This is a genomic window from Vibrio sp. 811 (assembly GCF_033339195.1).
On record NZ_JAWOUB010000001.1, the window covers coordinates 697,923 to 813,265 of the forward strand.

Sequence of the window (115,343 nt, forward strand, 5' to 3'; positions counted from 1 at the left end):
GGCTGCACAAGGCGGCGCAGGCGTTGAAAACCTACTGGATCTGTACGATAAAGAAATGCGTGTAGCTATGACGCTGACAGGCGCGAAGTCTATCGCGGATCTTTCTCGAGATTCGCTAGTGAAAATCCCATAATCTTTGCAGGCGATTAAAAACAGAAACGAAAAAACGAGCCACAATTGGCTCGTTTTTTATTGCTCTTCAACCCGATAATTTGACGAGCAAGCTAGCTTACTTGGTGAACGTACTCAATCACGACTTGGTTTCCGTCGATAAACACGTTACTGATATCACCATCCACCGTCACACGATTTTGTAAATAAACCGTACCAGATGCAGATAGATCACGCTCCGTCAAAGACGGAATCACCTGACCAGGACGTACATGTAGCTGCTCGCATAGCTGTTTTACAAAACCTAGCGTCAGTGGAGAATTACCACGCAACAAGCCAGAAAACTCGTGTAGACTCAAACCAAGGCGCTTCGCCATTTCCATTTGAGTGATGTGCATTTTGGCTTTTTGTGACATCCAGATGTCGTAGAGCGCGTTTCGATCCAGCTCTGTAAATTCCATATCTGCCTCCGCTAATTCAAGAGCCAATACACTCTCACACTTACTTAAGATAAATGTTAGCGATAAGTCAGAGAAGTTATAATTGATCGTTCAAATATCAACCCTCAATCATTGGTAGCGTACCTCTGAACATGCATGAGGCGGTCGCTCAGCAAAACGTAAAGGTAACTCTCTTGTCATTGGAAGGAAAAGTCCATCTCGGCGGTTTAGACATAAGTAAATGATTTAAAGGAAATCACTGGGGTGAAGGAGTAATATCTGCTACCTTTCCTTCCATGGTTCACTAGAAATAAGTTACATATGCCACAGTGGTTTACCGAATTACAAAGCTACATTGAAACGTCTCATCAAAATTGGAGTGGAAGCGTCCTTTTCATTACGCTCGCTAGCTTTATAGCTTGGATAGCTTGGCGGCTGATTCGCTCTCGCCTCGCTGCGCTCGTAGAGAAAACGCCCTTCCACTGGGATGACATGTTGCTTGATGCGCTAAAAGCGCCAGTCAGTACACTCATTTGGTGTTGGCCTGCAACCGTCTCTATCGGCATCATATTAGAGAGCGAGCTCAACGATAAAATAAACTGGTTAAGTACGCTGAAACTGATTTTAATCATCAGCATCTTCGTATGGACCGTTATGCGGCTCATTACCAATGTTGAAGAGCATGTTCTCGAACAAAAGAACCGAGATGAAACAACAGTACAAGCGATAGCTAAGGTCGCGCGCCTGTTCTTTATTACCGTCGGAGTTCTAACCGTAATGCAGGCATTTGGTCTGTCACTATCGGGCCTACTTACCTTCGGTGGTGTTGGTGGTTTGATCGTCGGTTTAGCGGCGAAGGATTTGCTGTCTAACTTTTTTGGAGGTCTTATGATCTACTTCGATCGTCCATTTAAAGTTGGCGATTGGATCCGTTCTCCAGACCGACAAATAGAGGGGACGGTAGAACGCATTGGCTGGCGTATGACCATTATCCGAACTTTCGATAAGCGTCCACTGTATGTGCCAAACTCAGTGTTTAGCAGCATTGTCGTAGAAAACCCATCTCGCATGCTGAACCGACGTATCTACGAAAAAATTGGACTTCGTTACGACGATGCTGAAAAAATGCCGCAAATTATCACCGCGGTAAAAGAAATGCTGAAAAATCACAAAGACATTGATGCACGCCAAACACTTATCGTCAACTTCGATACATTCGGTCCATCATCATTGCACTTCTTTATCTATACCTTTACTAAAACCGTGAATTGGGTGAGATACCATGAGGTTAAGCAGGACATACTGCTTAAGGTAATCAACATCATTAAAGAACACGATGCAGATATCGCGTTCCCTACTCAGACGCTTAAGCTTGATCCTATACAAATGGTAAAAGCGGAAGAGCAAGAAGATCACGGCTTCTAGTTCTCACCAATACCCAAATAATCAAGCCCGCTGTGTTTAAGCGGGCTTTTTATTTTTCTTCGCATGAAGTGGTTATTGTTGCGTTAACACCATACGTGCATTCAGCGGTTGGATTGGGCGATTGTTTTTCCCCATTACTTCCGAAAAAGATTTTATCTGCTCAGGAGAAATAGTTTGTGCTTCTTTCATCACCAACCAACGTACACCTTCAGAGCATGGCGGTGTCGTTAGTGAGCCGTTAAAGCGGTAGTAGTCTTTATCACTTGGGATAAGGGCATCAGCATCAAATGGAACCTTGATGGTAACATCTTGATCTTTAGTTGGAATGTTAGCTAGCATCTTAGCTAGATCTGGGTTCGCGTCACCCAGTTTAAAGAACACCGCGACAACAGCTAGATGACCTACTTTGTCGGCATGCACAAAGTGTGCTTCTAGAGGGTATTCTTTACCGTCCACATGGTTTTCAGATGGCGTATGGAAGTGGAACTGTTTCAACGTAAACTCTTTACCATCAATGGTGAGTGTGTTTTTACCTTCTAAACCAGTCTGTAAAGTGTGACCGTTGTTCAGCAGTGAAATTGCCTTACCTTCGTAGTCGAAATTCAATTTTTCTAGCTTCGCTTCGGTCGCCGATTCAATGTTGATTGGGCTCTGGTTTTGACCTTTTGCGCACTCAGATGCAAACTCACCCCAATGAGCAGGTCCATGGTTTCCCTCGTAGCCCCAGCTTGCTGCATAAGCTGTTCCTGTAAATACCAGTGCCAAACCTAATGTTGTTAGTGACTTCTTCATCATTTTCCTTATTTCTGAAAGTTAAATTCCGTGAGAATAAAGCCATACTAATCTCACAAAATTAAGCAGTGACAGAGTGAAAACTATGATTACAAAAGATTTTTGGAATAGAAGCCTCTAATGATGTAATTGACATGATGCTCAAAATTGAACGTCAACGATTATTGAGTCGGTGTAAGTACCTGCAGGAGGGGTCGTTTGGCTAGTTAGTATCTGCGCGCGATAATTATAATTCTGTGGAGTGATACCATCAGGAATAGAGCCGCCAGTATCGACGTCACTGTGTTCACGACGTTCAGAACTGGTTCCTCCCCAGCGATCCATCGATGATGACTTATAGATTTCATACTCCAAATAGTGACCACTAGAAATCATTCGCCGCTGACCGCCGGACGCATTTAGGCCGTCATTCAAGCCAATGGAGAAGGAACTATTCTTGGTACAAGTTAACGATATAACCTGACTGACTGGTTCAAAACCGGCCACTAATGGGGACGAACCAAAATCAATATCTGGCGCTGTGATCATACAATCAGGGGTCACTTCCAACTCAACCTCAATCACGCTTTGAGCGCTGCCATTGGTGCGGCCAATGCATACCCCTAGAACCCCGATCCCCTTACAGTAATCCCAATTCCAGGATACGGTGATTTGGTCTTTATAAGTCCCAGCGGAAAGATTACTACCCACTCCCGTCCGAGCATAAAGCGGAAACTCGGCTTGAGTGCCAAACAACCCGAGTAAATCGAGTAACCCGATTTCAAAAAAATTGTAAGTTTGGCCGAATACATACTCTTGTGAAAGACCTGGATCGCCAAAAATCTGATAGCTGAGCTCCGAACTCGGATCATCCTCATTTAATAGCAAACCATTATTTATACTGTTAAACGTTGCTGATACGTAGTCGCCACTTAACAAAGACACAAGTGTAGAAAAGTCACACGTAATGCCTGCATGAGGCTGAGCTGAGCTTTGCTGCTGAGAGCTTGAAACAGTAAACGAAGAAACATTGCCAAACAAGATTAAAGGTGTTGCCGCCGTGAGCTGACAAGCCATTGTCGAGAACGAGAAAAAGAGAAGTAGGCTAGCAAACCAGCGGCGCAAAATCATAGTGCGGTCTCTTCTTCGGCTTTGATACAAACCTGCTCAGGCAATGTTTGTATTTTTTGACTGTCACGCTGATACAACCCCTCAATAAACACTGTACATGGCGGCTGTCCTTGAGGATAAAACTGAATGTAGCGGCCTGGGTCAACGCCTTCAAAGTAGGTAAAACCATCCCAACCAATTTGGCTTGTTAAGCCCGTTTCTGAGCGGCCATATGTACCAATCGGAAGGAACAAATGATTTTCGTCTACCACCGTCATGCTCAGTGCAACTTGTAGCTCTATTGGGAACTCTAACAGGTAGCCGTAGCCCGAATGTATCGAAGCAAACTGCTCTGTTGCAGAAAACGCAGCATTGGCAGGTAAATTAAGTGGATCGATTTCATATTTGGCGGTGTAATACGCCGTAGCCCAAGGAACAAGTAAGTAACCTTCATCGTCTGTCACTCCGACAATTTGATTTTCATATTTAACCGGAATACCTTCAAAACCACTGGTGCTCACCACCGCGAAGCTGTCATACACTTCATTCGCCGGGAATATTTCTCCATCCAACGTAGAGACCGAACCTGCCATTTCCGCAAAATAATCATAGTCGCCACTGGTGCCATTTAACCCCGCTCTGAACTGCGCCCATGACGCACGGTAGGTCAAATCGGCCTGTTTACGGTTTTCTGGGTGTTCGTTAATATCATGCGCTAAATTGACGCCCCACCCACCTCGTATTGGCGCAAGGCGGCTGTAACCCACTCGCCCTCTAACATCGCCATCGTCCTCTCTTTTCAGCGTTAGCCCCGAACTTCCCCCCAAAGAACTGAAAGGTAGAGAGAATTGAGCCAACGTAACACTCTGACCACCAATACTATGGTTGTAAGAAAGGGACATATTGATATTAAAAGGCAGAGCGTAGCTATAAGTAAGATTTAGGGTACGTGAATCTGAGTCGGATTGTTGAATATCAAAGTACCCACCAGAAAGTGAGCCCCAATCTCCCAAACGGACTCCCATATTGATTTGTGATAGATGGCGCGACGCGAGTGAAGCGTCCTTGCCTTCATCGAGCATTTCGTAATTTGGTAAATGAGATAAGGTATAAAAGTCGGCTTGTTCTACTTGAGTTCGAGCAGCGAAGCTAAACAGCCGAGACTGATAACTATAACCTAGCGCATATGAGGTAGATTGATCCTGAAAATTACTCACACGAAACGAGGCATCCACCGTACCCAAGTTGAAAGCATTGGTGACAAAGCCCAGCCCCGCAACGATCAGGTCATCTTTTGCTTCAGCTTGAGCTTCTAGTGTTAACCAATCAGTCATGCCATGACGCAGAGCGGTAACCACGCCACCGTCTCCATAGTCGTTAGATGCATTACCGAAATTTTCTCTGATCGCACCAATACTCGCACTGTAAGATGTAAATCCGGTCTTGAGTAGATCGGAAGAGAGAAAAAATGGGCTGGTCATGACCGTTTGCTTACCTTGAGCATCCGTTGCAATTACCGTTGCTTCCCCAGCACCAGAGAGCATTGGAATATCGTTAATAATGAAAGGACCGGGCCCAACATTCATTGAGTCAGTTTTAAAGCCATTGATAAACAAATCTAACGTAGTGGGCGCTGTGACCTCACCATAAAATGCAGGTAACGGCGTCGTCACGACATCCGGACGCATAGAGAAATCATGTGACAACTGAATACCCGCCATTCTTACTGGTTGGCTCCAAGATAAAGGGCGAACAATATAGTCCCCTACCTCCATACGAATTCGCTTCTCTTGATTGACGTACTCGTAACTCGTATCAAAACGAGTGTACTGGCTGCTTTGCTGGGACTGAACATCGCGATGAAAGTTAGATTTAAATATCCCGGTAGTAGAAAAAACGCCAAACTCAGAAAAGGCTCTGACTTCATGATTGATAGAAACCTCCTTTTGTCGGCTTTCGTTCTCGTACACACCAAATACGTTGTAGTTAAGCAGGCCACCACGCCCAAACTGAGCCGGGGAAAATCGCCCCATATCCTGCGCTGATAAATTCTGCATCGGTAACCAATTAGGCGGTACGTCAATTGCGAGTTGCAATGACGATTGCAAGTAACGCACGTTAACACCTGGGATAGACGTAACCTCAAGTCTCTCTTCGGTTCCAGGCAACGACTTGGCGGTAACCCCAACTGAAATGAGGTCCTCCCGGAGCAAAAAGAACTGATCGCCAACTCGCTCAACTTTCGCAACAAGCCCTGTTGCTCTTTGATTGATCACCAACTCCAGATTGAGGCTAATATTCTCAAACTTTTCTAATGAGAAATTTTCAGGACTCGGTAGCTCAGAGAAGTGGTTTGCTGAATTTGCACAAAGACCAATACTGCTCCACGTTACGCTAAGTAATACCAACCAAAAGAAAGCATTCATTGTATTAAATCTATTCATTATTGCTTCAATGGTATTTGGTAACGTTTACCTCCAATATTCGCGCTCAAACTCAAGGGTCTGACATTACTATGGGGAATAGACCAAACCTTATACTGTTCAGGAAGAATATAGCCAGCTAGTCCATCGGAAATAACGACAGGATCTTTATTCGGTAGATTCAACTGTAAATTCACTAAGCGAACATGGTGTTTTCCTGAATTTTTAATGTGAACAAAACGCTGATTATTTTTCTTAATAAACTGTGCCTGTAAATCATCCCATAATTCACTGTCACGGTTTGGTTTTTGAGTATCAGTCAGCCCTTTCCCGTAAATAAACAAAGGTATCGAGTAACGCATTCGGACTTTTACAGCGAGTTCATTTTCCGTCAATTCTGTTTGAGGGTTTTGAGTTGGCGGTAATTCATCTATGATCACTCGGTATGCATACTCCTTACCCGCATAGGCCTCATCTTGGTTGATGATGCGGATTAACTGCTTTTCACCTGGTTCAATTTTGACAAACGGAGGGGTTGCAATTAACTGGCTTTGACTTGAATAACTATCTTCTCCTTCGTTTTGTTCCCACTTAAAAATTCTCACCTGTAAATAAGAATCAACACTGCCTTTATTTACCATCCAAAGTGATGTTGCATTACTCTCCTCTGATATTTTGGGGTAAATCGGCCAAATTAATAATGAGTTAGCATTGGCATTTGAGAAAAAAACAAAAAGGAAGGTTATTAATAATAGTTTTTTGAGTATGAATTCCATTTCACCCCTCCAAAGTTCACTTACCACTCTAATGTCAGCGTAAGCGTATCCATATAAATTCCAGCCATTTCATTCCCATTTATTGTCGCCTTTGCCCAGATAGGAAACTGAATATTATCTGGGTCTTGGTCGGTATCGACGGAATATTGCGTGTCAATATCAAGCACCTGCGTATAATTTAGATCCTGAAACAAAAAGTAATCTACCGTTGTCGCTTCTTCACTGTGCTTTAGCTTACGTACACCGTCCGATGCATTCATCCCGCCATTTACGGAAACATTCATCGTAATACCCGGAGTACAACTTAATGTGAGTGATGAACTGTAAGTGATGCTGCCTTGTACTTCCGTCGCGTAAACTGAAGAATGCTCACCAAAATCTAACGTGCCTATTTGCCCGGCTTGGGTTGCGCTTTCTTCTTGTACTGCGCCGTTAATCAAACAACCTGTATCTACGGTGGCAGACACCTGAAAAGTTTGTGTCGCATCAGCCAGCACAGTTAAAGAGCACAAACTCATCGCGACAAGTGAAAAGCCCCTAACAACCAGCGTCACGTTTTACCAGCTTAGCGTCACACTGATGGTATCGGAGTATGTACCGGCAATGCTGCTCGTACCGTAAGCTTTCGCAAAAAGCTCAATAGTTTGCGATGTTGCACTAGTAAATTCAGACAGAGCTACCGTCCCGCCTTGTATAATTTGTGTGCTTCGGTCTGAGTCGGTAAACAACGTATAATCAATAAATTGCGCGCCATTTGACATCGCATAGGTACCAACGGTCGCACTTGCATCATACAATCCGGTGCCCAATGTAAACGTCGGTGTCACACCGTTACTACAAAGCACTTCAATACCCGTCGCACTACCACCATTTACCACACCATCTTGTTCACTGAAGATTGCAGGCACGTCTCCAAAGGCGAGTGAGCCAAAGCCAACGCCAGAAGCTGCATCTACCGCATTATTTCCATTAATCACACAACCTTGTACAAGGTTAATTGAAACATCAATCGTACCGCTCACTGACGCTCCACTCGCTTGCCAACTAAATGAGGTTAAGAGCAGAGGCATCATCAGATAAAATCTTTTCATATAAAGCTCCATTTTTACATTCCACTGTATATCGGTAACCTTTTTATTAGTTATAGCTCAATTATGACAAACCAAATGCATATAAAATGTAAAACAATAAAAAGAAGCAGGATAAGGATAAAGACGAACAGCAAATAAAAATATTAAACTTAAAAGTGACGATTTTTAAGCATGTAATGCTAAAAAATAACCACTAAAAACAAATGGTTATTATCTTATTCCAAATACAGAATTGACAATTAGTTAGAAGGTAGGGTGAAGTTGAGTGGAAAAAATCTAAAAAAAGTAGCAGAACGATACGAGAAGTTTAGAAAAGGTTGGCGACCATTTCTTCCCGAAACAAAAATCTTCATGAAACAAAAATGCGCCCCAAAAAGGAGCGCATTTCTTACTTGAATAAGTTATTCCCAATCAAGAATAACTTTGCCTGACATACCGCTGCGCATTACATCGAAGCCTTCTTGGAAGTCATCAATCTTGTAGTGGTGCGTGATGATTGGCGATAGATCCAGACCAGATTGGATCAGTGAAGCCATCTTGTACCAAGTTTCGAACATTTCGCGACCGTAGATACCTTTGATCACCAAGCCTTTGAAGATAACTTGGTTCCAGTCGATACCCATGTCTGACGGTGGAATACCTAGTAGTGCAATGCGACCACCGTGGTTCATTGTGGTTAGCATTGAGTTGAATGCTGCTGGGTTACCAGACATTTCTAGACCAACGTCGAAGCCTTCTGTCATGCCTAGCTCAGCCATTACGTCTTCTAGCTTCTCTTCAGCCACGTTTACTGCGCGTGTTACACCCATCTTACGAGCAAGTTCTAGACGGTATTCGTTCACGTCTGTGATCACTACGTGGCGAGCACCAACGTGTTTAGCAACCGCTGCTGCCATGATACCGATTGGGCCAGCACCTGTGATAAGCACGTCTTCGCCTACTAGGTCGAAAGAAAGTGCTGTGTGTACTGCGTTACCAAACGGGTCAAAGATAGACGCTAGATCGTCAGAGATGCCTTCAGGGATCTTGAACGCGTTGAACGCTGGGATCACTAGGTATTCTGCGAATGCACCTTCGCGGTTAACGCCCACACCAATCGTGTTACGACATAGGTGAGTACGGCCGCCACGACAGTTACGACAATGACCACACGTGATGTGACCTTCGCCAGATACGCGGTCACCGATTTCAAAGCCACGAACTTCCTGACCAATCGCAACCACTTCACCCACGTATTCGTGACCGACAACCATAGGCACTGGAATTGTCTTTTGTGACCATTCGTCCCAATTGTAGATGTGTACGTCTGTACCACAGATAGCGGTTTTCTTAATTTTGATCAGAATGTCGTTATGGCCAACTTCAGGTTTATCAACCTCAGTCATCCAGATGCCTTCTTCAGGCTTTAGCTTTGATAATGCTTTAATTTTCATAATGTAACCTTAATTAAAGGCCCTATTGTCTAAGGCCTAGAATCTTAAATAAGACCCATGTCCTTACCAACTTGGATGAACGCGTCGATTGCACGGTCTAGTTGCTCGCGAGAGTGCGCCGCAGACATTTGAGTACGGATACGTGCTTGACCTTTTGGTACTACAGGGAATGAGAAGCCGATTACGTAGATGCCTTTCTCCAGCGCACGCTCTGCAAATTCTGCTGCTACTTTTGCGTCGCCAAGCATGATTGGGATGATTGCGTGGTCAGCACCACCCATTGTGAAACCAGCGTCTTCCATACGAGTACGGAAGTGTGCTGCGTTTTCCCATAGACGATCACGTAGGTCACCGCTCTCTTCTAGTAGATCTAGAACGCGGATAGAAGCGCTTACGATTGCTGGTGCAACAGAGTTAGAGAATAGGTATGGACGAGAACGCTGACGTAGCCAGTCAATCACTTCCGCTTTACCAGATGTGTAACCGCCTGAAGCGCCACCCATTGCTTTGCCTAGCGTACCAGTGATGATGTCGATACGGTCAACCACGTTGTGGTGCTCGTGCGTACCTGCACCTGTTTTGCCCATGAAGCCAACAGCATGAGAGTCATCAACCATAGTCAATGCGCCGTACTTCTCTGCTAGGTCACAGATAGCCGGAAGGTTTGCTACTACGCCGTCCATTGAGAACACACCGTCCGTTACGATAAGAATGTGGCGAGCACCTGCTTCTTTCGCAGCGATCAGTTGTTGCTCTAGCTCTTCCATGTTGTTGTTTGAGTAGCGGAAACGCATCGCTTTACATAGACGAACACCGTCGATGATTGACGCGTGGTTTAAAGCGTCAGAGATGATTGCGTCTTCTTTGCCTAGAATAGTTTCAAATAGGCCCGCGTTTGCGTCGAAACATGATGTGTAAAGAATCGTATCTTCTTTACCTAGGAACTTAGAAAGCTTCTGCTCAAGCTCTTTGTGGATGTCTTGCGTACCACAGATAAAACGTACTGAAGCCATACCAAAGCCGTGCTCGTCCATGCCTGCTTTACCCGCTTCGATAAGTGCCGGGTGGTTAGCAAGACCAAGGTAGTTGTTCGCACAGAAGTTTAGTACTTCTTCACCAGTAGAGATTTTAACAGCCGCTTGCTGTTGAGACGTAATGACACGCTCTGATTTGTAAAGGCCTTCCGCCTTTACTTCTTCGATTTGCTGCTGAATCTGTTGGTAGAATGCAGAAGACATTTGAAATTCCTTCCTAGTTATTTTGGCGAGTATTTACTCGTTTAGAATTAGGCTTAGCCTTTATGTGACGGGCGTCACGGGCTATCACTCATCAATTAATTGTAGTGTAATTCAAGGAAGGAGGAAGGATTATACCTTAAGGTGGAAAAGCATTAATGAATCCTAGGCACAAATTCAATTAATGCTTTTCTATGAGGTTGTTATAAAAGGAATTATAGCCAGGTAGGCTTAGCCAAAAGTGCTTCAAAGTCCTTAGCAGGTAATGGTCGGCTATAGTGGAAACCTTGCCCGAACTCACAGTTTAGGTTTTTCAGGTAATCCACATGACGCTGTTCTTCGATGCCTTCTGCGACGATCTTAAGATCCAGCGCTTTCGCCATTGCTATGATTACGTTGACAAGCTCGCGGTCTGAGTCGTTCTCGAACATATTTTGCATAAAGCTACGATCAATCTTTAAGCGGTCGAACGGAAACTTCTGCAAGTAACTCAGCGCAGAATAACCAGTACCAAAATCATCAATAGTAAGTTTGGTGCCTAACGCTCGTAAGTTATTAAGCATGTCTAATAGCTCAGAATCGTGATTGAAGAGGAGACTTTCTGTCACTTCAATATCGAACTTATTTGACGGAAGACCAGACTCCTCAAGGCTGTGTTTAATAAACGTAAGTAAGCGCTCGCAGTACCTAAATTGAACACTAGAAAAGTTTACAGAAACAAACAACGGAGTCAGACTTTGCCATTGTGCCGCTTGTCGACACGCTTGTTGAATAGCAAACTCACCAATTTGATGAATTAAACCATTTTTCTCTGCAATAGAGATAAACTCTTCAGGGTTTACAAATCCGTACTTGTCATCATTCCAACGCATTAGCGCTTCTGCCCCTACGATTTTACCACTACTCAGCTCAATAATTGGCTGATAATACAGCTCTAATAACTGATTGGAGATCGCACTTCTCAGACGATTTTCCAGATCCAAATAGCGTTGCAAATCTTGGTTCATATTATGGTTATAAAAACAAAAGCCATCACGCCCATCTTGTTTCGCCCGATACATTGCCATATCAGCACATGCAAGGAGCTGCTCAGCGTTGTCTCCGTCATCCGGGAACACAGACATTCCGACGCTGCTACTCAAGAAGAATTCATGGTTGTTCCAAACAAACGGATCGTTAAACGCCGAAAGCACACTTGAAGCAACTCGCTTTGCAGTATCATTATCAGGCAAATCAGGGATGACGAGTAAAAACTCATCCCCACCAATTCTCGCCAATAAGTCTGTTTTTCTTGCGACTTGATACAGTCGCTGAGCACTGAGTTTAAGGATTTCATCCCCAACAAAGTGTCCCATTGAATCGTTAATCTGCTTAAAGTGGTCTAAGTCGATGAACATCACCAAAACTTTAGACCCACTACGCGATGCCCTAATTAACTCCAAAGCCAATCGCTCGGAACCATAACTACGATTAGGCAAATTGGTTAATGTGTCATATTTAGCTTGGAAGGCGAGTTCTTTTTCAGACGCTTTTCGACGTTCAATTTCGTTCGTTAATTTTTTATTCTGTTTAGAAAGAATATCTTTACGCTTTTTTTCTTCCTCAAGCTTAATTTTCAATTCAATCCTATTATTGTTCGTGATGAATGCATAACATAAAGCAATGACGATCATAACGGCGAGAATACTCAAACCAATAATAAAGAGCCGTGATGTAAATATATCTCGTTCACTCAAAGGCTCGAACCACGCCATCAATTTGAAGTGATGTTTATCCACAGGCACTTCAAAGTAAATTTTTCCGTCTATAGCCTCAGAAACGAAATAGTTCTCATCCTTATTGTGAGAAGGTGTTTTATTTATGGTATCCCATACAACCATTTCCACGTCTTTTATTTTTAGCACCATTCGGCTATAACTATCTTCGTGTTCTTGGTTAGTAAGTTGGTCAATAACAATATTCTTATTAAGATCGGCAATTAAAAAGGCAACAGGCTTTCCGGAGAACTTAACTTGCTTAATGACTTGAATGCGAACGTCATCATTGTATCGCGTCGCACAAACCTCTTCGGGATGCCCGTGTTGAGTCATTAAGGTTTGTATGTCCATTTTGTGCTCGGCAAGGTTTTCAGATCCAGTGGTGACAATGGTGACTCCATCACTGCCTACCAGCGTGAGCTTCTTATAGATTTGGCTGCTATTAATTAGCTTACTGTCTATCTTCTCATCGAAGCGACGCTTTAAATTAATTAAACTTGCACCTAACCCATACTCCATTGACATGCCAGAAGCTAAATTACCAAAGAATGTTTGTATTGTTTTATCTGTAGCTAAATTATCAACATCTTCACTCGCTATGGTAAATAAATTATCGAGTGTGCTTGCATAACTTTTTACTTTTAAATCTAGTTCTCTGTATTGAGATTCTTTTAATTTATTTTGACCTACGCTAGTCACAGTAATAAGCATAGCTAAGTAAATTGAAACTAATATTGCGCTTATTGTAATAAATCTTTTACTGGAAAATTTTTTAACGGCCTTATTCATCGGACTTTCTTTTTATCTTCTATAAAGTAATCGTTATAAAAGTAGTAAATAGATGGATAGTATTTTTTTACTAGTTTTTCGTATGAACCGTCTTTTTTTATCGAGTCTAAATAACGATCAAATGCTTTGCGTAATTCAGGGGAATTTTTACGGAATGCAACAGCCATTTTTTGATTTTCAGATATAGGGCCAATGACTTTTATTTCACCCGGCCATTTTTCGAGGGCAATTAGCGTATCCGCAACATCTAATAATGTGCTTTCCGCATCATTTTTCATTATCGCTGGAACCATCTCATTAAGGAGACGCGCCCCATCAGGTAATATAACTTTTGCACCTGTGTCATATAAGTCATAAAGGTTAGGATCCAAGCAAGAATGTTCTAAAGCTAACACTTCGCGACCATCGATCAGCTGCTTGACGTTTTTAACATCTTCATCGACCGACCCACTTGGTTTAATCGGGCTCAGACTAGAGTCGGATCTGGAAACCAACCATACACCTGAAGGAAAATAATCTTGTGAAAAATCGACAACCTCAGAGCGCCAATCAAGAATAGTAACGCCATTTGCGATCAAATCGCCTTCAATTGGAACACTTTCTCCGACAACAGCCTGCTTGTTGTGATATTGCACATTTTGCCCTGTCAACTTACCAACCACGTCGCTCCACTGTGCTGGAACATACTGGTACTGAACACCTAACGACTTGGCAAAACCTTTTATTATCTCTACATCCAAGCCAGTCAAAGTTTCCACTTCACCTTGTTCAATATAGGAGACAAAGTTAGCGTACGGGACACCAATGTGACGCAGTACACCGCGTTCACGGATTTGTTGTAAATCGTCTGACCAAGCGGCAGACGACGCAACAGAGGTAACCATGAGCGCCACCGTCGCTAAAGTTCTTTTGAATGTTATGACTGACATAATAATATCCTTACCTTTCACAAAGCGCCCAATAATGGGCGCTTGAGTGATAAACAACGATGTTAGAACGACGAGTAATACAAATTCGTCATCGCCACTACGAGCCCTTCCACATCTTGTTCGTCATGGAACAAATGCGTAGAGATACGCAGCGCGTAAGTATCAAAGTCATCATCCTTATGCAGCTTAAAGCTAGTCGTACGGATGATGTAACCATATTCTTCACGTAAACGATCTCGGAATTCCGTCAGTATCTCTTCATTAGTTACATCGGAGAACGGGTTAACCGTCGTTAAGCCACTGGTTAAGCCTTCCACGTTTGGTGAATACATTTTGGCTTGTGGTAAGTACTCTTGAAGCAAGGTTTTACATAAACTACCAAGGCTTACAACTCGCTCTTCGATACGGTCTCGACCAATCTCATCCCACATTTTGCAACTATCAACTAGTGCTTGTTTCGCAGGATAGTTATCGTTACCAATGTATTGCATTTGCAGCTGTTTACCCAGGTAATCAGCATGAGAAAGTGAGGAGTTGATCAACCATAACGGGTTCTCTCGGTCACTCCAATACTCATTCAAACGGTTACCGTTATCACGAACATACAGAATACCCGTCGCGCCCGGACCACACTGCCACTTATGACCAGATCCTGCATAGAAATCACAATCCATATCGTGGAAATCAAGGTCAAACATACCGACCGTATGCGCGCCATCAACAAGAGTAGGCACACCATACTCTTTTGCTAAAGCACAAATGGCTTTTGCTGGTAGCGCGGTTCCTGTTTTGTATGTGATATGAGAGAAAACAATTAGGCGAACGTTTTGATTCGCATCAAGCGCGTCTCGGAACGCTTGAATGTAATCTTGCTCAGAAACGTTTTCGGTACCAGTAAATACTGGTAGTTGAATTTCTACCACATCCACACCAAAACGATGTTTCGCTACGTTCATAGGTGATGTTGCAGCAATATGTTCATGGTGTGTCGTTAGAATCACATCACCTGGTTCAAAGTGTAAGCCATTAATGATCGAGCATAAGCCATCAGTAGTGTTGCGGCTGAGAATGATCTCTTCTGGGTTAGCACCAAAACCTGGTGCGACGTCTTTAACCATCTCAGAAACATACGGCCAAGAGCCAAATTTGCCTTTCATGTCCCAAGGATATTTAGCCACCAGCTTGTTGTTATGCTCGTAATCTTCAAGAACATGTTTTGGCATTGAACCTGTTGTACCAATGTTCATGTAAGTGGTTCGTTTGTCCAAAACGAACTGTCTTCGCACTTTACGCCAGAAGCGCTTATCGTGTTTCCTACCTAGCCCGCGGCTGCTCCAATCAATTTTCTGTTCTCGTGCTTGAGCTACGCCTGAGAAAGCGGAAGCACTCACACCAGCAACAACAGCTCCTGTTGCGCCTTTCAGAAAATTACGGCGGCTGCTATTAGTCTGAATAGATTCCTTGTCTTTCATCTTTTTCAATCCTTGTCGGAAATTAGCCATATTATTAATTTTAAGTGCGTAACTATCTGTTACTAAAACATTATTACCCATTACAATCAGAGTTTAATTTTTTCCTCTGCCATTAAGTGACTTTAGTTCCAATTTTTTATCTTATTTGATGATATAAGCAACAGTTTGACCACAAATCTATAAACAACAATGTTCACATTAATATATTCGTTAATTTGATTATTCTTTATTGCGGACAATTCCACCAAATTCTTTATAAAACAATTATGAGCTTTGTTATAAAGTCATTAAAAATTTAACTTTGCGTTAATTTAAAAATATTCAGGCTATTTTAAGATTGGCGTCTATTCTTTTTATATCTTAACGATCTCAACATGTTAAGACTAAATAAAAGAAAGCTGATTTCGGGCCGAGATATCAGTTTAAGACCATAAAGTGATACACATCACTCTATGACATAAACTCACCGCTCAACAGACATAAGTAAAACAGGTTTTCACTAATATGTGCTTGAGCGTACACCCTAAAAGAAGGAGGTCCCATGTTAAAAGGATTGCTATGCATTTCAGTTGCATCCGCTCTTGTCGCCGCCCCTAACGCGCTAGCAAAAACGGTAGAAATGACTGCTCTCAACACCAATGAGAGCGCTGGTACCATTGAGATTTCACAAAGTGATTATGGCGTTGTTTTTACGCCTCAATTATCAGGTTTGTCAGCAGGTGTGCACGGTTTCCATGTTCACACTAATCCATCTTGCGATAGCATAGAAAAGGATGACAAAACCGTATTAGGCGGCGCAGCAGGTGGCCATTATGATCCTAACAACACAGGGAAGCATGGCTATCCTTGGACCGATGACAATCATTTAGGCGACTTGCCTCCACTCTATGTGGACATGGACGGCAATGCCAATCAGCCCGTTGTCGCTCCTCGCCTAAAATTATCAGATTTAAAAGGTCGAGCGTTAATGATCCATGCAGGCGGTGACAATCACTCCGATCACCCAAGTAAGCTAGGTGGTGGCGGCGCTCGCGTCGTATGTGGTGTTATTGAATAAACATTAACTTATGTCTCACACTTCTCTTTAGATTGCGAGAAGTGTGAACTTCTGTTGATACTGAGAGGAGGTTGCATTGGTCTCAAGGTAGCTGTGGTGAAGCATTAAGATCGATTGGACAATCTTCGTCCCGATCCCCAAAGAACCGCCCTCCGCTTCTTCCTCGATGTGATTGACGAAGGTAAAGTGGATACGCGACTTATCTTCACTCAAATGCGCTTGGCAATGCACTTCCGAGCCGATTGGGCTGTGACGCAATGCATTTTCAAGCAGGTTCAATACCAACCGTTCCAATAGCCCCTTATCACCCACAGTTTGGATTTCGCTATCGATATCCACTTTCAACACCACTTCTTTACGAGAAAACTGGCTCTGCATCGTTTCAGCACATTCTGCCATCAACGCGCCAAGATCTACGGGGCGGTACTCGTAGTTTGGCATTGGAGCTTCTTTGCGCGCGGCGTCTAACAAAGAATGCAATTGAGTTGAGAGCTTCTCACAATTTCGGAAAGCAACGTCAATCAAAGGATCGGATTCCGGATGTTGCAAACGCCATGTTTCCAAATAGCCCAGCACGCTCGATAACGGCGTTTTTAAATCATGACTAAGCTGCAACAAGCTTTGACGACGATGAGACGATTGATACTCCAACTGTAAAAACTGCTGCTGAATGTGCTTCGCCATCATCTGATAAGAGTGCGCAATCGGCACGAGCTCCGGCACTTGGTGAGTAAAATCAGGTTGCAGGCGGAAATCATGTTCAGCTTGCTGTTGAAGTTGCTTGGTCACACGCTCAATCGGGTTCAATAGGCTACGTTTAACCAGCACATAAGCTCCAAGAGCAAAGCCTAAAATGGACACTAAGACCAATCCTGCCAGCGCGATATAAGGAGTATCGACTTGAGCATTGGCAATGGCGTCATGTCGGGTACTGCCAATCACCACGTAGAGATAACCGACCGTCGAGCCTAATTCTTCTATCGCCGCGACAGAAAAGACTTTGTGTTCACCACGATTACGTGGGTCTTCACCCAAAATAGGAAAAGGCTGGTCATTTAAGAATTGCTTAATGGGATTGAGATCCACCTTCCCCATGATCTCCGCCCCTTCCGGTGCTGCATGAGTGGTGATATTGCCTTGGCTATCGAGGAAGTAGATTTCAAAATCAGGGCCGATCAGCATGAGCGTATGAAAGATCGACTTAAGTGCTTTGGGGTTGTAATCCGTCCCGATCATCAGCGGGTTATCATCACGCATGTGGCTGGCTAGCTCTTTATGCAGGCTTTGCTTGGTGCGTAACTCAATGGTTTCTTTTTGCCAATTGTAAGTTAGTGCAATCACCACCGCCGCGAGGCAGAACCACAAGCTAGTAAATACCACTAAGCGAGATTTGAAGCTCATCCTATCGCCTCCTTAAACAGCGGTGTTTTTGAAACACCCGTGATGATTGAAAAATGACGGTGAAAACAACTACCGACTTACTGTCTTGGCTTGATGTTTTGACTTACTTTCTTGAATTAGTGTCTTGGTTGAAACTTATATCCAACACCCCACACGGTTTGAATGAAGTGATGATCAGAGTCAGACAACGACAGCTTGCTGCGTAAACGGTTAATGGTGCTACACACCGTATGGTGATAACCAGAATGACTGGTGTTCCAAACGTGATCGAGCAATTCATCTTTACTGTAGACTCTGCCCGGACGAGTCGCGAGAAACTGCAGCAAAGTAAACTCTGTCGCGGTAAGAGTGACATCTTTGTCGTTTAGGGATACTTGGTGCAACTCCGGAATGATTCTCAGCGGACCAAAATCCATCGCATCGTCGAGGACTTCATCTGCTACTTTGGCTTCTGCGGTTTGGCTGACTCGGCGCAGCACGTTTCGCACTCGTGCTTGGAATTCTAATACGCTAAATGGCTTAGTGATGTAGTCATCAACGCCTGCTTCTAAACCGTCAACCTTATCCATTTCACCGTCTCTGGCTGTCAGCATGAGCACTGGGCTCCAATCTTGTTGCTGACGCAAATAATGGCAGATGTCTAGACCATCACCATCTGGCAAACCTCGGTCAAGGATCAATAAATCAAAGGGTTGTTGCTGATATTGCGCTTTAGCATCGGCGACATTTGTGGCTCGCGATACTTGGTGTCCTTGAAACTTGAGATGCATCTGAACCAGTTCTGCCAAATCATCGTCATCTTCCACCAACAAGATGTTCGCGACTAAATTGATTGCCTGTTGTTCCATGGTCCTTTCCTTGCCTTCGAGTATCCTCACTTTGCACATGACCGGAACAAATTAGAAATTCTTTCAAAAAAGGTTCCGATGACGCCATGAGGGATAAAGCGCTCGGCTACAAGCGCTTTGGAAAGGAGACGTCATCGGAGCCTGTGTTACTCGACTCGAGTGATGGTGACTTTCGCACCTGGGTTCAAGAAACGATGGTTCGCAGAAAGTGCTGAGTTTACTAATCCGTCATCTTGGCTAACAACACCCGCATGAAAAGCAACAACGTCATTGCTGTCATTACGTGCGGCATTGAAACCCTCACCGCCACCTGCTGGGCCTGGAATGGTTGCGGCAAGCTCATCGTTTAGCTCTGTACCGGAATCCCAAACGTTCATGCTCATTTCGTAGCTTTCACCTACTGCGAGCGATTTGAGCGATAGCCCCGTTTCGCCAACAAAGGCATCATTGGTATTCACAAACATAGACGCCACAGACAAGTAACCGTAACGACTAGGGTCAACCGTGATGGTGACTTCGTCCGATGCACCCGGCAACACCAATCCATTACCCGAAATACCTTGGTAAACACTGTCATTGCTGTTCATCAACTCAATCAGCTCAGCGTTACTGCCGCCTTCGGCAAGATGCTCAAGTTCAACAGATGCCGCTTGGCCAATTTCAAACAGTTGGTAGTCACCATTGTGAGTGAGTACCGCGAGCGGAGACATAGGTTGATTCGCAGTCAAGTTCGCCACGTTGACGGTGTAGCGGTACGATTTCACTACGTCATTATCATCATCGCTTGGACAACCGGCGAGCAAGCCGACTGAAGCTGCTACTAGTAAGATTCTGTATTTCATACATCCCCCTTACTTCACAACGATTGTGATGGTTGCGACTGGGTTTAACCAACGATGGCTACTGCTGTCTAGGTCACTGATGCCGCCAGTTGGGTCGCTATCACCGAGGTTACCCGGATGCACGTGAACTTTGTCGTTAGTTACCGTTGCTTCAACGCCTGTGCCGCCAGTACCAAAGGTAATGAAAGGTGGGTTTGGCATGCTAGACGCAAGTTCATCGTTCGCTTCTGTACCGGCATCGTAACTTCTTAGCGTTGCTCGGTATGTACCCGCTTCCGTTGGAATCTTCCAGCTATCTAGACCAACAAAACCGTCATTAGTTGGCAGCAACATCGCGCTCAGAGAAAGATATCCATGGTCGCCACTGTCCAAGGTGAAGGTGGTTGCAACACCCGGATTCAAAATACCACCAGCAGGGTTCTCAACCACCGCACCACCAGCATTACCAATCACACTAGCAAGCCCAGAGATATCACCGCCTTCTGCCATTGCTTCTAGTTCTGGCGTTGCTGCTTGACCCGTTCTGAACATTTGAAGATCAGAGCCATGTGCGGCAACAATAAGTGGCGTAAAGTAGATACCTTTGGTTGCGTTTGTCACGGTGATTTCCAATTCCGCCGCATTCACTGATGCAGAGCCTAGTGCCATAGCGACTGAAGTCATGACGAGTCCGAGTTGGGTACGTTTTTTCATTGTGATTCCATCCTTTAATGAGGGTTGAACTACCCAAGCCCATGTGTACGGCTTTACTTCTTTGTTCGTGACTTGAGTAGGTTAAGCATTACGTTTCGAACGTTTTGCGTTCTTGCCTCTAAGAATGACGAGCAAATCTATCAGCAACTTCATCGAATTCTCATAAAATTCTCACAAGTTCTGTTCGAATTCTGTCAACAGCACTTTTTTACTCTTAATCAGCTATTTACACGTCGCGCTTTCCCCTCCTACAATGCGATATTCCCTGTTTAAATCACGATTCTCACCATGATTCATAACGTTCTGTCTGCCTACTATGGCGAAATCTACGGCATCGCTTTTTTCAACCACTACTTGAGCCATTACGCCCAAAGTGAACAACAAACACTGTGGCAAACCTTGATTGAAGTGGAAGAACTCACCGCAGAAAAGCTCAAACCTGTATTGCTTACAAATGGCATGGATGTCGAAAGTCGACACCAAGAGATGTTGGATAAAGGCTTGGCAGATGCAACCAAATGGATTGGTTTACCATGGCAAGAGTTGGTGACGACTCTTCTAAAGTGGGTAGAACCTTATGAGGTCAAGTATCGAGAGTGGCATGAAGAAGTGAACGCTTCACAGCAGTATTCAATCGCTGAGCGAGAAGCTATCGAGTTGATTGCAGACCACGAAACGGCCATTTATCACTGTTGGCAGCAATACCATACTGGTGAATCTGGCTTGCCTGCACTCAATGCATTTTTGGCAAAATATCGTTAAAGCGAGATGGTGACACTTGAACCTCGTGAAACCGTACCAGACAATATCGTTATTCCGCTGCGCAGAACTGAACAATTATGGTTAATCCAAAACTCATTGCCCTACTTCCTGATCTTGCTTCGTTTATCTTGGTGGTAAACGAAGGCAGTTTTACCGCTGCTGCTAAACAACTCGGCGTAACGCCATCGGCTTTAAGTAAGTTGATCACACGATTAGAGCAAGCTCTCTCGGTGAAACTGTTTGAGCGCACGACTCGTAAGTTGATCATTACTCAAGCTGGGCAAAAGGTTTACGACCAAAGCATCGCAATGGTGAATGCCGCGCAGCAAGCCGTTGAGTTATCTGCAGAAGATCATGCTGAGCCAACAGGCGCACTCACAGTAGCAGCCCCTGAAGCATTTCTTAATTCGGTGCTTCAACCGTTTGTGTTGCCATTCCTAGAACGTTATCCAAACATACAGCTTAAGCTGCGTGCAGCAGATGGTGAGATCGATCTGTTCCGCCAAGGTATTGATGTCGCCTTTAAGCTCACCGACAAACCCGATGAGAATCTGGTCCTCAAAGAGATCAGCAAGACCAATCTTGTTTTGTGCGCCTCTCCAGATTACCTAGCCAAACACGGTATGCCTGAGCATCCCACTGAGCTTGAGCAACACGACTGCATTTACCTTGCCGAGAACGACAAAGACAACATCTGGTCATTCTTTAAAGATGAAGCCTTTCATTCCATTGCAGTAAGTGGACGCTACGCCGTCAACCATTCTCAAATGCGCTTGAATGGGGTTAAGTCTGGCTTGGGAATTGGAATCTTCCATGACTTCGTGATCAAAGACGCGTTAGAGCAAGGAGAAGTGGTGGAGGTTCTGCCGGATTGGATGATCAAGAGTAACTACCATGGCGCTATCGCGATGCAGTATGCGCAAACCAAATACATGCCTGCTCGTCTGCGCGTGTTTATCGACTTCGTTAAGGAGCATTTAGTCTCCGACGATACTAACCATGCTTGAGGGTACGAGCCATGTTTGAAGAGGCTAACCATGTTTAATGCCATCCATCACGTCGCGATCATTTGCAGCGATTACCCAAGGTCAAAACGCTTTTACACTGAAGTGTTGGGATTGAAAGTCATTGCTGAAAACTATCGTGAAGCCAGAGACTCCTACAAGCTTGACCTCGCTTTACCTGACGGTAGCCAAGTGGAACTGTTTAGCTTTCCGAGCGCACCAGAGAGACCGAGCTTCCCTGAAGCACAAGGGCTACGACATCTCGCATTTTTGGTTGATGATGTTGAACAGGTTAAAGCCTACCTAGCATCGAATAACGTTGAAGTTGAGCCAATTCGTATTGACGAATTCACAGGCAAAGCGTTTACCTTCTTCCAAGACCCAGATGGCTTGCCACTGGAAATTTACCAGAAATAAAAAGAGCCAGCACTTCGCTGGCTCTTCTACTATTCCACTCTTTGTCTGTTACTAATTCAACGCTGTTTTCAGCTTCCCAACGCGGTTGAACAACAGCCAATCCAGTGCGAGAACCGTAACAATTGCCAAACCGCCCATCGGGAACGCCAAGCACAGTACGACTAACGTTGCCAAACCAAGCTTCCAAATGCCATCTTGCTGAAACTTAGGTGGTGCGCCCAATGCGGCACTGCGACTTGGTCTACGAATCCACCACATCACCACACCTGTGATTGAGATTAAAATGAACGCCAAACAGAACACTACGTTGAGCACTTTGTTAACCACACTGACATCACCTTGATGCAATGACACACCTGCCGCCATGAACTTGGCAAATAGGCTGTAATCTTGCCACGTGACATCCACCAACAAGCGACCGGAATATTGGTCAAAGTGGCTGGTGCGATCTTGTCTTGGGTCGGAAATATCGCCGCCCATAGAGTTAGCTGCAACGGTGTAAACGCCCGTCTCAGAGCGTGGCAAAAACAGCTTATAGCCAGTGAAGCCCATCATTTCAGCCTTGAGGATGATATCATCAATGGAGAGCGCATCATGACTGCCTGCGTATGCCATCTCTTCCTTCATATTGGCATGATCATGAGCGTGCTTATCTTTCGATTCTGGCACAGCAGCAAGCTCTAAGTTCCATGGCATCTCTTCTGATGCACCATGATTCAGGTCTTTGTGTGTCAGTGTCGACTCTGGTTTCTCACCCCATGTGTAATAGGTTGGGAAGGTATTCCAAGCTTGCACCATTTTCGCGCCCCATATCCCAGCCCAAGACAGACCTGAAATCAAAAAGAACAACAGAACAATTGATAGCACACCACCTAAATTCGCATGCAGGTCACGCATCAAAATTCGAGGGCCATTGTTAAGGCGAATTTTCAAAAAGCCGGCGCGGCTGGCGTTGTCTCTAGGTAACCAAAGGTACAAACCAGACACCAACAGTAAAATCCCCAGACTTGCGGCGATTTCAATTAAACGGTCGCCTAGGTCGCCGATGAGCAAGGTGCCGTGAATGCTGTTCATCAGTTCATAGATGCTGTCACCACGATTAATGGTGCCCTGTACGTCTCCTGTATAAGGATTTACTGCAACAATCAACGAGCTGCCTTCTTGGTTTTGAATCGAGAATCGGTTGGCAATATCGGCCGTTTTAGCAGGTACAAATTGAGTGACATTAAAATCGGGATACGCCTGCTTTACGGTTTCTAATTGTGCAGAGACAGGAACCATGTGCTCTTGTGGTAAAACTTGTAATGTCGCTTCGTATCGAGCCAGTTCGATTTCGTCATCAAACAACATCACCAATCCCGTGAGGGAAAGCATCAGCATAAATGGAATGACGAACAAACCTGCGTAGAAGTGCCATCGCCACGTCATAAAGTAGATGGATTTTGCGCGTGAGGCTTCCTTGAGTTGAGGCTTTGCCGAGTTTCTCAACATGTGTATTTTCCTTTTTTCATTGTTGAACACCCAAATTCAGTCAAACGCATCCTACACATACGCATTCGTATGCGGCGTTATTTGACTTAGATTTGGGAGTACCACTGCTCGAAGTGGCAGTGTTGCTGACTATATACCCAAGTGACTTCAAGATGCTGGATTCAGAGCGTTGTCATTGATTCGAGTGCAAAGAAAACAACGCTGTGTAATAGACAACTCTTTCCAAGTTGTTTGAAGCAACAATCGGAGCAATGACACGCTCCCGAAGGGCGAGTTGCCTTGGCTTGTATACTTTGTTGTCGATATCTTGATTTAGACCCACTAGACCTTTAAATCGCCGCCGCGTCTACAAACCAAGTCATTCTCGCTGAACCAAGCATCTCGAGGTTACTTGGGTATCGTGTAATTGTTTTTGTTATGAGAAAAGGGAAACTGGCGGCGCTCTAGGAACTGGTGTTTCAAATCGCACACTTAGAGCCAAATAAGCGTAGCTGTCAGAAGTCACCAAGCTCTGTCTTGAAAGTATCGGTGTCGTTGGAAGTGTATCGTGATGAAAAGTCGAGAAGTGGCTAAACGGACAAGGCTTGCCTTTGTGGCTGACCGAATTGTCGCCCTCTTCTATTTGGACCAACTCAAATCCGTTAAGCGTACATAGCGTCGCCCACACGCCCATGCTGTTACCATGAGCATTGATAACAGGCATCAGCGTCACTAGCACCCAACTGAGAGCACTAGCAAATAACATCGAGCGGTAAAAGGGAATTAATCTACGCATAACGGTGACTTAACAAATTTCACACAGCGTAACCAATTTTGAGTGATAGCTCAAAAAACAGTATCAATAAGTGGTTGCTACCTCACAGGTTTTCTTGAATGCATCGATTGACAGGCGCAAAAAAGCCCGCCGAAATGGCAGGCTGATAATGTGTTCATTCATTACTTAGAGATAACGCGTAATCCACTGCCACGAGCAAATGCTCCGCTCAGTAGATAATTAGCCGAACAACTTGCTCCAAATGCTTGGATTGCGCTTGTCGTGGTACTCTTCACGAAGGCTATCGATTTCACGCAGTTGGTCTTTTGCTTCTTGTAGCTTGCCCGCATCAAGATCCGCTTCAATCTTATCTAGCGTTACCGTCAGCTTGTTAAAGCCTTCTAAGTAAGTATCAAACTTCTCTGGTGGGTAATTACCACGCTTAGATTGTTCAACAATCGCTTGCAAGCTATCAATCGCAGATTTCATGGTTTCGACATCAGATGCTTCTGCCGCCTGTTTGAATTCCATCTTCATCTGTTTCATGTTTTGTTTTAAATCAACCGCTTCTGCCATTGCGTATGTTGAGCCAAACGCAATCGCACACCCTAGGACTAAAGGACGTAACATTTTTCACTTCTCCATTTATAGTGCCGAATTCTGTGTCGGCTTTATTCACCCAAATAACCTACGCCATAAAAGGCGAAAAACTAGCTTAGTTGAGTATTTCCGGGTCGCAGTGTAAAGCAATCTGGCGTCGGGTGCATACCTTAAATGTAATCAAGTTTATGCGTTGAGAATGCTGTCATATTCTGCAATTGGTTTACGGCCTCTCAAAGCTAAGAAAGACAAAAACTGCTGAGCGGTGTGAGTAATCACTTTCTTGCTATCAATACCCACTTTGTCCATTAACTCTCCAACCAACTCCAGATTACCAACATCGTGACAGAAGTGCGCGTCACTGCCCGTGGTGAAGAAAACACCGAGATCTTTCCCGATTTGTGCAATCTCGTGGCAACGGTCTACGCTGCCTACTCGGCTGTTGCCTTTCAGCGTGGTGTTATTAATTTCAATCGCGACATTGTGCTCTTTCGCGCACGCTAAAACGGTCTGAAAATCAAAGTCGAAATTTGGATTACCAAGATGACCGAGCGCATCAATACGACCACTCTGAATGACATTAACAAGTGCTTCCGTGTGAGTTTGCTTGTTTGCAGGACGAAAAACGGGTTCATGAAAACTCGCGATCACCCAATCTAAGTTGCGGTCCACACTCAGTGGAATATCAATGTCGCCTTCGGTATTCATAATGTTAGATTCAACGCCACGAATAATCGCAACGCCTTCAAGAAAGCGAGGCAGAATTTTCTGGTTAGAGAAGAACCAGTAATGAGGCGCACCCGGCATTGATTCTGCGTGATCGGTCGTGCAGAACATATCCAGCCCGTTCTCTTTTGCCAACTTTGCATTTTCAATCAAGGTACTGTACGCGTGACCACTGGCGTACGTATGTGTATGGGTATCAACTTTAAATTCCATCATCCACTCTCTTAGGTGCGCTATCTTGCGTGCTATTGTATACCTTCAGGCAACGCATCGTCAGCCCAAGATAAGCAAGAACCCTAAGCTTGCTCTTCACTAATGGCTTTTATCAAGGGTAAGGCTTTTTCCCATCCGTGATTAAACATGGAAACAAAGTCATTGTGAGTATGAATGGTAACATTGAGTAGTAAACGATCGTTGTTGGTATCGATCTGGTAGATCTCTCGCGATCCGATCCACCTAGATGCTAGGTCAGCATCGAGTTGTTGACGATTATCCGGATTAAAAATGGCAACATGATGAAATTCAAGTTTTTGAAGGGGTAGCACCGTATCTATGATCGCCCTTGTCCCGCCCATATCTGGATCAAAAAAAGTGATGCCACCTCCTTCTTCCCAAGCTCCTTCAAATTGAGACTGCGGTGAAAAGGCTTGCGCCCAACGTTTATACAACTCAACATCGGTTAGCACTTCCCACACTCGTTGCGGTGTCGCCGAAATTTCGACGTAATAATTTAGCGTAAGCATGATTTCTCTCCCTGAACCTTTCTTGACGCTAGCCCATACTCAGGAAAAATCAAACCACACGACCAATTTATCTACCTGCCCCCTTCATTTTCCGACAGACTAAGAAGTTCTCGCTTGTAAACCGCCACTGCGATGCGCCTTAAAGCGAACCCAACATGTGTTCAGTATGATTGCGAGCACTATTAAACTCATCCCAACAATTTGACTTTGACTCATTCGGTCTTCAAAAAACAGGCTCTGCCAAACCGCAGTGAACAATAAGTTAGTAAAAATGAGTGGTGCAAGTTGAGAGCCACTGCTTGCCAGTTTATATGCTTTGGAGCGAAAAACTTGGGTGTTAATGATCATCAGAGACATCATACCGATCCACAGCGTATTTGAAGAAATCTCAGGCGCCATAACACTCATATTAAGTAACACGTCGAAGTCGTTAAACAAAGTTAGCGGCAACAGAAATACGGCAGCAAAACCAAACGCCCAAAAGTTGATTTCTAGCGGCGACATATTTGTTTTACTCACTTTATATAACGTAAGCTGAGAACCAGAATTGAAGAGTCCACCAGCCAAGCCGAGCAATAAATCCGCTCGCCATGTAATCTCACTTCCACCGCCCGCCAACATAACCACACCAGTGAACGCCATTGCTAAAGCCGCCAATGTTGAAACACGAATGCGCCCCCTCATGAACAGCTTTTCAACCAAGGGAATAAATAATGGGCCAGTAGCAAACAAAACGACCCCCTCAACGAGCGTTAACGTTTGTAATGACGCGATAAAGCAAAGTTGTGACAAACCGATACAAAGAGCACGCAATAAAATAGGCTTTAGCGTGCCCGCTTTAGGAAAGGTAAGGTTTTTCACACGAAGTAAGATAAGCAAGATAAGCGCAGGCACTAAAAAACGTAAGAAGCTAAATAGTGTGACGGAAAGTTCGCCTGACAACTGCTTTGCTAACAGTCCAGTAACAGATAAGCTTAACGTAGACATCAACATGAAAAGGATAGATTTATTTACAGCATTCATTCAATACTCCTTAATATATGGAGCATTTTAAAAGACATCACTTATCGTAAATAGCGAGTAATATTAACCATTGATGTAAGAAAAACTTACAGTTTAACTTATCTATCACCAGCTACGGTTTTTAAATTATGCGGAAACTAGTCCCCTTAAAGTCCATCTACGCATTTGTTGCAGTAGCTGAGTCTGGCAGCATGACAGAAGCAGCACAGATATTAAGTGTGAGCCACTCAGCCGTAAGTCAGGCAATTAAATCGCTGGAGAGTCAAGTCAACAAGCCTCTATTTGATCGCATAGGCAGACAAGTTCAACTCAACGCGGACGGTAAAAAGTATTACAGAAAGGTGGCACCCGCTTTAGAGCAAATTGTCGATGCAACGGAAGCACTCATCCAAGATCAGAACTTGCAGCGTGTTACGCTCAATATGGTGAATTCATTGGCTCTTCACTGGTGGATTCCTCGAATGTCAGATTTACAAGGGTTTGCTCCTCAATTAGACGTTCGTTTATCAAACCTGTCTGGCAGATTCAATTTAGAACAAGAAGGTATCGACGCGGCCTTGGTGCATGGAAATCCCGAAGAATGGCAGGATTACTACTGCGAAAAGCTCAGTGAAGATGAACTGGTTTTGGTGTGCAGTCCTGAATTGATAGCGAAGACCAAGGACTCAAACATCACTCAACTCTTAAAGCAGTATCCCATCATTGAAGTTACTAACGAACGAAGAAAAAATGACTGGAACGTGTGGCTGGACGCGACGGGTATCCAGCGACCTAAAAATAAAAAACCAATCACTTTTAACATGTCGATACAAGCCGTCCAGGCCACAACTCGTCGTTTGGGGTTATTGGTCACTCATCGCTTGTTTGTGAAGGATGACATCAAATATGGTCAGCTAATCGAGCTGGGTGAACCCGTCATTAATCCTCATCAACAGCTTTACTTTGTATGCCCGCCACACAAGCTAAAGCTTGAATCGTTTCATCTGTTGCGATCTTGGCTACAACAATCATTCAACTATTAGAAACTTTTGTTAAGCACATTCACTGAAAAACTAGTATAAAGTTAGAAGAGCACTTTTCATCCAAGGATGGTTTATGAAGCAGTATCAAATATGGCTAAGCGCACTCTGTTTTGCAGTATCTTTGAGTACGACCGCTGAAGTAGAAAATGATAACCGCCTTTCAGAACAAGGGATCTCTACGGCAATTATTGGGGGTCAGCAGGCTACCCAAAACCAACTTCCTTTTTTTGCACGTCTTATTCTACATAAAACTGGCGCTAATCAGTTTGCCAATATTTGTGGGGGAACCATTGTAAACGACCGCTTCATTTTAACTGCGGCCCACTGCGTAGAACCAAGCGTTTTTACTGATGGCTGGACAATCAACGATCTACGAGTGCTAGTCAAAAACCCTACGATGAATGACGTGTTTGTTGAAGAATTCAAAGATGTTCGCTCTATCACGATTCATCCTGATTATGTGCCTAGCGATTTATGGATTAATGACATCGCTGTCCTTGAATTGACTAGACCTATCACCGATAACGTCCAATCCATCACTTTACCGCAAGACTTTGGAGACTACAGCAGCAAGTCAGTTTATCAGATATTCGGTTTAGGTCAGACCTCAACCAATGATGAAAGCTCCCCTAACTATTTACGCTGGGCAGAAGTAAAACCCCTTACCGACACCCAATGCGCTTCGTTGGTAACAGGGTTTAACGCTCAGGAAAGTTTATGTGCGAATGGATTTCCTGAACGAAGCTACACTGGCATCTGTCGTGGTGACTCAGGCGGTCCTCTCACCTATCAAGACAATAATGGCATGTATCAGCAAATTGGCATTGTGAGCTACGGTTCTTCAGTTTGCGAATCCGCTGCGATTCCAAGTGTGTTTACCGAGATTTTGAACTATGCAACATGGATTGAGACCCAAACCAGCTCAGGTGTAAAAACCAGTTATAACGCCCTCTTAGCAAGTTCGGAAGATTATCATAGCGAAGGGGACTCTGGCTTTGAGCCTGTCGATACCAACACATCTGGCTTTGGTAACAACGGCAGCAGTGGCGGCGGTGCTCTCGGATCAGGGTTGATCATGCTTGGAGGCTGGTTTGGTTGGCTAAGACACCGCAGAAATTATTCGCGCTCCTAGTAGCGTCAACAAGACATCATAATATCTTGCGCTTAACGCGAGAGTTAATGATGTCTTCAATCATCTTTTGCTCTTTTTTCGCTTTTTCATAGTTCTGCTTAGTACGCCAACGTTCAAGCACTTTTTCTAACCCTTGAACGCGTGCGTGCTTGTGTTCTAGCGTTTTCTGTACAGATGCACATTCCGCTTGCATAACGGCTTGCTCTTGCTCGTGGTGACGAAGCATTCTTTGTAGCATTTGGTCAACACGATTAAAGTTCATCAAAGCCGCGCTCGTCAGCGTCGGGCCGGTTCGGGTTGATTGTCCAGCGTGGCCTTTCAACGCCGACAACTGTTCCAATTGCATTGAAAGATGGGAGTGACGCTGACGCATGGCATCAAGTTGTTGACCCACACGGTCACGCTGTTTTTCTTCCATTTGCTGTAACTTGCCTACGGCTTTTAACTTGGATTTCATTTCAGCCTTGTCACTCCCATTTGATTAAGCACTTTGAAAAAGCTGCGCGAGCTCGGTCAAACTGGTTGGGTAATCTACAGACTCGTTGGCAGCTTGTTGTAGATATGCACGCAAATTTGGATACATAGCAACAGATTGATCTAACTCAGGATCTTGTCCTGGTTGATAACCCCCTAATGGCAGTAACTCTTTAACCTGAAGGTAGTTGGAGTACATTTGACGGAAGTTATTCGCAATCGTGCTGTGTGCGTCCTGCGTACAAGTATTCATACAACGGCTAATAGACGCGTTGATATCTATCGCGGGATAATGCCCTTGCTCAGCCAGTTGACGCGATAAAACGACATGCCCATCTAAGATGGCGCGCGCGGAATCCACGACAGGATCTTGTTGGTCGTCCCCTTCTGCCAATACGGTATAAATTGCCGTTAAGCTACCATGTTGATTTTCACTGTTACCCGCTCGCTCTAGGAGTTGAGGTAACACGCTGAAGACTGAGGGCGGATAACCACGAGAAGCTGGAGGCTCACCGAGCGAAAGAGCGATTTCGCGCTGTGCCATGGCGTATCGGGTTAGAGAGTCCATCAGAAGTAGAACGTCTTTGCCTTGGTCTCGGAAATACTCTGAAACGCGATGACAAAGTAGTGTCGCTCTTAACCTCATTAGCGGGGATTCATCAGCAGGAGCCGCGATAATGATCGCTTTCTTGCGCGCTTCTGGGGTTAAGTTTCTCTCGATAAACTCACGTACTTCTCTGCCTCGCTCACCGATAAGCCCGACCACAATTACATCGGCCTCCGTGTTTTTGGTGATCATCCCCATTAACACACTTTTACCGACGCCACTGCCAGCCATCAAACCAATACGTTGGCCTTTGCCTACCGTCAATAGTCCATTAATCGCACGCACGCCTACGTTGAGTGGTGTATCAACTGGGCGTCGCTTCAGTGGGTTAATCGGTTTTGGTTCAAGTGAAACTCGCTCTCCCCCCTTAAGCGGTGCCCCGTCATCTAACGGCTCACCTAAACCATTCAGTACGCGTCCTAACCACTGAGAGCTTAGCTGCACGGTACTGTCACCATCAAGAGGGATGACTTTTGCACCTGCAAACAGACCGCCTAAACGGCGGATAGGCATGAGGTAAGCAATAGTGTGTTCAAAGCCCACAACTTGCGCTTCGATCATATCGCCTTCCGCGGTTTCTACGAGACAACGCTGCTCAAGCTTAAACCGACACCCTACGGCTTGTAACATTAAGCCGTTTACTTTTATCAATCGCCCTGTTACGCGAGCAACAGGGATTGAATCGAGCGAAGCCAAGGCTTCGCTCAAACGCTCACTTAATAGTTCATGGCTTAGGGTATTACTCATGCTCAGACTCTACCTGTGGAATACTGACTTCATCCAAAAGGTGTTGCTTTACATTGTCCATACAGGCTTCCAAACGAGAGTCGCAGCTCGCATCCGCTTCTGCGTCATCAGTCACTAACTGACAGCCACCAATAGGAAGCTCCGTATTAGGGACCAGTTTCCAAGATTGCGGCAAATCAGCATTGATGTGAGTAATGCGCTCTAAATCTTGCGGATTTAAATGCACAGTTACTGTTTCCGCTTTACCAGGCATGGCAGACAATGTCTCGTCCACCAAAGCTAGGATCTGCTGAGGCATTAAAGTGAGCTCGGCACGAATCACTTGCTGAGCTACCTTTTGTACCAGTTCACAAATCATATGGCGTTGTTGCTGTTCTTTTTCATCTTGCCAACGAGAAAGGGCGTGAAAAAGTTCATTGACAGGCTTCGCCGCCTCCAAAAAGCCTTGCTTTCCAGACTGCTCACCGGAAACAAAGCCTTTTTGGAAACCTTCTTTTTGGCCTTCCAACAGACCTTGTTGCTTGCCCTGTTCGATACCTTGGCGTAAGCCTTCCTCATGTCCTTGTTGCAAACCTTGTTGAAAACCTTCTTCAAGTTGCTGTTGGATATCTATTTGAGGTTCTTGCCAGCCTTGGTTATCTAGCCCGAATTCGTCTTCGATAGTCTTAGGTTGCGCTAAAGGCGGAAAACGGTGTAAACGATACCCGCTCGGAGGCAATCGCATAGTACTTGATTTTGTCTCTAGCATGACCTTACTCCACCGTTGGCTCTTCATAGAGAAGCAGCTGAACTTCACCAGATTCATCCAGCTCACGTACCATTTGCATGATGTCTTGACGTGCTTTTTGAACTCGACTTAACGCAACAGCGCCGCGTGCGTCCATGTCATCTTCTAGCGCTTTCACCATACGTTGCGGCATTGAACGCTTAATAGCTTGTTGTAAGGTAATATCGGAACCTTTTAGCGCAACTGCCCACAACTCTAGCGGGATTTGCTGCACCAACATGTCCATAGTTTCTTCGCGTTGTCGGCCAAGAACCATAAAGTCGAACATGTTTTCTTCGATTGCATTAACAACATCTTCATCATGCAACTTCAGCATTTCCATCAATGAACCACGGTCACCTTCAAAGCGGTTAATGATATCTGCTGCTTGCTTAACACCTGATAACGGCGTGCTTTGACTTGCGGATACTTTTTCGATGCAACGCTCAACGAGTTCATGCAAATCAACGGCAACTTGATGATCGATATCTTGCAATTGAGCAATACGGAACAATATTTCGTCATGGTAATCTTGTGGCAAGTGCTTCAATACCGCTGAAGAGCTGTCCGCTGGCAAATACGCTAGAAAAATTGCTTGCATTTGTGGGTGCTCATTCACAATGAAACGAGCGAGAGTTTCTGCTTCCACCCACTGTAAGCGCTGCATATTGTTGCGAATTTCATCGCCATATAAGGTATTTAATAACCCTTTTGCCAAATCGTTACCCAACGCTTTGCGCAATGTATTAGATAGGTATTCCTTAGAGGCTCCTCGAATACCGCTGTGCTCACGGAAATCTTCAAAGAAAGTTTGAATAACACCACGAGCAGAATCGCTCTTAATGCCATTTAACTTCGCCATTGCACGAGTCACACGCTGGGTTTCATCACGGCTAAAGTGTTGCAAAACCTTCGCTGCGGCATCCTCGCCCATGCCTAATAGCACGAGCGCGGTTTGTTCAACATAACTAAGCGTCTGCTTTGATAGAACTGTGTTCATTGATGTTTACCCATTGTTTCAGTATTTCGGCTACGCGCTCTGGCTCTTCATTAGCAATAAGCTGTAGGTGTTTCAATTGAATTTCTAATGGCGAACCTGCTGGTGGTAGCATGTCGCTGTTTACATCTAAACCTGAAGAGGCTGAGATGCCTTTTTCAGATAGGCGGCGATCAAGTACTTCTTCATGCTCGCGCTCTTCACGCGTTTGCAAGTTTTCGTAGTCAGGTTCTTCCTGAGGCTCAGCAAAATTTAGCTCAGGCACAGGTTTATCAACGCCAGTTAGGTGCATGATTAATGGACGCAGTACGAAGAAGATCATCGCCAAGCCTAACAAGCCACCAATAACGTAGCGTATTGGCTGCTGTACTGTAGGGTCTTGCCACCACGGCAGTGCAGGAGGAGCATCAATTTCAATTGGGGTGAAGTTGAAACTCATTAAACTTAAGCTGTCACCACGTGTGGCAGAGATACCAACAGCATCCATGATCATGTTTGAGATTTGCTCTTTATCGGCTTCACTCCACGCCACACCATCTGGCGAAGCTTTGGAGTTCAACAGAACCGATACACTAAGCTTTTCTATTTGGCCTTGTTGGTATTGAGTACGACGAACACTGCTCCCTACAGCATATTGACGATTCACTTCAGATCGCGCATTCGTGTTTTGGCTATCGTTCGTTTCCACTTCACCAGATCCTGTCACTGGCGGTTGGTTACTTAGAGAACCAGGAACACCCAACGCAATTTGATCAACCGAGTTGTTATGAATGGTGTGCTCATTACGCACAACCGGTGCGTTATCCAAAATTTCTTGTGTTTCTTCAACTTGGCTAAAGTCCAGATCGGCAGCGACTTGTACTCGGAAGTTACTCGGCCCCACAATCGGCGTAAGCATATCTGCTGCGCGTTGGATGATCTGTTTTTCAACACTCTTCTGGTATTCAAGATATTTCGCATTTACTTTACCAGCTTCCGCAGAAGCGACATCCGCACTAAGAAGACGGCCATACTGGTCAATGACAGAAACAAATTCTGGCTTCATTGCCGTGACACTGCCGACCACTAGGTTAATGATCGCTTCAACTTGTTCAGGCTTTAAGTCTTCACCAGGTTTGAGCTCAAGCATGACAGATGCTGAAGGATTCTCACTGTTTTGGCGGACGAATAGAGTTTGACGAGGTATTGCTAAATGAACACGCGCGTTCGCTACTGAGTTCAAAGACATGATAGTACGTACTAACTCACCTTCTAAACCATGACGATAACGCGCTGTTTCCATAAATTGGCTCGTACCAAGAGAGCTATCTTCCTTGAGCGAATCCAAACCTGTCGGCAGCTTAGCTTTAACACCTTTTGATGCAAGCAACATGCGCACCTTCGCAACCTCACCTTCTGGTACAAGAACTTGTCCATTTTGCTCTTGCATGCGGTAGCTTACGCCTTCGCTTTCTAATACCGACACAATTTCGCCGATATCAAAACGCTCTTGCTGGCTATAGAGCGGACGAAAGCTCTGCGAGGAACTCCATAGTGCAACCACAATAATCGCTGCAACAATCGCAGCTAACACCGCAGATAGCACTAAGTTTCTCTGACTGCTAGACCAGATTTGCTTCAGCTTCGTTGTCACATCGTCCATGCCGTTGGCAGTAGAAAATGTCTGTGCTGTGCCGGTAGCCATAGCTGTGTTTCCGGCGACTTGGGGGGTTAGTTCTGACATGAATTACACCGGCATCTTCATAATATCTTCAAATGAGGTCACGACTTTGTTGCGCACTTGCATCAAAGCATTAAAGGACAAGCTGGCTTTTTGGCTCGCGACCATTGCACCAACTAGGTCATCACTTTTTCCTGTTTCTACGGCCGTCATTTTTTGACTAGCCACTGATTGATGTTGATTCACTGTATCCAACACATTTGTCATCGCTTGTGAGAACGATAAAGGTGCGTTTAGTGATTGTTGATCTAAAGGATTTGCACTCACGATAAACTCTGGCGGCTGCACTTGTGCCTGCATCGCCTGCATTTTTGACAACATAAGTTGCTCTGCCGAGACCGCATGAGTAGGTTGACTTGCCATCTATTTTTTCTCCTATTAGGCAGCCGAGCCTAGTGCCGACTGTAAATCAATACCATGTTCTCGCATTGCTGCGAGCTTGTAGCGTAGCGCTCGAGTAGAGACTCCAAGCGCGTTTGCGGTTTTCGTTCGGTTTCCACCAAACTGACGTAACTTTTCCAAAATAAACTGATATTCAGCTTGCTTCTTCGCTTCTACATGACCAAAACTTGCAGTTGGCTCTGCTGTAGGAACTGACGCGACAAGCTCAATAGGCAGCATCAGGTCATGGGCTGTAATGTAATCACCATGACGCATGACCAAAGCGCGTTGAATGACATTTTCCAACTCACGAATATTGCCCGGCCAGTGATACTGACTCAGCGCACTAATCGCATCTTGGGATAGGTGACAGCGGCTGCTATCTTGATACTTTTCAATAAAGAATTGGCTAATTGGTAGAATGTCCTCTTTTCTTTCACGCAAAGGCGGCCAGTGCAGAGGCAGCACATCTAATCGATAATAAAGATCTTCACGGAACGTGCCTTTTTGAACTTCCTCACGTAAGTCTTTGTTGGTTGCCGCAATAACACGAATATCGAGCTGAACGGCTTTATGGCTACCAACACGTTCTACTTCACGCTCTTGAAGGACGCGTAACAATTTCGCTTGAACCGCAGGTGACATTTCACCAATCTCGTCAAGCAGAATCGTCCCGCCATTTGCTTCTTCAAACTTACCGCTTTGAGAATTTGTCGCTCCGGTGAACGCGCCTTTTACATGACCGAATAGCACAGCCTCTAACATTGACTCTGGAATGGCGGCACAGTTAACCGCCACAAATGGACCATTGATACGCGGAGAGTGCTCATGCACATATCGCGCCAGCACTTCTTTACCCGTTCCCGATTCACCTGTAATAAGCACACTCGCGTTAGTACATGCTGCACGATGCGCCAATTGCAGAACTTGTTTGCTTCTCCAAGACTCCGCAACAATGTTGGCCATTGGCTTACCTAACGCTTCAACACGTTTAAGCAGATTAACCAACTGATTAGATTCAAATGGGCGTAATAGATAATCAGTAGCGCCCGCTTTCATCGTCTCAGCAGCCAAGATGCCTTGCTCTTGGTCGACAATCGCAATAACAACACCCGAATTTCGCTGCTTTTGGTGACACGCGACAAACTCACGAACACACATATCCGGCAGCGTAGAGCTCACTAAAGTGATTTCTGCTCGCTCTTCAAGCAAAGCGCCTCGACCAGTACGAGTGTGTTTCGCGGTGTAACCTGCATTTTGCAACACATCCAATACTGGTTGAGCAAGAGCTTCATTTGGCTCAACCAACAAAATTTTCGTTTTCGTCATCATTGAACCTTAACTTTCGTTTGTTGATTTTGTGATTGTAGATCTGGGTAGTGTTTCGCAGCCGTATACTCGTTGTCCCTCACTAAACGTAGGGTGACACGTCGGTTTTTTGCTTGGCCATTAACCGAGTTATTGCTGGCAATTGGGTAACGTGAACCATGAGCTCGTGTTTCGATCATCGACTCGTCGACCCCAAGCTCAATCAAAGCATTGGTGACTTGCTCTGCTCGAGTACGTGACACAGAAAGGTTCGTTAAACTTGAACCAACGTTATCGGTGTGACCGTCGATGAGGATTTTGGTCACTCGATCATCCACAGATACATAGCTATACAGCGCTTCTAGTGTTGCTTTCTGTCCACGACTTAACGTCTTCTGACCAAACTCAAATGAGAGCGCCATATCCCTTGCCTCTGAAAAAGACAATTTAGGCAATCGCGCGCGACACGCATTAAACGATTTCAATGCGTTTTGAATTTGAAGAGTAGGAATCACAATCTCTGAAACAGAGGAAGCATTACTTCCTTTAAGTGACAGCGTCACCCAACTACCCGAAGCAATTGAATCCATGAATTCTTCAGCGCCTTTATTAAAGATGAAACGCTGAGACGGCTTGGTAAATTCAAGGGAGCCAAATTCTTTTCTATAAAGCTCATCACTCCAAGGAGCATTTTGAGTTGTTAAAGCAATCGTTTTCCATTTATTGTTTTCATATTCTATATCGGAAATAAAATAGAATTTATTATTAGGTTCCGCTAGGAAATAAAACTTCCCATAGTCATTATTTGATTGCAACAAGTTGCATTTGAATTTATTTCCCTCATATGTCCATTTAGAGAGGTCCATAGGGATTGTTAAGACTTCTTCTGAATATGACACTTTTGAAAAAATAAAACTGATAACAATAATTGTGTTACAAATTATCAAACGGACATGATTCATGTATATCTTACATTCCCATGACTTAAACCGTTTAATTAAATATGCCACCAAGCCGAGAGAACTGGCATAGCTAATCATTTTAATTACCTATTCTGAATATTAAAATTGGTTACAAAACGCTCAAGAGAGCACGCTTAGCCTCCAATGGAAGCTTTAAGCATAAAAAACAGTATCTTATAATTTATTTATTTGAAGTTGTTGTTACGCCATAAAGGCAATTTAAAAAATCTATAACAACTAAAACGCTCAACATTGTTATTTTATTTATTAAGCGATTTATAAAGAAAACTAACTCTTTTTAAATTTCATTAAAAGATTATGACTATATGAACAAAGCAACATGTGAACTAAAGTCACAATCTTAGAGTTTGGAGCTAAAAGATCATTAAAATTTCTGTGTAGACTACACGCCATTAAGTTAAAACACTTTCGATTGTTAACGCACGGTAAAATATAAATGGAAAATAGAGTTAGCGAGCCTATTTCTGATAGTCAACTACTTGATGTAGAATTATTAGGCAAACCTATTCATATCATTCGTGAGAAGCTCGATAATTTAATTTCAGAATCTTGCTCAAACCTTACGACTGAATTACAAAATTGGCTCAGCACAGGAAAAGTGGAAGCTAGCTTAACCTCAGTAGACTTGCACCGCTTTACATCGGTTGAGATGGACAAAGAGCAAACGTCGACCTATCAACATCAGGAAGGCGGCATGGTATTCATCCATGGTAACCCCCACACGCTAATAAAGTTGGCTGATAGATTTTATGGTGCAAGTGCAGAGCGTTCAGCCGCTACTCTGACGGCCAGTGACTTACGTTTACAAGAGCGCATCAGTCGAATCATCATCGGTTGGCTTGCTCCTGGTGAAATGTGGGACACGGGTGAGTATGAGACCCCTAGAGGTATTGGCATTAACGTTCAATTAAACATTGCGTTTGACGATCATCAAGGCTCAATTCATCTCAAGCTAGATGGTCATCTTATTCAAACGCTAATCGAGCAGCTTGAACTGCAGCCTGATACCGATTTGTTTCAACCTTTCTGTCGTTCTTTAGAGACGACCCCCGTTCGACTGAACGTTGTTCTAAGTAAAAAGAAGATGCCTTTAAGTGATGTGGTTGGCTTACAACCCAACGATATTTTACCTATTGAGCTTCTTAACACGGTTCCAGTAAGCATTGGCAACCAATCTCTATTTACAGGTCGTATTGCCGAGCAAGACGGCCAACTTGTTTTGATCTTTAACCCTGATAAGGAACCGCAGCGATGAGCGAAGCGCTAGAAACTAATGCATTCGACGCAGAAGAACTGAACTTTGATGATTTTCAATTAGAAGACTTTGAAGCCGAAGATACGCTCCAACAAGAACCAGCCACTGCGGAACGTGACCTTAGCTTTTTCAAAAGCATTCCTGTCACAGTCACGCTGGAAGTTGCGAGTAAGGAGATCCCACTTGGGGACTTAATGAAAGCGGGTGAAGGCACGGTTATCGAGTTGGAAAAGCTCAATGGCGAGCCTTTAGACGTGAAAGTAAACGGTTCTCTTATGGGCCACGCTGAAGTTGTCGTTGTCAATGATAAGTATGGACTTCGTCTGATCGATGTACATGACTCTGCATTGAGTGGCGTTGGTCAATAATCTTAGGTAGGCATCACAATGAAAAATCTGAGCGCTTGGCACCGTTGGTTACCTCTTTTGGTATTGGTGTCACTTTTGTTTGCTTTCCCAACAATGGCGGCTGACAACGGCTTAACTATCTTGTCCGTTTCTGATGGCGACACACAACAAGAATACAGCGTTAAACTGCAAATTCTGTTGTTGATGACGGCGCTCAGTTTTCTTCCAGCATTTATTTTGATGGCGACGAGCTTTACTCGAATTGTCGTTGTCCTTGCGATTTTGCGCCAAGCTCTTGGTCTTCAACAAAGCCCACCTAACAGAGTGTTGGTCGGGATCGCTCTCGCATTGACGTTACTGATTATGCGCCCTGTCTGGAGCGATATTTATGAAAATGCGTTTCAGCCATACGACAACGGCGAAATCACGCTAATACAGGCTTTTTCTGTTGCAGAGAAACCAGTGAGAGAGTTCATGTTGGCACAGACGCACCAAAGCTCCCTTGAACAAATGTTACGTATTGCCAATGAGCCTCTCGACCAAAACGTTGAGGATATTTCATTTGCCGTTGTCTTGCCTGCATTTGTCATTAGTGAACTGAAAACCGCCTTCCAAATTGGTTTTATGCTTTTCATCCCGTTTTTGGTCATCGACTTGGTTGTCGCCAGTGTCCTGATGGCAATGGGTATGATGATGCTATCACCTTTAATTGTCTCACTTCCCTTTAAGTTGGTGGTATTTGTACTCGTGGATGGTTGGGCAATGACAGTTGGCACCTTATCTGCCAGCTTCGGTTAACTAGGAGCAGTTATGACCCCAGAACTAACCGTAACGTTATTTTCCGATGCAGTATGGCTGATCATTTTGATGGTTGCCGTATTGGTTGTTCCAGGCTTAATTGTCGGTTTGTGTATCGCCGTATTTCAGGCTGCCACACAAATCAACGAGCAAACACTCAGCTTTTTGCCACGTTTGCTCGTTACCTTATTAATGGTGATTTTTGCAGGTCACTGGATGCTACGTAAGATCATGGAACTGTTTGATTTCTTGTTCCACAACATACCAGGGATGATTGGCTAATGGCCATCACATTTGCAGAGCTCTCGGCGATACTCGGTCAACTCTGGTGGCCGTTTTTTCGTGTGGGAGCCGTATTTATTTCAATGCCTTTCTTTGGTGATGCGATTATTCCTGTTTGGGTTCGTACTTTACTGGCCCTCTCGATCGTTGTCATTACTGGACCGTTAATGCCACCCATGCCACAAGTCGAGTTATTCTCTATGACTTCCCTGTTCCTTGCTTTTGAGCAAGCTATTTGGGGAGTAATGTTTGGGTTAATTTTGCACATGCTCTTTAACGTTTTCACCATGCTTGGCCAGGTGATTTCTCTGCAAATGGGCTTAGGTATGGCGATGATGAATGATCCTATTAACGGGCTTTCTGTCGCCATTTTGGGACGCATATTTCTGATTTTCTCAACCTTATTGTTTCTCGCGCTAGAAGGACACTTACTCGTCATAGATATCGTGATTCAAAGCTTTGTTGTTTGGCCAGTCGGATCTGGTATCACATCGCTTTCTCTGCAAGGTGTTGTCAATATTTTCGGTTGGATGTTTGCCTCTTCACTAGCTTTGGCTTTGCCCGCTATTGTTTCCATGCTTCTAGCCAACATCAGTTTTGGTGTAATGAACCGAGCCGCACCATCACTTAATGTCTATGCGTTAGGTTTTCCTATGACGATGCTGCTGGGTCTATTCAGCGTATTAATCTCAGTTTCTGGTGTTCCTGGTCGCTACACGGCGCTCGTTCACGACACCATTAGACACTTGAGTAACTTTATGTTGGGGGGAGCATGAGCGATCAATCTTCTCAAGACAAAACTGAAAAAGCCTCACCGCAGAAGGTAAAGAAAGCCCGCCAGGAAGGACAAATTCCTCGCGCGAAAGAGTTTACTACTGCGGTTATATTTCTAGCGGTGGCGCTCTACTTTTACTCTCAGCTTAATAGTATTTGGGAAAGCATGTCGGGGATCTTTCGCTACAACATGATGCTGACGCGAGCCGACCTAGAAAATCCTAAACAACTTGTCGAGCAATTGGGACAAAGTTTAGCGGTCATCATCGACATGCTATTACCATTGTTTACCGTCATTATTATCGTGACCTGTGGTAGTAGCCTTGTGCTAGGCGGCTGGATGTTCCGTCCAGCGAACGTGATGCCAAAGCTGAGCAAAATTAATCCTTTGAGCGGGATAAAGCGCATTTTTTCGACCCGCTCAGTGGTTGAGCTCTTAAAGTCGACGTTCAAAGTAGCCGTCATCTTCGGCATCTTATATGGCTATTTAGACAACCACTTACAGCCATTACTTGGTATGCAAAACCTCCCACTAAGCCAAGGTTTTTCTCTAGTAATGTCAATTCTGTTTGAAGGCTTACTCTTAATGGGCTTCGCCTTGTTGTTATTTGGGGTTATCGACATTCCTTATCAGCGTTGGGAACACCTAAAAGAACTCCGCATGACGAAACAAGAATTGAAAGAGGAATTTAAAAATAATGAAGGTCGTCCGGAAGTAAAGCAACGTATTCGTCAAATACAGCAACAGTTTGCGCGCCGTAAGATCGATAAAATGGTGCCGACGGCTGACGTGATCATCACAAACCCAACGCACTACGCAGTCGCACTGAAATACGAGCCTTCGCTTTCTGACGCGCCCTTTGTCGTCGCAAAAGGCGTAGACGAAACTGCTATGCACATTCAACGTATCGCCCGAGAAAACAAAGTGGAAATCATTAACTCCCCGCCACTTACCCGTTCGATTTATCACACGACGGCGATTGAACAAGCAATCCCAAGCCAACTGTACATCGCAGTGGCACATATTCTTACTTACGTTTTGCAATTGAAAGCCTTTCGTAAAGGTGAGGGAAAAGAGCCAATTCCTTTACCTCATTTTTCGATTCCAAAACATTTGCAGCACTGATTAACCCGCGTTTATCCAAGGACACGAAAGTATGCTTAACCGGTTAAAACAACTTCAAACATCAACCAAAGGCTACGTTGGCATTCCAATCGTCTTGCTAATGATATTAGCAATGGTGATTCTTCCTTTGCCTCCTCTGCTACTGGATGCGCTGTTTACCTTTAATATCGTCTTAGCAATCCTAGTATTGCTGGTCAGCACAACCGCAAAGCGACCATTAGATTTCTCTGTTTTTCCAACTATTTTGCTGGTCGCAACATTATTACGTCTCACATTGAACGTGGCTTCTACGCGAATTGTACTCCTAGAAGGACATAATGGTGGTGACGCAGCGGGTAAGGTCATTCAAGCATTCGGTGAAGTCGTCATTGGCGGTAACTACGTCGTTGGTATGGTGGTGTTCGTCATCTTGATGATCATCAACTTCGTCGTAATCACCAAAGGTGGTGAACGTATTTCTGAGGTTTCAGCCCGCTTTACGTTGGATGCTTTACCAGGCAAACAAATGGCAATTGATGCCGACTTAAACGCTGGCCTTATCGATCAGGAAACGGCTCGCTTACGCCGTAAAGAAGTCGCCAACGAAGCCGATTTTCATGGTTCGATGGATGGTGCATCAAAGTTTGTGCGTGGCGATGCCATCGCAGGTTTGTTGATTCTGTTTATCAATATCATTGGTGGTATTAGTATTGGTGTCTTCGAGCATGGACTCGCTGCGTCTGACGCCTTTAAAACTTATGCCCTACTCACAATCGGTGATGGTCTAGTTGCTCAAATTCCTTCACTACTATTGGCAACGGCTGCCGCGATTATCGTTACGCGAATTAATGATAGCGATAATGGCATGTCGGAAACCATGCAAAAGCAATTACTGGCAACTCCTGCAACGCTATTTACTGTCGCAGGTATTATGGCGGTAATCGGTATGGTACCGGGTATGCCACACCTAGCCTTTTTTGCGTTTGCTGGCGCATTAGCGTTCGCAGGGTGGCGTCAAACCAAGAAGCCAGTGCAAGACTCCCAGATTGAAGAGGTCGAAGCACTTTCACAAGCGATGCAAGACGATGATACACCGCTGACATGGGATGATATTCCTCACGTCCAAACATTATCACTTGCGCTTGGTTACCGACTCGTCCATCTAGTCAACAAAGAACAAGGGGCTCCTTTATCACAACGTATCCGCGGTGTGCGTCGAAACCTTTCTGAACAAGTTGGCTTTTTATTACCTGAAGTTCGTATTCGTGACAACCTAAGCCTCAAGCCAAACCAATACACAATTTCTCTAAATGGCGAAGTCATTGAGCAAGGTTTTATTGAACCAGAGCGTTTAATGGCGATAGCGGTTGGCGAAACTTACGGTGAGGTAGATGGCATTTTGGGTAGCGATCCTGCTTATCAGTTGCCAGCTGTGTGGATTGAGCATCAAGATAAAGCAAAAGCACTTAATATGGGTTACCAAGTTGTCGATGATGGCACTGTTATTGCCACTCATATTAGTAAAATCATGAAGACAAACCTTGCAGAATTGTTTACGCACGACGATGTGGAAGCAATAACCCAGCGTTTGACACAACAAGCCCCGAAACTAGCAGAAGCATTAGCAGCAGCACTTAATCCAGCGCAGCAGCTGAAAGTATATCGTCAGCTTTTATTGGACCAAGTGCCGCTAAAAGATATTCGCACGATTGCCAACACAATGTTGGAGTCCGCGGAAAATACAAAGGACCCGATCCTACTTGCATCTGATGTGCGCTGTGCACTAAAGCGTACGCTTGTTAACTTAATTGCAGGACAAAAGAACGAGTTAAATGTCTACGCACTGTCTGATGAGCTAGAACAAATGCTACTAACTTCACTGCAACAAGCACAATCTTCTGGTACGGTAACACTAGATAGCTTCCCAATTGAGCCAAACATTCTTGGTCAGTTCCAACAAAACTTGCCATTGATCAGACAACAGCTTAAGCAACAGGGGCTACCTCCGATCCTTCTCGTTATGCCACAGCTGCGCCCTCTTCTAGCGCGTTACGCTCGTACATTTACACAAGGGCTGGCAGTATTGTCTTACAACGAAATCCCAGAAAACAAACAAATCAATGTGGTAGGAAACCTTGGTTAATCTTATTTCAACACATGCGATGTACGAACATTTGGTTGGTCTCGCAGTACAACATATCGTCACGGATGACGATCAATTAGTCTTTGATGCTTTAAAACACAATGATGTCCAACACGCATGCCAAGCAATTAGGGAAGCTCAATCAGGGGAAGTAGAATTCCAACACCTGACGTTGAGATTTGGTATGCGTGGAGAACAAAGTGTCTATCAATTCAAACTCTCTGAACAAATGCAGTACTGCCTGGATTTGTTCAGTCTTTACCTTGCACTAAGACAAACACAATTTCAGTTAGAAGCCTTTCATCACGACTTGATTAGTAATGTTGTCGTGCCGATTCGCGTGGATGCATTACTGTGGGAGCCTGGGGTTTATTTTCTCGAACAGACTATTCAGTTCCACTCTTCTGCTTTTCAACATGTGATTCCTTCTCTTCAAGCTGATGAAACGTTATGTGATCGTGATAAAGTCGCCACACTCACCAAAAAGTTAAAAGAGAATGCATATTCACTTTGGTTTGAAGTCGCGACATCGCAAGTGAACTTCGAACGCGTCGCAGACTTTAGTCCCGATATGATCAAATTGTCAGTCACACTAGAGGATAAAGAAGAAAGACACGCTTTCCTACCTATTGCTAAGTTCTTAAGAAAGCATAAATATACTTGGGTTGCCGGACGTGTAGCGAGTCAAACGGAACTTAACCGTTATCGTTTATTGGGTGCCAGTTATTATTTTGGTTATTTCAGCGATATCCCAACCTCTCTCTCCTTTCAGTCTTTTGATGAGGAATAGTTGAAACTCAACCATTTATATTTAAAACAGCACGATTTATTCGTGCTGTTTTTTTATTTATAACGGATAACCACAAGATCATTGGGCAATAGTTTCTTTAACTTAACTAAAAAATTTAGGCTTATATGATGATTTTCCCGGTTTTCATGGAATACAAATCACTAAAAATCATCAATTTTTATCTTTTTTAGAAATTTTTTAATTTTCAAATTAATCATTAAAGCCGACCGACCGCCTCTAGTTAGTGACAAGGGAATATCCCGAGGCCTGAAAGATATAGTGACTAACTAAGGAGACTAAGATGGCTTTATCAATGCACACTAACTACGCTTCGCTTGTAACTCAAAACACAATGAACACAACAAGCGGACTTCTAAACACAGCAATGGAACGTCTAAGCACAGGCTACCGTGTGAACTCAGCTGCTGATGACGCTGCTGGTCTTCAAATTGCTAACCGTCTAGAAGCGCAAACACGCGGCATGTCAGTAGCAATGCGTAACGCACAAGACGGCATCTCTATGATGCAAACTGCTGAAGGTGCGATGGATGAAATGACAAACATCGTTTACCGTATGAACGACCTTGCTACACAATCGTTGAACGGTTCAAACAGTGCAACAGACCGTGCGTCTCTTAACAAAGAGTTCACACAGCTTACTGCAGAACTAAACAACATCGTAGACAACACTAAGTTCGGTGGTCAAAACCTTCTTAAAGGCGGCGGCTTCGGTGCAGGTGACGTAACATTCCAAATCGGTGCATCTTCTGCTGAAACATTGACTGTAAGCGCAAGCGCAGGTATCGGTGAAATCACTACTATTCTTGCTGATGCAGCAATTACAGATGGTATCGATGACGCGACTAAAGCAAAAGCAGCACTAGACAAAATCAGCGGCGCTGACGGTCTAGTAGAAAAAATTGGTAGCTCTCGTGCAGACTTCGGTGCGAACATCAACCGTCTTGAGCACACTATGGCTAACCTTGGTAACATGGTAGAAAACGTTACAGCATCTAAAGGTCGTATCATGGATACAGACTTTGCAGTAGAGTCTTCAAACATGACTAAGAACCAAATGTTGATGCAAGCAGGTACAACTGTTCTGTCTCAAACTAACCAGCTTCCAAGCATGGCAATGTCACTACTACGCTAATTACTTAGTTAATAGTGCGCTTAATTTAAATCGTCTTAATTATAAAGCCTTCCTATGGAAGGCTTTATTTTTATCTACGAATATAAATAGAGCTCGTATTATCTTTGTGAGATTCAGGCACTCTGAATCCGAATTTCAACATAATATTAAATAAAACCTTATTAAACAGTTCTAATTCTATCGTCTCTAATTTGCTTCCTATTTTACTATCTCTAAGTTCAGGAAAATTGAACTTAGCTTCCTTTAAGATACTAGCTATCTCATCAGAATTGATGCTCTGTTTACTTAATAGTTTTTTGTTAATGAACTCTTCATATGCACGAGCACACTTCATCAATCGTAACGCAAATTCATTCATAACTGACATTCTTTGAAACGTAAAAAATTTAATTTTTAGTGAGAACACTTGCACGTCACACTATCAAAAATAATATCAAAACGTAATTAATGTACTCTGTAAGAATTATCTGAATCAAGCTGAAGTAAAGGCTGAATATAACGTCTAATTAAAACATCTCTCCTAATTAGAACCGTCAATACAATTAAATATTTTCTTTGTTTAGGTCGCCTTTTCTTATAAGGAAATTACTTTTTCCATGGAGGAAGGCGGAACAAACAAGGTGGAAACACCACTTCCTCCCAAGAAAACAAAATAGCTTTAAACCTTTGTTTTAATTGAATTTAATATACGGCACGTATCTTGCCACTGATAATTAAACTAAGGCGTAGCATTCAAAGTATTCAAGCCAATAAGAGATGAGAGGAGCACACCTCATGAGTTCTTTAGACCCAGTAAAAATGGCAACCCAATTCGCACAATTGGACACAAACCCATTCAAAAACCGTTACCAAGCGCAAGCTAATGTGTACCAGTCACAACTGTCAGCTTTTAATAAAGTTGAAAGCGCACTACGTGATTTTCGTACTGCAATGAAAGAGATGAATAACAGCACAAACAGCATCATCAAAAACAGTGCGACACTCTCTCAAGAAGGTAACTTTACTGCAAACGCGGATGCTAAAGCGCTAACGGGTAACTATCAGATTTTTGTAGAAAAAGTGGCAACAGCACATCAAGTATCTACAGGAATGCCTGCAGACCTTGAGGCGACGACAGAAGTACCAACAACTGGATCTTTAGAATTCACCATCAACGGTGAAACAATGACTCTAGACTTGTCCTCCGTTGATGTTAATGGTGACGGCACTGCAACGATCAGTGATTTAGCAAGTGCGATTAACAATCACACGGATAACCCTGGCGTTAACGCCACTCTAGTTCGCTCGAATGGTCAAACACACTTTATGCTATCGAGCACTGAGACTGGTGTCGAAAATAAGATCAACGTATCTGCAACAGGTACCGGCCAAGCGTGGTTTGAAGACGCCTTCACCAACCTCAAGCAAATTAACGCTCCGCAAGATGCGGTTATGTGGCTAGGTGCAAAAGACTCAGGCCTGAAACTAACCAACGCAAGTAATACTTTTGAAGGTGTCATCGACGGTGTTGACATTACCGTATCTAAACCGCAAGCCGCGGGAGATTCGCCAATCGGTTTAAAAATCGGAGCTGATAGCGAAGGCACTAAAGAACAACTAGATAAGTTTGTGGAAACCTACAATGCCCTTGTTTCGACTATCGATCAGTACACCCAAATTGGCGGTGAAGATCAGAAACGCGGCGTGCTCGCTAGCGACTCGACATTGCGTTCTATTGAGAGTCAGTTAACGGGGTTAATCCGAGGTGAACACAATGGTATGCGCCTAAGCGAAATCGGCGTGAGCCTAGACCGCAACGGTAAAATGAAAGTTGATCAAGAAAAGTTCAAAGAAGCTCAACAAACAAACAGCGCAGGCTTAGAGGCGTTGTTTAATGGGGATGACGCTTTGCTAGATTCTCTTGACGCAATGGTAGAGCCTTTCTTGAAGTTCTCATCAGGTACCTTTAGCACGCGTAAAGACGCAATACAGTCAAGCTTAGACCGAATCAAAGATAAACAAACCAATTTAGAGCGTAAGTACGAAATGTCGTACAACCGCTATCTCAAACAATTCACTCAAATGAATTCAATTATGACCCAAATGAACCAAACCATGTCCATGTTTAAAGCTCAAAAATAAGACATTTGGTTCCAAATTTAGGAGAAATATTCATGCTTATGGATTCTGGTTACGATTCGTACCAACAAGTCGATCTCGACGCTCAAGCGGCAGCAGCAAATCCACACCAATTGGTCATCATGTTAATCGATGGCCTACTCGATGAAGTTGAACGTATTCGCGGCCACCTAGCCGCAAATCGTTTGGCCGAGAAAGGGAATGGAATCAACAAATGCATGAACATCTTGATTGGACTAACAAGTGCTCTAGATGATGAAAACGGCGGTGAAATTGCGGAAAACCTACGCCAGCTGTATGACTTCTGCCAAGTCGAACTTTATTACGCTAGCGTGCAAAACGATGCAAATCGCTTGGTTAACGTTGAGCGTGTAATGGGTAACATTCGTGAAGGTTGGATGAATTTTGGACAACAAGCATAAAGTATCGCCAGAGCGATTCCGTCATTTATCTCAGCTCATCCAGTTCGCCGCAAAAACGGCCGATTGGCATGCGCTCAAGCGGTACGACTTGCAGTTGCGAGAGCTTTTGATCAGTCACAAGCCTTTTTTGAAAGATCCTAAGCTTGCCCCTGAAATCCAGCGAGCGAAAACAGTGCACGCTAATGCCTTCGCAGTATTAGAGAAGTCGACCAACGAGTTGAAAAAAGAGATGAACATGGTCAATGACCATCAAGAACGCGCTATGGCCTATCAATTAGCAATGACCATGGAGCTAACTCAATGATCATACCTTCTTCAACTCAGCACTCGGGTAATTCGCCAGCTAACAATGAGGGTCACATCAAGCAAGCGAACTCGGTACACGGCTTTTCTCATGGTTTTAAATCAGGGAACAAGCAGAATAGTGAGCAAGACTTTAACTCTGCGTCAGCGGTACCGAGTTTTCACCTTACGGCCTCTACTTTGAACAGCGCAAACAAAGTACAAAGTCATGGTTTTGATACAGATGACCGCTCAGCTTCAGATCCGGATGCCAACTTGACCAGTACACCAGGGTTAACAGAATCGACTGATCTTGCAGCGCAAGCTCAAGCTTTAACCCAGGGTATGATTACCATGGCAGAGAAGCAGGCTGAGAAACTAGGAAAAGCGTCATCTTTAATGACTGCGAGCGAAGTTAAGTCTGTTACTCAAGATTCGTCTAACGCTATGTTAAACACATCATCAAAACAAGATGTGAAGCAAAGTCTGCCGACTTCATCGAGTTCGCGTTTGCCTATCTCCGGTGCTGAGTTTCAAACTCTTTTGAATCAACCTGTTCAAGGCCAACCAACCGCATCTCTACTTCAAGCACAAGCTCCTACAACACAACCTGCACATTCACCGGTTGCGACGAGTCATGTTCAAGCTCAAGGCTCTGAGTGGGCAGCGGTGCGTGTTGATACCACTGCCGGAAAGTGGGGGGAGCAAATGATGCAAGTTTTACATGATCGCGTGACGCTCCAAGCTCAACAAAATGTACAAGAAGCAAAAATCCGCCTAGACCCACCAGACTTGGGGAAACTGGATTTACTTGTACGTGTTGAAGGTGACCGATTGAGTGTCCACATCAACGCCAATGCCGCAGCAACACGAGAAGCTTTAATGCAAGTTTCGGAACGATTGCGTACTGAGTTACAAGAGCAAAACTTCGTTCATGTCGATGTCAATGTTGGCTCTGATCAAAACCAAGGTCGAAATGACCCACATGCAAACGAAGAAGACGCCAATATTTTCGCCGCACGAGAATCTGGTGCATTCCAAACCACGACAACAACTAACTATTCAGAACACTGGCTAAGCACTCAAGCTTAGTGAATCTTCGAGGAAAAAGGTTATGACCAAACAACAAATGATCGCCCTGTTTATCGCCATGATCATCACCAGTGCCCTCGTTTCGGCCGTCACAATTATGGGCGGAATCTGGTACTTAAACAAACACGCTCAAGAGTCACCTGACTCTGGTTCACTGATCGAAGACTCTCCACTGTCTTTTTTGGTCACAGAACAACCGACAAGTAAAGGTCCTAGCTTCCATCCTTTGGACAAAGTCGTTTTGACCGTTAAAGGCAAGAAACAGACTCACTTTGTGATGCTAGAACTGGCAATTGAGACACGCCGTCCAGAGCGTATCAAAGAGATCGATGAATACATGCCTATGGTACAAAACTCTCTATTAAAACTGTTTAGCGACAAAACGTTTGATCAGTTACAGCAAGCGGGTGCCATCGATATTCTGCAAGACGAAGTAAAGCAAACGCTTCTACTCGCTTTTGCTAAAACAGACATCGTCCGAGAAATCGACGATGTTTTGTTGACTAAATATGTTGTGCAATAACGGAGCACAACCATGTTAGACATGAATGTACAAGACACTTACACCACAGAAGAGGAAGTGACAACACCGTCACGACCAATTGATGAAAACGCATTGCTACAACGTCATCAGGTCATGGTAAAACGCGTAGTTAACCAGCTGCGCGTTCATGCCACTTCTCACTGTAGTATTGAAGATATGCAGCAGATAGGCCTTATCGCTCTAGTCGAGGCTGGACGCCGATATGGCGATGTTGACGATCCTCACTTTCCTGCTTTCGCCGTTTGTCGAGTTCGGGGAGCTATTTTAGACGAATTACGCCGACTAGATTGGCGTTCACGTAAGACTCGTCAACAAGCCCACGAGCTCAACGACGTGACTCGAGATCTCACTCGAACGTTAGGTCGAATGCCAACGGATGCCGAAATCATCCAGGCTTTAGGGACGAATGAGCAAGATTATTACAACCGCCAAAATGCCGCTCTCGCAGGCGAGATGCAAAGCCTTGATCAACTGATGGAGAGCAGCGGTGATAGCTACATTGGCGGACAATACGATGGCATGGAACATGAACATATTCGTCGTAGTTTAGACAGTGCTTTGGGTAAGTTACCTAAGCGTGATCAACTGCTCCTGACTCTGTTCTATCAACATGAACTCAACTTACACGAAATAGCTCTGGTATTGGATCTGACACCACCTCGTATATGTCAGCTTCACAAACAAGCGCTGAAACAACTCAACCAATTAATGTCCTCTTAGGAGTCACAAGATGCAAAAGTTTTTTGGAGTGCTCACTATCCTGGTGTGCGTCTTCGGTGGATATATGTGGGCCGGTGGTAGCTTAGGTGCTATCTGGCAGCCAGCCGAATTCCTTATCATTATTGGCGCCGCTGCTGGTTCTTTGATCATCGGTAATCCGCCTCATGTACTAAAAGAAATGCGTCGCCAAGTGCCAGCGACCATTAAAGGTCCAACAGAAGAGCATGAGTACTACATGGAATTAATGGCACTACTCAACAACTTGCTAGAGACAGCGAGAAACCGCGGATACAAGTTTCTGGATTCTCATATTGAGGCTCCGGAGCAAAGCTCTATGTTCCTCGCTTACCCGACGATCGCCGAAGATCATCGCCTAATTTCTTTCATTACTGACAATTTACGTTTAATGGCAATGGGACAGATGTCGCCTCATGAATTAGAGGGACTGCTAGAGCAAGAAATCGAAGCAATACAGAACGAAATGCTTTTACCTTCACGCTCACTACAGCGTACAGCAGAAGCACTACCTGGCTTCGGTATTCTTGCAGCAGTTGGTGGCATCATTATCACCATGCAAGCTATTGATGGCTCAATCGCTATGATTGGGTATCACGTTGCGGCAGCTCTCGTTGGTACATTCATTGGTATTTTCGGTTGTTACTGTGGCTTAGATCCACTAAGTAACGCCATGGCTCAGCGAGTAAAACGTAATATGACTGCTTTTGAGTGCGTTCGTGCAACCTTGGTTGCCTACGTAGCGAAAAAGCCGACATTGCTCGCCATTGACGCTGGTCGTAAACATATTCAGCTAGACATCAAACCAACATTCAACCAAATGGAGAAGTGGTTAGCTGAACAGGAGGGATAATGCAAAAACAAGAGCATGTAGTGTTCAAACGTGCCAAAGTATACAGCCATGATGAGTCGTCTCATGGCGGCGCGTGGAAAGTCGCGTTTGCTGACTTCATGATCGCCCTAATGGCGCTGTTTCTTGTACTTTGGGTTATGCAGGTGGTAGACAAAGAAGAGCGTAAAGCGATTGTTGCCCACTTGCATAGTTCAAGCGTATTCGACAAGAGTTACGGCAACCCATTTGATACGTCACAAAGTATTTCTCCTATCGACTTGGCACAGGACTCTTCTGTGCCAAGTAAACACAACTCCAACCATGTAGTAAGCTCTTACTTTAAAGGTGATGGGGATGGACCAGAAATTGATTCTTTGATTCCTGGTAACTTCGATACTCAAGAGCAACTTGCCGCACTAGCGAAAGTAATTGAGCAAATGACTGCCCAAATTAATGCGCAGGGAAATGTAAACGTCACGGTGACACCACAAGGTTTGCGTATCGTCCTTCAAGATGATTACAAACAGCATATGTTCAGCCGTGGTGGTGCAGAACTTACTCCTTTTTTTGAAGATTTACTGCTCGCACTAGCGCCTGTATTTCATCGTGTTAACAACCCTCTGATCATCAGCGGACATACAGATGCAATTCCATTTAAAAAGCGTTTTGGTCGTCAATCTAACTGGGCGTTATCAGCCTCTCGAGCAGACGTAGCAAGAAATACGTTAGTTGAAGGCGGTATGCCGGATGATAGAGTAATGCAGGTAACGGGTATGTCAGATAGAGCGCTGCTTAATCCTGATGAGCCAGATTCTAGCGAAAACCGTCGTATTGAGCTGTTTGTTTTAACGACTCCTGCCGCTAAAGTGCTTGAGACCCTTTTTGGCAACCACCAAGAAAGCGAACTGCAAAAAGCGAAAGATAAGGCTGAATTCAACCAACCAGTCATTCGTCAAGAAGTCATCAATTACTCCGGCGATACCGCCACCAGCGAAGTAAAAATTCAAGAATTATAATCTTAAAAGGTCACCACTCTGATGGTGACCTCTCTAACCAAAGCCTCTGTTACTGTGACTTTTTAGTTGAGTTCTATATGCACATAACATCATCCGAAAAAAGAAAAAGCGACTTACTAAAGAAAGCCTTTTTATGGCTCATTGTCTTCGATTACCTTTTATTGGCGTTTTTCTTAACTCAGCTATCAAGTATGACACTAAACAGCGGAACCATGATCAGCTTGTTACTTGTTGTTTATAACGTCTTACTTGTTTCGCTATGTTTTCAACGAACCAACAAGCAGGACTCTTACATTATCTACCCTGTTTTGTCCGCAACGTTATTAGCATTTGTCTGCTTTCTTTACTTCTTTTTTTTAATTTAGCTCCCCGACTCGACCATTGATTTTATTTTTACTGCTTTTTCGAAGTGGTCGAGCTGATGAGTCTGAATCCACCACGTAGCCGCTTCCATCAACAGCTCTGGGTCGTCATTTTTATTAGCGAAAAACGCATAAAATGAGAGACCAACCAATTCACCTTTACTCGCGATCTTTTTGTCACAGATCTCTATAATTTTGTCTCTCAGCGAAGCTCTCATTTCTAATCCCTTAACCTAGTACATACTCACTAACCATACGGTTGAAAGAAATCAAATCAAACGAGCCTTTAATTTCAAAACGCACTCTTCCCACCTCACTCATGAAGAACTCGATTTCACAGTCCAAATCAAAAGTACCAGAGGTCTCGATAGAAAATGCATTGATCTTACTGTAAGGCAAAGAAGTGTAATCCACTTTTGAGCCGGTAATCCCTTGCACATTTGCCGCTATCACTCGCTTGTTCGTAAACACCACTTGGTCACGAACTGTTTTAAAAGCAGCGAAAATAGTCTCACCATCAATCAAGAACTTAAGGAAGTCTTCTCTGGCACTAGAAACGTCAATCGGCTTAAGCTTAAATACAGAGGAATTGTCGAAATCAATCATAATTAATCCTTTGAGTGGGCGTTAGAACGAATTATCAACGTATCAGATAGCACCACTTTTGCCTACTCGCAACGCACGTTTCTGCTTGATTCGCCCAACAACGAAGCGTCACTCACTTCCACCCTTGCATCCATTGCTCAGAGTCTTTTAGGTCTTGCCAGTTCATCTCTCGGTCGCGTTTACTCATGACTGCCTCGATGACACATCTCACAACGTTACCATCTTCATCTAGTTCCATTTCCGTCACAACAAAATGCTTCTCTTTGTTTTTAGGTGAAATTGCCGTCCATTTACTGTGCAATAGTTTCTTAGGGTGGATTCTGTTCATCGCATTGTACCAATTTAACTACCATGTTGATGTATACGACTGAATACCAAGAGAGAATCAGATTTTGTTTTTGCAAACCTACAAAAGATAAAACCGCAAAAGAGATCACTCCCTTTCGCGGCCCTAACTACAATCCGACTAGGTCTTCTGACCATTCAATCGAGGGTTTAAGTACTGACTTTGTAGCAACTGTAACCCTTTACCGACCAGAACAATCACTATCGCGCCAATCAGGACAGGCGTGAAGAGAAAACTCCATCCCTGCCCAGACGCCATGATCAAAATTGGATTTGCACCCGCAGGTGGATGAGTGGTCTTCGTAATCAGCATCGCAGACACACCTAGCCCCGTCGCAATCGCTAGCGTGACCGGCGTGACGTCAACATACTGGCTAAACGCAATACCGATAGAGGCCGTGATAAAGTGACCAATGATCACGTTTTTGGGTTGAGCAAGAGGGCTGCCTGGCACCCCAAACACCAGTACTGCGGTAGCACCAAATGGTGCCATCAGGAGTACAACCTCCGTCAGTGATACCTCAGCGTAGGACAATACGCCAATAGCCAACGTAGCGCCAAGCCCGGCAACCAACGATAAAATTAAATTATTCATAAACACCTCAAAGTAGACCGAATTGTCTACAAAATAAAATAGACAAATCTGTCTACCTTTGTCAATATGTGTTTATGGAACTTTTTGAGGACGTAGTTATGAACAAAAAGAAACAGTTATTGATCGACACAGCTTTGTCACTGTTTTATAAACAAGGCATCAACTCTATTGGCATCAATGAAGTTCTCAATGTTTCCGGCGTGGCTAAACGCACGCTATATAACCATTTTGAGAGCAAAGAAGCGCTTATCATTGCCGCATTAGAACAACGCCACCAAATATTTATGGAATGGTTGGAGGAAAAGCTTTCTTCAGCACAAACGTGCGCGGAGGTGATCGATCAGTTATTTACTGCACTCAACGGTTGGTTTCATGGCTCTGAAGAAAAATTGGGCGAGTTTCGCGGCTGCTTTTTCATCAATACGTCCGCGGAATTCAGTGACGACAGCGGCGAGATCGCAACGTATTGCCGCTACCATAAGCAGCAAGTCAGAGAGCTAATTCAACGCTATCTCAAATCAGACAACGCTTCATTACTCGATGCCATTTGCATCATGAAAGAAGGCGCGATCACTACCGCTTACATGACGAAAGAATACGACAACGTCACGAAGAAATGCGTGACCATTTTGCACAAGCTGTAATGCGGTCAGGTATAGTCATTCGCGAATTAAGTATTCAAACCAAAGGCACCTATCGGTGCCTTTTGTTTTACTTAGTGAGTGTACTTACAGCTCGTGCTCGGTACGTGCGATGATGTCGTCTTGCGCGTCTGGTGATAGCGCGGTGAAGAAGGCCGAGTAGCCTGCAACTCGCACGACAAGATCACGATATTGTTCAGGGTTCTTCTTCGCAGCTAGCAAGGTCTCACGAGAGACGATATTGTACTGAACATGCCAGCCTTTGTGGTGGTTGAAGAAGGTACGAATCAACATAGAAAGCTTGAGCTTATCCCCTTCAGACTCAACCGCTGCCGGACTTAATTTCTGGTTAAGCAGCACGCCACCCAAGATCTTATTCGCTTGGATCTTACCCACTGAGTTATACACTGCGGTTGGACCTAAACGGTCTGAGCCAGACGACGGGCTTGCACCTTCTGCTAATGGCGTTTTCGCTTTACGACCGTCTGGCGTTGCCATAGTTGAAGCGCCAAATGGGACGTTTGCCGAGATACTTGATGTACCTGCGTAGTAACCGCCGCCAATTGGACCACGCCCATGACGCGTATTAACGAACTGCTCTAGCTCATCAATGTACACTTGGTACGCGTCTGCGAGCAGTTGGTCTACCGCGTCATCATCGTTACCGTATTTTGGTGCAAAGTTGATAAGACGTTGGCGAAGCTGCTCGTTCTCCATGCCGTCGAAATCTTCTGCCAATGCTTTTGCTAGCTGTTGTTGTGAGATAAGGGGCTGGGTGATTTGCGCATCATCGAAAACAAGGTGCTTGATGGCTGCTAGGCTGTTACCCAAGTTGGCAATACCGACTTGCAAGCCAGATACCCAGTCGTATTTCGCACCGCCTTCTTTCACAGTTTTACCACGAGCCAAACAGTCATCCACCAGCGTTGAACAGAAGATGTCTTGTGCTTGCTGTTCAAGTACGCTGTCGACTACCGTATCAATCTCAATCGATTTACGGGTGTAGTAGCGGATTTGCTCTGCCCAAGAAGCTGTCACTTGCTCAAAGTTCTCAAAGTTGCCTTTTGCTAATGACTTATCGTGTGGCAAGAAAGCTTTACCCGTTGTTGCATCCACACCTTCGTTCAATGAAGCTAGCAAGATACGGGCGAAGTTAATGAAGCTCATGCCCGTACAACGGTAACCCCATTTGCCCGGAACTGCGGTCTCGATACAGCCGATAGATGCGTAGTTGTAAGCGTCTTCTTTCTCTACACCAAGCTTGATGAATTCAGGAATAACAATCTCATCGTTGTTGAACGCTGGCATACCGAAGCCGCATTTAATCACTTCAATACAGCCCATTAAGAACTCTTGGTTTAAACCTTCATGGTAACGCACACTCAAGTTAGGTTGCGTCGAACGTAACTGACCACAAGATTCCAGAATCGCCCAAGAAAGTGGATTCACTGCATCTTCAGGCTCACCCTTTTCATTCAACTTCTGACCGCCGATACACACGTTTTGATACAGCGGAGAACCTGCCGATGCTTTTGAGTGTGCACCAGAGCGAATCTTGTTTACTTCAAGCAACTTCAACCAGCAGCTTTGTAAAAGCTCTAGTGCAAAGTCTTTTTCAATCGCGCCGTTTTCGATATCGCGAACATAAAATTCGTTTAGGAATTGGTCCATACGACCGAAAGAAACCGAGTGACCATTCGATTCGATTTGTAGCATCAACTGAACAAAGTAGCTCAATTGCAGTGCTTGCCAGAAGTTTTCTGGTGCGTGGCTTGCTACATGACGACAGTTTGCAACAATGCTTTCTAATTCAGCTTTGCGTAGGGGGCGCGTCTCTTCTAGCGCCATTTTTGCCGCCAATTCAGCATAGCTCAGCATGTGATCTTGAATCGCAAGCAGCACGATTTCGACTGATTTGTAGAACTGCTCTTTCTTCAAGCCTTCAAAGGTCGAAACATCATTGTTAGCACGGTGCTGACGAACATCCTCTAGCAAACCGTTCATGCCTAGCTTCAAGATTTTCTCGTTATCCACCGCAAGGTGCGCGTCACCCGAAGTCATGTTGCCTTCGGCTTTAATGATGGTGCTGGCTAAGATTTCTTGCTGCTCATCAGTAAACAAACCATAACAACGGTCTTGAACAGTTTTACCGCGCCAATACGGTGTGATGCTGTGGATGCTTTGCTTATCTTCTTCAGTGACCGCAAAGCCTGCACCAGGACGGTCGGCTAGCTCATCAATTTCCGCTTCAATCCAACGCACTGTGTATTCAGGGAAAATAGGCGCAGCGCGTACTTTGCTCGCTTGGTTACCGACGATCAACTCATCGTGTTTAATCCAAGTCGTACGAGTGCGTAAGTGCTCTTGCAGTGCTAGCGCACGTTGGACAATGACAGGTTTGTCTTCGTTCGCTTGATAAGCACGAGTGTATGCCTCTGCACGCTCGGTACAGACAGGTGGCGTTACGATATTTACCAGTGCCGATTTGTGCGCTTTGATACGCTCAGGAAGGTAATTCAGGTCCATAGTTAACCTCTTACAATCACGTTAAGTTGGGTGTTTTCGCTTGCGTATTGCATGGCGCTTTCTAGCAGTTCTGGTTTGTTTAATGGCTTGTCAGAACACTCGTAAGGCATATCGAGCAAACGGTATTTATTGATGCCGAGCGTGTGGTACGGCAGCAAGTGAAGTTCTTGGCAGCTTTCTAGTGAAGCCGCAAAATCGATGATGTCTTTCAACTCTTCGATGGTGTCATTGAACCCCGGCACCACTGGAACGCGAATCACAATGCGTTTCGCGATAGGTGCCAGTTTTCGGAAATTGTCTTTGATGCGTTTTAGTGAACCTTTCGCCCAGCTAAGAAACTTCTCTTCATCGGTATGTTTTAAATCCGCCAACCAGCAATCAATATGCGGCGCGGCTTTTTCAACGTTCTTCCACGGCACATGCATGCACGATTCAATAGCGGTAGAGACTTGGTTGTCATGCAGACGCTGTGCGAGTTCTGCTACCAAATCCGCTTGCATGAGTGGCTCACCACCGGAGAAGGTCACACCACCTTGGCTTTGATCGTAGAAAGGTTTGTCTTTCATTAAGGTGTCGAACAGCATGTCTGATTTTGCCTCTTCACCGCAGACGGTCAGTGCTTGCGTAGGACAGACGTCTCGCAGCGCGATCAGTTGGTCTTCTTTGATGGCTTTGCGATTAATGATGATCTGGTTGTCGATACGTTGAATACCATCGCTCACCGTTTCACTACCCGCCGTGGTTTGAGTTGTAGCTTGATAAGCAGAAACGCACAGTTGGCAACCTTCCATACAGCTTCGCTGATCAAACAACAGTGAATGTTTTTCGCTGCGACTTTCTGGGTTTTGACACCAAGGGCAAGACAAGCTGCATCCTTTAAGAAAAAGAATGGAACGAATGCCATCGCCATCATGGGTAGAGAATCGTTGGATATTGAAATACATCTCTGCTTGCCTCTTGGTCTGTGCTACCGCTGTGTACTTAATCCGTTTCTTGCTGGTTAAGTCTTATCAGCGGCTTTTCTTTGTTCGAACTGAAAGCTTCATTTGAGCGTTTACAAGTTTCACTTAACTTTCATTTAATGAAATTATTATAGTTTCAAATGAAATTTCAATTGATCAAAATCAAGATCTCGTTCGATTGTCAGATCTATAGTGATCCCATCATCAAAACGAAGATTTTGTTTAAGGTAGAAACCATGATTGAACTTTATTTAGATACTGCTGATGTGGCAGAAGTAAAACGCTTTAACCAGTGCCTACCGCTAAAAGGCGTGACGACAAACCCAAGCATTTTGGCGAAGTCAAAACAGGGACTGAATGAAACCCTAGCAGGCATGCAAGAAGCACTTGGCGGTACACCTCGCTTTCACGCTCAAGTCGTGAGTTCAACCGTCGAAGGCATGGTGGCAGAAGCGCGCCAACTGAATGAATTGCCTTACGATATGGTGGTAAAAGTGCCAGCAACAGAAACCGGCTTAGCAGCAATTAAGCTAATGAAAAAAGAGGGAATTCAGGTTCTTGCCACGGCTATCTATTCAGCTCAACAAGGTTTCTTAGCAGCACTGTGCGGTGCAGACTACCTAGCACCTTACGTAAACCGCATTGATGCGATGAACGGCAACGGTGTTGAAGTGGTCGCGGATCTTCAATTGTTGCTCGATCAAAACCGACTACCAGCGAAGATTTTGGCAGCCAGCTTCAAGAACACTCAACAAGCGATGGAGGTGATGAAACTGGGCATCGAAGCCATTACATTACCAACCGATGTGGCGGCACAAATGTTCGCTCACCCAGCAGTAAAACCGGCGGTTGAACAGTTCGATAAAGACTGGAAAGAGACGTTCGGTAAGAAACTTTCATTTGAAAGCTGATTAAAAGTAGCAGCGAGATGTCTTAGTTAGGGTCTATTGAACTTTCACGGTTAAATTTTGTTCGAGATAAAAGCGTTTTAATCGCGGCGAGAGGTTTGCCGCCTAGTCATTCTAAGCAATTACCTCTCAACAAAGAGTAAAACGCTTTTAGCCGAACCCTTCGGGCAGCGTTTGTGGTTCATTTATACTTCATTACCGGCTTATCAGTTACACCAACTACATTTCAGATGTCTCTACCTCATATAAATTACCCACAAATAGCTGCAAAAATCAGCTTGAAAGCTCAATAGACCCTATTAATAAGGGAATCTTAACTCACCCTGTGCGTCGGTGAGTTTAAGATTCCCTTTTTGTATTTCATATAAAGAGGCGAGGTTTACAGCAGTTCTCTATTGGTCAGTGACCAAAGGTACACGCGCTTGAGTAAACTGATTTTGACCCTCTTACGAATACCTCGTTTGGAATGGCGGAGTCGGTTTGGTAGCACAATGGCTTTCATCTCGGTTTTCATTTCTTTTCCATCCACCAACACAGTAGACCTCCGATGCAGTAAGCCAGCAGATCTTTCCAATCAAATGTGGCGCCCAAAATTACAGCCAGAGGCGATGAAGATTCGATACCAAGCCAAGCTGCGACCTGAAGCAATTGCCCCAACTCGACGGCAAACGCAATCAACACCACCAGTGAAACCATCCAGTTAACGGGCATGGAGAACAAGCTTGCAAGAAAGTAGTAGAGCCAAACCACAACCAGAACATCACCAAATGTCGGACGAATAAAGCTGTCTCGAACATAGAGCGCAATAACGACCAATGTGATAAAACACACCAAGCTTTTCAGTCCATTTTTTGCAGAAAATTGCAGGCGGATAGCGCACGTTTCTTCCAACATATTGCTTGGCTGCCCTGTGAGAATTGCTCGTTTAAACATCTTCATGATTCGCCTTTGCGCTTTCTTCCGCTTTCTTATTTCGTGCGTACCAGTCGATGTTGCGTGTAATGACCATAGTGAAGCTCAAAATCGCGAAACACAGTAATGTCCCCATTACCAATGCGTAACTCTCTGCTTGTAGCAAGCCAAACAGTAATCCGTAGAGAGTAAGCAAACACGCTCCGAATATCGCGCCGTGTTTGGTGTTGCTCAACATACCGCTCACGTACACACTTAAAAGCCCCGTCGATGCGACTGCTGACACCACATACGCCCAGTTGAAGCCGAGGTGTTCACTCATCGAAATCAGCAATAGATAGAAAAGCGCTAAAGCCAGACCAATAAAACCGTATTGCACTGGGTGAACCGGACGCGCTTGGAACAGCTCCAGCAAGAAGAAACTCGCAAATACTAATGTAATAACCAACAGTGAATAGTTCACAGCTCGGTGAGATTTCAAATAGTGGTCTACGGGATCAATCAAATCTACGCCCATTTGTCGCTGTTCAAGCTCGTGACAAGCGTGATTCGATGACAAACAACTTTGGAACAGCTGCGCGATATTGGTTGAGAAGTTGTTGCTCGCCCATTGTGCGTTAAATCCATCTTCAGATACCTCTGACGACACTGGTAAGTAATCACCGATAAAGCTTGGATGCGCCCATGCTGAAGAGAGCTCAACTGTTGTTTGACTACCAATTGGTGTGACTTGAAGCTGTCCCATCCCTTGTAGCAAGAAGTTAAGATCGAATGCCAAAGGTTGCTCTATGTTCAGGTCAGCGAGAGTCAGAGCACTATGGAAGCCTTGTGGTAACTGATTTAACCCCGTTCCCGGTGCGACTTCGATGTCAGCACTCGCCATGGTCATGTCATCCAAACGAATCAATCCACGGCTGTCTTCAATGCCAACGACTAGGCTCATGTTGTCAATATCAAGCCCCTGCAACGCCGCGAGTTCGTCTGCATCAAAAGTGCCTTTCAGTGCCACTTGTGCTTTGTATAAACGCGCGCGGTAAATGCCTCGGTACTTTTCAAAACTGTCCAGATTCGCGCTCATATCAAAAGTGCTAGGTAAAAGAAATTTACGACGCTCTTTAATCTGTACTTTGTCATCTCGGTAACTGGTTTCGGTGTAATTAACCATGATGAATGGACCAATGATGCGCTGTTCGCCGCTGCTGCTGCGTGCGATGTCGTTTCTGACTTCATCTTGGCGATATGAGCGTTCTGAGATCAGCCCTGTGACCATTGAAAGCGGGATTTGCAGTAAGACAAACAAAAACAGCACGAAGGCGAACTTCGTGCCGAGTTGGTTATTGAGGATCTTTTTCATGTTTCATTCTCCATTTGCTGATGGGAGTAATCTAAATCAGCAATTTGGAGAACGAATGGAGCTAATGTGGAGTTTCTATGGAGTTGGTAAAATCAGGGTCACTTTCACGCCAGCATCGACGTTTTCGACTTGCAACTGACCTTTGTGCAGCTTGATCACTTGCTCAACAAAATTAAGCCCGAGCCCAGTGCTCTTAACACCATTTTCCCGAGCGAGGGAGTAGAAGCGCTCGGTTAAACGAGGCATTGCATAGTCGGGAATGTGAGGACCTGAATTGAAAATCGACAGGCACACCTTTTCTTTCGTGACCTCAGTTTTCCATTCAATGCATCCCTCTGAATCAACAAAATCCAGCGCATTGTCCATCAGGTTAAAAACGGCTTGTTTCAGTAAGAAGGCATCACCAAGTACGGAGAGATGGTCATCAATTTGGATTTTGGCAGTGACCGACTTAGCACTCAAACGCGCATCCGCCGATTCAACCACTTCATTGACCATTTGTTTTAGCGAGATAGCTTCGACTTGCTCTAGCTCAGGGCGCTTTTCAAGACGAGCAAGTTCTAGCAACTTATCAATCAATGACTGCATGCGGTCGCTTTCTCGCTCAATGTTGCCAGCAAAGCGCGTGACCTTTTCTTCAGGCAACGGCATTTGCAATATTTCACTCGCGCCTTTAATCGCTGATAACGGGCTTTTCAGCTCATGAGTCAGCGTCTGTACGTACTCTTCCACATACTGCTTACCATCGAGCTGATTGCGCATTTTCTCTAATGCATCACTTAGCGTGCCGTACTCATAAAAGATACGAAATGTCGGCTTAGAAACCTTTTCACCTTCACCCATTTTGGTCGCGTAGTCTTCTAGCTTGTTCAGTGCTGAGTGAATTCGCCAAGCAAACAATGCCCCTGCTAGCAGCACTAACCCACTCATCCACACCATCCAAAACAACACATTGCGTTTAGAAAGATCGATGAAGGGTTGTACTGAGCGATTGGATTTGGCTACCGTCACGCTGCCAATGATTTCACCTTTGTGGTAAATGGGCGCAGCCACGTGCATAACGGTTGAGAGCGGATCTTTCGGGTCTTCGATGGTACTGCGCGCGCCGTATTGACCACGCAACGTGAGATAAACATCGTTCCATTGCGAGTAGTCTTTGCCTACGTCTTGCTGCCAAGAATCCGCAATCACAATGCCTTGTTTATCGGTGATGTAAATTCGATGGTTAATCGCTTTTTTACCGATTTCCCAAATGCGCGCTTGAGGCTCTCGCTGTCCATAAGCCGTTAATAGTTTGGAGAAGCGACTCTCAGACAACTTGTCATTCGCGACGTCTTCTTCCGCCAATACCGCGAGTAAGTTCGCCATATCCACTAGCGTCTCTTCGGTGGTTTGGCGCACGGTTGGCTTAAGTTCTTGGACAACCGTTTTGCTCACCATGTAAGCCGTCATCCCGACTAAGATGAAGTAGAGAAAAAACAGTCTGAGTCCAAGCGGGATCTTCGGCCAGCGATTCATCATTCACCTTTTATGCAGTAAAAGTAACCAAAGCCACGCTTGGTACAGATGCGTTCAGACATCTCAAACGGCTTCAACTTATGGCGAATGGCTTTGATGTGGGTATCGATATTGCGCTCGTACGCAGCTTCCGGCGCCATGTCAGCAGCGATCATAAGTTGCTCTCGACTCAATACATTGGAAGAGACGGAAATCAGCCTATCGAGGATCTTAAATTCCACCGCAGTTAACCCAAGCATTTGTCCACCGACACCGTAGTCGAAGTTCTGCGCAACCAAATCTTGACTAAATTGAGGTTGTTCTGGAACAGCTACAGGCTCTGGTTTGTGCTCCATCATTGGCGCTTTAGCTTTGATTCGAAGTTTAATGCGAGCCAACATTTCGCGCGGGCTAAATGGCTTAGTCACGTAATCATCCGCGCCAATTTCCAAACCGACTACGCGGTCAATTTCATCGCTTCTTGCGGTGAGAAAGATTATGGGAATATCAGAAAACTCACGGATGGTTTTGCATAATTCAAAACCATTGCCATCCGGTAAGCCTACGTCTAAGACAAGTAACGCTGCGGAGTTGTGCTGCAAAAAAGCTAAGCCCTCTCCTGCTGTTGCAAACCACTCTGCGTGGTAGCCATCCATCTCTAATACATGAATCAGGTTCTCTGCGATAGCAGATTCATCCTCGATAATAAGGACGGTGGGTTGTTCGCTCAATGTCTTAGCCTCATTGACGGTGTTTATCTTTATGTTGGTATTATCACTTAATTTGGGGCCAAGGCTAGTGGATTGATGCAGCAAAGGCGCAGTTCGTGGATAATACTAATCAAACACACTTCTATTCAGCATAATAAATTTATCACTTAGATTAATGAGTCACCACAATTGTGAATACAATGATTTCAACCATTGATATGAACAGTGTTCATTTTAAACTCAAGTTATCAATTCGATTTTATTTAAAGGACAGTCACTGATGAAAAGAGCGCTAATCCCCCTGGCTTTACTGACTTTGCTCTCAGGTTGCGCCAGCATGTCTCCGGATGAGTGCAAAACGGCAAACTGGTACAACGTAGGTTATCAAGATGGCCGAGATGGCAACGATCCAAACATTATCAATAGCTATACCGAAGACTGTGGTGAAGCGGGTGTGACACCCGACCGAGCGAAATGGAAAGAAGGCTTTGATAAAGGCACTATCCAATATTGCTCACCAGACAATGGGTACACTGTCGGTATCGAAGGCAAAGAATATTACGGTGTATGCAGCAGCAAAGAGTTTATTGAGAACTACCAGTTAGGTCATCAAGAATATCAACGCCAGCAACGCATCCAAGAGATCGATACTGAAATCTCGGTCATCGATAATCAGCTTGATGGCAATCCAGACAAAGATAATGCCAAGAGACTGAAAGAGAAGAGAAAGCGATTGGCTGACGAGCGTTCAAGCCTCTTGTCGCCAACCATCAACTTGAATCTGAATTTCTAAATCGATTGGATTTAGCTTCTAAAAATTCATGGCCCTAGCTCAGTTCTAGGGTCATGAATTGACTGTTCGGATCGAGTTCGTAATCCCCGAACGGCTCGCAGTACACAAAGCCATGCTTTTCATACAACAGGCGCGCTGGTTTAAAAAACTCCATCGAGCCCGTTTCTAAACTCAAGCGCTGCAAACCTTTTTGCTTCGCTTGCTCAATCACATGAATCAATAATTGAGATGCCACACCTTGGTTTCTTGCCGTAGGCGTGGTGCGCATGGATTTCAGCTCCGCGTGTTGGTCATCCAACTCTTTAATCGCCGCACACCCAAGCAGTTGCTCACCTTTCCATCCGGTCCAAAATGTCACTTCTGGCGCTTTGAGCTTATCTAAATCTAACGCATGCACGCTTTCTGGTGGTGACGTGGCGTACATGTCCTGTAAATGTCCTTCCAACAGCGCTATCACTTGCGGCCGTTCTAAATTGTCGATTTCAATCCTCATCTTTCCATCCTTGGTTTTTCCTAGCTAAAGCGGCTGTCTCATAATGTGTTGCGGTCCAACGGGGCCTCCGTGGTAAAGCTCATTGGTATCTTCAAACCCTGATTTTAAATAGCACTGATAAGCGGGTATGTTGCGGCAATTCACGGTGAGATAAAGCGCATCAAACTCGGGATAATGGCGTTTGGCGAAATCGGCAAACTGTTGAATGGCTTGCTTGGCGATGCCTTTGCCTTGATGACGGTGATCCACCAGCAAAGCACGTACGCCTAAACTGTTTTTCGGGCAAAAATCGTATTTCTCGCTGTAAGCAGCATCAAATAGAAAAAAGCCAACCACGTCATCGTCTGCCAAAATCAGATGCGGAAGTTCTGTAGGTTCAAGACATGTAAGCATTTCACCCACATCCGCGACCGTAAACTGCGATTGCTCTTCTAGCACGCTAAGTTCGCAAGTTTGTTTATGTCGCTCAGGCGAATACTTTTCAATAGTAATCATAATCTTCCTTGTTGTTTTTATGCTCAATTCATACAGGGTATGTCGTAAATAGAAATACCTAGTGTCGTATTTCCCACTCGCAGGCAAACGTTTAGCACTCTATTATCCTCACCATTCGATAGAGAGGTTTCCATGTCCCGTTTTTTACTTTGTAGTTTTGCACTCGTTTTACTCTACCCTACTGCCATTGATTTGTATCTTGTTGGTTTGCCTCAAATTGCGTCAGATCTCAATGCCAGTGAATCTCAGTTGCATATTGCGTTTTCGATCTATTTAGCTGGCATGGCTACCACCATGTTATTCGCGGGGAAAATTGCAGACTCTGTGGGACGAAAACCTGTTGCCGTCGTCGGCGCGATGATCTTCGTGCTCGCATCCTTTCTCGGCGGGATGGCTGAGCACCCAAACACTTTTTTGATTGCTCGCTTTTGCCAAGGCATCGGGGCTGGATCTTGCTATGTCGTCGCATTCGCGATTTTACGCGACACGTTAGACGATGAACGCCGCGCGAAAGTATTGTCGATGCTCAATGGCATCACCTGTATCATTCCAGTGATCGCCCCCGTGATTGGTCACTTGATTATGCTGAAATTTCCTTGGCCGAGTTTGTTTACCACGATGGCAGGAATGGGCATTCTCGTCAGTGTATTGGCCATTTTTGTTCTCAAGGAATCACTACCCAGCCAACAACGTGAAGAACAGACAGCGCCAGAGAGCCATCAAGATACTTTCTTCGAGCGATTTTTTATCAGTAGGCTGATCATTACTGCGCTTGGAGTGACCACCATTCTGACCTTTGTTAACGCTTCACCAATTGTCGTGATGAGCATGCTTGGTTTTGATCGCGGCGGCTATTCTTCCATCATGGCAGGGACTGCGACGATCAGTATGTTGATTTCGTTCTCGGCGCCATTGGCATTGGGGATTTTTAAGCAGCGAACCTTAATGATCACCTCTCAAGTATTGCTCGCTTGCGCAGCCATCGTGCTCAGTGCTGCCCATTTCCATGATGGACAATCTCTTTACTATGTATTCGGACTTGGGCTGATTTGCGCTGGCTTCGCTTGTGGCTTTGGCGTGGCCATGAGCCAAGCGCTCAGCCCATTCTCTCAACAAGCTGGCGTGGCGAGCTCGTTACTGGGCATTGCTCAAGTTTGTAGTTCAGCGTTCTATATTTGGTTTATGGGTTTCATCGGCGTTAGTGCTCTGAATATGTTGGTGTTTATCTTAGTGTTAGGTAGCGTAATCAGCCTTGCTCTAATACTATTGATTCCAAAGCCTGTTCACGATACCCATTATGAAGAAATCCCTAGCGCGACTTGACTTAAACTTACTGTTCACTCTGCAATTATTGCTGCAAGAACAAAGCGTCTCGAAAGCCTCAAAAAAGCTGAACGTTACGCCCTCTACCGTAAGTAAGTCGCTCAACAAACTTCGTCATTGGTTCGATGATCCTTTGTTTGTCAAAACACCTAAAGGTCTTGCGCCAACGCCTTTGGCGCAAAGCATGGAGCAAGATCTTGCAGAATGGCTGCAAATTGGCAGCCAGATTGCAGAAAAACGCAGCGATATTACGCCTAAAGGAGTGCGTTTTGATATCACGATTGAGTCGCCATTAGTGCTCACGGTGTTGGACAGACTCATCGTCGCTATCCACCAGCGATACCCTGAAGCGAAAGTAAAAACCAGTAACTGGGATTACGATTCACTCGACGCCATCATTCGAGGCGAGGCGGATATCGGTTTTACCGGCCGAGAAAGTCACCCGAGATCGAAAGAGTCGTTGGATCTTCTGCCGTATTTCTTGGATTTTGAGATTCTATTTTATGACCTGCCGATGGTGTATTTGCATAAAGATCATCCGGCATTACAGCAAGAGTGGAATCTCGAGACCTTTCTGAGCTACCAACACATCAATATTGTTTGGGAAAAAAGTGAAACTTGGGCGTTGGATGAAGTATTAGCGGAACTAGGGCTACAGCGCTCTATCGGGCTGACGATGTCCAACTTTGAGCAATCCCTTTTTATGGCAGCGCAGCCGACGCATGACATGATCACCACCGCGCCGCACTATTGCAAAAGTTACACAGAAAAGCTGCATCTCGATTTAGTGTGCTTGCCAATTCCATTAGACCAAGCTCAACAAGACAAGTTACTGATTCCATTTACCATGATTTGGCATAAACGCAATGCGTACAATCCCAAATTGCTATGGTTGAAAAACACCATTAAGTCATTGTACAAACAACCTTCCCAACCACAGTAAGACTCAGGCTAAGGTCAGGTTTTCTCTGGTTATTTTTAATGACTTTCTTGCTCTGATAGCTATAACTAATCACTTTATCAACTAATAAAAATGTTCTTTTGGATCTACACTAGCTGTTCATTTACACGCTAAGGATCAAGGATGTCGACCTTTTTACTCACTGCCATTGCAATGCTGGCGTTCGCTGCCAATTCATTATTGTGTCGAATTGCCTTGGCAGAAGGGTTAATTGATGCAGGAAGCTTCACGCTCGTTCGATTGATATCTGGCGCGATTACCTTAATCACAATGCTTGTCGTGAGAGGCCAGTGGAAAACCGATCGGCCAACTTCTCGCTTTCGCTTTTTTGCTGGCGTGGCGTTATTTGGTTACGCTGCCCTTTTCTCTTTCGCGTACTTACAACTGGCGACAGGAACCGGTGCTTTGCTTTTGTTTGGTGCCGTGCAACTGACGTTACTGGCAATCTATTGGTGGCAAGGTGAGCGCTTTCAGTTTCTCGAAATCATCGGTATCGGCCTTTCGATTGTTGGCTTTGTTTGGTTGATGTTGCCATCTGCCACTCGCCCCGATATTAGCTCTGCACTTCTTATGTTGATTTCTGGCGTTTGTTGGGCTGCGTTTACTGCGCTCGGTAAACAAGCGCCTTCTCCAAGTAGTGGCATCACGTGGGGATTCATCGCTGCATCAATAATTGGCGTGCTCCTTTCGCCATTAATCTTGTCCTCAATCCACCTTTCTTGGAGCGGAGTGTTGCTCGCTATCGCATCTGGTGCCATTGCCTCTGGCCTTGGTTATACGCTTTGGTATCAAGTAATGCGTAAGCTCTCTTTGCTTCAAGCCGCCGTCAGCCAACTTTCCGTGCCAGCCATTGCTTTGCTACTCGGCACCGTCGTACTCCACGAGCCTCTTTCACTGCATATTCTTTTAACCAGCGGCATCATTCTTGGTGGCATCGCTTTGGTTTTTTTATCTCGATCCAAAAAAACAAACGAACAATCGGCAAGCCGATAAAAAGTAATAACTTTCCCTCTCAAGTACCCATTCATCATCTATGCTTTTTAAAGCAGTAAAGCTCATTGCAGATGGTACAAGTGGTCTGCTTTGGTACCAGGCGAAGAATATAAGGTGAGAATTGGCTCACACAATGCAGCGATTTTGTTTCAAAAGTGAGAATCATCACAGATCGCGAATTTGCTCGTTTTAGGCGTTTCACCAATAACGCCAAGGGCTAGCACGAGATCAAGCCAAATACGCACTTTTTGTTTTGACAAAGGGTTTACAAAGCACACTTTTTCACCCGCTATATTCCGCCCCCCGAATTTATTCAGAACAAAATTCTGATTATTCATATAAGAAATTCATCAACTTATAACGATAAGCCTGAGCAAACTTTGACACTATGAACGACAAAATAAAATTCGCTATTAAAGTATCGCTTAGCATGACTCTGGCTTATCTGATCCCGTTTGCCATGGGTTGGCCGCAAGCATCGACGGCCGCAACCACAGTGATGCTGATTGCATCCACAGGCAGTCGTCGTGAATCCCTCGCCAAAGGTACCTTACGCGTGTTCGGTACGTTGGTTGGCGCCGTCGTTGGCTTGTTACTGGTGGGATTGTTTGCTCAAGACCGCTTGCTGTACATGTTGAGCGTGTCGGTTGTGGTCTCATTCATTTTTTACTTCCGTAATGCCTATCAAAAAGATCCAACGCTACTCATGCTGACCGGCGTGATGACGTTGATGATGTCCAATGGCGGTGACGCAGAAGGTGCGTTTCTTTATGGCGTTGACCGCGCCTATATGACGGTGTTTGGGGTGGTGGTTTACACACTCGTGGGGACTTTCTTATTCCCGACCAAAACAGAACAAAACCTAAGACAGCTCATCGAACAACTCAACCAAGCACAACGCGCGTTGTTCACCGCTATCTTGCAAAATTTCGAGCAAAAATCGGCAGGGCAAGTCTCTACTCAAGAAGAGGGAAAAGAAAATCCAGAAGCAGGAGAGCCACAACCTAGCGTGGATTCTCTTATCGAACAGATGTTTGCCGCCCAAAATGCGCTCGAACAGCGCTTTGCTACGGTCAGTGTGGAATGCAGTGAAGTGTCGGCCTACATGAAAGAGTGGCGCTTGGCGGTTCATTTGAACAAGCAGGTAACGCAACAATTGACCGTTGCGGCGCACAGCCACTTTAGCCACCAGCAAGACCGTGAAAGCATCAGCAACTTTGATCAAGCCGTGGCGGAAATTGACGCGCTATTTGATACCTGCCAACAAGTCTGGGACGAAAAAGAGCCCGCTTTTCGTGCTCAGGAATTCAAAGTCAAATACAACCAAGCGTTGCTAGAAGACGCAGCTCACCTAGAGAAAGGCTCTGCGCTTACGCTTGGTCACCTGTTGGAACTGATGCATCAAAACTTGTCGCGTTTAGCGGAGAGCATTAGCTGCATTGACTCTGTGACGAACAATGTCTCCTTTGACGTGCCGCTGCCGAAACCGAAAGGCAAGTTTCTATGGTGGGACGCAGAAAACTTTAAAACCGCGGTCAAAACCTTTGTCACTTATTGGGTTGCTGGACTGATTTGGATTTATTTCAATCCACCAGGCGGCTATTCGTTCGTGGTCTTCTCGACCATGTTTATGTCTTTGCTGTCGTTCGTGCCTGTGCACCCAATTTTGTTGCTTGTGCTGTTCACTTTCGGCTTCTTGTTCGCGGTGCCTTCTTACGTCTTCATTCTTCCGCAATTGGATCTCGGGTTAGAACTTGGCCTGTTCATCTTTATCTACACCTTTATCGGCTTTTATCTGTTTAACGGGCCAGTGACGATTTTCTACATGGTGGGCTTGTTTGTTCTCGGTTTAGATAACAACATGTTCTATCACTTCGGGATCCTCATGACGATCATGCTGTTGTTCTACATGGTGGTGTTCATGATTATTTTCGCGCACTACTTCCCGTTTAGCTCACGACCAGAACACCTCTTTTTGACCATAAAAGAACGCTACTTCCGACATACCCGAGAGCTGTTCACTACCTATCAACAGCAGTCTAGCTCGGTTATTACGCCGCTCAAACGGGCCTTACACTTGGTGACGCTCAATGTCTCATCGAAAAAGCTCAAAGTCTGGGGTTCGAAAATCAACCACAAACACTTTGATAAAACCACGCCAGAAGCGATTGGCGCGTTTAGCAAAGCGTGTGATGTACTCAGTAATCACATCAACATCTTAATGGCCGCCGAGAAAAAGTTGATGACCAATCCACTAATTACTCAGCTTCGCCAACAACACCGCGATTCCATCATTCCTTTGATGGCGGGCGCTTTAGCCAGCCACCAAGCAACACAAGAACTCGACTCCGTATTCGACCAATACAGTCAGGATTACCAAACATTCGAAGATAAACTGGAAGATTTTTTTAGTGAGTTGGATTTATCTGACTACGCTTATTCTGAGATAGCCGGTTTTTATATCTTGCTGAATTTAAAACGGAACGTGTTCGAAGCAATCAAGCATTGCAAGCAAACCTACGAGGATATCGATTGGGTGAACTTACAACAGAAGCGTTTTTAAAGGTGGGGATATGATGCTTCCAAAACTAACCAAACCAAGCCTCGCCATACTTTCTTTGCTCGGACTCAGTGCGTGTACCACGGTAGGACCAGATTATGTTCATCCAAAGCAGGCGCCACTGCCAAGTGACTGGTCGGTGCAAAAAGCAGCCAAAGATACGCAGCGATCAGAGCAACAGCTACAACAATGGTGGCAGCAATTTAATGACTCGACTCTTAATCAGCTGGTTGAGTTGGCGAGCAAACAAAACCTCGATTTAGAAGCCGCAGGGCTACGAATTGTCCAAGCACGTTCATTGCTTGGTATTTCGACTGGCTTGCAATACCCACAAGTTCAAACCGTGTCAGGAAACCTAGCGCGTGCCTACGTAAATGATCAGGGCGTGAATAACGCCACTTTGTCGTTTGATGCTGCTTGGGAAATGGATGTTTGGGGCAAGTATGCTCGCGGTATTGAGTCGGCAGAAGCGGGTTACTACGCATCCATCGCATCGTATCACGACATCATGGTCACCATAACCGCCGAAGTGGCGCGCAATTACATCAACTATCGCACATTCCAAGAACGTATTTTGCTGTCTCGCCGCAACATAGAGATTCAAGAGCGTGTCGTACGTATTACTCAGGTGCAGTTCGACTCTGGCAACGTTACAGAATTGGACGTTCAACAAGCTAAAAACCAACTCTACACCACCAAAGCAGCGTTACCGAGCCTCGAAGTGGCAATGAAGCAATCACGTACTGTGTTGGCTTTGCTACTGGGTCTGTTACCAGAAGAAGTAGATCGACTGCTACAGTCGGATGGGATGCACAAGCAAATCGCTGAGTACGAAGCCCAGTTCAAATCGACGGGCAGAAAATCGGCACTATCGGGCACCGACGAGCTTTCCATTGTGCCACGTCCACCGCTTTTGGATACGCAAGTGGATGCTAACTTAGTGATGCGACGTCCGGATTTGCAAGTCTCTGAGATGCAAGCTCGCGCGCAAAGTGCGCAGATTGGCGTGGCAGAAACCGCTCTGTACCCAAGCTTTTCGTTGTTCGGTTCCATCGGTATCGACAGTACGGTTCCCGATGGCAGCAGTTTCAGTTTTAGCGATTCGCTCACCATGGTGGTTGGCCCAACGTTCAGTTGGAACATTTTCCAATACGGACGCGTGAAAAATAACATTCGTTTCGAAGATGCTCGCTTCCAAGAAACGCTGACCAACTACAACAAAAAAGTGCTGCAAGCCGTTAATGAAGTCACCAATGCAATCGAAGCGTATGACCTGTATTTGCAGCAAAAAGATTTACGTTTGCAATCGGTCAACTCTTCCATTCGTGCATTCAATATCTCCATGACGCAGTACGAAAACGGCCAAATCTCTTTTGAACGTCTGCTCAACTCGGTAGAGAAAATGACCCGCGCAGAGGACAGCTACGCAACGATCAAAGGTAATGTTGCGAACCAAGTTGTCGCGCTCTACAAAGCCCTCGGTGGAGGCTGGCAAACCCAAACAGGCAAACCTTTCATCAGTGAATCGATTGCCACGCAGATGACAGAGCGCACTGACTGGGGAAGTTATTTAAATGAAGAAAACCGCGTATTGCCACCTTTGCGACTCGAAACTCCAGCTGAGACCAGTTATGAAAACAAAACGGAGGATCGGTAATGCCTCATGAACTCTCTTGGGGAGACGTTTACTTTTCTCCTACGCTACTCGTGCTCTTTCTCGCCGTCACGGCCACGTGGATAACGGTGATGATATTGAACAAGACACGTTTGTCTCGCTTCATCGCTTTTCCGTCTCTGACGTTTATTGCCATCATGGTCGCTTATGTGGTGGCCATCGACAGCTTTTATATTCAATTTTAGGTGCCAAACAAGATGAAAAAACTATTCGTAATCGCACTCAATCTTGTCATTCTTGGTGGCGCAGCTTGGCTCGGCTATCAAAAGTTTGAGGAATACTTTAATAACCCATGGACACGAGATGGACAAGTGCGTGCCAACGTCATCAAAGTGGCTCCTCGCGTTTCAGGCCCAATTGTAAATGTCGCGGTGCAAGACAACCAAGAAGTAAAAACGGGGGATTTACTGTTTGAAATCGACCCTGCGACTTACCAGGTTGCGTTATCTCAAGCCGAAGTAGCACTGGAGCGCTCCATTGTTAGCTCTCGCGGTAAAAAAATCGAATATGACCGCTTAAAAGACATTCGCGCCAAAGACCGTGGCGCGGTTTCTCACAAGGATCTGATTCGTCGTGAAATCGCTTACGAAGAATCGCTACTGCAAATCAAATCTGCAGAAGAGCAACTAAAATCAGCACGCCTTAATCTCAGCTTTACCAAAGTTTATGCCACCGTCGATGGTTTTGTATCTAACCTCGATATTAGAAACGGTACGCAAGCGGTCGCAAACCAACCACTGCTCGCACTGATCGACAAAAACAGCTTTTGGGTATTTGGTTTCTTCCGTGAAAACCAACTTGCGCAAATCGAACCTGGCAGCCAAGCGCGTGTCACTTTGATGTCACACCCAGACACGCCAATTGACGCGACGGTTGACTCGATTGGTTGGGGTATTGCGCCCAAAGACGGCACGGTCGGCTACAACCTTCTTCCAAACGTAAACCCTGTTTTTCAGTGGATTCGCTTAGCACAACGTATTCCGGTGCGAATCTCCCTACAAGAACTTCCTGAAGATGTTGATCTTCGATTCGGGCTTTCTGCGTCCATCATGGTGATAAAAGAGTCATCCGCAGAAAGTGAACAATAACTAAGTGAGAAGAGCCATGGTCATTGGTAAAAACCTCAAAAACATTAATGAAGAAAACAACTTCTTCTATCTAACCTTAGCGCTAGTGATTTTGTTGTTAGGAAGTGCGATGGCACAAGTCGTAGGTGAAGGGACGATTGAACACATACTTCAGGCTTTCACGGTTCTGACGTTTATCGTCTGTTTTGCGAGCCTTCGCTTTGACAAAACCTGGTCTCGTTTCCTCTATAGCCTGTTTGGTGTTTGGGTTCTTGTGATTGTGATCAAGACCGTTTTCGACATCAGAGAGATGAATGTGGTGATGCTTGCCCTCACCTTTGCGTTCTTTTTCGGCACTTTTAAATCCATCGCAAGACAGATTCTTTTCACCGGCCATGTCAACAGCAACAAAGTCATTGGCTCGGTAGCGCTTTTCTTGCTGCTTGGTCTGATGTGGGCGATTGCCTACCTCATTCTGCTTGAGTTTTCGCCTGAAGCCTTTACCGGTATGGAAGCGATTTCTTGGGGGCAGAACTTCTCCAATGCAGCGTATTTCAGTTTCGTTACCTTAACCACGCTCGGTTATGGCGACATCAGTCCTCTAACACCACTGGCTCAAGTCGTGGTGTATTTAGAGGCCATCACAGGTGTTTTTTATATGGCGATTGTTGTTTCAAGTCTCGTCAGTTCTAACATTGATCATCAGGTAAACAAAAATGGATAAACAATCGGTAAAAATCGACAGTAAGCTTTTCATCAGTAATATGGTGGAATCGGCAATACGCATTGGCTTGATCTTTGTCTTGCTGATGTTTACGTACGACATCATCAAACCCTTCATCCTTCCGGTTATTTGGGGCGCTATTATAGCCGTCGCTTTAATGCCGCTTACCCAAAAATTGCAGCGTGTATATGGTGGTCGTAGAGGCCTGGCAGCCACAACCATTGCTTTACTTGGTATTGCCCTCCTTGTCACGCCACTTGTTATGGTATCAGGCTCCATTGTGGATGGTGCAACGCACGCGCTTGAAGTACTACAAAATGGACAAGTGAAAATACCAGGGCCAAAACCTTCCGTAGCGGATTGGCCTATCGTGGGTGATAAGCTCTACGAAGTGTGGACCCTATTCGCTACTAATCTTGAACAAGCTATTCAAACCTTTATGCCACAAATAAAGGCAGGACTCACATCTTTACTGGGTACACTTGGGGGCGTATTGGGAAGTTTACTGCTTTCAATCTTGTCACTTGCGATTGCAGCAGGTTTCATGACGTACTCTGAATCTGCGGCATCAGGCCTAAGAACCATCGCGATTCGTACCGCTGGTGAAAACGCAAAAAGCTGGACCACGCTTATCGCAGCGACAATTAAAAGCGTACTACTTGGCGTAGTCGGTGTAGCGGCGATTCAAGCACTGTTGATCGGTGCTGGTTTCTTCGTATTTGGCGTTCCGGCAGCAGGTTTACTCACACTGCTTCTAATGATCTTATGTATCGCTCAGCTCCCGGCGTTGCTCGCAGTGCTACCTGTGATTGGCTTCATGTACATGACCCAAGACACCTCAACAGCAACCATGTTTACTGTTTGGGTCGTAGTTGCGGCTCTTTCTGAAAACCTGTTCAAACCAATGTTAATGGGACGTGGCGTCGACGTGCCAATGCCTGTGATTCTGCTCGGTGCCATCGGTGGTATGCTTTTCTACGGCATCGTTGGTCTGTTCTTAGGTGCCGTTATCCTAGCAATTTGGTATGAGTTATTTGTTTGGTGGTTGAGCATTGAGAAAGCACAACAGCAAGAAGAAATGGCAGAACAACAAGACGCTTCTGATGACCAATCAGAACCTGGACACGGTGCTGGTATTTAATAAATCAATAAGTTAGAAAGAAATTTAATCTATAACTTATGATATCAAACCGCTGCATTTCAGCGGTTTGATTCTATTTGGATCACAGTTTCGTCGTAATAAATGCGATAAAAATGACGTTCTTGTTAAATTTTCATACTTATTACACTTGGGAGTTGCAATCGGGCAATGAACGATGCACTCTCGATGACCACTAATTTGCTTAGGATAAAAACAATGAAATTGATCAAGCCTTTAACTTGTGCGCTTGCTCTCGCAATGAGTGGCATGGCATTCGCAGATGTAACCGTGAGTGTTCCTGACAACGTTTCAGTATTGGCGGCTAACGGTGAAAAAGCAGATCTTTCGGGTGGTTTTTTCGCCTCTGAAAGAACACTGACGTTACCTGATGGCCTTAACCAAGTCGTATTTCGTTTCGCCCCTTACTTCAACCAAGGTAATGACCGTTTAAGTGTTGAAAGCGATGTTATCGTTACACGATTTGACGCGACCAATGCCGAACTCACTCTACAAATGCCAGAATACCGCAACCTACGTGATGCGGAAGAGAAGATCAAAGACTTAGATTGGAAACTGGTTGATGATTCAGGCAACGCAATCGCGGTTGACCAGGACAAGTTGCTCAAACCGGGTATGCAAATCGGTCGTGATTACGTACGTGAAATCGAAGATTATAACCAAGCTGGCGGTGCAGCAGCCGTGGCTTTTGCTGGCGCAGCGACCATGCAGCCAGTCACGCTTCCTGCAAAGGTTCCTGCGGATATGAAGCAAGTGAGAGCAACTGCGGTTAAAGCGGATTCGACAGCTGAAGAGATGCTGCACTTCTGGTACCAAAAAGCAGACGCAGAAACCAAAGCTCGCTTTAAGAAATATGTTAATCAACAGTAAATCTGGTTAACTTTATCGATATTAAAAAAGCCACTTCACGTGGCTTTTTCGATCAAAAAATTAGGAAACTTGGACAACTTTAGTATTGGCGATCAAGTCATGCAACAAACGTCGCTCCGGATGAAAGAACAACAATGCCAAATTTACCAACGGGATCCCCGGAATGAGCATCTCCAGTAAGTAGCTAATAACAAGCCTTAACCCTGCTGTAACTTTCGTTGCCTTACTATCATTTTTCATTACAACTTTAATACCAATCATGCGCATACCAATGGTTTGCCCATGACTCAATGCATTCCAGTTGATCATTAAAACCGTTGGTAAAGAAAGCAAGTAAAACGCCTGAGTTTCACGAACAAGCGTGAGGTTATCTGCTAAAGAGAGCTGAAAGTCGTTAAGAAAAGAGTTAATACTCAATGCGATGATTAACACGACCACCATCGTAAAGAGCAGGTCGATAAAACCAGCAATGATTCTCTGTTGCTTGCTCGCGATAAAAGCATACATGGACTTCAGTCACCTCAATGTAATTGGTTAAGCGAGAATGACTGAGTGTACAGACGCGCAATGGTGAGCGCAGTTTAGGTATTGCCAACATAATATTCAACTAAGAACATACTAAATCGCGGTCGTATCTCAAAAGTAATCATTACATCTTGAGCATAACCGTATCAATTTAACAAAACGCTACCAGTAACGTTCGTAAATGATATTTCCCCCAGTTTGATGGCGATACTTTTCCAAGCCTAGCTCTTGTAAAACGGGCACGGTATCTTTGATCATTTGTGGATTCCCACACATCATGACAAAGCTACGCTGAGCTGAGAATGGCGCATCAGCGGCGTTGGACAGTAAACCCGATTCGATGAGTTCAGGAATTCGGCCTTGTAATTTACCATCAACCACTTCCCTGCTAACTATCGGTATATACTTTAATCTGCCTTCATATCGTTGCTGAAGCTGTTCAATTAGGTATTTATAAACCAGATCTTTTTCGAAACGAACGGCATGAACCAGCACAATGCGCTCATTGTGAGGCGGTAAGTTTATATCATCCAGCAGCGACAAAAACGGTCCAATCCCCGTACCTGTAGATAGCAGCCACAGGTCATGAGCCTGTTTAGGAATAGAATCATGGATTAAATCGCCATGTGCGGTGGCACCGACATAAATGCTATCACCAGATTTAAGCTTTTGGAGCCGTGGAGAAAGTTGTCCTTGAGGGTCGGCTACTATTAGAAACTCCAACCAATCGAATTGCTCGCTTGGCGCATTAACCACAGAGTAAGCGCGGCTGATCGGCTTACCTTCATCATCAAGCAAAGCAAGCTTGGTGAATTGGCCAGCTTTAAAGGAAAGAGGCGCGCCAGATATTCTCAAACTGAACAGCTCACCTGTCCAATCGATGCGTTTCTCAACTCTTGCGAGGTTGAAACCTTTGAGTTCAATCATGAGACACCTCCTATCTGGTTACTCTTAGTTAAACTTACGCCTTCAACTCAATTATGTAAAGTTTCTAGTTTACATAATCAAACCACCATTTCATTTCACATTTTAAAAACAATTTTATTACATATTAGATGATTACATCTAGAATAAATGCTCAAAGTGATAAGTCGCGTCGCAATTTGTGGCAAAGCAGATGAAAAAGGAGCAATAAAAATGGACACACTGTTAAAGGACTTTCCCGTTATCACAGAGATAAAAGTCGCATGGGGTGAAATGGATGCTCTGCAACACGTTAATAACGTGGTCTATTTTCGCTACTTCGAGACCGCACGTTTAGATTACTTCAACAAAATTAACCTGCTGGTCGACCTGCAGACCTCGCAAATTGGGCCAGTACTGAGCGAGACTCAATGCCGCTACAAATTGCCTGTTACTTACCCAGACACGCTATTAGTCGGTTCTCGCGTAATCGACATGCAAGAAGATCGCATCACAATGGAGTACCAAGTGCTGAGTAAGAAGTGGGGTAAAATTGCGACCATCGCGACCGCCACTGGTGTGATGTTTGATTTTAAGAACAACGTTAAAGCTGCGATTCCAGACCACGTTCGCCAGTCGATTTTAGATTTGGAAGGAACTGTGGGTAGCACGCATCATTTAGAGTAGCAAGAAATGAGAGATTAAAGGCGAGGTTCCCGACAGCGATTCTTCATCGCTGTCGGGAATAACGTATGGCTAATCTTCCAACCTACGCGATAAGAGAACTAGCGTCATTCTAGCGAGCCAAGGCGAGACTAAGAATCTACTTACCGCTTGCTGCAGGCCTATAGAGATATAAATAAACTCAATACAATCTGAGAGTAGATTCTGAATCACGCTCGTTCCTCGCGGTTCAGAATGACGGTTCGAGTTTGGCTCTGATCTCTACAAAACCATCTAAAAAAGCGATTCCAGAAGAACCTATGTGACCATCCGGAATTTCGCTTTAGACGTAACAGTAGAGCGACTCTTTCAGCCTACGCGATAAGAAAAGCTACGTCATTCTAACGAGCCAAAGCGAGACTAAGAATCTACTTACCGCTTGCTGCAGACCATAGAGCTATGAATAAACTCAATACAATCTGAGGGTAGATTTTGAATCACGCTCGTTCCTCTCGGTTCAGAATAACAGTTCGAGTTTGGCTCTGACCTCTACAAAACCATCAAAAAAAGCGATTCCAGAAGAACCTAAGTGAGTCATTCGGAATCTCGCTTTAGACGTATCAGTAGAGCGACTCTTCCAGCCTACTCGATAAGAAAAGCTGCGTCATTCTAGCGAGCCATAGCGAGACTAAGAATCTACATACCGCTTGCTGCAGACCATAAAGCCATGAATAAACTCAATACAATCTGAGAGTAGATTCTGAATCACGCTCGTTCCTCGCTGTTCAGAATGACGGTTCGAGTTTGGCTCTGATCTCTACAAAACCATCTAAAAAGCGATTCCAGAAGAACCTATGTGACCATCCGGAATTTCGCTTTAGACGTAACAGTAGAGCGACTCTTTCAGCCTACGCGATAAGAAAAGCTACGTCATTCTAACGAGCCAAAGCGAGACTAAGAATCTACTTACCGCTGCTGTAGGCCCATAGAGCTATGAATAGACTCAATACAAGCCTGAGGGTAGATTCTGAATCACGCTTTAAACGTAACAGCAGAGCGACTCTTCTCGCCTACGCGATAAGAAAAGTGGCGTCATTCTAGCGAGCCAAAGCGAGACTAAGAATCTACTTACCGCTTGCTGCTGACCATAGAGCAGTTAGCAAAACGTCTCGATATACAGCGCTTCGACTTTGTCCCGCGCCCATTGCGTTTTACGCAGGAACTTCAGCGACGATTTGATTGAAGGATCTTTCTTGAAACAGTTCACACGAACGCGCTCATACATGCCATTCCAACCAAAGTGTTCAACTAGTCGGGTGACGATTTTCTCTAAACTTAACCCGTGAAGTGGGTTATTCGGCTGCTGTTGGCTCATGCTATTGATCCGGTAAAGTGAAGTTGCGCGCTAATCTAACTCAAACTCGCCGTGCAACCTAATGTTTTAACCTTGAATTGGCCTACGACTCTCCCCTATAGTAGCCCAAACTTCTTAAAAGCCCTTTTCATTATGAAAGCCCTCAACGACCTCAATATTTTTGTCGAAACCGCGCGCCAAGGCAGCTTTTCAAAAGCCGCTAACAGCATGGACATGACACCTGCCGCCATTAGCGCATCGATTAAGCGTCTTGAAGGGCAAATCGGTTTCCCGTTGTTTGTGCGTTCCACCCGAAGCCTGCGTTTAACCTCAGAGGGCGAACTGTTTTTAGACAAAACCACGCAAGCGTTGGCAACATTGCAAGAGGGGTTGGATCAGATCTCAAGTGCGCGCGGGGAGTTGTCTGGTCAGCTGCACATTACTGCACCCTCCGATTTTGGTCGCAATATGTTGCTCGATTGGGTGGATGAGTTCATCGATCTCTACCCAAATGTTTCCATTAAACTAGAGCTGTCCGATAGCTTGACGGATATGTATACCAAGCCTGTCGATATTGCGATTCGCTACGGCGAGCCGGCCGACTCCAATCTGGTCGTATTGGCATTGTGTGGGTCAAACGAACGGATCTTATGTGCATCGCCAGAGTACGTAGCTACACATCCAGAACTCACCTCTCCTGCCGATTTAATGCAACACAACTGCTTGTGCTATATGGTCGCAGATTCGGTCTACAACAAATGGACGCTCACGCGTGACGGCGAGAAAGAACAAATCGTGGTCAGCGGTAACTTAATGAGCAACGATAGTGACTTGCCACACCGGTTAGCGATCAAAGGCAAAGGCATTGCGAATAAATCATTGATGGACATTAGCCGAGACTTAATCGAGGGAAGATTGGTGCGAGTGTTACCAGAATGGGATTGCGGCCCAGTGCCGCTCTACATGGTATGTGCCGATCGTCGATTATTGACGCCAACGATTCGGACTTTCCGCGACTTTATCCAACAAAAATGCTGCCAGCAACGCGCCAACGTGCTGGCAACCTTCTGTCATTAGGCGATAAATCGAAGAGGACGAATCTGGGTATATTCAACCCAATCATTCTCTTCCAATGTTTCAAGAAACGTCGCCATATGCGGGCTTTGCAAATGCTTATCCAAGGCCTCTTGCGATGCCCAGATTTCTTGGAACATAAATAGGCCATCAACTTTTTCGTCGAGATACAACTCGTATTGGCAACAGCCTTCTTCTTTACGAGTTGGCTCTAGTAAACCAGCAAGCAAATTCACCACCTGATCCTTACTATCTGGATAGGCTTTCACTTCTGCGACTAAGTGGATCATCGTTTTATCACTCTTTTGCGATTTATATATTGATTACGGGGTTCTACGTCACCTGTAAGTAAGCTCGAATTAGATCTCGGTGAATACGGTTTCTGCGTCCCAGCGAGACTTTGGCGTTTTCGCGTTGAAGTCATCTTCCGCGTGGTAGCCAAGCGGCACGATCACAACACTGGTATAACCTTTTTCACGCAAGCCAAATTCTTCATCCAGCACTTTTGGATCAAACCCTTCAATTGGTACTGCATCGATTTCTAACGTCGAAGCACCCAACAGCAACGTACCCACGTTGAGGTAAACTTGTTTCTCCATCCAATGGTTTGCATCTTTCAGATCAAAACGGTGCATGTTCACAAAATAGCCACGACCACCGCGTACAGCCGCTTTCGCTTCTTCAGTTGGGAATCGACCATCTTTTTCTTCTTGCACCATTAGCGCTTCAATGTAGTCGTTATCAATGCCTGTTTTCGCACAAAACACCAATACGTGAGAAGCGTTGAGAATCTTCGCCGCGTTAAATGCGTAGTTCTCTTGCGCCGCTTTAGCGATGCGCTGTTTGCCTTCTTCTGTGCTTGCCAGAATGAAATGCCAAGGTTGAGAGTTCACACTCGATGGACTAAAACGAATCAGCTCTTTAACTGCATCGATTTTTTCTTGAGATAGCTTGCGCGTTGGGTCAAACACTTTCGTTGAGTAACGAGATTTTGCAGCTTGTACGATATCCATGAGGCTCTCCAAGTAATGAGTTTAAGCTGAGTAACAGCATAACCTCATGAGATAAAGGGAAAAACCGATTTCGATTAAAAACATTTTCAAAATAAATTTGAAAATAAAACGATAAGAAAGGCTTTGAGCGTTCTCACTGAACTTCTTCATCTTTTCGGCAATAATGCATGTTTGCTCGCAACCAAACTCAACTCATGCTGCCTCAAGATAACGTTATTACATCCTTTCTGTGCAAAAAGCTCGGTCACAATCACCTTCGAATTGCCGGCGAATATTGGCACATTGAGAAGTTGGTGGCCTTGCAATGCATGATGTTGAAAGAAGCGCCTAACCTCCAAGAAGGGCTGCTTTGGTGGAGTAAAAGTGTCTCATTATTCGACCGCCGTTTGTACGTCACATTGCAACATGGTGATGCCCAAATCCATCTGCAAGTCGAATGTAGAACGGGCGATATGCCAAATTGGGCGGAGTCGGTGTTTGGCTTGCTCAAAATGCAGTTGGAAATGCTTGAGTTAAGCGAATCAATACAGGTACAAGTTCACGCCAACAATCCACTCGCGGCCAATATTTTTCTAGAGGAAACGCGAGATTCTAAAACGAGTTCAAGCGTGTTTGAACTGGTGAAACATGTTTATTTGCTGCTTTCTCACCAGCCAATTGAGCAACCAGAATTACTGAGTGTTTTGAACGCCTTGTTCATCAAAAACAGCAATTACGCGCTCAAGTTAGAGCAAGCGGCAAGGCAACTGGGCGTCTCCAAACGCACCTTGCAACGTCGACTGCAAGAGAAGCAAATGAGCTACTCTCAATGCGTTGATTTCGCTAAAAGAAAGCAAGCACTCACTTTGCTTGCCGACACCCAACTCACAACGCAGCAAATCGCCTATCAACTTGGTTATGAAGAACCTTCCAACTTCCATAGAACCTTTCGCCGTTGGTATCCATTTTCGCCAATGCAATATCGTCAGCAGTGCTTGGATAACCGCACTCATCTCAATAGCCAGCCCATCCGCTTGTACTATGCCAAAGCCAATACTTTAGCCGATAACGATATTGACCAACCCGTCGGTAAAATCTGGATGGAAGTAGATAACATTGCGTTTGAAAAAGTGGTCTCCGTTGAGTGTCGAGATCGTGATGGCGCGTGGCGTCGCTACCCTGCCTTCTTCGAGCGTTTCTTGAATAATGGCACCGAACTCTGGGCAACGACCGAACTTCCGGTAGCGCACCCCCTTACCTTTCGCCTTTGTTATGAAGTCGATGGGGAACGTTACATTGAGAATAACCACCAGCGTGACTATGTGGTTTCTAAGGGGCTTTTAATTGGCGCAACGGAATACATTGTCCCGACTCGGCAGCTTATTAATATTGGGGCGCAATACACGCTCTTTATCGAACTGGCATGCCGACTTGAAAACGTTTCGAGGATTGACTGTTACGTCGATGATGCCCCTACACCTCACGCAATGCGCTTGACCCAACACTCGCTACATTATGCTTGTTGGGTGCTGCAATTATCGCTCACTCAAACTGCAAAGCAGTGCCGTTTCCGCCTTTATGATGAATCCGACAACGAGCTCGCGAAAGATCATTACCCGATACAATATCCTATTGTGCAACCGATCAATTAAAACTGTCGGTCAGATCAAAATCGTCTCTTCGTGACATCATTTCACGTCTTTTTTGGCGTGAAATGACACTCTCAATTTCAAACCTTTGCTTTATCGTTTCTGCATTGCTGCATAACGGAGGCAAAGACCGTGTTTGAAACTCTACCTAACTCAATGAATAAAATAAAAATACTTCCTTTAGCGATCGCACTTGCTCTTTCTGGCTGTGGAAGCGACGAAACCACACCAATCGATACAGGAAGCCACGTGGCATCTCCTGATTGGCAAGACCAGATCATTTACTTCTTGATGATCGACCGTTTTAACGACGGCGACAACACGCTTAACGATCAAGGTCAGAATGAGTACGATCCTACCTCAGACAAAAAATTCAGTGGTGGTGACCTGGTTGGTGTCAGCGACAAACTGGGCTACATCGAAGACCTAGGCGCAACCTCTATCTGGATTACGCCGCCAGTTGCTAACCAATGGTGGGATGCAGAGCAAAACTACGGCGGCTACCACGGGTACTGGGCGCGCGATTTCCAAAAAGTGGATGAACACTTTGGTGACATGGAAAGCTACCAAGCGTTAGCACGCGAAGTGCATGCGCGTAACATGTTCTTAATTCAGGACATCGTGACCAACCATGTAGGCAACTTCTTTACCTACGACGATCCTTACAGTTATGATCCAAGCCTACCTTGTCAAGGTTTCCGTTTGATAAAAAATGCACTACCCGCCGGACAAGAACTGCCTTACCCGCTCAACAAGAATGAGTGTAAAGAAGATGGCACAGGCAGCTACCACTGGACGCCAAGCATCACCGACCACAACGATCCGGTACAAGAAAAAACCTGGCAGCTCTCTGATTTGGATGACCTTAATACGTCCGATCCTGAAGTACGCGCTTATCTAAAAGAGAGCTACCGAAAATGGATTCGCGAAGCCGGCGTCGACGGATTCCGTATCGATACGGTGAAGTTTATTGAACACGACTTCTGGAACGACTTCCTACACGCCGACGATGGTGTGATGACGCAAGCGGTTGATACCGGTCGTGACAACTTCCTCACTTTTGGTGAAGTATTCGAAACATCTACGCCTTACCACACCGAAGGCGAAGAGAAAATGTTGACTTACATCGGTGATAGTGGCTCGCCGAAACAGCTAACCTCGGTACTGAACTTCCCATTGCAAGCGACCATGACGCGCGTATTTGCATCAGGACAACCGACCGACTATTTACGTTTCCGTCTTGAGAAAATGATGGAGATGTTCCCGAATCCGTACATCATGCCGAACTTCATTGATAATCACGACATGCCGCGCTTTCTGTCGCAAGGTAGCGTGAATGACATGAAACAAGCACTGATCACCATGATGAGCGTGCCGGGTATTCCTGTGATTTACCAAGGTACAGAACAGGCGATGTCAGCAGCGCGCGATGCGATGTTTGCTGGCGGTTACCGTGAAGATGGCGACTACGTGGACTCATTCGACCAAAACAGTGAGATGTACTTGTTTATTCAAGAACTTGCCAAGCTACGCACTGAAAACAAAGTCATGACACGCGGCGAAATGAAAGTGATTGGCAGCGATAAAGCGGGCGCGGGCGTCTTCGCCTTTACCCGAACGTTGGATAACGACGAAGTCTTGGTTGTGATGAACACATCCAACTCGCCAATGTTGATGAACCAACTCGATGTAGAACAAGTTGGCGGCACCGTCTTCAAACAACAAATCATGTCGAACTGGGCAGAAGCTCCAGAACAGTTAGTCGCAGATGAAAATGGTCACGTAACCCTTGAGCTACCAGCCAAATCTGCCGTGATTTACTCGAAAACTAACGACACCCAATCGGTAGATACCCCAGACCTCAACATCCAACTAGCGCAGGATTGGGAAGGACAAACCATCACTGGTGATATTGTTATCGCGGGTAGTGCGAACGCCAACGAGAAGTTGAACCTTGTCGTCGATGGTAACTTGGAAACAGCGCAAACCATTACTGTAGGTGCTGATGGTCAGTTTAGTGTCACGCTGTCGACTCGTCATTTTGCGATTGGCGAGCAACAGCACCGCTTCGCGATTTATTCCACCGAGAAAAAAGCAGGCATCGAGGACGTGAATTTTGTCTCCAACCTAAGCTGGTCAAACACGCCGGACGACACCATTGATGATGCGGGCGATGCACAAGACGGCGTGGGCGGCCCAAACGGCAACTACTCATTACCAACCGATCCAACGTTCGACAAAGACAACAGCCAACTCGCGATCAACAAAGCAGAAGTGTTTACCGTTGGCAGTAACGTACGTTTGACCTTCACTATGGACAAAATCACCGACACTTGGTTGCCACCAAACGGCTTCGACCACGTGGGTTTCACCATCTTTATTGATTTACCGGAAGAAGCCGCAACCAACCTGACGGAACTGCCTAAGATCAACGCTTCTATGCCAAGCGGAACCTGGAGTCGCAATGCGGTTGTTTTTGGCTGGCAAAGCTCGATTTACAACACCAAAGGAGCAAATGCGACGACATGGGGAGAAGCGGTCACGCCAGCACCAACAGTGACAGTAGACAAAGCCAACAACACCATTTCAATGGACTTTGCTAGCGATGCACTAGGCCGCCCAGATTCGCTCGATGGTATCCGCTTCTATGTCACGACTTGGGACTTAGACGGCCTTTCGGCAACTTACCGTCCGCTAGAGCAAGACAAAGGCCCTTGGAACTTCTCCGGTGGCGCATCGGATGAAAGTAAGATTTGGGACGATTTACCAATCATCACCTTGTCGGAATAAACCGTTAAATAAGACACCGCCCAGCGTTATAGCAGGGCGGTCATCAACGAAAGAATGCAGAAAGACACTTCTGCTCGTTTTTATTCTAGTTAAAGAACGATTTCACCCACAGCACCAGACTGTCCCAAAGCTGACCGAACCACGAGCCCTCTTCTACCGCTTGGCTGCTGACCAAGGGATAACTCGCCACGGTACTGTCATCGCTTTTCCAAACGACCTTACCAATCTCATCCCCTTGCGCTATCGGTGCAATCAATGGTTCATTTAACACCACACTCTTATCAAGCCCAGCCGTCATTGAACGAGGCAGAGTGAGATAGGCATCTTTAGCGAAGATCGCCTCAACTTGATTGGCATTACCCTTCCAAACGCGAACTTTAGACTCAACTTGGCCCTGCTTAGCAACTTGCTTGGTGTCATAAAAACGAAAACCATAGCTGAGTAGATTCTTCGATTGGCTGATCCGAGCCTGTTTACTTGGCGTGCCCATCACCACCGAGATAAGGCGCATTCTTCCTTCTTTGGCCGAGCTCACCAAGCTGTATCCGGCATTGCTGGTGTAGCCGGTTTTGCCCCCGTCGACATCAATGGAATTGTCCCACAACAACTTATTGCGGTTGTACTGCGTAATGTCGTTCCACTTGAAGACTTTCTCGCTGTATAGCGCATACACATCGGGAACATCGCTGATGATCGACTGCATGAGTTTTGCCATATCGGTTGGTGAGGTTTGGATGCCATCACTATCAAGACCATGGGAGTTCACAAAATAGGTGTCTTGCAGTCCTAATTTCTCCGCCCAACCGTTCATCAAGGCGACAAAGCCGCGTTCACTGCCTGCAACGTGCTCAGCCAGTGCAACGCATGCGTCATTTCCTGATTGGATGATCACGCCGCGCATTAAGTTCGCAACACTAATTTCATCTTTCGGTTTGATGAACATTTTAGAAGAACCGGGAAACTTGGCCGACCACGCGTTTTCGCTCACGGTGACAACATCATCCCATTTCAAACGCCCCGCTTTGATTTCTTGTCCAACTACATAAGCGGTCATCAACTTGGTTAAACTCGCCGGAGCAAGGCCTGCTCGCCCGTTATGCTCGGCAATAATGGCACCGGATTGAAAGTCCATTAATACGTAGCCTTTTGCCTGTAACTGAGGTGGGTTGGGCGTAACAACGGCAAAAGTAGGTACACTTATTAAACAAGTCACAATTGTCCATCGAGCCAGTGACACTTTCATCCGACTTCCTCCATGCTCTTACTTTGTCGCAACTCTATTGAGCATAGCTCACTCAACCAGTTGCACCAGTCGCTAATCGTTTCATTTTCTTGAACTTACATTGATTTGACCAAGGTATAGAACTGAAGAGGCAATTGGGAAATAGCGTTGGTTCTTCGCGCCATTCGCAGTAAAGTAGCGCTACCCCTCAATAAGGAAATAAAGATAACAATGAACGCTCAATCATTTATCGACGCAGGATTGCATTACACTCCCCACAGTTTTACCGTTCCTCTGGATTACCAAGACGCGAGCAAAGGCACCATTAGAGTCTTCGCCCGTTCGGTTTGCCTAGTTGACGATGAAGAATCGACCAAACCTTGGTTGGTTTACTTTCAGGGAGGGCCTGGCTTTCCCTCTCCACGTCAAAACGGCAATAATGGCTGGGTAAAACGCGCCCTGCAAGAGTACCGAGTTTTGCTTCTCGACCAGCGCGGTACGGGCAACAGCAGCGTAATTAATCACCAGACGCTTGCTCACCTCACGCCAGAAAAACAAGCAGACTACTTGAGCCACTTCCGAGCGGATAACATCGTGCGCGACGCGGAATACATTCGTGAGCAATTTGGCGTCGAAAAATGGGCGATCTTAGGTCAAAGCTTTGGTGGTTTTTGCTCCCTCACCTATTTGTCTTTGTTCCCAGACAGCTTGCTACAAAGCTACATCACAGGTGGCGTGCCATCAGTCTCGCGTCATGCCGACGATGTGTATGAAGCCACCTTCAAACGCACCATGGAGAAAAACCAAGCGTTCTTCCAACAATTTCCAAGTGCGCAACAACTTTGCCAAAACATTGCGAATCACTTGCTGGAAAACGAAGAGTACCTACCAAATGGTCAACGCTTCACGGTGGAGCAATTTCAACAAATCGGCATCAACTTTGGTGTGAGTGATACTTTCTTGCCAACTTACTATTGGCTAGAAAGCGCGTTGATTGAAGTGAACGGCAAACCACAACTTCGTTATGAGTTCTTGAACGATATGTTGGCGCAGCAAAACTTCCAAACCAACCCGATCTACGCCATTTTGCATGAATCGATTTACTGCCAAGGCTTTGCGTCGAATTGGAGTGCGCACCGTGTTCGCCAAACCCGACCAGAGTTTAATTATGAACCTGGCCAGCCATTTTACTTTACGGGGGAAATGGTCTTCCCGTGGATGTTCGACCAATACGTCAACCTCAAACCACTAAAAGACGCCGCAGAAATATTGGCCGCGAAAGACGATTGGGCTGCGCTGTACGATCAAACACAATTGGCTCAAAATAAAGTTCCTGTCAGTTGCGCCGTTTACGCCGATGATATGTTTGTTGAAATGGATATCAGCCGAGAGACACTCGCGTTAATCCCAAATTCAAAAGCGTGGATCACCAACGAGTACGAGCACAACGGTTTGCGTGCCGACGGTGAACGTATTCTCGACAGGCTCATTGCCATGGGAAAACAGACCGCAGCTACGTTGAAATAAGCAGGACAGACGTTAGAAAAACGCCTTTTCAGTATTTGGTGAAAAGGCGTTTATAGCGGCTTATGAACAATGGCGATCAGTCATTCACTCTTTGTCCCTAAACCTTTATCCCTCACCACCTCATGTATAAAACTGCGACATGTCCTTTCCTTGTCAATGACTCCGGTGATTATTTGGTGCTTCTTGCGCCTAACTTTTTTGAAGGGCCTAAAACAGAATAACAACATAAATTTAAACCAAAAGTATCGGCCCCAACCTACCTGACTCACTATAATTAATGCTTATAATTTGAACACATAGCGGCTTCACCTGCGGACATGCACCCCCTATCAAAGACCGCCAGGCCCCGCCTACTCATAATATCCGTATAATTTGTCCGTATTTCCGACTAGTTTAGTCAGGTATACTTCGTGCCGCTAAAATTTTAAGGTCGTTGACCACCTGTATTTTTAAAGGAAACCTCATGAGTCAGTATGTAGTTTGTGCGCTGTACAAGTTTGTTGAGCTGAATAACTATCAAGAGCTACGCGAGCCATTACTTGCGTTGATGGAAAAACACCATATTCGCGGAACATTACTACTGGCAAGTGAAGGTATCAACGGTACTGTTGCATCTGATCGTGCAGGTATTGATACGCTACTGGAGTGGCTAAACAACGAACCTCGTTTGACTGGCACCGTATACAAAGAGTCGTATTCTGAGACCCAGCCATTCAATCGCACCAAAGTGAAATTGAAAAAAGAGATCGTAACATTAGGTGTTGAAGGTATAGACCCTCGCCACGTAGTGGGGACTTACGTGAAACCTCAAGAGTGGAACGATCTTATTGCTGATCCTGAAGTATTTGTTGTCGATACACGTAATGATTACGAAATCGAGATCGGGACATTCAAAGGCGCTGTAAACCCAAATACTGAAACCTTTCGTGAATTCCCAGACTATGTAAAAGAAAACATGGACCCGGCAAAACACAAGAAAGTTGCGATGTTCTGTACCGGTGGTATCCGCTGCGAAAAATCAACTGCTTACATGAAAGAACAGGGCTTTGATGAGGTCTACCACCTAGAAGGCGGCATTCTTAAATATCTTGAAGAAGTTCCTCAAGAAGAGAGCATGTGGGAAGGCGATTGTTACGTATTTGACGGTCGTGTTGCCGTGAACCACCAGCTAGAAAAAGCAGATTACGATTTATGTAACGCTTGTCGTCTACCGATCACTGAAGAAGACAAACAGTCAGAATTGTTCGAGCAAGGCGTGAGCTGTCCAAAATGTCACGGCACACACTCAGAAGAACAAATTGCTCGATTCCGCGAGCGTGAAAAACAAATTGTTCTTGCAGAGCAGCGAGGCGAGCAGCATGTTGGTGGTGAAAGTGCCAAGCAAAGAGAAGCCCGACGTGCCGCTAAGTACGCGCAAAAAGAAGCGCAGCGTAAACAAGACTAAGCCCAACTCTCCTTATATTTAGCGAGCTGCCGTATAGTGGCTCGCTTTTACTGCGCACCAATACTCTTTCAGTACAATTTTGTATCCCTCACCAATACCTCTAGTTGATTGTTTCTTTTGCCTTCGGGTAGCCCCACCATTTCATCATAAGCACTTTGATGTACTAAAACCTGCTTATTTGCTTTGATATTCCTGCACTTCTTTTGCATCTCGATAAGGGAATGAGCCCTCAAAAAGATGCCGTTGTCATCAGTGATAAATTGCGCTTCTCCATCAATCACAACAGATGCCTGATACAATGCGAGATCAAGCGAATGAATGACCAATTTATCTACATAGAAGTATTTTTGTAACTTACTCAATGGTATTGCCATGTGTCACCTCCCTAAAAGTTACCTTTACGTTTTGTAGAATAAAACCGATCATTGGATGAGATTTCTTCGGTTTACTTGCGTACAACATCGGAAACTAAAGAGGATTCCGATGCAAACAATCAATGTCGTGTGGTTAAAACGAGATTTAAGGCTGACTGACCATCAACCACTAACTCAAGCATTATCAACAAAGCACCCAACTGTGCTTTTATATATTGTTGAACCATTGCTATTGAACAACCCACACTATTCTGAGCGCCACTGGCGATTTGTTTGGCAATCACTGCAAGACATGGATGAGACGCTCAAAGCATATGGGCATCGAATCACGGTGCTGTTTGACGATGCCTTAGCATGTTTTCAATCAATTCAAGCGCAATATCAAATCAACGCTGTTTTTTCTCACCAAGAAATAGGACTCAACTGCACCTTTGAGCGCGACAAACAAGTTGCCGCTTGGCTGTATAAGCAGAACATCGACTGGTTTGAGTTCGAACACGGTGCTGTTATCAGAGGTGCAAAAAACCGGCAAGGTTGGGACAAACATTGGGACTCTGTCATGAGAGCCTCAATAAGCCCTATTGAGCTCCAAACCGACTTATTGCATTCATTGGATGCAGAAGCTCTCGGCTGTTCGTTTTCGCCACCATCATCCTGGCTATCAAAATGCAAAGGAATGCAAACGGGAGGAAGCCGGCTCGCTTGGAAAACACTAGAGGACTTTTTTCATCGTCGAGGTCGTGATTACTATCGAAGCATTTCTAGTCCCACAGCCTCACGCACAGCCTGTACTCGACTTTCTCCATACCTCGCTTGGGGTAACATATCCTTGCGTGAAGTTTATCAATACCTTTTGAAACACTGGCAAGTCGCTGGATTTCGTCGCAGCTTAATTGCATTGTCTTCACGGCTTCATTGGCACTGTCACTTCATCCAAAAATTCGAATCGGAATACGACATGGAGTTTTACTGCGTTAATCGGGCTTACGAACCATTGATTAGACAAAGTAGTACTTTCGATGAAGAAAAGTTAGCAGCATGGAAATCCGGGCATACTGGCGTACCTTTGATTGATGCCTGCATGCGCTGTTTGCACCACACTGGTTACATTAACTTTCGCATGCGTGCCATGCTGGTTAGCTTTCTTACTCACCACATGAACATGGATTGGCGAGTAGGTGTAACGCATTTAGCGCAACTGTTTCTCGACTTTGAGCCTGGAATTCATTACCCACAATTCCAAATGCAAGCAGGAGTAACCGGGACTAACACAATCCGTATTTATAATCCGATCAAGCAAGCCCAAGAACATGATCCTAACGGTACGTTCATCTACAAGTGGGTACCTGAGTTACAAATGGTTCCTCCCCCTCTTTTATTCGAGCCCTGGACAATGACCCAGATGGAAGCTGTCATGTATCAATTGCAGCCAGATAGCCGTTACCTTGCACCTTTTATCGCACCAGACAAAGCAGCTAAGGCAGCAAGAGAGCGCTTATGGACGTGGCGGAAACGAGCTGATGTGAAACAAGAAGGCAGACGAATTCTTGCGCGACATGTTAGACCCTCAAAAGAAAGTAGGACGCGATGATCATCTTTCAATCACGATGCGTACAAATGCAAACACACTCCAGGGAACCCGTTGTACCCTCAACTAGTAAGGAACACATTATGTTCAAACGTATCTTAGTTATCGCGGCGACACTGATGGCGACATTATCTTTTATGCTTCCCGTCAAGGCTCATGAGCATGGCATGATGAAAGCCGATATTGTCGACGTTGCCGCTGAAAATGGCTCTTTCAATACGCTTGTTGCTGCGGTGAAAGCAGCGGGCCTGGTTGACACTCTCAAAGGGGAAGGCCCATTTACTGTTTTTGCACCAACGGATGACGCTTTTGCAAAACTGCCAGACGGCACAGTCGACATGCTCTTAATGCCGGAAAACAAAGACAAGTTAGTATCTGTTTTGACTTATCACGTCGTCCCAGGGAAAGTGATGGCTGCCGATTTTGTTAAGCTAGACAAAGCGACTACGGTTCAGGGGCAAGATGTGATGATTAAAACCATGGGCGATAAAGTCATGGTTAACGATGCAAATGTCATCGCAACCGATGTGAAAGCTAAAAACGGTGTCATTCACGTGATTGATACTGTCATTATGCCGAAATAACACCATCCAGAGGGCGGTACACTCCGCCCTTTAGACAGAACTTCTTCCACCCTTAGCACGATTCCTCTCCATTTATCCCCAACAAACCTCCATTCATTCTCCATGATTATTAATAAGATAAAAACAAAATTAAAATCAATATCTTGCAATACGATACTGCATAATATTGACGAGGTTAAGATATCGTTATCTTTCAATTTGAGAACAGGATTCCATGTCAGTGACGTTTACTTTTCCACATGTAAATTCTTAAGCTAAATTTTGGCTGCTCAATCACATTTCGGCAAACCATTCGAAAGGGTGGGAAGCAAAGCTTCCGGTCTGTCAGCATTTAAAAATCTAAAAGAATGCTCATGATAGCGGGGTTACCATGACTCAGTGTTACAGAAGTCCAATTTCTGTAGCGTTGCTTTATGCTCAGCATGCGCCGGGGTGTGACATTAGTTTGTCAGCCATAACAGAGGACATGTGATGAAATCATTTCCAACCAAATCCGTACTCGCGTTAGCACTTGCAAGCATTAGCTCAGGTGCTGCGGCTCACGGTTATGTATCAGAAACCAATGGTGGTGTCGCTGCAAGTCGCTCGGCACTATGTAAGTATCCATCGCCAGATACTAACGAAAAAAATAATAACTGCGGTGCGATTCAATATGAACCGCAAAGCGTTGAAGGCCCTGATGGCTTTCCCGAAACAGGGCCTCGCGATGGTAAAATAGCGAGTGCCGAAACCGCTTTAGCAGCTGCCCTTGATGAGCAAACTGCCGACCGTTGGGTAAAACGCCCTATTCAAGCAGGTACACAAACTTTTGAATGGACATTTACTGCTAACCACGTGACGCGCGACTGGAAATATTACATCACCAAGCCTGATTGGAACCCAAACGCTTCACTATCACGAGACTCTTTTGATCTAACTCCTTTCTGTGTCGTCGACGGCAATATGGTTCAACCCCCGAAACAGGTAAGCCATCAATGTAATGTGCCTACTCGCGAGGGATACCATGTCATCCTGGCAGTATGGGATGTTGGCGACACTGCAGCCTCATTTTATAACGTGATCGATGTGAAATTTGATGGTGGCAGTCCCGTTATTCCAGATTGGAAGCAAGGCGGTCAAATTATTCCTACAATGGATTTAAATATTGGGGATTCGGTTTATACACGCGTATTTGATCAAGCAGGTGAAAACGTGGCGTATAGAACTGAACTAGAAATTACCGATGCAGCAATGGGCCAAGCGAAAAACTGGTCTTACGCACTCGCGACTAAGCTAAACCAAGAACAAGCAAAACTGCAATCCGGGCAGTATGCAGAGGATAAATTCACTCCTGTTTATGGTACTAATCCGGTGTATCTGCAAGCAAATAGCGGCCTTGAGCGAGTAGAGATCGGCTATAACATTGAAACTCCTGTTCCGGAATACTCACTCACAGTAGATGGCTTAGCAGACGAGTATATCATTGAGTCAACACCGACAACGTTGGATCTGACACTAACTTCTGAAGGCGATTTAAATGCAGAACTCACCGTTTACAATCACCATCGCGAACCACTTGCAAGTTGGGCAAACGAAATGAAAGACGGCTCGGTAGAGGCGATATCGCTCGCTTTAAGTAAATCGGAGCCGGGTCACCATATGCTCGTGACACGTATTAAGGATAAAGATGGCAACTTGGTGGATCAGCAAACACTCGACTTTCACTTAAAAGAAGAGTCAGTTACTCCGCCACCATCTGGTGAGTACGATTTTGTCTTCCCTGAAGGACTATCTAGCTACACGGCGGGCACAAAAGTGCTTGCCAGCGACGGGGGCATTTATCAATGTAAACCTTTCCCATACTCTGGTTACTGTATGCAGTGGAAAGAAAGCGCAAACCATTACGAGCCTGGAATAGGTTCACACTGGCAGATGGCTTGGGATAAAGTCAACTAAATCACCCTTTTGAACGTTAAGTAAAAAGAGCCTCACTATGAGGCTCTTTTATAATCAAACGCAAAAATGACAATTTTCCCGGTCTAAACCATAAACACCAGATAAACTAGTGAGATGCGCTCGCCCCTCAATCAGCCCCATTTCATACCCTTCTAGTAAAACGGATTGTCGCATTGATAAGCGCTGAACATGAAAATTATCTGGTGGGGCAATTACCCTAACATGTGTTCCTGGTGGAGGGTTACGAATAAACTCCAATGATTGATTATAGTTATCTGCACGTCTTAACATCGCATCCGCCATTTTGGGGTGCTCCGCAAAAAGTTTCTTCATCAGCCATGTGGTCTTAACTGGCTTTTTGGCATAATTCAGTGGGTGAGAGAGTACTACGGTTATGTCGCGAGCCCCTCGACGATAAGCCTCACGCACTGGGATAGAGTCAGCGACCCCACCATCGGTATAACAACCGCCAGAAAAACAAGGGGTATGCTTGTAGGCAATCGGTAATGCTGTTGTCGCTTCAATCGCATGGTGAAAATTATCACGTGTCACGCGATAGTAATCTGCCTGCCCTGTATCTACATTTGTTGTCGCTGCGAGAAAAGGAACGCCATTAAACAGTTTATTTTCATCGACGGGATACAAGCGATTAGATTCTTCAAACAACCACTTCACATCGATGAGGTCCCCACCTTTAACGAAGCGAGTCGGGTCAAAAAAGCGTTTACTTGTGGCCAGCTTAGTAATGACGTTAATACTGCGATGCGGGTAGTCGGTCAAATACCCAATCAAATTTGATGCACCAGCAGATACACCGATTGCAAAATCAAACGGTTTATAACTCTGCTCTAAAAACGCATCTAACACTCCGCTTGCGAAGACGCCTCGCATCGCGCCACCTTCTACTACAATTGCTTTTGTTGCCATATTTCCCCCATTCTCCTTGCCAAAAGAGTAATGAAATTCGTGCAATCACAACAATTGAATATTCTTATTATTGAAATAGGTGAAGTCTATTTATTTCTCTCTTAGAAAATGAAAACTAAAGTTCAAAAAATCCGTACCCGTTAGAAATGTAATTGCGGGCTTAACCAAGGTGGCAAGGTCTAAGAGAAATCTAGGAGAAAACCGTTTTATAGGCTTCGCCCGCGCCATCAATGAACATTTGAGTACCAATAACCGCTAGAATTAAGCCCATCATTTTAGTCACAACATTTAGAGCACTTGGTCCAACCGCTTTGACCAATTTGTCTCCAAACAAAAACAGTACATAGGTGATCACACAAAGGACAGCGAAAGAAACGATAGTAATAATGGTTTGATCGAAACCACCCGCTGTCGCAAAGTTCATCGCGGTAGCAATCGTTCCAGGCCCAGCTAATATTGGCATCGCCAGTGGAGACACTGCAATACTCAATGCCGCCCGTTGCTGAGCTGGTGAATACGCCTTCTCTTTGGTTTTTTGATGCGTCGAATCACCTTGAAGCATGTTAAAACCTATCAAAAACACCAAAATACCGCCTGTTATTCGCAATGCATAAAGCGTGATACCAAACAAATCAAAAATTAACTTACCGGCAATAGAAAATATCGCGATGATAATAAATGCAATAAAAACCGAGCGGAGCGCAATGGAACGGATGGTTTCTTTATCTTCATCAGCAGTTAAACTCAAAAAGATGGGAATATTGGCGATAGGGTTCATGATGGCAAAGAAGCCCATAAACACCGTAACTGTATGAACAATGAGTTCTTTCATATTTTCCACTGCATTTAAATTATTGATTCTAAAAACAGTATATACGCTCTCAAACAGAAAGAGTGGTGTATTCTCGATTCGCCTTCACACTTATGCGCCAAGCATTGTTTTTCTTTTGAGATAGTTTACCGACTCATCAAATGTCGCTAAGGTGAGTCTTCAGCCTTTACACGTAACAGGGGATGTTAAGTCACCATGAACAGCACGATTCAAACAATTCTCAATCACCGCTCAATTCGAAAATTCACCTCACAACCGATTGAGAGCGAACAATTAGATGCCATTCTTCAAGCCGGCCTTGCGGCGTCCTCATCAAGCATGTTGCAAGTCGTTTCAATTATCCGCGTGACCGACAAAGAAAAACGTACACTATTAGCTCAATATGCCGGAAATCAAGGGTACGTTGAAAGCGCGGCTGAGTTTTTGGTGTTTTGTATTGATTACCAGCGCCACGCCAGTATCAACCCAGATGTTCAAGCTGATTTTACCGAGTTAACGCTAATAGGCGCTGTAGACTCGGGGATCATGGCACAAAATTGCTTGCTTGCGGCGGAGTCGATGGGACTAGGAGGCGTGTATATTGGTGGTTTACGAAACAATGCCCCAAAAGTAGACGAATTATTAGGTTTACCTAAAAATACCGCCATTTTATTTGGTATGTGTCTTGGTCATCCAGATCAAGCCCCTGAAGTAAAACCTCGCCTACCTAAGCATGTCGTGGTGCATGAGAATCAGTATCAAGACCTAAACTTGGATGATATTCAGACGTATGACCAAACCATGCAAAACTACTATGCAAACCGTTCGAGCAATCAAAAACAGAGTACTTGGTCACAAGAAGTCACCAGTAAACTGGCTGGCGAATCACGTCCGCACATCCTGCCGTATTTGAATGGGAAGGGGCTAGCGAAGAAGTGACCATGTCGAAAGACAACAAAAAAAGAGACCCGAGTCACACTTTTGATAATCCTATTTAATACAACGAGATAATTAGTCGGTAGATTTTCTTGGTTGTATTTTAGAAAGAAAACACTACATATAGAGCTAATAAACAAAATTTGAGCTAATTGAACAAGTTTTTTATCCGAAATATGAAATCTTGTAAGTGAAAACATAAAAATACGATATTTATCTGGACACTTGCTGCATTATTGTCTATTGCTCTAATCATTGAAATTCATTAGAGTTCATGCCTCCAGATGCAATCAATCCCTTATTGAGCACTTTATAAATAGAAGAAGGTGGTGCTTATAAGGTTATGTTGTGAAGTCTTTTCTGGAAAAGAATGTTGCTACCAGCAACTCGCTCTTTACGTCAGATGAATGAAAAAACATGAATTTCAAACATAAAAAGCTAGCTAGTTTAGTGCTCTCCTCAGTACTTCTTTCTGGATGTACTGTACCCGGTAGTCACCTTTCCACAGATGGAAAAAACTTCGTCGAAGACAGCAATGTTAGTCGCACTTCTGATTTCAATGTTTTTCCACTTACACTTGATAAAGTATCTCAACTTAAAAGCTTGGGGATAGAAGCCAAATCCAACCCTGAACTAGATCGCCAACTTAGCGCTTATGAGTATGAGGTTGGCCCTGGAGATATACTAAACATTACTATTTGGGATCACCCAGAACTAACTATTCCTGCTGGTTCTTATCGCAGCTCTGCTGAAGCGGGGAATTGGGTACATGCTGATGGTACTATCTTCTATCCATATATAGGTATTGTTGAAGTTGCGGGTAAAAACGTTCGTCAAATTCGTGCTGATATTTCTCGCCGATTAGCAAAGTACATAGAAAGTCCTCAAGTGGATGTCAGCGTAGCAGCTTTTCGTTCGAAAAAATCCTACATTACTGGTGAAGTAAGTAATCCTGGACAACAACCAATCACCAACATCCCACTCACCTTGTTAGATGCAATTAACCGTGCAGGTGGATTAGCCGAAAACGCCGACTGGAAAAATGTAACACTGACAAGAAACGGCATAGTTGAAAACATATCTCTTTATGCGCTGATGCAAGAAGGCGACCTCACTGAAAATAGGCTACTTCAACCAGGTGATATCATCCATGTGCCAAGAAATGATTCACAAAAGGTTTTCGTTATGGGTGAAGTTAACGATCCTAAACTACTGAAAATAGATCGCGCTGGCATGAGCCTTACGGAAGCTCTGAGCAACGTTGGCGGTATTAATCAGATATCAGCGGATGCGACAGGTGTATTCGTAATTAGGAGGTCACAAGACGCAGGTTCACTGGGCGACATATATCAACTTGATGTCTCCGATGCGGCAGCGCTCGTTATTGGTACTGAATTTGCTCTGAAACCGTATGACATCGTTTATGTCACTGCGGCGCCTATCAGTCGTTGGAATCGCGTTATTGCACAACTAGTACCTACCATCTCAGGCTTCAATGAACTTACAGAAGGCGTCCTTCGAGTCAGGACTTGGCCATAGAAAAAGCATTCTGAAGGGCTTGTTTGAACATAAACAAGTCATTCAAACGTTGTCTATAAGGAGCAAAACATGTTTTCGAACATTCTTGTCGTGTGTGTAGGTAATATTTGTCGCTCTCCCACAGGAGAGCGGTTACTACAGCAACTACTCCCAGATAAACAGATTTCTTCGGCGGGTATTGCCGTAGAAAAAAGTCGCCTAACCGGAAAGCCAGCAGATGAAACCGCCAGACTTGTCGCGTCAGAACGTGGTATCTACCTGCTAGACCACAAAGCGCAGCAGCTAACCGCTAAGTTGTGCGCAAAACAAGACCTAATATTGGTGATGGAACAAGGTCATATCGATGCTTTGACGGAGCTGGTACCAGAGGCTAGAGGTAAAGCAATGTTATTTGGTCACTGGATAGGTTCCGTGGATATTCCAGATCCATACAGACAGAGTAGAGAAGCCTTTGAGCATGCATTATCTCTGATTGAAAATGCTGCTCATGCATGGGCAAGAAAAATATAAATTCAGATCACTTGGCGAAATAAAAAATAATGGCTAACCAAACAATACAACCATCTGCTCTTGCTGATGATGAGATCGACCTAGGCAAGCTCTTCGGCATATTGATAGACGCGAAATGGTTTATCATCAGTATTACACTCTTTTTTGCAACATTAGGTATCGCGGTTGCGTTGCTATCAACTCCGATTTACAAAGCCGACTCGTTAATACAAATCGAAAAGAAAAGTTCAGGTGGTATTTCGGCGATGGTCGGTGACATGGGAGAACTCTTTTCTGCCGAATCATCTGCAACTACAGAAATTGAAATAATTAAATCGAGAATGATTCTTGGCGATACCGTTGATAAGTTTAACTTAACAACCATTGCCACTCCTGATTACTTACCTTTTGTTGGTAAAGGTCTAGCACGAATCAACGGTACTCAAAACTACATTTCTTTGACCACGTTTGAAGTACCTCGAACGGCTAAAGGATTATCTCATCAACTGATTGCTACAGACATCGAGAAAGGTCAATTCAGCTTGATGCTTGAAGACCAAATGGTACTTTCTGGTTCAGTTGGTCAACTAATTGAGATGAATGGCTATCGTGTAAAAGTGAACCAGCTCAATGCTCAAAATGAAGATACTTTTACAATAAGTAAAATAAGCAAGTTAGATGCTATCAACAAGTTAGCCTCACAACTTTCTATTTCAGAGAGAGGTAGCCAAACAGGTATTGTATCTCTAAGTATTGAAGGTGAATACCCAGACCACAATCAGCTTGTTTTAAATGACGTTGTTCAAAACTATTTTTTGCAGAATGTTAGAAGAAACTCAGCTGAAGCTGAGCAGAGCCTCAACTTCCTTAAAGGTCATTTACCCGAGATTAAGGACAAGCTAACTATTTCAGAAGATACATTGAACAGTTTTAGACAAGAAAACGAATCTATCGATTTAAATCTCGAAGCACAATCGACTCTAAAAGTGATGGTGGCACTTGAAGCCCAACTTAATGAGCTAACATTTAAAGAAAGTGAAATCAGTCAAAAATTCACCCAAGACCACCCAGCTTATAAATCGCTGTTAGACAAACGTCAGACATTACTGCAAGAGAAAGAGCGTCTTAACAAACAAGTTCAAAAACTGCCAAAAACACAGCGCGAAGTCTTGCGTATGACTCGTGATGTCGAAGTAAACCAGCAAATCTACATCCAACTTTTGAATAAAGTTCAAGAGCTAAATATCATAAAAGCTGGCACCGTGGGTAATGTGCGTATTATTGACAATGCACAATCTTACGCCGTTCCTATTAAACCGAAAAAACCTTTGATTGTGGTTTTGGCTACTCTTCTAGGAGGCATGGTAGCTGTCGCATTTGTTCTGGTAAAAACCGCGTTTCATCGTGGAGTGACTTCTCCTGATGAAATTGAGCAAACTGGAATATCTGTATATGCAAGTGTTCCAAAATCAGCACAACAATTGGAAGTTGCGAACAAGCTAAAACGTAAAAACAACAAAGACTTACTTCTTTTAGCAAATGCCAATCCAGCAGATCTATCAATTGAAGCACTACGTGGACTTCGAACCAGCTTACACTTCGCAATGTTGGAAGCCAAAAACAATGTCTTAATGATTTCAGGCCCAGCGCCTTCCATAGGTAAGACGTTTGTATCAACTAACTTTGCTGCAGTTGCGGCTAAAACGGGTCAAAAAGTCCTTTTGGTGGATGCTGACATGCGAAAAGGTTATTTACAGCAATGTTTTGGCCTCACAGCAGAGCAAGGGTTATCTGACTTACTAAGTGGAAAAATTGATCGAGCAACCGCAATCAAGCCAAGTCAAGTTGAAAACTTAGATGTGGTTACTCGTGGTCAAGTACCACCAAATCCATCAGAGCTTTTGATGCATCCACGATTTGTTGAATTTGTAGAACAAGTATCAAAAGAATACGATCTAATCATCATCGATACACCGCCTGTACTTGCAGTAACGGATCCAAGCATCGTTGGTGCACTTGCTGGCACCACATTGATGGTAGCTCGCTTCGACCAAACGACATTGAAAGAAATTGAGGTAGCACGTGGTCGCTTCGAGCAATCAGGCGTTGAAGTTAAAGGGGTGATTCTCAATGCAGTTGAGAAAAAGGCATCTAACTCATACGGCTATGGATACGGCTACTATAACTACGCGTACAAAAGCGAATCATAAATTGAATTTAGATCGCTAATTAAACCAAATATGACAAAGCCCTGCTAGAAACAGCAGGGCTTTTTCTATTGCACTCTTAATTGCTTGTACGTAATCAGACTAAGCAAGACAAAGAATATTGGGTCACTCCAACCAAAACCGACAAATACTCCGATAATGCCGGCATAGGTAGTAATCACTGCCCCTAACCCATTAGTAATAAATAATGCTTTAAACAGCTGTTTCGCAGTCTTACCAGATTCCACATCTCGTAGCATCAAACTCACCGCAGCGATTCCACCTAAAAAGATCGATGTATGTTGCGATAAAAACAGCGCGTACTGGTCGTTAATTTGTACTCCATACATCGGCCACATTATGGTTGGTACAAAAAACAACGCAAAAGCGAATACCGTATATACGACACCATGAACGGTTAGAAAAGTGCGGTTGGTCATCATCTCCTTATCCTCTAATAGGCCCTTGATTGAGCGTCGTTAACGGCACATTGATATCGAAAATTTGACCTCGTACTTCGACTACGCCCATTTTTCGTAAGCGTGCGGCATGCATTTCGAGATAAGCTTGCGCCGTGGCTTCATCTTCAAAAAGATAGATACCACCACCGAGTTTGTCTTTTTCGCTTTCCGTCCAGATTTTCCAAATCATGCCCGGCTCTTGGTTAATCGACTTAGCTAAGTCGACCAGAGCATTCGACATCTCGTCACCAAACGGACCATGAAATTCAAAATCAACTTGCAATAATTTCGCCATCTTGAGTCTCCTCTTCTTATTGACTCGTTTTCGATGACAAGATTATTACCTTTATAAAACTGACATAAAAGTTCATAATTTCGCCACTAACTGTCTAAAAAATTGACTCATGAGACTAAAAACGACCTTAGAACAATGGCAAACGCTACAAGCGATTAATCAAGAAGGCAGCATTCAATCCGCAGCTTTACTGCTCAACAAGAGCCATACCACATTGATCTACTCGGTGAGGAAGTTAGAAGACCAACTTGGTATTCAACTTATCGAAGTACGAGGGCGCAAAGCGGGTTTGACAGAGCACGGCAAAACCATACTGCGTCGTGCACAATCCATGCTTGAACAAGCGCGGGAACTAGAAGTCATCAGCGAGCAGTTAAAAAGTGGGGTGGAATCTCAAATCACGGTCGCAGTAGATCATCTTTGTGACCCTTGTTGGCTTTATGCACCACTCAGTCAATTTTTGGAGGACAACAACACGACCTCCGTTCAAGTGGTTGAAACGTCACTGAGCAAAACAACCGAAATGGTCGTAAATGAGCTCGCTGACATCGCAATCATCAACTTACCGATAACCAACTACCCTGCCGAAGCATTTGGCGTAACAACCATGCTGCCTGTAATCGCAGCACACCATCCACTCGCTAAAACGCCGCATGTTTCCATCGACGATTTTGCAACCACCAGCCAAATTGTCATCCGTGACTTAGGTGATTCAGACAAAACGAAAAGAGATGTGGGTTGGTTACGCGCACGTCAGCGTATTACCGTCGATAACTTCGACCACGCTTTTCACGCCGTAGAGCAAGGCGTTGGGTTTTGTCGGCTACCAGCGCACTTAGTCTCAGCCCGAAAGAGCGATAAAATTAACGTATTGGAGCTCGAACACTCCCATCAATATCAAGTTGCGCTGCACCTCACTTTGCCCAAAGGAGCCAAAAGTGGTCCTGCGACTCAAGCGCTTTATCGTATTTTACTCAAAAGTGTAGAAACTCGAGTCTAGCAACAGTGGTATTGAGTTGAATCGCTAGTGTTATCGCCTATTGATTCTCCCTAAACATAGAGAAACGGCCATTTTGTGACGCTACACTCTCACAAAAGGTTGCACGAAGGATAGCGACCACCTACTATCACTCTGCTCATGCCTAAAGCACCCAACACTCGCGGAAAGAACTCGGTTCACGGCAATATCCTCACCTGCTTGGTTTAGCAGGCACAATCTGTTTTTACCTTCTTTTTAGCTTCTATATAGGCGAATGTGGAAGAAATAAGAAAGGTGAAATATGAACTCTACAAATAGCTTCTCGATCAATATCAATCAGCAAAAATCCATTGCTAAAAAAAGGCTCAAAGCTATCCGCCTATACGATGACGCCATGTTGGAGTTAGTTAAGCGATTTCACTCCAAACCAGAATCTTTGGCTCCCAATACAATTCAATTGGCTGACGTTCAACATGCACTCGCAAGAGAACTTGGCTTATCCAGTTGGAGTAAACTAAAAGCTCATGTCGAAGAGCTAGAAGCGCACAAACTAGCCATCAAACAACAAAAACCGCCCCTAGATGCGAAAGTAAAAACGCTACACGTTCGTTGCGGTCACGATATACAACAACAGCTTAAAACCAGTGGATTTGAAGGGACATTTTTAGCCCTGATCGATCCGCTTTGTATTGGCCCCATACCAGCAACACCGCAGAACTTCCTTGCCATTCGTGCCCAATATGTCGTAGAGACTCTGCTGCCTGTGATGAAGCGTGAAGACTCGGTTCAAGATATAGTCACATTGGAACAATCAAACCTCGATCTGTTGCAAAGTGATGTATTTGAACGAATCGTCTTTTGGGTCGAACATGACAGTTATGATCAATTGATGCTAATTCGTGCTCTAACACAGTTAGAGAATGTAGAGAATAAAGTGATAGAGATCATTGAGTTGAACCAGTTCCCGGGCACTGAACGATTCATCGGCTTTGGGCAGTTGCCTGAAGAAGCTATTCGTTCTTGTTGGCGATACCGTAAACCTGTGACAGCAAAATTATTCAGTCAGGCTAAACGGTGCTGGCACGCTATTACATCACCGACACCTATTTCCATAGTTAATTTGATTCAGCAGCATAACCTGGATTGCTTGCCCAATATACTCAACGTGCTTAAACGCCATTTGCAAGAGTTACCTAATTCACAAACTGGATTGAGCTTGACACAACACCTCGCACTAAAGGTCTTGAGCTCGCAAAATCGTTCAATTCCCATCAAAGATTGGTTTGAGCAATATCAACAACTAGAACCTCTTCCTTACCTAGGAGACGTGATGTTTTACGCGTTACTCCTCCCTCTAGCACAGTGTCAAACACCTTTGATCACGATTGAGTCACGTGAAAGGCACTGGTGGGAACAAAGCGTCCGTATCACTGAGGCTGGCAAGCAGTGTTTGGAAGGCTTAATACGAGCGAAACAATGCTATTGGGTTGGAGGGATTAAAAATACCAGTCAAAGTTATTGGAGCTGGGATCACCTCCAACTAACTACACTTGCCAACCATCATTGAGTTGACAAATATGAAAGCATAAAGGGTTCGTTGGCTCTGATGAACACTCAATACTAAATTATCCCTAAAGAAGCGACCGCTAGTCTGAATACAACTTAAATAGTTATGCAGAAATGCATCCACTCAAAGAGAGTATGCACTCTATCTCTTATTAGAATTTATTGTAAATCCTCTTTGTTATCGGTTGTATATTCGATAAAAGTGTTAAAATACAAACTTTTTATCCAGCCAATTCGTTAATATTTGGTTAAAATTCCATTTTTATTAGTGATAAAGTTCACATCTATTAACCATTTAGAGGATTATTCTTTCGTATTTTCTCACTCCGCTGCTAATCTGCTCGCCGCTTTGAAGTGAACTCAAGGTGCATAACTATAAGGAGTGTTCTCATGAATACCAAGAAACCGATGTCGCTCACCAGCCGCGTAATTTTAGGTATGGTAGCGGGTATCTTGACAGGATTTGCAATTCGCACACTTTTTGCCGACAACGGATTTGTCGACGCATACATTGTTAATGGATTATTCGAAGTTGGTGGACAGATCTTCGTTGCCAGCTTAAAAATGCTTGTTGTACCGCTAGTATTTGTTTCGCTAGTTTGTGGTACCAGCTCTCTAAAAGACCTCTCTACACTGGGTCGCATGGGTGGTAAAACCCTTGCTTTCTACGTAGCAACAACCGCTATCGCAATCACACTTGCTCTAACCATGGGTACGCTATTCCAGCCGGGTGCTGGTGCAGACCTAACGGCAGCAAGTTCATTCAAATCAGCAGAAGCGCCATCTTTGGGTCAGGTGATCATTGATATGTTCCCGACTAACCCAATCAGCGCAATGGCAGAAGGTAAAACCCTGCAAGTTATCGTGTTCGCCGTCCTATTCGGTATCGCGATCAGTGCAGCAGGTAAGCCAGGCGAGCGTATCGCAGCATTCTTCTCTGATCTGAATGAAGTGATCATGAAACTGGTCGCGATTTTGATGAACTTGGCGCCTTATGGGGTGTTCTTCTTAATGGCGAAGCTATTTACTGGTCTTGGTCTGGGCGCGATCGTCAATCTGGCAGAGTACTTCTTAGTACTGGCTGGTACGCTTGTCCTACACGGTCTAGTTACTTACAGCTTAATGTTAAAAGGTTTCACAGGTCTAAACCCAATTACGTTCCTACGTAAGATGGAAGACGCGATCATGTTTGCTTTTTCTACAGCATCATCGAACGCGACGATTCCAGTGACAATGGAAACAGCAAAGCACCGCATGGGTGTTGAGAACCGTGTATCATCGTTCACAGTACCACTTGGTGCAACCGTGAACATGGACGGTACGGCGATCATGCAAGGCGTAGCAACTGCGTTTATTGCTCAAGCTTTCAATATTGATTTAACTATGGGCGATTACCTAATGGTTATCATGACGGCAACTCTGGCGTCTATCGGTACCGCAGGTGTCCCTGGTGTGGGTCTAGTAATGTTGGCAATGGTATTGAACCAAGTAGGTCTGCCTCTAGAGGGCATTGCACTTATCATGGGTGTTGACCGTCTTCTTGATATGATTCGTACCGCGGTAAACATCACTGGAGACAGTGCAGTAACCGTCATCGTTGCGAAATCAGAAGGTGCATTGGATGAAGCTCGCTTCAACGACCCAATGGCAGGCGTAGCCGAAGAAGAAGTGCACCTGAAGCGCGCGGAAGCTTAAACCCTTCCAAGTTAAATTATCCTGTCTAAGCAAAAACCACCTTACTCTAAGGTGGTTTTTTATTTCCAATTAACCCGAAGTCAAAAAGGTTTAGATAAAATTCTCGTCCCCCGAGGTTGTTTCAATTACTAATCGGTAAGTAGTTAGAAAGTAGTTAGATTCTATATTAGCTCATCTAGAGGGTTAAGATAACTCGCCTATGTTTATCACTTTGAAAATGATATAAGAAACATTTTCATCATATAGAGATACAAATTCCATTATCAAATTAAAGTTCAAAACCAAATCGCGATAGATAGTAGTCTGATAATTAAGTTGGTACTAAGATACATACATCATAATTTTATGTTTAAAAATAGTCTTTTTTTATTCATTTTCTCATTTCCAATACTTGCATTAGGTTTCAACGAAAGTATGTTCGATTTTTTTAAGAAATTTAAATATACATTAAGCCCAGAGGTAAAAGGTACTTTAGTTCTTGATCAAAGACCTCTAGAAAATGTAACGGTTTACTTAGAAGCTAATTTTTTAAAAAATAATTACAAAAGGAGTTCAAGTACTAATGAGTTAGGTGAATTTCACTTTAAACCAGTCATACATTCTCAAAGGTTCAAAGAATCAGCTTTGAATCAAACATATTCATATATCGGAATATATACCTATATAAATGAAGAAAAGAAATATATTTGGGAGTCTCAGTTAAACTACGTTTCACCACCTATATTTATAGAGGACAACTTAAGTAATCTTTACTGTGAGCTTGAAGATACCGAGTTTCGATACTTTTTCAAGAATATCAATCTAGATAATGCTGGAGATCTAATGGTTATTAGCAACTGCAATTTAAATGGATTTTTATATAAAAGACACTTTTCATAGAGTTTATGATTGTGATGATTATTAAACTCAAAGTTCTTTAAAAGCAAAAGCTATACCTGCACGCCTCAATCAAGTTTAAACATATCAATCAAAGTGCTAATTCGCAGAATATTTCTCTAAAGTAATTCACTACTTAACTTTCGTATACTCCTGATTCTACATAACCAGTTAGTTTGCACTGACTGTACACATAAGTATCATCTTCACCATTTCCAAAATAAGAAAAAGCGAAGTAGTAAACTTCATTGGTTACTTCACAATTCAAATTTCCCATATTTTCTCTAGCAAACTCATAAGTCTCATAACCATCAATTCAAGACTCCCATATCGTCACCTCTTCTCCATTTGCTAGATGAGTCTTCAAGAAAACGAGCACGTATTTCTGATCTAAGTTCAATAAGTCTTGAGACTCATGCTCTTCCAATGCAGGGAAGGCAAACGATCCGTTAGCATCAGTAATAGTTTGAAACTCATGAATGGTTCCACGCACATCGACTCGGAGGACCACTAATTGAGATGACAACGGTTTTCCGTTCAAAGTTAGCATACCAATAATATCTGGCGTATACATGTACATGAAAGGTTTCTCTTAGATAAAAACTTGAATCTGAAAGTACCCTTTCAAATCGAGCAAATCTACTACGGAAAAACGTATTGTGACGAGCTCGTGTGCTTTGTGTAAATGTTAAAAATAACAATTTCTTGTTTGCGCTAAACCAAACATAGAACATGTTTGATGGGCCATACCTACTCCACCATCGAATTCAGTTTTTCTCTGGCTTGTGCTTCGTGTTCTTTAGTGATGGCATTACCGACTGAGTTCGCGGCTAAGGTAAGTGCTGCCATATCATCGGTAAAGCCGACGCCAGCGAGTACGTCTGGCACCATATCTGTTGGTAGGACGAAGTAAGCCAGCGCGCCACCTAGGATAGCCTTGTGGCGAACAGAAGTGTTGGAATCTGCCATCGCGAGCCATGATTTAATGCCCATAACCGCAATCTCTTCACCTGCTTTCTTGACGGAATTTTTCATTTTACGCCAGAAGGTTTTCTCATCTGGCGCTTGCATCGTTTGGTCTTTGGCGTCTTTCGGCGCCGATTTTACAGACATTGTTGTGGTCATCGTTGCCTCCGAAATTTATGACTATGTCCAACATATTAATTAATCGAACCTGAACGCAAGATTAATAACAAGAAATGATAGTAAAGTGAAACACAGATAGAAAAATCCCCAAACCGAAGTCCGGGGATTATTGCATTGGAAAAAAGTCTTGCAAACCAAAAGGTTGAAGCCAAAAGCTTTGGGAACCAAGCTTTAAAAGCAGAATGCCCTATTGAGCAATCTTCTCCAATACACGCATCAGCATTTTGATACGTGGTTCGATAGACTCAAGCAACAAGTACTCTTGATCGCTGTGGAAGCCCGCACCGATAGGTCCTAGACCATCCAAAGTTGGAACGCCTAGAATCGCCGTGTTGTTTGCATCAGAGCCGCCACCCACTTCTTTCCAGTTGATGTCGATAGCCAGTTCACTTGCGGCTTCTTCAACTAATGCCATCAGGCTTTCCGTTTGCGCACTTGGCACCATAGAAGGTTTGTAAGCTTCACGAACCAACTCGATACTCACACCATCAACGAATGGTGTTTCCAGCATGCCGTTTAGCTTGCTGTCGACATCATCGTATTCTTCGTTGCTCCAGAAACGCACATCCACGATCGCTTCCGCGTGCTCCGGGACGATGTTCGCACCGTTGCCGCCAGAAATAATACCGACGTTCAACGTGGTACCAGATTCAAAGTTGGTCATTGCATTGACTGCTAGAATCCAATTCGCCATCTCAGTGATTGCGCTGCGGCCATTCTCTGGCTCGTTACCTGCGTGAGCAGCAACGCCATTAAAGGTCATTTTGTAGCGAGCCATGCCTTTGCGCGCTTTCACTAAACCGCCATCTGCACGTGCTGCTTCTGCAACCAGTACATTCTTAGCGTTTTTCGCTACTGATTGAATCCAATCCACAGAGTCCATAGAACCCGTTTCTTCATCTGGGTTCATGCAGATAGCGATAGACAGCTTATCCAACACCGCTTGGTCTAGATTGCGCATCGCGTATACGATGTTCAGCAAGCCAGATTTCATGTCCGAGACGCCCGGACCGTAGGCTTTCTCTGCATCTTGAGACATCGGACGAAGCTCAGCAGTACCCACGGGGAACACTGTATCCATATGACCAATCAGCATCACGTCGATTTGCTCAGCTTCCGGCTTATTTCGAACTTCAAGACCAACACCCGCTCTGCCACAGTCGATGCGTTTTACGCTCCAACCTGACATCGCTTGGTACTTCTCTTCAAATTGAGAAGCGATAAACTCAATGCCATCAGTGGTGTACGTGCCACAATCGACATTGATGAGAGGACGAAGTTCTTCGAGATATTCATTGAGAGAAAACTGCATGATTGCTCCCTAAACAAACAAGTTCATGACTAGCATTGCGCCAAATGCGTTCAATACGGAAATCGCAATCATAATTGGGATGTAACGACCTTCAGTACCGATAGGTCCCATAATTCGACCCATGTACTGAACCTGTGAGCCCATTAGGTAAATTGCAGGTGCAAGAATCGCGATGTGCGTACCGTTCAAGATGCCTTGGTCAAACAATGTGATAACCACGCCAACTGCGCCGCCCATCGACATCCAAGCACCAATCAGCACCGCAGCCGCTTCACCTGGCAAACCAAAAACCGCCATTACTGGAGAAAATACCGAGCCCATCAAATCCAACGCGCCAGTGATTTGCAGCGCTTTGATGATTACGAACGCCATCAATACGTTAGGCACCGTAGAGGTAGTCGCAATCACCCAACCTTTCTTAGCACCTTCGACGAAGATATCCGTCACCATTGGTTTTTTCGCTTTAACGTCACCCATTATGCCGTCTCCTCTTTTAAGTTCTCTGATTTGTTTTGGTCTTGCTTGTCTTCTTTACCTTCCGTCATGTTCAGGTAGATACGGAACAGGTTCGCGCCGATGATCTTAAATGCGAACATCACCACAACTGCTAAACCAATAGAAGACGTTACTGCTAGAGAGCCGTCAGCCATCGTCAGTGTGAACAGCACAGCACCCGATGAGAAGAAGTTCACGATGGTTGCACCTGCTGTGAACTGGAACATGGTAAATACGTCCGTTTCACGCTTAGTTAGGTGACCTTCATCTTTTAGCTGACGCGTCATTGCCGCACCTGCATCGGTACTTTGTAGAGAAGCAATTAAAGCCAGACCAGAGTTACCAGGGATGCCCATTAGAGGACGTAGAAGAGGAGTAAGAAGCTTACGAGCTGCTTCAAGTGCACCGTAGTGCTCAAGTACGTTGATCATACCTAAGGCGAACATAACAGTTGGAATCAAAGTAAGTGCGAAAATGAAACCGTCGCGAGCACCACTACCACCAGTACCGCGAAGCGACGTTGTTGCAACTTGCACACCGTCAGCCGTTTCGGTGACACCATACGCCACCTTGCCGAAAGAGCCATTGAGCGTTGTAAAATCGAATACACCGTACCATTCGCTAGATTGCATCAGGCCAGAAAAGAACACAACCGCAAACGCCAGAGCAACGTAGCACCCCAGTGTAACTTTACGCTCAGTTTGAACAGGAATTTTCATAACATTACCTACACATGTGGAACTTAACACATATGTTCACCTGAATAATGTGCTAGAGAGATGATCAAAATCAACCCGTCTGCCGAACATTCTGGCGACTCAGTTATGAAGTTTTATTTTATGATTTCAATCACATTTGAAAGATAATAAAAATTTGTGCTAACAATTAGGTATATTAATCTATATCGATACCTCAGGACTTCTTCATCAATCCGACCAATGATTCCAACGAATATTGCTTTCTACAACATTCATGACGTACTTCATACTTTGGCATTGAGGCAATATCGATTAACTCGAAAGTAACATTCCATAATGAAATTTAGGTTAGGATTGTCCGGTCATATGCAAACGGATTAAACCAGAATCAACAGGACTAGGCAGCCCATTGTTACGCTCACAACCTAAAATAGCCAAGTGGACACTCGCCCTCGTGTTTTGGGTGGTGATGATATGCTTAAGCCAAAATTCTGGTTTCTCGAAAAGCTGCCCGAAGGCTCACCAAATACAGAGTCAGCAAGATGAAAGCGTGAATTTATCACCATCTTGCGACCTTTCAGAAAAGCTAGTTCAAGCTTACCAACATCAGTTTGATCATATTCTTATTCCATTTTTTCTGTTTGCTTTGATTGTGGCGCTGCCGATGACAACCACAGCAATTCGCTATCTGGAATACACAGAACCGATACCGGAAAAGTATCGGGTTCACCTAAAACTTTGCGTGTTTAGAGAATAAAGCCAGCAAGGCGAGAGACCTTTCTGCCTGACTTTTGTACATATTTTATTCACTTCACATAACAAACAACGAAATTTAAAAGTTTTAGGAAATATTATGACATTCACTCGTACACTTTTGGCGTTAACGATGGCTATCGTATCTGCCGTATCTTTCGCATCAGAAAAGACCGCAGAACAAAAGCTAGAGGAAGTTAATCAGATACTAAAAGATAACCCTCAAATTCTTGATTCATTGCACCAAAACCTTCAAGAGTACATTGCGTATCAACAGTCATTTGGCGACACCTTGAAGGAGGTTCGTCAATATCTAAGTGATGGCAAACATTCCTCTTTTGGTGCTGAAAACCCTGAGTTAACCATTATTAACGTAACAGACTACAGCTGCCCTTTTTGTAAACGTTTAGAAGGAGAGCTGGTCAAAGTTGGTAAGGAATATCCGCAGGTAAAAGTGCTTAACCTCAATGTCTCTTTTAAAGAACAATACGAGAAAAACGGCTACAACTCGGCAAGTTACGCATTAAATGTTTGGCAAAACCAGCGAGATAAGTACGAACAAGTGCATGAGTTATTGGTGAAAAAACCGGGCGCACATGACGCACGTTCCTTAAATCAAATCGCGAAAAAAACGGGGACAGAAGCGCAGCTTGTCGACGACAAAGAGACCAAGGCGTTGCTTGATAAAAACTATCAGTATTTCACGCAACTTGGTTTACGCGGCACGCCTGCGTTGATCATTAATGATCAAGTTATTCCTGGCTATGTGCCGTTTGACGAGCTAGAAAAAGTCATCGACCAAGAACTGGCGAACTAAAACAACAAAGCCCTTCCCTGATAACTCAAGGAAGGGCTTTTTATTTATCGACATAAAGAGCGTTTAGTTACTTATCACGTCCTACAAACGCCACAACGACTTTGTCATTGCCAAGCGAGCGAGAGAACACGTACGCGCCTTCTTGTTCAATTACTTGATGCTGACCCGCACCAATCGCTGGGTGCGCTTTACGGAACTGACCAAGAGTTTGCCAGTGTTTTAGCAGCGCTCGCTTCTC

General features: G+C 44.6%; 118 protein-coding genes and 1 riboswitch (2 of these 119 cut by a window edge). Of the genes, 58 read left to right on the forward strand and 60 right to left on the reverse strand.

What is annotated here, in order from left to right; all coding sequences use genetic code 11:
• Positions 1-133 carry the 3' portion of an FMN-dependent L-lactate dehydrogenase LldD gene (gene lldD, locus R7Q46_RS03000; RefSeq protein ID WP_005383962.1) on the forward strand. The gene continues 1,007 nt to the left of window position 1, outside the view, so 133 of the gene's 1,140 nt are visible here — the last part of the coding sequence; its start codon lies off the left edge, out of view; its stop codon occupies positions 131-133.
• A 91-nt stretch (positions 134-224) separates the two neighbouring features.
• On the opposite strand, the gene R7Q46_RS03005 is transcribed toward lldD, so the two are convergent.
• A complete protein-coding gene (locus R7Q46_RS03005; RefSeq protein ID WP_005375109.1) occupies positions 225-572 on the reverse strand; it encodes a helix-turn-helix domain-containing protein in 348 nt (115 codons plus the stop codon).
• 300 nt (positions 573-872) lie between these two features.
• On the opposite strand from R7Q46_RS03005, the gene R7Q46_RS03010 reads away from it, so the two are divergent.
• Positions 873-1,976 carry a mechanosensitive ion channel family protein gene (locus R7Q46_RS03010; RefSeq protein WP_262647341.1) on the forward strand — a complete coding sequence of 368 codons (1,104 nt, stop codon included), beginning with the start codon at positions 873-875 and terminating at the stop codon, positions 1,974-1,976.
• A 72-nt stretch (positions 1,977-2,048) separates the two neighbouring features.
• On the opposite strand, the gene R7Q46_RS03015 is transcribed toward R7Q46_RS03010, so the two are convergent.
• From R7Q46_RS03015 to R7Q46_RS03065, 11 genes are all read right to left on the reverse strand, one after another.
• A complete protein-coding gene (locus R7Q46_RS03015; protein ID WP_005375106.1) occupies positions 2,049-2,768 on the reverse strand; it encodes a carbonic anhydrase in 720 nt (239 codons plus the stop codon).
• A 141-nt stretch (positions 2,769-2,909) separates the two neighbouring features.
• A complete protein-coding gene (locus tag R7Q46_RS03020; RefSeq protein WP_262647340.1) occupies positions 2,910-3,878 on the reverse strand; it encodes a spore coat U domain-containing protein in 969 nt (322 codons plus the stop codon).
• A complete protein-coding gene (locus tag R7Q46_RS03025; protein WP_411978761.1) occupies positions 3,875-6,301 on the reverse strand; it encodes a fimbria/pilus outer membrane usher protein in 2,427 nt (808 codons plus the stop codon). The genes R7Q46_RS03020 and R7Q46_RS03025 overlap by 4 nt, the downstream gene beginning before the upstream one ends.
• The gene (locus R7Q46_RS03030) at positions 6,301-7,056 is read right to left on the reverse strand and encodes a molecular chaperone (protein WP_213871260.1); all 756 of its coding nucleotides are present in this window, start codon (positions 7,054-7,056) and stop codon (positions 6,301-6,303) included. The genes R7Q46_RS03025 and R7Q46_RS03030 overlap by 1 nt, the downstream gene beginning before the upstream one ends.
• A gap of 20 nt (positions 7,057-7,076) precedes the next feature.
• Positions 7,077-7,574, reverse strand: a complete 498-nt coding sequence (locus tag R7Q46_RS03035; protein ID WP_017820521.1) for a spore coat U domain-containing protein — start codon at positions 7,572-7,574, stop codon at positions 7,077-7,079.
• Positions 7,575-7,613: 39 nt separating this feature from the next.
• Complete coding sequence (locus R7Q46_RS03040; RefSeq protein WP_005375099.1) at positions 7,614-8,159, reverse strand: spore coat U domain-containing protein; 546 nt, start codon at positions 8,157-8,159, stop codon at positions 7,614-7,616.
• Between the two features lie 389 nt (positions 8,160-8,548).
• Complete coding sequence (tdh, locus tag R7Q46_RS03045) at positions 8,549-9,580, reverse strand: L-threonine 3-dehydrogenase (protein WP_005383983.1); 1,032 nt, start codon at positions 9,578-9,580, stop codon at positions 8,549-8,551.
• Between the two features lie 44 nt (positions 9,581-9,624).
• Positions 9,625-10,818 (reverse strand): glycine C-acetyltransferase, encoded by a 1,194-nt coding sequence (locus R7Q46_RS03050; RefSeq protein WP_005375095.1) that lies wholly within the window; start codon positions 10,816-10,818, stop codon positions 9,625-9,627.
• 212 nt (positions 10,819-11,030) lie between these two features.
• Complete coding sequence (locus R7Q46_RS03055; RefSeq protein ID WP_053307924.1) at positions 11,031-13,361, reverse strand: putative bifunctional diguanylate cyclase/phosphodiesterase; 2,331 nt, start codon at positions 13,359-13,361, stop codon at positions 11,031-11,033.
• The gene (locus tag R7Q46_RS03060) at positions 13,358-14,290 is read right to left on the reverse strand and encodes a transporter substrate-binding domain-containing protein (protein ID WP_005375093.1); all 933 of its coding nucleotides are present in this window, start codon (positions 14,288-14,290) and stop codon (positions 13,358-13,360) included. The genes R7Q46_RS03055 and R7Q46_RS03060 overlap by 4 nt, the downstream gene beginning before the upstream one ends.
• A gap of 62 nt (positions 14,291-14,352) precedes the next feature.
• Positions 14,353-15,762 (reverse strand): aminotransferase class V-fold PLP-dependent enzyme, encoded by a 1,410-nt coding sequence (locus tag R7Q46_RS03065; RefSeq protein ID WP_005375092.1) that lies wholly within the window; start codon positions 15,760-15,762, stop codon positions 14,353-14,355.
• Between the two features lie 541 nt (positions 15,763-16,303).
• Between R7Q46_RS03065 and R7Q46_RS03070 the strand changes: the two genes are divergently transcribed.
• Entirely contained in the window at positions 16,304-16,819 is a 516-nt protein-coding gene (locus R7Q46_RS03070) for a superoxide dismutase family protein (RefSeq protein ID WP_005375091.1), read from the forward strand.
• A 27-nt stretch (positions 16,820-16,846) separates the two neighbouring features.
• Here the strand turns inward: R7Q46_RS03070 and R7Q46_RS03075 are convergent, their stop codons facing one another.
• The 4 genes from R7Q46_RS03075 to R7Q46_RS03090 form a co-directional block, all read right to left on the reverse strand.
• Positions 16,847-18,220, reverse strand: a complete 1,374-nt coding sequence (locus tag R7Q46_RS03075; protein ID WP_005383993.1) for a sensor histidine kinase — start codon at positions 18,218-18,220, stop codon at positions 16,847-16,849.
• A 116-nt stretch (positions 18,221-18,336) separates the two neighbouring features.
• Positions 18,337-19,068 (reverse strand): response regulator transcription factor, encoded by a 732-nt coding sequence (locus R7Q46_RS03080; protein WP_038876381.1) that lies wholly within the window; start codon positions 19,066-19,068, stop codon positions 18,337-18,339.
• A gap of 146 nt (positions 19,069-19,214) precedes the next feature.
• On the reverse strand, positions 19,215-19,910 hold the full coding sequence (locus R7Q46_RS03085; protein ID WP_054579352.1) for a spondin domain-containing protein: 696 nt from the start codon (positions 19,908-19,910) through the stop codon (positions 19,215-19,217).
• Between the two features lie 9 nt (positions 19,911-19,919).
• Positions 19,920-20,603, reverse strand: coding sequence for a spondin domain-containing protein (locus R7Q46_RS03090; RefSeq protein WP_005384002.1), 684 nt, complete (start codon positions 20,601-20,603; stop codon positions 19,920-19,922).
• Between the two features lie 288 nt (positions 20,604-20,891).
• Here R7Q46_RS03090 and R7Q46_RS03095 point away from each other — a divergent pair, with 288 nt between their 5' ends.
• From R7Q46_RS03095 to R7Q46_RS03105, 3 genes are all read left to right on the forward strand, one after another.
• Positions 20,892-21,365, forward strand: a complete 474-nt coding sequence (locus R7Q46_RS03095) for a hypothetical protein (RefSeq protein ID WP_213964068.1) — start codon at positions 20,892-20,894, stop codon at positions 21,363-21,365.
• 77 nt (positions 21,366-21,442) lie between these two features.
• Entirely contained in the window at positions 21,443-22,372 is a 930-nt protein-coding gene (locus tag R7Q46_RS03100; RefSeq protein ID WP_213871263.1) for a LysR family transcriptional regulator, read from the forward strand.
• 30 nt (positions 22,373-22,402) lie between these two features.
• Positions 22,403-22,786: a VOC family protein gene (locus tag R7Q46_RS03105; protein ID WP_213871264.1), complete on the forward strand. Its 384-nt coding sequence runs from the start codon at positions 22,403-22,405 to the stop codon at positions 22,784-22,786.
• A 51-nt stretch (positions 22,787-22,837) separates the two neighbouring features.
• Here the strand turns inward: R7Q46_RS03105 and R7Q46_RS03110 are convergent, their stop codons facing one another.
• The 6 genes from R7Q46_RS03110 to R7Q46_RS03135 form a co-directional block, all read right to left on the reverse strand.
• On the reverse strand, positions 22,838-24,277 hold the full coding sequence (locus tag R7Q46_RS03110) for a PepSY domain-containing protein (RefSeq protein WP_318077283.1): 1,440 nt from the start codon (positions 24,275-24,277) through the stop codon (positions 22,838-22,840).
• Positions 24,278-24,692: 415 nt separating this feature from the next.
• On the reverse strand, positions 24,693-25,052 hold the full coding sequence (locus tag R7Q46_RS03115; RefSeq protein WP_080276971.1) for a hypothetical protein: 360 nt from the start codon (positions 25,050-25,052) through the stop codon (positions 24,693-24,695).
• Between the two features lie 219 nt (positions 25,053-25,271).
• A complete protein-coding gene (locus tag R7Q46_RS03120) occupies positions 25,272-25,661 on the reverse strand; it encodes a cytochrome b562 (RefSeq protein ID WP_005375067.1) in 390 nt (129 codons plus the stop codon).
• Between the two features lie 156 nt (positions 25,662-25,817).
• Entirely contained in the window at positions 25,818-26,570 is a 753-nt protein-coding gene (locus R7Q46_RS03125) for a phosphatase (protein ID WP_033906857.1), read from the reverse strand.
• 83 nt (positions 26,571-26,653) lie between these two features.
• Positions 26,654-27,100, reverse strand: coding sequence for an SRPBCC family protein (locus R7Q46_RS03130; protein ID WP_005375065.1), 447 nt, complete (start codon positions 27,098-27,100; stop codon positions 26,654-26,656).
• A 99-nt stretch (positions 27,101-27,199) separates the two neighbouring features.
• Positions 27,200-28,123, reverse strand: coding sequence for a DMT family transporter (locus R7Q46_RS03135; protein ID WP_033906700.1), 924 nt, complete (start codon positions 28,121-28,123; stop codon positions 27,200-27,202).
• A 128-nt stretch (positions 28,124-28,251) separates the two neighbouring features.
• Here R7Q46_RS03135 and R7Q46_RS03140 point away from each other — a divergent pair, with 128 nt between their 5' ends.
• Together R7Q46_RS03140 and R7Q46_RS03145 are read left to right on the forward strand one after the other, a co-directional pair.
• Positions 28,252-29,145, forward strand: coding sequence for a LysR substrate-binding domain-containing protein (locus R7Q46_RS03140; RefSeq protein ID WP_033906699.1), 894 nt, complete (start codon positions 28,252-28,254; stop codon positions 29,143-29,145).
• A gap of 73 nt (positions 29,146-29,218) precedes the next feature.
• Positions 29,219-30,277 (forward strand): S1 family peptidase, encoded by a 1,059-nt coding sequence (locus R7Q46_RS03145; RefSeq protein ID WP_206958283.1) that lies wholly within the window; start codon positions 29,219-29,221, stop codon positions 30,275-30,277.
• Positions 30,278-30,293: 16 nt separating this feature from the next.
• On the opposite strand, the gene fliJ is transcribed toward R7Q46_RS03145, so the two are convergent.
• The 8 genes from fliJ to R7Q46_RS03185 are packed head-to-tail and all read right to left on the reverse strand — an operon-like array spanning position 30,294 to position 38,317.
• On the reverse strand, positions 30,294-30,734 hold the full coding sequence (gene fliJ, locus R7Q46_RS03150) for a flagellar export protein FliJ (protein WP_005384016.1): 441 nt from the start codon (positions 30,732-30,734) through the stop codon (positions 30,294-30,296).
• A 24-nt stretch (positions 30,735-30,758) separates the two neighbouring features.
• Complete coding sequence (fliI, locus tag R7Q46_RS03155; RefSeq protein WP_053350026.1) at positions 30,759-32,105, reverse strand: flagellar protein export ATPase FliI; 1,347 nt, start codon at positions 32,103-32,105, stop codon at positions 30,759-30,761.
• The gene (fliH, locus tag R7Q46_RS03160) at positions 32,098-32,853 is read right to left on the reverse strand and encodes a flagellar assembly protein FliH (RefSeq protein ID WP_005375050.1); all 756 of its coding nucleotides are present in this window, start codon (positions 32,851-32,853) and stop codon (positions 32,098-32,100) included. The genes fliI and fliH overlap by 8 nt, the downstream gene beginning before the upstream one ends.
• 4 nt (positions 32,854-32,857) lie before the next feature.
• Positions 32,858-33,871, reverse strand: a complete 1,014-nt coding sequence (locus R7Q46_RS03165) for a flagellar motor switch protein FliG (protein WP_005375048.1) — start codon at positions 33,869-33,871, stop codon at positions 32,858-32,860.
• The gene (gene fliF / locus R7Q46_RS03170) at positions 33,840-35,591 is read right to left on the reverse strand and encodes a flagellar basal-body MS-ring/collar protein FliF (RefSeq protein WP_005384024.1); all 1,752 of its coding nucleotides are present in this window, start codon (positions 35,589-35,591) and stop codon (positions 33,840-33,842) included. Before fliF ends, R7Q46_RS03165 begins: the two co-directional genes overlap by 32 nt.
• Positions 35,592-35,594: 3 nt before the next feature.
• A complete protein-coding gene (gene fliE / locus R7Q46_RS03175; RefSeq protein ID WP_005375045.1) occupies positions 35,595-35,951 on the reverse strand; it encodes a flagellar hook-basal body complex protein FliE in 357 nt (118 codons plus the stop codon).
• Positions 35,952-35,966: 15 nt separating this feature from the next.
• Positions 35,967-37,298 carry a sigma-54 interaction domain-containing protein gene (locus R7Q46_RS03180; RefSeq protein WP_017820535.1) on the reverse strand — a complete coding sequence of 444 codons (1,332 nt, stop codon included), beginning with the start codon at positions 37,296-37,298 and terminating at the stop codon, positions 35,967-35,969.
• Complete coding sequence (locus R7Q46_RS03185) at positions 37,298-38,317, reverse strand: OmpA family protein (RefSeq protein WP_170893960.1); 1,020 nt, start codon at positions 38,315-38,317, stop codon at positions 37,298-37,300. The genes R7Q46_RS03180 and R7Q46_RS03185 overlap by 1 nt, the downstream gene beginning before the upstream one ends.
• A 379-nt stretch (positions 38,318-38,696) precedes the next feature.
• On the opposite strand from R7Q46_RS03185, the gene R7Q46_RS03190 reads away from it, so the two are divergent.
• The 9 genes from R7Q46_RS03190 (at position 38,697) to lafA (ending at position 46,907) form a co-directional block, all read left to right on the forward strand.
• Positions 38,697-39,515 (forward strand): FliM/FliN family flagellar motor switch protein, encoded by an 819-nt coding sequence (locus R7Q46_RS03190; protein WP_005375039.1) that lies wholly within the window; start codon positions 38,697-38,699, stop codon positions 39,513-39,515.
• Complete coding sequence (gene fliN, locus R7Q46_RS03195) at positions 39,512-39,883, forward strand: flagellar motor switch protein FliN (protein WP_005375038.1); 372 nt, start codon at positions 39,512-39,514, stop codon at positions 39,881-39,883. The genes R7Q46_RS03190 and fliN overlap by 4 nt, the downstream gene beginning before the upstream one ends.
• Positions 39,884-39,901: 18 nt before the next feature.
• On the forward strand, positions 39,902-40,660 hold the full coding sequence (fliP, locus tag R7Q46_RS03200) for a flagellar type III secretion system pore protein FliP (protein WP_005375037.1): 759 nt from the start codon (positions 39,902-39,904) through the stop codon (positions 40,658-40,660).
• Between the two features lie 12 nt (positions 40,661-40,672).
• Positions 40,673-40,942 (forward strand): flagellar biosynthesis protein FliQ, encoded by a 270-nt coding sequence (gene fliQ, locus R7Q46_RS03205; RefSeq protein WP_005375036.1) that lies wholly within the window; start codon positions 40,673-40,675, stop codon positions 40,940-40,942.
• Positions 40,942-41,718, forward strand: a complete 777-nt coding sequence (fliR, locus tag R7Q46_RS03210; protein ID WP_005375027.1) for a flagellar biosynthetic protein FliR — start codon at positions 40,942-40,944, stop codon at positions 41,716-41,718. The genes fliQ and fliR overlap by 1 nt, the downstream gene beginning before the upstream one ends.
• A complete protein-coding gene (flhB, locus tag R7Q46_RS03215) occupies positions 41,715-42,842 on the forward strand; it encodes a flagellar biosynthesis protein FlhB (RefSeq protein WP_005375025.1) in 1,128 nt (375 codons plus the stop codon). Before fliR ends, flhB begins: the two co-directional genes overlap by 4 nt.
• Before the next feature lie 31 nt (positions 42,843-42,873).
• Positions 42,874-44,964, forward strand: a complete 2,091-nt coding sequence (gene flhA, locus R7Q46_RS03220) for a flagellar biosynthesis protein FlhA (RefSeq protein WP_005375024.1) — start codon at positions 42,874-42,876, stop codon at positions 44,962-44,964.
• A 19-nt stretch (positions 44,965-44,983) separates the two neighbouring features.
• On the forward strand, positions 44,984-45,754 hold the full coding sequence (locus R7Q46_RS03225; RefSeq protein ID WP_005375023.1) for an EAL domain-containing protein: 771 nt from the start codon (positions 44,984-44,986) through the stop codon (positions 45,752-45,754).
• Positions 45,755-46,055: 301 nt separating this feature from the next.
• Positions 46,056-46,907 carry a lateral flagellin LafA gene (lafA, locus tag R7Q46_RS03230; RefSeq protein ID WP_005375019.1) on the forward strand — a complete coding sequence of 284 codons (852 nt, stop codon included), beginning with the start codon at positions 46,056-46,058 and terminating at the stop codon, positions 46,905-46,907.
• Between the two features lie 70 nt (positions 46,908-46,977).
• On the opposite strand, the gene R7Q46_RS03235 is transcribed toward lafA, so the two are convergent.
• Entirely contained in the window at positions 46,978-47,265 is a 288-nt protein-coding gene (locus R7Q46_RS03235; RefSeq protein ID WP_005375016.1) for a hypothetical protein, read from the reverse strand.
• Between the two features lie 416 nt (positions 47,266-47,681).
• Here R7Q46_RS03235 and fliD point away from each other — a divergent pair, with 416 nt between their 5' ends.
• The 9 genes from fliD (at position 47,682) to R7Q46_RS03280 (ending at position 54,313) form a co-directional block, all read left to right on the forward strand.
• A complete protein-coding gene (fliD, locus tag R7Q46_RS03240) occupies positions 47,682-49,028 on the forward strand; it encodes a flagellar filament capping protein FliD (protein WP_042521679.1) in 1,347 nt (448 codons plus the stop codon).
• A 32-nt stretch (positions 49,029-49,060) separates the two neighbouring features.
• Entirely contained in the window at positions 49,061-49,447 is a 387-nt protein-coding gene (gene fliS / locus R7Q46_RS03245; protein ID WP_005375014.1) for a flagellar export chaperone FliS, read from the forward strand.
• Positions 49,431-49,751 (forward strand): hypothetical protein, encoded by a 321-nt coding sequence (locus tag R7Q46_RS03250; RefSeq protein WP_005375013.1) that lies wholly within the window; start codon positions 49,431-49,433, stop codon positions 49,749-49,751. The genes fliS and R7Q46_RS03250 overlap by 17 nt, the downstream gene beginning before the upstream one ends.
• Positions 49,748-50,821, forward strand: coding sequence for a flagellar hook-length control protein FliK (locus R7Q46_RS03255; RefSeq protein WP_213871272.1), 1,074 nt, complete (start codon positions 49,748-49,750; stop codon positions 50,819-50,821). Before R7Q46_RS03250 ends, R7Q46_RS03255 begins: the two co-directional genes overlap by 4 nt.
• Before the next feature lie 22 nt (positions 50,822-50,843).
• The gene (fliL, locus tag R7Q46_RS03260; RefSeq protein ID WP_005375011.1) at positions 50,844-51,344 is read left to right on the forward strand and encodes a flagellar basal body-associated protein FliL; all 501 of its coding nucleotides are present in this window, start codon (positions 50,844-50,846) and stop codon (positions 51,342-51,344) included.
• Positions 51,345-51,356: 12 nt separating this feature from the next.
• On the forward strand, positions 51,357-52,085 hold the full coding sequence (locus R7Q46_RS03265; protein WP_005375008.1) for a FliA/WhiG family RNA polymerase sigma factor: 729 nt from the start codon (positions 51,357-51,359) through the stop codon (positions 52,083-52,085).
• A 10-nt stretch (positions 52,086-52,095) separates the two neighbouring features.
• On the forward strand, positions 52,096-52,953 hold the full coding sequence (gene motA / locus R7Q46_RS03270; protein ID WP_005375006.1) for a flagellar motor stator protein MotA: 858 nt from the start codon (positions 52,096-52,098) through the stop codon (positions 52,951-52,953).
• On the forward strand, positions 52,953-53,948 hold the full coding sequence (locus R7Q46_RS03275) for a flagellar motor protein MotB (RefSeq protein ID WP_005375003.1): 996 nt from the start codon (positions 52,953-52,955) through the stop codon (positions 53,946-53,948). Before motA ends, R7Q46_RS03275 begins: the two co-directional genes overlap by 1 nt.
• A gap of 77 nt (positions 53,949-54,025) precedes the next feature.
• Positions 54,026-54,313, forward strand: a complete 288-nt coding sequence (locus R7Q46_RS03280; protein WP_005375002.1) for a hypothetical protein — start codon at positions 54,026-54,028, stop codon at positions 54,311-54,313.
• On the opposite strand, the gene R7Q46_RS03285 is transcribed toward R7Q46_RS03280, so the two are convergent.
• The 4 genes from R7Q46_RS03285 to R7Q46_RS03300 form a co-directional block, all read right to left on the reverse strand.
• On the reverse strand, positions 54,310-54,528 hold the full coding sequence (locus tag R7Q46_RS03285; RefSeq protein ID WP_065275490.1) for a DUF6500 family protein: 219 nt from the start codon (positions 54,526-54,528) through the stop codon (positions 54,310-54,312). The two genes, R7Q46_RS03280 and R7Q46_RS03285, sit on opposite strands and share 4 nt — an antisense overlap.
• A 10-nt stretch (positions 54,529-54,538) precedes the next feature.
• Complete coding sequence (locus R7Q46_RS03290; RefSeq protein ID WP_086047234.1) at positions 54,539-54,916, reverse strand: PH domain-containing protein; 378 nt, start codon at positions 54,914-54,916, stop codon at positions 54,539-54,541.
• Positions 54,917-55,028: 112 nt separating this feature from the next.
• Positions 55,029-55,244, reverse strand: a complete 216-nt coding sequence (locus R7Q46_RS03295) for a TIGR02450 family Trp-rich protein (protein ID WP_005374999.1) — start codon at positions 55,242-55,244, stop codon at positions 55,029-55,031.
• 138 nt (positions 55,245-55,382) lie between these two features.
• A complete protein-coding gene (locus R7Q46_RS03300) occupies positions 55,383-55,856 on the reverse strand; it encodes an HPP family protein (RefSeq protein ID WP_064369614.1) in 474 nt (157 codons plus the stop codon).
• A 98-nt stretch (positions 55,857-55,954) separates the two neighbouring features.
• On the opposite strand from R7Q46_RS03300, the gene R7Q46_RS03305 reads away from it, so the two are divergent.
• A complete protein-coding gene (locus tag R7Q46_RS03305; protein WP_031781077.1) occupies positions 55,955-56,500 on the forward strand; it encodes a TetR/AcrR family transcriptional regulator in 546 nt (181 codons plus the stop codon).
• A gap of 84 nt (positions 56,501-56,584) precedes the next feature.
• On the opposite strand, the gene R7Q46_RS03310 is transcribed toward R7Q46_RS03305, so the two are convergent.
• A complete protein-coding gene (locus R7Q46_RS03310) occupies positions 56,585-59,023 on the reverse strand; it encodes a formate C-acetyltransferase/glycerol dehydratase family glycyl radical enzyme (RefSeq protein ID WP_318077284.1) in 2,439 nt (812 codons plus the stop codon).
• A 2-nt stretch (positions 59,024-59,025) separates the two neighbouring features.
• On the reverse strand, positions 59,026-59,967 hold the full coding sequence (locus tag R7Q46_RS03315; RefSeq protein ID WP_213871274.1) for a glycyl-radical enzyme activating protein: 942 nt from the start codon (positions 59,965-59,967) through the stop codon (positions 59,026-59,028).
• 254 nt (positions 59,968-60,221) lie between these two features.
• On the opposite strand from R7Q46_RS03315, the gene R7Q46_RS03320 reads away from it, so the two are divergent.
• Complete coding sequence (locus R7Q46_RS03320) at positions 60,222-60,896, forward strand: fructose-6-phosphate aldolase (protein WP_213871275.1); 675 nt, start codon at positions 60,222-60,224, stop codon at positions 60,894-60,896.
• 507 nt (positions 60,897-61,403) lie between these two features.
• Here the strand turns inward: R7Q46_RS03320 and R7Q46_RS03325 are convergent.
• The 4 genes from R7Q46_RS03325 to R7Q46_RS03340 form a co-directional block, all read right to left on the reverse strand.
• A complete protein-coding gene (locus R7Q46_RS03325; RefSeq protein WP_064354941.1) occupies positions 61,404-61,832 on the reverse strand; it encodes a DUF2809 domain-containing protein in 429 nt (142 codons plus the stop codon).
• Positions 61,819-63,159 carry a cell envelope integrity protein CreD gene (creD, locus tag R7Q46_RS03330; RefSeq protein WP_213871276.1) on the reverse strand — a complete coding sequence of 447 codons (1,341 nt, stop codon included), beginning with the start codon at positions 63,157-63,159 and terminating at the stop codon, positions 61,819-61,821. The genes R7Q46_RS03325 and creD overlap by 14 nt, the downstream gene beginning before the upstream one ends.
• Before the next feature lie 75 nt (positions 63,160-63,234).
• A complete protein-coding gene (gene creC / locus R7Q46_RS03335; RefSeq protein ID WP_213871367.1) occupies positions 63,235-64,677 on the reverse strand; it encodes a two-component system sensor histidine kinase CreC in 1,443 nt (480 codons plus the stop codon).
• Positions 64,677-65,387 carry a response regulator gene (locus R7Q46_RS03340; protein WP_017820544.1) on the reverse strand — a complete coding sequence of 237 codons (711 nt, stop codon included), beginning with the start codon at positions 65,385-65,387 and terminating at the stop codon, positions 64,677-64,679. The genes creC and R7Q46_RS03340 overlap by 1 nt, the downstream gene beginning before the upstream one ends.
• Before the next feature lie 259 nt (positions 65,388-65,646).
• Here R7Q46_RS03340 and R7Q46_RS03345 point away from each other — a divergent pair, with 259 nt between their 5' ends.
• On the forward strand, positions 65,647-66,159 hold the full coding sequence (locus tag R7Q46_RS03345) for a DUF2799 domain-containing protein (RefSeq protein ID WP_213871277.1): 513 nt from the start codon (positions 65,647-65,649) through the stop codon (positions 66,157-66,159).
• 34 nt (positions 66,160-66,193) lie between these two features.
• Here R7Q46_RS03345 and R7Q46_RS03350 read toward each other — a convergent pair whose 3' ends face one another.
• Entirely contained in the window at positions 66,194-66,652 is a 459-nt protein-coding gene (locus tag R7Q46_RS03350; RefSeq protein WP_005386911.1) for a GNAT family N-acetyltransferase, read from the reverse strand.
• Between the two features lie 24 nt (positions 66,653-66,676).
• Positions 66,677-67,147 carry a GNAT family N-acetyltransferase gene (locus R7Q46_RS03355; RefSeq protein WP_005374960.1) on the reverse strand — a complete coding sequence of 157 codons (471 nt, stop codon included), beginning with the start codon at positions 67,145-67,147 and terminating at the stop codon, positions 66,677-66,679.
• Positions 67,148-67,279: 132 nt separating this feature from the next.
• Here R7Q46_RS03355 and R7Q46_RS03360 point away from each other — a divergent pair, with 132 nt between their 5' ends.
• From R7Q46_RS03360 to R7Q46_RS03405, 10 genes are all read left to right on the forward strand, one after another.
• Positions 67,280-68,470 carry an MFS transporter gene (locus R7Q46_RS03360; protein WP_104976421.1) on the forward strand — a complete coding sequence of 397 codons (1,191 nt, stop codon included), beginning with the start codon at positions 67,280-67,282 and terminating at the stop codon, positions 68,468-68,470.
• Positions 68,445-69,413 (forward strand): HTH-type transcriptional regulator YidZ, encoded by a 969-nt coding sequence (gene yidZ, locus R7Q46_RS03365; RefSeq protein WP_213871278.1) that lies wholly within the window; start codon positions 68,445-68,447, stop codon positions 69,411-69,413. The genes R7Q46_RS03360 and yidZ overlap by 26 nt, the downstream gene beginning before the upstream one ends.
• Positions 69,414-69,554: 141 nt before the next feature.
• Positions 69,555-70,424 carry a DMT family transporter gene (locus R7Q46_RS03370; RefSeq protein ID WP_213871279.1) on the forward strand — a complete coding sequence of 290 codons (870 nt, stop codon included), beginning with the start codon at positions 69,555-69,557 and terminating at the stop codon, positions 70,422-70,424.
• A 388-nt stretch (positions 70,425-70,812) separates the two neighbouring features.
• Positions 70,813-72,987 (forward strand): FUSC family protein, encoded by a 2,175-nt coding sequence (locus R7Q46_RS03375; protein ID WP_213871280.1) that lies wholly within the window; start codon positions 70,813-70,815, stop codon positions 72,985-72,987.
• 10 nt (positions 72,988-72,997) lie between these two features.
• A complete protein-coding gene (locus tag R7Q46_RS03380) occupies positions 72,998-74,641 on the forward strand; it encodes a TolC family protein (protein ID WP_262647327.1) in 1,644 nt (547 codons plus the stop codon).
• Positions 74,641-74,844: a DUF1656 domain-containing protein gene (locus R7Q46_RS03385; RefSeq protein WP_064354953.1), complete on the forward strand. Its 204-nt coding sequence runs from the start codon at positions 74,641-74,643 to the stop codon at positions 74,842-74,844. The genes R7Q46_RS03380 and R7Q46_RS03385 overlap by 1 nt, the downstream gene beginning before the upstream one ends.
• A 12-nt stretch (positions 74,845-74,856) precedes the next feature.
• Positions 74,857-75,747: an HlyD family secretion protein gene (locus tag R7Q46_RS03390; RefSeq protein ID WP_137283009.1), complete on the forward strand. Its 891-nt coding sequence runs from the start codon at positions 74,857-74,859 to the stop codon at positions 75,745-75,747.
• Between the two features lie 16 nt (positions 75,748-75,763).
• Positions 75,764-76,450 carry a potassium channel family protein gene (locus R7Q46_RS03395; protein ID WP_017634413.1) on the forward strand — a complete coding sequence of 229 codons (687 nt, stop codon included), beginning with the start codon at positions 75,764-75,766 and terminating at the stop codon, positions 76,448-76,450.
• Positions 76,443-77,591, forward strand: a complete 1,149-nt coding sequence (locus R7Q46_RS03400; protein ID WP_005386936.1) for an AI-2E family transporter — start codon at positions 76,443-76,445, stop codon at positions 77,589-77,591. Before R7Q46_RS03395 ends, R7Q46_RS03400 begins: the two co-directional genes overlap by 8 nt.
• Before the next feature lie 216 nt (positions 77,592-77,807).
• Positions 77,808-78,479: a DUF2057 domain-containing protein gene (locus R7Q46_RS03405; RefSeq protein WP_017634411.1), complete on the forward strand. Its 672-nt coding sequence runs from the start codon at positions 77,808-77,810 to the stop codon at positions 78,477-78,479.
• Between the two features lie 60 nt (positions 78,480-78,539).
• On the opposite strand, the gene R7Q46_RS03410 is transcribed toward R7Q46_RS03405, so the two are convergent.
• Positions 78,540-78,986: an RDD family protein gene (locus tag R7Q46_RS03410; protein ID WP_025768614.1), complete on the reverse strand. Its 447-nt coding sequence runs from the start codon at positions 78,984-78,986 to the stop codon at positions 78,540-78,542.
• Positions 78,987-79,166: 180 nt separating this feature from the next.
• Positions 79,167-79,931, reverse strand: a complete 765-nt coding sequence (locus R7Q46_RS03415; RefSeq protein ID WP_005374935.1) for a ferredoxin--NADP reductase — start codon at positions 79,929-79,931, stop codon at positions 79,167-79,169.
• A gap of 210 nt (positions 79,932-80,141) precedes the next feature.
• Here R7Q46_RS03415 and R7Q46_RS03420 point away from each other — a divergent pair, with 210 nt between their 5' ends.
• On the forward strand, positions 80,142-80,594 hold the full coding sequence (locus R7Q46_RS03420; RefSeq protein ID WP_005374933.1) for an acyl-CoA thioesterase: 453 nt from the start codon (positions 80,142-80,144) through the stop codon (positions 80,592-80,594).
• 1,132 nt (positions 80,595-81,726) lie between these two features.
• Here the strand turns inward: R7Q46_RS03420 and R7Q46_RS03425 are convergent.
• Positions 81,727-81,945, reverse strand: coding sequence for a VF530 family DNA-binding protein (locus R7Q46_RS03425; protein WP_005374929.1), 219 nt, complete (start codon positions 81,943-81,945; stop codon positions 81,727-81,729).
• 132 nt (positions 81,946-82,077) lie between these two features.
• Between R7Q46_RS03425 and R7Q46_RS03430 the strand changes: the two genes are divergently transcribed.
• Positions 82,078-83,001 (forward strand): LysR family transcriptional regulator, encoded by a 924-nt coding sequence (locus R7Q46_RS03430; RefSeq protein WP_015313624.1) that lies wholly within the window; start codon positions 82,078-82,080, stop codon positions 82,999-83,001.
• On the opposite strand, the gene R7Q46_RS03435 is transcribed toward R7Q46_RS03430, so the two are convergent.
• Together R7Q46_RS03435 and nfsB are read right to left on the reverse strand one after the other, a co-directional pair.
• Positions 82,998-83,288 carry a putative quinol monooxygenase gene (locus R7Q46_RS03435; RefSeq protein WP_005374925.1) on the reverse strand — a complete coding sequence of 97 codons (291 nt, stop codon included), beginning with the start codon at positions 83,286-83,288 and terminating at the stop codon, positions 82,998-83,000. The genes R7Q46_RS03430 and R7Q46_RS03435 overlap by 4 nt on opposite strands.
• Before the next feature lie 69 nt (positions 83,289-83,357).
• Complete coding sequence (gene nfsB, locus R7Q46_RS03440) at positions 83,358-84,011, reverse strand: oxygen-insensitive NAD(P)H nitroreductase (protein WP_318077285.1); 654 nt, start codon at positions 84,009-84,011, stop codon at positions 83,358-83,360.
• Between the two features lie 167 nt (positions 84,012-84,178).
• Between nfsB and R7Q46_RS03445 the strand changes: the two genes are divergently transcribed.
• On the forward strand, positions 84,179-85,642 hold the full coding sequence (locus R7Q46_RS03445) for a helix-turn-helix transcriptional regulator (RefSeq protein ID WP_318077286.1): 1,464 nt from the start codon (positions 84,179-84,181) through the stop codon (positions 85,640-85,642).
• Positions 85,643-85,771: 129 nt separating this feature from the next.
• Positions 85,772-88,429 carry an alpha-amylase family glycosyl hydrolase gene (locus tag R7Q46_RS03450; RefSeq protein WP_318077287.1) on the forward strand — a complete coding sequence of 886 codons (2,658 nt, stop codon included), beginning with the start codon at positions 85,772-85,774 and terminating at the stop codon, positions 88,427-88,429.
• An 85-nt stretch (positions 88,430-88,514) separates the two neighbouring features.
• Here R7Q46_RS03450 and R7Q46_RS03455 read toward each other — a convergent pair whose 3' ends face one another.
• On the reverse strand, positions 88,515-89,672 hold the full coding sequence (locus tag R7Q46_RS03455) for a D-alanyl-D-alanine carboxypeptidase family protein (protein WP_021484077.1): 1,158 nt from the start codon (positions 89,670-89,672) through the stop codon (positions 88,515-88,517).
• Positions 89,673-89,882: 210 nt separating this feature from the next.
• Here R7Q46_RS03455 and R7Q46_RS03460 point away from each other — a divergent pair, with 210 nt between their 5' ends.
• Both R7Q46_RS03460 and R7Q46_RS03465 read left to right on the forward strand, forming a co-directional pair.
• Positions 89,883-91,178: an alpha/beta fold hydrolase gene (locus tag R7Q46_RS03460; protein ID WP_318077288.1), complete on the forward strand. Its 1,296-nt coding sequence runs from the start codon at positions 89,883-89,885 to the stop codon at positions 91,176-91,178.
• Between the two features lie 463 nt (positions 91,179-91,641).
• Complete coding sequence (locus tag R7Q46_RS03465; protein ID WP_017634441.1) at positions 91,642-92,622, forward strand: rhodanese-related sulfurtransferase; 981 nt, start codon at positions 91,642-91,644, stop codon at positions 92,620-92,622.
• Between the two features lie 68 nt (positions 92,623-92,690).
• Here the strand turns inward: R7Q46_RS03465 and R7Q46_RS03470 are convergent, their stop codons facing one another.
• Positions 92,691-92,996 (reverse strand): DUF6482 family protein, encoded by a 306-nt coding sequence (locus tag R7Q46_RS03470; protein ID WP_136976810.1) that lies wholly within the window; start codon positions 92,994-92,996, stop codon positions 92,691-92,693.
• Positions 92,997-93,105: 109 nt separating this feature from the next.
• On the opposite strand from R7Q46_RS03470, the gene R7Q46_RS03475 reads away from it, so the two are divergent.
• The 3 genes from R7Q46_RS03475 (at position 93,106) to gbpA (ending at position 97,103) form a co-directional block, all read left to right on the forward strand.
• Positions 93,106-94,587 (forward strand): deoxyribodipyrimidine photo-lyase, encoded by a 1,482-nt coding sequence (locus tag R7Q46_RS03475; protein ID WP_318077289.1) that lies wholly within the window; start codon positions 93,106-93,108, stop codon positions 94,585-94,587.
• Between the two features lie 80 nt (positions 94,588-94,667).
• A complete protein-coding gene (locus R7Q46_RS03480; protein WP_054579379.1) occupies positions 94,668-95,168 on the forward strand; it encodes a fasciclin domain-containing protein in 501 nt (166 codons plus the stop codon).
• A 272-nt stretch (positions 95,169-95,440) separates the two neighbouring features.
• Positions 95,441-95,541: riboswitch (cyclic di-GMP riboswitch) on the forward strand.
• A 98-nt stretch (positions 95,542-95,639) separates the two neighbouring features.
• Positions 95,640-97,103, forward strand: coding sequence for an N-acetylglucosamine-binding protein GbpA (gene gbpA, locus R7Q46_RS03485; protein WP_318077290.1), 1,464 nt, complete (start codon positions 95,640-95,642; stop codon positions 97,101-97,103).
• Positions 97,104-97,157: 54 nt separating this feature from the next.
• Here gbpA and R7Q46_RS03490 read toward each other — a convergent pair whose 3' ends face one another.
• Positions 97,158-98,030 carry a patatin family protein gene (locus tag R7Q46_RS03490; protein WP_053303897.1) on the reverse strand — a complete coding sequence of 291 codons (873 nt, stop codon included), beginning with the start codon at positions 98,028-98,030 and terminating at the stop codon, positions 97,158-97,160.
• A 190-nt stretch (positions 98,031-98,220) separates the two neighbouring features.
• Entirely contained in the window at positions 98,221-98,862 is a 642-nt protein-coding gene (locus tag R7Q46_RS03495) for a MarC family protein (protein ID WP_005374889.1), read from the reverse strand.
• A gap of 195 nt (positions 98,863-99,057) precedes the next feature.
• Between R7Q46_RS03495 and nfsA the strand changes: the two genes are divergently transcribed.
• The 4 genes from nfsA to R7Q46_RS03515 all read left to right on the forward strand — a co-directional run bounded on the left by nfsA (position 99,058) and on the right by R7Q46_RS03515 (position 104,015).
• On the forward strand, positions 99,058-99,780 hold the full coding sequence (gene nfsA, locus R7Q46_RS03500; protein WP_053350001.1) for an oxygen-insensitive NADPH nitroreductase: 723 nt from the start codon (positions 99,058-99,060) through the stop codon (positions 99,778-99,780).
• Between the two features lie 414 nt (positions 99,781-100,194).
• Positions 100,195-101,316, forward strand: coding sequence for a polysaccharide export protein (locus R7Q46_RS03505; protein ID WP_033906671.1), 1,122 nt, complete (start codon positions 100,195-100,197; stop codon positions 101,314-101,316).
• 69 nt (positions 101,317-101,385) lie between these two features.
• Positions 101,386-101,826, forward strand: a complete 441-nt coding sequence (locus tag R7Q46_RS03510; RefSeq protein WP_213871288.1) for a low molecular weight phosphotyrosine protein phosphatase — start codon at positions 101,386-101,388, stop codon at positions 101,824-101,826.
• A gap of 29 nt (positions 101,827-101,855) precedes the next feature.
• Positions 101,856-104,015 carry a polysaccharide biosynthesis tyrosine autokinase gene (locus tag R7Q46_RS03515; RefSeq protein ID WP_151515281.1) on the forward strand — a complete coding sequence of 720 codons (2,160 nt, stop codon included), beginning with the start codon at positions 101,856-101,858 and terminating at the stop codon, positions 104,013-104,015.
• Between the two features lie 65 nt (positions 104,016-104,080).
• Here R7Q46_RS03515 and R7Q46_RS03520 read toward each other — a convergent pair whose 3' ends face one another.
• Both R7Q46_RS03520 and R7Q46_RS03525 read right to left on the reverse strand, forming a co-directional pair.
• Positions 104,081-104,452 carry a hypothetical protein gene (locus R7Q46_RS03520; protein WP_213871368.1) on the reverse strand — a complete coding sequence of 124 codons (372 nt, stop codon included), beginning with the start codon at positions 104,450-104,452 and terminating at the stop codon, positions 104,081-104,083.
• 7 nt (positions 104,453-104,459) lie between these two features.
• Positions 104,460-104,768: a monooxygenase gene (locus R7Q46_RS03525; protein WP_005374871.1), complete on the reverse strand. Its 309-nt coding sequence runs from the start codon at positions 104,766-104,768 to the stop codon at positions 104,460-104,462.
• A 109-nt stretch (positions 104,769-104,877) separates the two neighbouring features.
• Between R7Q46_RS03525 and R7Q46_RS03530 the strand changes: the two genes are divergently transcribed.
• From R7Q46_RS03530 to R7Q46_RS03545, 4 genes are all read left to right on the forward strand, one after another.
• Positions 104,878-105,768 carry a LysR family transcriptional regulator gene (locus R7Q46_RS03530; RefSeq protein WP_213871289.1) on the forward strand — a complete coding sequence of 297 codons (891 nt, stop codon included), beginning with the start codon at positions 104,878-104,880 and terminating at the stop codon, positions 105,766-105,768.
• A 280-nt stretch (positions 105,769-106,048) separates the two neighbouring features.
• Positions 106,049-107,314, forward strand: coding sequence for a DUF1835 domain-containing protein (locus tag R7Q46_RS03535; RefSeq protein WP_047102405.1), 1,266 nt, complete (start codon positions 106,049-106,051; stop codon positions 107,312-107,314).
• 389 nt (positions 107,315-107,703) lie between these two features.
• Positions 107,704-109,008 carry a dicarboxylate/amino acid:cation symporter gene (locus tag R7Q46_RS03540; protein ID WP_005374865.1) on the forward strand — a complete coding sequence of 435 codons (1,305 nt, stop codon included), beginning with the start codon at positions 107,704-107,706 and terminating at the stop codon, positions 109,006-109,008.
• A gap of 414 nt (positions 109,009-109,422) precedes the next feature.
• Complete coding sequence (locus tag R7Q46_RS03545; protein WP_242014585.1) at positions 109,423-109,887, forward strand: DUF6795 domain-containing protein; 465 nt, start codon at positions 109,423-109,425, stop codon at positions 109,885-109,887.
• 313 nt (positions 109,888-110,200) lie between these two features.
• Here the strand turns inward: R7Q46_RS03545 and R7Q46_RS03550 are convergent, their stop codons facing one another.
• The 5 genes from R7Q46_RS03550 to R7Q46_RS03570 form a co-directional block, all read right to left on the reverse strand.
• Positions 110,201-110,464 carry a DUF6795 domain-containing protein gene (locus R7Q46_RS03550; RefSeq protein WP_082240197.1) on the reverse strand — a complete coding sequence of 88 codons (264 nt, stop codon included), beginning with the start codon at positions 110,462-110,464 and terminating at the stop codon, positions 110,201-110,203.
• Positions 110,465-110,634: 170 nt separating this feature from the next.
• A complete protein-coding gene (locus R7Q46_RS03555; RefSeq protein WP_151515276.1) occupies positions 110,635-111,009 on the reverse strand; it encodes a YkvA family protein in 375 nt (124 codons plus the stop codon).
• 208 nt (positions 111,010-111,217) lie between these two features.
• A complete protein-coding gene (locus R7Q46_RS03560; protein WP_213871290.1) occupies positions 111,218-112,342 on the reverse strand; it encodes a M20 family metallopeptidase in 1,125 nt (374 codons plus the stop codon).
• 9 nt (positions 112,343-112,351) lie between these two features.
• Entirely contained in the window at positions 112,352-112,819 is a 468-nt protein-coding gene (locus R7Q46_RS03565; RefSeq protein ID WP_017634454.1) for a YjiG family protein, read from the reverse strand.
• Entirely contained in the window at positions 112,819-113,556 is a 738-nt protein-coding gene (locus R7Q46_RS03570) for a nucleoside recognition domain-containing protein (RefSeq protein ID WP_005374846.1), read from the reverse strand. Before R7Q46_RS03570 ends, R7Q46_RS03565 begins: the two co-directional genes overlap by 1 nt.
• A gap of 448 nt (positions 113,557-114,004) precedes the next feature.
• Between R7Q46_RS03570 and R7Q46_RS03575 the strand changes: the two genes are divergently transcribed.
• Complete coding sequence (locus tag R7Q46_RS03575) at positions 114,005-114,292, forward strand: hypothetical protein (protein ID WP_049872671.1); 288 nt, start codon at positions 114,005-114,007, stop codon at positions 114,290-114,292.
• 96 nt (positions 114,293-114,388) lie between these two features.
• Positions 114,389-115,105, forward strand: coding sequence for a DsbA family protein (locus R7Q46_RS03580; protein WP_005384623.1), 717 nt, complete (start codon positions 114,389-114,391; stop codon positions 115,103-115,105).
• Positions 115,106-115,172: 67 nt separating this feature from the next.
• On the opposite strand, the gene R7Q46_RS03585 is transcribed toward R7Q46_RS03580, so the two are convergent.
• A protein-coding gene (locus R7Q46_RS03585; protein ID WP_213871291.1) for an alpha-amylase crosses the window boundary here: on the reverse strand, positions 115,173-115,343 show its end. Its footprint extends 1,890 nt past the window's final position; 171 of the gene's 2,061 nt are visible here — the last part of the coding sequence; its start codon lies beyond the right edge, outside the window; the stop codon is at positions 115,173-115,175.

Coding starts and splice junctions, on each gene's coding strand:
- R7Q46_RS03475 (WP_318077289.1), top strand. CDS start 93,106: ATGCAAACAATCAATGTCGTGTGGTTAAAACGAGATTTAAGGCTGACT.
- R7Q46_RS03480 (WP_054579379.1), top strand. CDS start 94,668: ATGTTCAAACGTATCTTAGTTATCGCGGCGACACTGATGGCGACATTA.
- nfsB (WP_318077285.1), bottom strand. CDS start 84,011: ATGGATATCGTACAAGCTGCAAAATCTCGTTACTCAACGAAAGTGTTT.
- flhA (WP_005375024.1), top strand. CDS start 42,874: ATGCTTAACCGGTTAAAACAACTTCAAACATCAACCAAAGGCTACGTT.
- R7Q46_RS03145 (WP_206958283.1), top strand. CDS start 29,219: ATGAAGCAGTATCAAATATGGCTAAGCGCACTCTGTTTTGCAGTATCT.
- gbpA (WP_318077290.1), top strand. CDS start 95,640: ATGAAATCATTTCCAACCAAATCCGTACTCGCGTTAGCACTTGCAAGC.
- fliL (WP_005375011.1), top strand. CDS start 50,844: ATGACCAAACAACAAATGATCGCCCTGTTTATCGCCATGATCATCACC.
- R7Q46_RS03090 (WP_005384002.1), bottom strand. CDS start 20,603: ATGAAAAAACGTACCCAACTCGGACTCGTCATGACTTCAGTCGCTATG.
- R7Q46_RS03185 (WP_170893960.1), bottom strand. CDS start 38,317: ATGATTAGCTATGCCAGTTCTCTCGGCTTGGTGGCATATTTAATTAAA.
- fliF (WP_005384024.1), bottom strand. CDS start 35,591: ATGTCAGAACTAACCCCCCAAGTCGCCGGAAACACAGCTATGGCTACC.
- R7Q46_RS03050 (WP_005375095.1), bottom strand. CDS start 10,818: ATGTCTTCTGCATTCTACCAACAGATTCAGCAGCAAATCGAAGAAGTA.
- R7Q46_RS03420 (WP_005374933.1), top strand. CDS start 80,142: ATGGACACACTGTTAAAGGACTTTCCCGTTATCACAGAGATAAAAGTC.
- R7Q46_RS03110 (WP_318077283.1), bottom strand. CDS start 24,277: ATGTTGAGAAACTCGGCAAAGCCTCAACTCAAGGAAGCCTCACGCGCA.
- R7Q46_RS03100 (WP_213871263.1), top strand. CDS start 21,443: ATGGTTAATCCAAAACTCATTGCCCTACTTCCTGATCTTGCTTCGTTT.
- R7Q46_RS03005 (WP_005375109.1), bottom strand. CDS start 572: ATGGAATTTACAGAGCTGGATCGAAACGCGCTCTACGACATCTGGATG.
- nfsA (WP_053350001.1), top strand. CDS start 99,058: ATGAACAGCACGATTCAAACAATTCTCAATCACCGCTCAATTCGAAAA.
- R7Q46_RS03390 (WP_137283009.1), top strand. CDS start 74,857: ATGAAAAAACTATTCGTAATCGCACTCAATCTTGTCATTCTTGGTGGC.
- R7Q46_RS03575 (WP_049872671.1), top strand. CDS start 114,005: ATGATATGCTTAAGCCAAAATTCTGGTTTCTCGAAAAGCTGCCCGAAG.
- R7Q46_RS03395 (WP_017634413.1), top strand. CDS start 75,764: ATGGTCATTGGTAAAAACCTCAAAAACATTAATGAAGAAAACAACTTC.
- R7Q46_RS03380 (WP_262647327.1), top strand. CDS start 72,998: ATGATGCTTCCAAAACTAACCAAACCAAGCCTCGCCATACTTTCTTTG.
- R7Q46_RS03580 (WP_005384623.1), top strand. CDS start 114,389: ATGACATTCACTCGTACACTTTTGGCGTTAACGATGGCTATCGTATCT.
- R7Q46_RS03520 (WP_213871368.1), bottom strand. CDS start 104,452: ATGACCAACCGCACTTTTCTAACCGTTCATGGTGTCGTATATACGGTA.
- R7Q46_RS03360 (WP_104976421.1), top strand. CDS start 67,280: ATGTCCCGTTTTTTACTTTGTAGTTTTGCACTCGTTTTACTCTACCCT.
- R7Q46_RS03115 (WP_080276971.1), bottom strand. CDS start 25,052: ATGCGTAGATTAATTCCCTTTTACCGCTCGATGTTATTTGCTAGTGCT.
- R7Q46_RS03025 (WP_411978761.1), bottom strand. CDS start 6,301: ATGAATAGATTTAATACAATGAATGCTTTCTTTTGGTTGGTATTACTT.
- fliJ (WP_005384016.1), bottom strand. CDS start 30,734: ATGAAATCCAAGTTAAAAGCCGTAGGCAAGTTACAGCAAATGGAAGAA.
- R7Q46_RS03505 (WP_033906671.1), top strand. CDS start 100,195: ATGAATTTCAAACATAAAAAGCTAGCTAGTTTAGTGCTCTCCTCAGTA.
- R7Q46_RS03345 (WP_213871277.1), top strand. CDS start 65,647: ATGAAAAGAGCGCTAATCCCCCTGGCTTTACTGACTTTGCTCTCAGGT.
- R7Q46_RS03525 (WP_005374871.1), bottom strand. CDS start 104,768: ATGGCGAAATTATTGCAAGTTGATTTTGAATTTCATGGTCCGTTTGGT.
- creC (WP_213871367.1), bottom strand. CDS start 64,677: ATGAATCGCTGGCCGAAGATCCCGCTTGGACTCAGACTGTTTTTTCTC.
- motA (WP_005375006.1), top strand. CDS start 52,096: ATGCAAAAGTTTTTTGGAGTGCTCACTATCCTGGTGTGCGTCTTCGGT.
- R7Q46_RS03285 (WP_065275490.1), bottom strand. CDS start 54,528: ATGAGAGCTTCGCTGAGAGACAAAATTATAGAGATCTGTGACAAAAAG.
- R7Q46_RS03130 (WP_005375065.1), bottom strand. CDS start 27,100: ATGCTTACGCTAAATTATTACGTCGAAATTTCGGCGACACCGCAACGA.
- R7Q46_RS03265 (WP_005375008.1), top strand. CDS start 51,357: ATGTTAGACATGAATGTACAAGACACTTACACCACAGAAGAGGAAGTG.
- tdh (WP_005383983.1), bottom strand. CDS start 9,580: ATGAAAATTAAAGCATTATCAAAGCTAAAGCCTGAAGAAGGCATCTGG.
- R7Q46_RS03510 (WP_213871288.1), top strand. CDS start 101,386: ATGTTTTCGAACATTCTTGTCGTGTGTGTAGGTAATATTTGTCGCTCT.
- R7Q46_RS03350 (WP_005386911.1), bottom strand. CDS start 66,652: ATGAGGATTGAAATCGACAATTTAGAACGGCCGCAAGTGATAGCGCTG.
- R7Q46_RS03305 (WP_031781077.1), top strand. CDS start 55,955: ATGAACAAAAAGAAACAGTTATTGATCGACACAGCTTTGTCACTGTTT.
- R7Q46_RS03405 (WP_017634411.1), top strand. CDS start 77,808: ATGAAATTGATCAAGCCTTTAACTTGTGCGCTTGCTCTCGCAATGAGT.
- R7Q46_RS03120 (WP_005375067.1), bottom strand. CDS start 25,661: ATGTTACGTCCTTTAGTCCTAGGGTGTGCGATTGCGTTTGGCTCAACA.
- fliN (WP_005375038.1), top strand. CDS start 39,512: ATGAGCGAAGCGCTAGAAACTAATGCATTCGACGCAGAAGAACTGAAC.
- R7Q46_RS03085 (WP_054579352.1), bottom strand. CDS start 19,910: ATGAAATACAGAATCTTACTAGTAGCAGCTTCAGTCGGCTTGCTCGCC.
- R7Q46_RS03415 (WP_005374935.1), bottom strand. CDS start 79,931: ATGATTGAACTCAAAGGTTTCAACCTCGCAAGAGTTGAGAAACGCATC.
- R7Q46_RS03565 (WP_017634454.1), bottom strand. CDS start 112,819: ATGGGTGACGTTAAAGCGAAAAAACCAATGGTGACGGATATCTTCGTC.
- R7Q46_RS03455 (WP_021484077.1), bottom strand. CDS start 89,672: ATGAAAGTGTCACTGGCTCGATGGACAATTGTGACTTGTTTAATAAGT.
- fliP (WP_005375037.1), top strand. CDS start 39,902: ATGAAAAATCTGAGCGCTTGGCACCGTTGGTTACCTCTTTTGGTATTG.
- R7Q46_RS03465 (WP_017634441.1), top strand. CDS start 91,642: ATGAGTCAGTATGTAGTTTGTGCGCTGTACAAGTTTGTTGAGCTGAAT.
- R7Q46_RS03425 (WP_005374929.1), bottom strand. CDS start 81,945: ATGAGCCAACAGCAGCCGAATAACCCACTTCACGGGTTAAGTTTAGAG.
- R7Q46_RS03225 (WP_005375023.1), top strand. CDS start 44,984: ATGTACGAACATTTGGTTGGTCTCGCAGTACAACATATCGTCACGGAT.
- fliH (WP_005375050.1), bottom strand. CDS start 32,853: ATGCTAGAGACAAAATCAAGTACTATGCGATTGCCTCCGAGCGGGTAT.
- R7Q46_RS03135 (WP_033906700.1), bottom strand. CDS start 28,123: ATGAATGCTGTAAATAAATCTATCCTTTTCATGTTGATGTCTACGTTA.
- R7Q46_RS03385 (WP_064354953.1), top strand. CDS start 74,641: ATGCCTCATGAACTCTCTTGGGGAGACGTTTACTTTTCTCCTACGCTA.
- flhB (WP_005375025.1), top strand. CDS start 41,715: ATGAGCGATCAATCTTCTCAAGACAAAACTGAAAAAGCCTCACCGCAG.
- R7Q46_RS03300 (WP_064369614.1), bottom strand. CDS start 55,856: ATGAATAATTTAATTTTATCGTTGGTTGCCGGGCTTGGCGCTACGTTG.
- R7Q46_RS03290 (WP_086047234.1), bottom strand. CDS start 54,916: ATGATTGATTTCGACAATTCCTCTGTATTTAAGCTTAAGCCGATTGAC.
- R7Q46_RS03370 (WP_213871279.1), top strand. CDS start 69,555: ATGTCGACCTTTTTACTCACTGCCATTGCAATGCTGGCGTTCGCTGCC.
- R7Q46_RS03435 (WP_005374925.1), bottom strand. CDS start 83,288: ATGATCCACTTAGTCGCAGAAGTGAAAGCCTATCCAGATAGTAAGGAT.
- R7Q46_RS03545 (WP_242014585.1), top strand. CDS start 109,423: ATGTTCGATTTTTTTAAGAAATTTAAATATACATTAAGCCCAGAGGTA.
- R7Q46_RS03560 (WP_213871290.1), bottom strand. CDS start 112,342: ATGCAGTTTTCTCTCAATGAATATCTCGAAGAACTTCGTCCTCTCATC.
- R7Q46_RS03325 (WP_064354941.1), bottom strand. CDS start 61,832: ATGAAGATGTTTAAACGAGCAATTCTCACAGGGCAGCCAAGCAATATG.
- yidZ (WP_213871278.1), top strand. CDS start 68,445: ATGAAGAAATCCCTAGCGCGACTTGACTTAAACTTACTGTTCACTCTG.
- R7Q46_RS03570 (WP_005374846.1), bottom strand. CDS start 113,556: ATGAAAATTCCTGTTCAAACTGAGCGTAAAGTTACACTGGGGTGCTAC.
- R7Q46_RS03430 (WP_015313624.1), top strand. CDS start 82,078: ATGAAAGCCCTCAACGACCTCAATATTTTTGTCGAAACCGCGCGCCAA.
- R7Q46_RS03535 (WP_047102405.1), top strand. CDS start 106,049: ATGAACTCTACAAATAGCTTCTCGATCAATATCAATCAGCAAAAATCC.
- R7Q46_RS03275 (WP_005375003.1), top strand. CDS start 52,953: ATGCAAAAACAAGAGCATGTAGTGTTCAAACGTGCCAAAGTATACAGC.
- R7Q46_RS03550 (WP_082240197.1), bottom strand. CDS start 110,464: ATGTACATGTATACGCCAGATATTATTGGTATGCTAACTTTGAACGGA.
- fliI (WP_053350026.1), bottom strand. CDS start 32,105: ATGAGTAATACCCTAAGCCATGAACTATTAAGTGAGCGTTTGAGCGAA.
- R7Q46_RS03410 (WP_025768614.1), bottom strand. CDS start 78,986: ATGTATGCTTTTATCGCGAGCAAGCAACAGAGAATCATTGCTGGTTTT.
- R7Q46_RS03055 (WP_053307924.1), bottom strand. CDS start 13,361: ATGAATAAGGCCGTTAAAAAATTTTCCAGTAAAAGATTTATTACAATA.
- R7Q46_RS03315 (WP_213871274.1), bottom strand. CDS start 59,967: ATGTATTTCAATATCCAACGATTCTCTACCCATGATGGCGATGGCATT.
- R7Q46_RS03375 (WP_213871280.1), top strand. CDS start 70,813: ATGAACGACAAAATAAAATTCGCTATTAAAGTATCGCTTAGCATGACT.
- R7Q46_RS03355 (WP_005374960.1), bottom strand. CDS start 67,147: ATGATTACTATTGAAAAGTATTCGCCTGAGCGACATAAACAAACTTGC.
- R7Q46_RS03190 (WP_005375039.1), top strand. CDS start 38,697: ATGGAAAATAGAGTTAGCGAGCCTATTTCTGATAGTCAACTACTTGAT.
- R7Q46_RS03445 (WP_318077286.1), top strand. CDS start 84,179: ATGTTTGCTCGCAACCAAACTCAACTCATGCTGCCTCAAGATAACGTT.
- R7Q46_RS03280 (WP_005375002.1), top strand. CDS start 54,026: ATGCACATAACATCATCCGAAAAAAGAAAAAGCGACTTACTAAAGAAA.
- fliR (WP_005375027.1), top strand. CDS start 40,942: ATGGCCATCACATTTGCAGAGCTCTCGGCGATACTCGGTCAACTCTGG.
- R7Q46_RS03010 (WP_262647341.1), top strand. CDS start 873: ATGCCACAGTGGTTTACCGAATTACAAAGCTACATTGAAACGTCTCAT.
- creD (WP_213871276.1), bottom strand. CDS start 63,159: ATGAAAAAGATCCTCAATAACCAACTCGGCACGAAGTTCGCCTTCGTG.
- R7Q46_RS03070 (WP_005375091.1), top strand. CDS start 16,304: ATGTTAAAAGGATTGCTATGCATTTCAGTTGCATCCGCTCTTGTCGCC.
- R7Q46_RS03540 (WP_005374865.1), top strand. CDS start 107,704: ATGAATACCAAGAAACCGATGTCGCTCACCAGCCGCGTAATTTTAGGT.
- R7Q46_RS03105 (WP_213871264.1), top strand. CDS start 22,403: ATGTTTAATGCCATCCATCACGTCGCGATCATTTGCAGCGATTACCCA.
- R7Q46_RS03020 (WP_262647340.1), bottom strand. CDS start 3,878: ATGATTTTGCGCCGCTGGTTTGCTAGCCTACTTCTCTTTTTCTCGTTC.
- R7Q46_RS03125 (WP_033906857.1), bottom strand. CDS start 26,570: ATGGAATTTAAAGTTGATACCCATACACATACGTACGCCAGTGGTCAC.
- R7Q46_RS03015 (WP_005375106.1), bottom strand. CDS start 2,768: ATGAAGAAGTCACTAACAACATTAGGTTTGGCACTGGTATTTACAGGA.
- fliQ (WP_005375036.1), top strand. CDS start 40,673: ATGACCCCAGAACTAACCGTAACGTTATTTTCCGATGCAGTATGGCTG.
- R7Q46_RS03040 (WP_005375099.1), bottom strand. CDS start 8,159: ATGGAGCTTTATATGAAAAGATTTTATCTGATGATGCCTCTGCTCTTA.
- R7Q46_RS03255 (WP_213871272.1), top strand. CDS start 49,748: ATGATCATACCTTCTTCAACTCAGCACTCGGGTAATTCGCCAGCTAAC.
- fliD (WP_042521679.1), top strand. CDS start 47,682: ATGAGTTCTTTAGACCCAGTAAAAATGGCAACCCAATTCGCACAATTG.
- R7Q46_RS03460 (WP_318077288.1), top strand. CDS start 89,883: ATGAACGCTCAATCATTTATCGACGCAGGATTGCATTACACTCCCCAC.
- R7Q46_RS03470 (WP_136976810.1), bottom strand. CDS start 92,996: ATGGCAATACCATTGAGTAAGTTACAAAAATACTTCTATGTAGATAAA.
- lafA (WP_005375019.1), top strand. CDS start 46,056: ATGGCTTTATCAATGCACACTAACTACGCTTCGCTTGTAACTCAAAAC.
- R7Q46_RS03075 (WP_005383993.1), bottom strand. CDS start 18,220: ATGAGCTTCAAATCTCGCTTAGTGGTATTTACTAGCTTGTGGTTCTGC.
- R7Q46_RS03165 (WP_005375048.1), bottom strand. CDS start 33,871: ATGAACACAGTTCTATCAAAGCAGACGCTTAGTTATGTTGAACAAACC.
- R7Q46_RS03080 (WP_038876381.1), bottom strand. CDS start 19,068: ATGGAACAACAGGCAATCAATTTAGTCGCGAACATCTTGTTGGTGGAA.
- R7Q46_RS03060 (WP_005375093.1), bottom strand. CDS start 14,290: ATGTCAGTCATAACATTCAAAAGAACTTTAGCGACGGTGGCGCTCATG.
- fliE (WP_005375045.1), bottom strand. CDS start 35,951: ATGGCAAGTCAACCTACTCATGCGGTCTCGGCAGAGCAACTTATGTTG.
- R7Q46_RS03140 (WP_033906699.1), top strand. CDS start 28,252: ATGCGGAAACTAGTCCCCTTAAAGTCCATCTACGCATTTGTTGCAGTA.
- fliS (WP_005375014.1), top strand. CDS start 49,061: ATGCTTATGGATTCTGGTTACGATTCGTACCAACAAGTCGATCTCGAC.
- R7Q46_RS03515 (WP_151515281.1), top strand. CDS start 101,856: ATGGCTAACCAAACAATACAACCATCTGCTCTTGCTGATGATGAGATC.
- R7Q46_RS03095 (WP_213964068.1), top strand. CDS start 20,892: ATGATTCATAACGTTCTGTCTGCCTACTATGGCGAAATCTACGGCATC.
- R7Q46_RS03400 (WP_005386936.1), top strand. CDS start 76,443: ATGGATAAACAATCGGTAAAAATCGACAGTAAGCTTTTCATCAGTAAT.
- R7Q46_RS03530 (WP_213871289.1), top strand. CDS start 104,878: ATGAGACTAAAAACGACCTTAGAACAATGGCAAACGCTACAAGCGATT.
- R7Q46_RS03030 (WP_213871260.1), bottom strand. CDS start 7,056: ATGGAATTCATACTCAAAAAACTATTATTAATAACCTTCCTTTTTGTT.
- R7Q46_RS03320 (WP_213871275.1), top strand. CDS start 60,222: ATGATTGAACTTTATTTAGATACTGCTGATGTGGCAGAAGTAAAACGC.
- R7Q46_RS03490 (WP_053303897.1), bottom strand. CDS start 98,030: ATGGCAACAAAAGCAATTGTAGTAGAAGGTGGCGCGATGCGAGGCGTC.
- R7Q46_RS03065 (WP_005375092.1), bottom strand. CDS start 15,762: ATGAAAGACAAGGAATCTATTCAGACTAATAGCAGCCGCCGTAATTTT.
- R7Q46_RS03295 (WP_005374999.1), bottom strand. CDS start 55,244: ATGAACAGAATCCACCCTAAGAAACTATTGCACAGTAAATGGACGGCA.
- R7Q46_RS03555 (WP_151515276.1), bottom strand. CDS start 111,009: ATGACCACAACAATGTCTGTAAAATCGGCGCCGAAAGACGCCAAAGAC.
- R7Q46_RS03035 (WP_017820521.1), bottom strand. CDS start 7,574: ATGAGTTTGTGCTCTTTAACTGTGCTGGCTGATGCGACACAAACTTTT.
- R7Q46_RS03235 (WP_005375016.1), bottom strand. CDS start 47,265: ATGAATGAATTTGCGTTACGATTGATGAAGTGTGCTCGTGCATATGAA.
- R7Q46_RS03495 (WP_005374889.1), bottom strand. CDS start 98,862: ATGAAAGAACTCATTGTTCATACAGTTACGGTGTTTATGGGCTTCTTT.
- R7Q46_RS03310 (WP_318077284.1), bottom strand. CDS start 59,023: ATGGACCTGAATTACCTTCCTGAGCGTATCAAAGCGCACAAATCGGCA.
- R7Q46_RS03180 (WP_017820535.1), bottom strand. CDS start 37,298: ATGACGAAAACGAAAATTTTGTTGGTTGAGCCAAATGAAGCTCTTGCT.